At 46.4% G+C, this 115,343-nt stretch carries 103 protein-coding genes, 1 tRNA gene, 1 other RNA gene and 1 pseudogene (2 of these 106 cut by a window edge); 27 read left to right on the forward strand and 79 right to left on the reverse strand.

Features of this window, described 5'->3' with window-relative positions; all coding sequences use genetic code 11:
- Positions 1 to 175, reverse strand: partial view of a hypothetical protein gene (locus tag ACESLK_RS06780; protein WP_372663791.1) — the 5' end (the start) only. 1,454 nt of this gene lie to the left of the window's left edge; 175 of the gene's 1,629 nt are visible here — the first part of the coding sequence; its start codon is at positions 173 to 175; its stop codon lies off the left edge, out of view.
- A 271-nt stretch (positions 176 to 446) separates the two neighbouring features.
- On the opposite strand from ACESLK_RS06780, the gene ACESLK_RS06785 reads away from it, so the two are divergent.
- On the forward strand, positions 447 to 800 hold the full coding sequence (locus ACESLK_RS06785) for a helix-turn-helix domain-containing protein (RefSeq protein WP_372663793.1): 354 nt from the start codon (positions 447 to 449) through the stop codon (positions 798 to 800).
- 134 nt (positions 801 to 934) lie between these two features.
- Here the strand turns inward: ACESLK_RS06785 and ACESLK_RS06790 are convergent, their stop codons facing one another.
- The 7 genes from ACESLK_RS06790 to ACESLK_RS06820 form a co-directional block, all read right to left on the reverse strand.
- Positions 935 to 1,237 (reverse strand): DUF960 family protein, encoded by a 303-nt coding sequence (locus ACESLK_RS06790; protein ID WP_372663795.1) that lies wholly within the window; start codon positions 1,235 to 1,237, stop codon positions 935 to 937.
- A gap of 81 nt (positions 1,238 to 1,318) precedes the next feature.
- On the reverse strand, positions 1,319 to 2,059 hold the full coding sequence (locus ACESLK_RS06795) for a Rad52/Rad22 family DNA repair protein (RefSeq protein ID WP_372663797.1): 741 nt from the start codon (positions 2,057 to 2,059) through the stop codon (positions 1,319 to 1,321).
- Complete coding sequence (locus ACESLK_RS06800; protein ID WP_372663799.1) at positions 2,049 to 3,029, reverse strand: YqaJ viral recombinase family nuclease; 981 nt, start codon at positions 3,027 to 3,029, stop codon at positions 2,049 to 2,051. The genes ACESLK_RS06795 and ACESLK_RS06800 overlap by 11 nt, the downstream gene beginning before the upstream one ends.
- 32 nt (positions 3,030 to 3,061) lie before the next feature.
- Positions 3,062 to 3,679, reverse strand: coding sequence for a RadC family protein (radC, locus tag ACESLK_RS06805; protein ID WP_372663801.1), 618 nt, complete (start codon positions 3,677 to 3,679; stop codon positions 3,062 to 3,064).
- 63 nt (positions 3,680 to 3,742) lie between these two features.
- The gene (locus ACESLK_RS06810; RefSeq protein ID WP_372663803.1) at positions 3,743 to 4,678 is read right to left on the reverse strand and encodes a DUF932 domain-containing protein; all 936 of its coding nucleotides are present in this window, start codon (positions 4,676 to 4,678) and stop codon (positions 3,743 to 3,745) included.
- Positions 4,679 to 4,810: 132 nt separating this feature from the next.
- Positions 4,811 to 5,845, reverse strand: coding sequence for a hypothetical protein (locus tag ACESLK_RS06815; RefSeq protein WP_372663805.1), 1,035 nt, complete (start codon positions 5,843 to 5,845; stop codon positions 4,811 to 4,813).
- Positions 5,846 to 6,078: 233 nt separating this feature from the next.
- Positions 6,079 to 7,881, reverse strand: a complete 1,803-nt coding sequence (locus ACESLK_RS06820; RefSeq protein WP_372663807.1) for a hypothetical protein — start codon at positions 7,879 to 7,881, stop codon at positions 6,079 to 6,081.
- Positions 7,882 to 8,330: 449 nt separating this feature from the next.
- Here ACESLK_RS06820 and ACESLK_RS06825 point away from each other — a divergent pair, with 449 nt between their 5' ends.
- The 3 genes from ACESLK_RS06825 to ACESLK_RS06835 all read left to right on the forward strand — a co-directional run bounded on the left by ACESLK_RS06825 (position 8,331) and on the right by ACESLK_RS06835 (position 10,090).
- Positions 8,331 to 8,519, forward strand: a complete 189-nt coding sequence (locus ACESLK_RS06825) for a helix-turn-helix domain-containing protein (protein ID WP_372663809.1) — start codon at positions 8,331 to 8,333, stop codon at positions 8,517 to 8,519.
- A gap of 108 nt (positions 8,520 to 8,627) precedes the next feature.
- Positions 8,628 to 9,800 carry a tyrosine-type recombinase/integrase gene (locus ACESLK_RS06830; RefSeq protein WP_372663811.1) on the forward strand — a complete coding sequence of 391 codons (1,173 nt, stop codon included), beginning with the start codon at positions 8,628 to 8,630 and terminating at the stop codon, positions 9,798 to 9,800.
- Positions 9,797 to 10,090, forward strand: coding sequence for a hypothetical protein (locus tag ACESLK_RS06835; RefSeq protein ID WP_372663813.1), 294 nt, complete (start codon positions 9,797 to 9,799; stop codon positions 10,088 to 10,090). Before ACESLK_RS06830 ends, ACESLK_RS06835 begins: the two co-directional genes overlap by 4 nt.
- A gap of 104 nt (positions 10,091 to 10,194) precedes the next feature.
- Here ACESLK_RS06835 and ACESLK_RS06840 read toward each other — a convergent pair.
- From ACESLK_RS06840 to ACESLK_RS06860, 5 genes and pseudogenes are all read right to left on the reverse strand, one after another.
- Positions 10,195 to 10,281, reverse strand: a tRNA-Leu gene (locus tag ACESLK_RS06840).
- A 240-nt stretch (positions 10,282 to 10,521) separates the two neighbouring features.
- Positions 10,522 to 10,848: pseudogene (locus ACESLK_RS06845) on the reverse strand (carboxymuconolactone decarboxylase family protein); the annotation flags it as partial.
- A gap of 66 nt (positions 10,849 to 10,914) precedes the next feature.
- A complete protein-coding gene (locus ACESLK_RS06850) occupies positions 10,915 to 11,127 on the reverse strand; it encodes a hypothetical protein (RefSeq protein ID WP_372663815.1) in 213 nt (70 codons plus the stop codon).
- 123 nt (positions 11,128 to 11,250) lie between these two features.
- Complete coding sequence (locus ACESLK_RS06855; protein ID WP_372663817.1) at positions 11,251 to 11,577, reverse strand: hypothetical protein; 327 nt, start codon at positions 11,575 to 11,577, stop codon at positions 11,251 to 11,253.
- 82 nt (positions 11,578 to 11,659) lie between these two features.
- Positions 11,660 to 12,232 carry a xanthine phosphoribosyltransferase gene (locus ACESLK_RS06860; protein WP_372663818.1) on the reverse strand — a complete coding sequence of 191 codons (573 nt, stop codon included), beginning with the start codon at positions 12,230 to 12,232 and terminating at the stop codon, positions 11,660 to 11,662.
- Positions 12,233 to 12,470: 238 nt separating this feature from the next.
- Here ACESLK_RS06860 and ACESLK_RS06865 point away from each other — a divergent pair, with 238 nt between their 5' ends.
- Positions 12,471 to 13,184, forward strand: coding sequence for a hypothetical protein (locus tag ACESLK_RS06865; RefSeq protein ID WP_372663820.1), 714 nt, complete (start codon positions 12,471 to 12,473; stop codon positions 13,182 to 13,184).
- A 66-nt stretch (positions 13,185 to 13,250) separates the two neighbouring features.
- Here ACESLK_RS06865 and ACESLK_RS06870 read toward each other — a convergent pair whose 3' ends face one another.
- On the reverse strand, positions 13,251 to 15,233 hold the full coding sequence (locus ACESLK_RS06870; protein ID WP_372663822.1) for a glycoside hydrolase family 15 protein: 1,983 nt from the start codon (positions 15,231 to 15,233) through the stop codon (positions 13,251 to 13,253).
- Positions 15,234 to 15,259: 26 nt separating this feature from the next.
- Here ACESLK_RS06870 and ACESLK_RS06875 point away from each other — a divergent pair, with 26 nt between their 5' ends.
- Both ACESLK_RS06875 and ACESLK_RS06880 read left to right on the forward strand, forming a co-directional pair.
- Entirely contained in the window at positions 15,260 to 15,406 is a 147-nt protein-coding gene (locus ACESLK_RS06875; protein WP_372663824.1) for a hypothetical protein, read from the forward strand.
- Between the two features lie 141 nt (positions 15,407 to 15,547).
- The gene (locus ACESLK_RS06880; RefSeq protein ID WP_372663826.1) at positions 15,548 to 16,675 is read left to right on the forward strand and encodes a YkvI family membrane protein; all 1,128 of its coding nucleotides are present in this window, start codon (positions 15,548 to 15,550) and stop codon (positions 16,673 to 16,675) included.
- Here the strand turns inward: ACESLK_RS06880 and ACESLK_RS06885 are convergent.
- Genes ACESLK_RS06885 through ACESLK_RS06895 form a run of 3 tightly spaced genes read right to left on the reverse strand, consistent with a single transcriptional unit; the run spans position 16,590 to position 22,277 of the window.
- Positions 16,590 to 19,802 carry an AAA family ATPase gene (locus ACESLK_RS06885; protein WP_372663828.1) on the reverse strand — a complete coding sequence of 1,071 codons (3,213 nt, stop codon included), beginning with the start codon at positions 19,800 to 19,802 and terminating at the stop codon, positions 16,590 to 16,592. The genes ACESLK_RS06880 and ACESLK_RS06885 overlap by 86 nt on opposite strands.
- A 24-nt stretch (positions 19,803 to 19,826) precedes the next feature.
- Positions 19,827 to 21,110: a metallophosphoesterase family protein gene (locus ACESLK_RS06890; RefSeq protein WP_372663830.1), complete on the reverse strand. Its 1,284-nt coding sequence runs from the start codon at positions 21,108 to 21,110 to the stop codon at positions 19,827 to 19,829.
- A gap of 6 nt (positions 21,111 to 21,116) precedes the next feature.
- Complete coding sequence (locus ACESLK_RS06895) at positions 21,117 to 22,277, reverse strand: glycosyltransferase family 4 protein (RefSeq protein WP_372663832.1); 1,161 nt, start codon at positions 22,275 to 22,277, stop codon at positions 21,117 to 21,119.
- A gap of 138 nt (positions 22,278 to 22,415) precedes the next feature.
- On the opposite strand from ACESLK_RS06895, the gene ACESLK_RS06900 reads away from it, so the two are divergent.
- The 3 genes from ACESLK_RS06900 to ACESLK_RS06910 all read left to right on the forward strand — a co-directional run bounded on the left by ACESLK_RS06900 (position 22,416) and on the right by ACESLK_RS06910 (position 24,863).
- A complete protein-coding gene (locus tag ACESLK_RS06900; RefSeq protein WP_372663834.1) occupies positions 22,416 to 23,564 on the forward strand; it encodes a GGDEF domain-containing protein in 1,149 nt (382 codons plus the stop codon).
- A gap of 11 nt (positions 23,565 to 23,575) precedes the next feature.
- On the forward strand, positions 23,576 to 24,526 hold the full coding sequence (locus tag ACESLK_RS06905; RefSeq protein ID WP_372663836.1) for a phosphoglycerate dehydrogenase: 951 nt from the start codon (positions 23,576 to 23,578) through the stop codon (positions 24,524 to 24,526).
- Between the two features lie 244 nt (positions 24,527 to 24,770).
- Positions 24,771 to 24,863, forward strand: a complete 93-nt coding sequence (locus ACESLK_RS06910; protein WP_116059015.1) for a sporulation protein YjcZ — start codon at positions 24,771 to 24,773, stop codon at positions 24,861 to 24,863.
- Between the two features lie 117 nt (positions 24,864 to 24,980).
- Here the strand turns inward: ACESLK_RS06910 and ACESLK_RS06915 are convergent, their stop codons facing one another.
- Entirely contained in the window at positions 24,981 to 25,772 is a 792-nt protein-coding gene (locus ACESLK_RS06915) for a Cof-type HAD-IIB family hydrolase (protein ID WP_372663838.1), read from the reverse strand.
- Positions 25,769 to 26,617 carry a pseudouridine synthase gene (locus tag ACESLK_RS06920; RefSeq protein WP_372663840.1) on the reverse strand — a complete coding sequence of 283 codons (849 nt, stop codon included), beginning with the start codon at positions 26,615 to 26,617 and terminating at the stop codon, positions 25,769 to 25,771. Before ACESLK_RS06920 ends, ACESLK_RS06915 begins: the two co-directional genes overlap by 4 nt.
- A 151-nt stretch (positions 26,618 to 26,768) precedes the next feature.
- On the opposite strand from ACESLK_RS06920, the gene ACESLK_RS06925 reads away from it, so the two are divergent.
- Both ACESLK_RS06925 and ACESLK_RS06930 read left to right on the forward strand, forming a co-directional pair.
- Positions 26,769 to 27,272 carry a thioredoxin family protein gene (locus ACESLK_RS06925; protein WP_372663842.1) on the forward strand — a complete coding sequence of 168 codons (504 nt, stop codon included), beginning with the start codon at positions 26,769 to 26,771 and terminating at the stop codon, positions 27,270 to 27,272.
- Positions 27,272 to 27,727, forward strand: coding sequence for a PCYCGC motif-containing (lipo)protein (locus tag ACESLK_RS06930; RefSeq protein WP_372663844.1), 456 nt, complete (start codon positions 27,272 to 27,274; stop codon positions 27,725 to 27,727). The genes ACESLK_RS06925 and ACESLK_RS06930 overlap by 1 nt, the downstream gene beginning before the upstream one ends.
- A gap of 93 nt (positions 27,728 to 27,820) precedes the next feature.
- On the opposite strand, the gene ACESLK_RS06935 is transcribed toward ACESLK_RS06930, so the two are convergent.
- The 3 genes from ACESLK_RS06935 to ACESLK_RS06945 are packed head-to-tail and all read right to left on the reverse strand — an operon-like array spanning position 27,821 to position 30,175.
- A complete protein-coding gene (locus ACESLK_RS06935) occupies positions 27,821 to 28,264 on the reverse strand; it encodes a DUF309 domain-containing protein (RefSeq protein WP_372663846.1) in 444 nt (147 codons plus the stop codon).
- Position 28,265: 1 nt separating this feature from the next.
- Complete coding sequence (gene yjbM / locus ACESLK_RS06940) at positions 28,266 to 29,069, reverse strand: GTP diphosphokinase (RefSeq protein WP_372663848.1); 804 nt, start codon at positions 29,067 to 29,069, stop codon at positions 28,266 to 28,268.
- Positions 29,070 to 29,080: 11 nt separating this feature from the next.
- Positions 29,081 to 30,175 carry a quinone-dependent dihydroorotate dehydrogenase gene (locus ACESLK_RS06945; protein WP_373228546.1) on the reverse strand — a complete coding sequence of 365 codons (1,095 nt, stop codon included), beginning with the start codon at positions 30,173 to 30,175 and terminating at the stop codon, positions 29,081 to 29,083.
- Positions 30,176 to 30,411: 236 nt separating this feature from the next.
- Between ACESLK_RS06945 and ACESLK_RS06950 the strand changes: the two genes are divergently transcribed.
- Entirely contained in the window at positions 30,412 to 30,555 is a 144-nt protein-coding gene (locus ACESLK_RS06950) for a hypothetical protein (RefSeq protein ID WP_372663850.1), read from the forward strand.
- Positions 30,556 to 30,562: 7 nt separating this feature from the next.
- On the opposite strand, the gene ACESLK_RS06955 is transcribed toward ACESLK_RS06950, so the two are convergent.
- The 7 genes from ACESLK_RS06955 to ACESLK_RS06985 all read right to left on the reverse strand — a co-directional run bounded on the left by ACESLK_RS06955 (position 30,563) and on the right by ACESLK_RS06985 (position 48,025).
- Complete coding sequence (locus ACESLK_RS06955; protein ID WP_372663852.1) at positions 30,563 to 32,035, reverse strand: L,D-transpeptidase; 1,473 nt, start codon at positions 32,033 to 32,035, stop codon at positions 30,563 to 30,565.
- 246 nt (positions 32,036 to 32,281) lie between these two features.
- Positions 32,282 to 39,289 carry a cadherin-like beta sandwich domain-containing protein gene (locus ACESLK_RS06960; RefSeq protein ID WP_372663854.1) on the reverse strand — a complete coding sequence of 2,336 codons (7,008 nt, stop codon included), beginning with the start codon at positions 39,287 to 39,289 and terminating at the stop codon, positions 32,282 to 32,284.
- A gap of 41 nt (positions 39,290 to 39,330) precedes the next feature.
- Complete coding sequence (locus ACESLK_RS06965; RefSeq protein ID WP_372663855.1) at positions 39,331 to 40,914, reverse strand: stalk domain-containing protein; 1,584 nt, start codon at positions 40,912 to 40,914, stop codon at positions 39,331 to 39,333.
- 40 nt (positions 40,915 to 40,954) lie between these two features.
- Positions 40,955 to 44,320 (reverse strand): FecR family protein, encoded by a 3,366-nt coding sequence (locus ACESLK_RS06970; protein WP_372663857.1) that lies wholly within the window; start codon positions 44,318 to 44,320, stop codon positions 40,955 to 40,957.
- A gap of 47 nt (positions 44,321 to 44,367) precedes the next feature.
- Positions 44,368 to 46,194 carry a CHASE2 domain-containing protein gene (locus ACESLK_RS06975; RefSeq protein WP_372663859.1) on the reverse strand — a complete coding sequence of 609 codons (1,827 nt, stop codon included), beginning with the start codon at positions 46,192 to 46,194 and terminating at the stop codon, positions 44,368 to 44,370.
- Positions 46,195 to 46,378: 184 nt separating this feature from the next.
- Positions 46,379 to 46,615: a ferredoxin gene (locus ACESLK_RS06980; protein WP_372663861.1), complete on the reverse strand. Its 237-nt coding sequence runs from the start codon at positions 46,613 to 46,615 to the stop codon at positions 46,379 to 46,381.
- 120 nt (positions 46,616 to 46,735) lie between these two features.
- On the reverse strand, positions 46,736 to 48,025 hold the full coding sequence (locus ACESLK_RS06985) for a DNA polymerase IV (RefSeq protein ID WP_372663863.1): 1,290 nt from the start codon (positions 48,023 to 48,025) through the stop codon (positions 46,736 to 46,738).
- Between the two features lie 130 nt (positions 48,026 to 48,155).
- Here ACESLK_RS06985 and cimA point away from each other — a divergent pair, with 130 nt between their 5' ends.
- On the forward strand, positions 48,156 to 49,769 hold the full coding sequence (gene cimA, locus ACESLK_RS06990; RefSeq protein WP_372663865.1) for a citramalate synthase: 1,614 nt from the start codon (positions 48,156 to 48,158) through the stop codon (positions 49,767 to 49,769).
- 76 nt (positions 49,770 to 49,845) lie between these two features.
- Here the strand turns inward: cimA and ACESLK_RS06995 are convergent, their stop codons facing one another.
- A complete protein-coding gene (locus ACESLK_RS06995; RefSeq protein WP_372663867.1) occupies positions 49,846 to 50,427 on the reverse strand; it encodes a TlpA family protein disulfide reductase in 582 nt (193 codons plus the stop codon).
- Positions 50,428 to 50,589: 162 nt separating this feature from the next.
- On the opposite strand from ACESLK_RS06995, the gene ACESLK_RS07000 reads away from it, so the two are divergent.
- Positions 50,590 to 51,894 (forward strand): MFS transporter, encoded by a 1,305-nt coding sequence (locus ACESLK_RS07000; protein WP_372663869.1) that lies wholly within the window; start codon positions 50,590 to 50,592, stop codon positions 51,892 to 51,894.
- Positions 51,895 to 51,951: 57 nt separating this feature from the next.
- Positions 51,952 to 52,392 (forward strand): M67 family metallopeptidase, encoded by a 441-nt coding sequence (locus ACESLK_RS07005; protein ID WP_372663871.1) that lies wholly within the window; start codon positions 51,952 to 51,954, stop codon positions 52,390 to 52,392.
- Positions 52,393 to 52,395: 3 nt separating this feature from the next.
- Here ACESLK_RS07005 and ACESLK_RS07010 read toward each other — a convergent pair whose 3' ends face one another.
- From ACESLK_RS07010 to ACESLK_RS07020, 3 genes are read right to left on the reverse strand one after another with little or no spacing between them, the layout of a single operon-like run.
- Positions 52,396 to 53,136 (reverse strand): exonuclease domain-containing protein, encoded by a 741-nt coding sequence (locus ACESLK_RS07010; RefSeq protein ID WP_372663873.1) that lies wholly within the window; start codon positions 53,134 to 53,136, stop codon positions 52,396 to 52,398.
- 5 nt (positions 53,137 to 53,141) lie between these two features.
- A complete protein-coding gene (locus tag ACESLK_RS07015; RefSeq protein ID WP_372663874.1) occupies positions 53,142 to 54,221 on the reverse strand; it encodes a DUF294 nucleotidyltransferase-like domain-containing protein in 1,080 nt (359 codons plus the stop codon).
- 48 nt (positions 54,222 to 54,269) lie between these two features.
- Positions 54,270 to 55,634: an ammonium transporter gene (locus ACESLK_RS07020; RefSeq protein WP_372663876.1), complete on the reverse strand. Its 1,365-nt coding sequence runs from the start codon at positions 55,632 to 55,634 to the stop codon at positions 54,270 to 54,272.
- 382 nt (positions 55,635 to 56,016) lie between these two features.
- Between ACESLK_RS07020 and ACESLK_RS07025 the strand changes: the two genes are divergently transcribed.
- Positions 56,017 to 56,472: a MerR family transcriptional regulator gene (locus ACESLK_RS07025; protein ID WP_372663878.1), complete on the forward strand. Its 456-nt coding sequence runs from the start codon at positions 56,017 to 56,019 to the stop codon at positions 56,470 to 56,472.
- A 144-nt stretch (positions 56,473 to 56,616) separates the two neighbouring features.
- Here the strand turns inward: ACESLK_RS07025 and gltC are convergent, their stop codons facing one another.
- Complete coding sequence (gltC, locus tag ACESLK_RS07030) at positions 56,617 to 57,516, reverse strand: glutamate biosynthesis transcriptional regulator GltC (protein WP_372663880.1); 900 nt, start codon at positions 57,514 to 57,516, stop codon at positions 56,617 to 56,619.
- Between the two features lie 88 nt (positions 57,517 to 57,604).
- Positions 57,605 to 57,997, reverse strand: a complete 393-nt coding sequence (locus tag ACESLK_RS07035) for a rhodanese-like domain-containing protein (protein ID WP_372663882.1) — start codon at positions 57,995 to 57,997, stop codon at positions 57,605 to 57,607.
- A gap of 176 nt (positions 57,998 to 58,173) precedes the next feature.
- Here ACESLK_RS07035 and tpx point away from each other — a divergent pair, with 176 nt between their 5' ends.
- Positions 58,174 to 58,692: a thiol peroxidase gene (gene tpx, locus ACESLK_RS07040; RefSeq protein WP_372663884.1), complete on the forward strand. Its 519-nt coding sequence runs from the start codon at positions 58,174 to 58,176 to the stop codon at positions 58,690 to 58,692.
- A gap of 87 nt (positions 58,693 to 58,779) precedes the next feature.
- Here the strand turns inward: tpx and ACESLK_RS07045 are convergent, their stop codons facing one another.
- The 4 genes from ACESLK_RS07045 to cshA form a co-directional block, all read right to left on the reverse strand.
- Positions 58,780 to 59,163, reverse strand: coding sequence for a DUF1499 domain-containing protein (locus ACESLK_RS07045; protein ID WP_372663886.1), 384 nt, complete (start codon positions 59,161 to 59,163; stop codon positions 58,780 to 58,782).
- Positions 59,164 to 59,242: 79 nt separating this feature from the next.
- A non-coding RNA gene (gene ssrS / locus ACESLK_RS07050) (6S RNA) lies at positions 59,243 to 59,425 on the reverse strand.
- A 44-nt stretch (positions 59,426 to 59,469) separates the two neighbouring features.
- Positions 59,470 to 60,222, reverse strand: a complete 753-nt coding sequence (locus tag ACESLK_RS07055; RefSeq protein ID WP_372663888.1) for a YesL family protein — start codon at positions 60,220 to 60,222, stop codon at positions 59,470 to 59,472.
- Between the two features lie 38 nt (positions 60,223 to 60,260).
- Positions 60,261 to 61,883 (reverse strand): degradosome RNA helicase CshA, encoded by a 1,623-nt coding sequence (gene cshA, locus ACESLK_RS07060; RefSeq protein ID WP_372663890.1) that lies wholly within the window; start codon positions 61,881 to 61,883, stop codon positions 60,261 to 60,263.
- A 190-nt stretch (positions 61,884 to 62,073) separates the two neighbouring features.
- Here cshA and ACESLK_RS07065 point away from each other — a divergent pair, with 190 nt between their 5' ends.
- Complete coding sequence (locus ACESLK_RS07065; RefSeq protein ID WP_372663892.1) at positions 62,074 to 62,901, forward strand: YitT family protein; 828 nt, start codon at positions 62,074 to 62,076, stop codon at positions 62,899 to 62,901.
- A gap of 155 nt (positions 62,902 to 63,056) precedes the next feature.
- The gene (locus ACESLK_RS07070) at positions 63,057 to 64,217 is read left to right on the forward strand and encodes a putative glycoside hydrolase (RefSeq protein ID WP_372663894.1); all 1,161 of its coding nucleotides are present in this window, start codon (positions 63,057 to 63,059) and stop codon (positions 64,215 to 64,217) included.
- 68 nt (positions 64,218 to 64,285) lie between these two features.
- On the opposite strand, the gene ACESLK_RS07075 is transcribed toward ACESLK_RS07070, so the two are convergent.
- The 13 genes from ACESLK_RS07075 to ACESLK_RS07135 form a co-directional block, all read right to left on the reverse strand.
- Complete coding sequence (locus ACESLK_RS07075; RefSeq protein ID WP_372663895.1) at positions 64,286 to 65,236, reverse strand: ABC transporter permease; 951 nt, start codon at positions 65,234 to 65,236, stop codon at positions 64,286 to 64,288.
- Positions 65,237 to 65,240: 4 nt separating this feature from the next.
- Complete coding sequence (locus ACESLK_RS07080) at positions 65,241 to 66,317, reverse strand: ABC transporter permease (protein WP_372663897.1); 1,077 nt, start codon at positions 66,315 to 66,317, stop codon at positions 65,241 to 65,243.
- Positions 66,314 to 67,843, reverse strand: a complete 1,530-nt coding sequence (locus ACESLK_RS07085) for an ABC transporter ATP-binding protein (protein ID WP_372663899.1) — start codon at positions 67,841 to 67,843, stop codon at positions 66,314 to 66,316. The genes ACESLK_RS07080 and ACESLK_RS07085 overlap by 4 nt, the downstream gene beginning before the upstream one ends.
- A gap of 179 nt (positions 67,844 to 68,022) precedes the next feature.
- Positions 68,023 to 69,135 (reverse strand): BMP family lipoprotein, encoded by a 1,113-nt coding sequence (locus ACESLK_RS07090; RefSeq protein ID WP_372663901.1) that lies wholly within the window; start codon positions 69,133 to 69,135, stop codon positions 68,023 to 68,025.
- A gap of 55 nt (positions 69,136 to 69,190) precedes the next feature.
- Positions 69,191 to 70,012: a purine-nucleoside phosphorylase gene (locus tag ACESLK_RS07095; RefSeq protein WP_372663903.1), complete on the reverse strand. Its 822-nt coding sequence runs from the start codon at positions 70,010 to 70,012 to the stop codon at positions 69,191 to 69,193.
- A 65-nt stretch (positions 70,013 to 70,077) separates the two neighbouring features.
- Positions 70,078 to 71,379 (reverse strand): pyrimidine-nucleoside phosphorylase, encoded by a 1,302-nt coding sequence (locus tag ACESLK_RS07100; protein ID WP_372663905.1) that lies wholly within the window; start codon positions 71,377 to 71,379, stop codon positions 70,078 to 70,080.
- 35 nt (positions 71,380 to 71,414) lie between these two features.
- Positions 71,415 to 72,086 (reverse strand): deoxyribose-phosphate aldolase, encoded by a 672-nt coding sequence (gene deoC / locus ACESLK_RS07105; RefSeq protein WP_372663907.1) that lies wholly within the window; start codon positions 72,084 to 72,086, stop codon positions 71,415 to 71,417.
- Between the two features lie 13 nt (positions 72,087 to 72,099).
- Positions 72,100 to 73,047 carry a DNA-binding transcriptional repressor DeoR gene (locus tag ACESLK_RS07110; RefSeq protein WP_373228548.1) on the reverse strand — a complete coding sequence of 316 codons (948 nt, stop codon included), beginning with the start codon at positions 73,045 to 73,047 and terminating at the stop codon, positions 72,100 to 72,102.
- A gap of 164 nt (positions 73,048 to 73,211) precedes the next feature.
- Positions 73,212 to 73,745 (reverse strand): NADPH-dependent FMN reductase, encoded by a 534-nt coding sequence (locus ACESLK_RS07115; protein WP_372663909.1) that lies wholly within the window; start codon positions 73,743 to 73,745, stop codon positions 73,212 to 73,214.
- A gap of 68 nt (positions 73,746 to 73,813) precedes the next feature.
- Positions 73,814 to 74,014, reverse strand: coding sequence for a DUF3906 family protein (locus tag ACESLK_RS07120; RefSeq protein WP_372663911.1), 201 nt, complete (start codon positions 74,012 to 74,014; stop codon positions 73,814 to 73,816).
- A gap of 102 nt (positions 74,015 to 74,116) precedes the next feature.
- A complete protein-coding gene (gene pfkA, locus ACESLK_RS07125; RefSeq protein WP_372663913.1) occupies positions 74,117 to 75,085 on the reverse strand; it encodes a 6-phosphofructokinase in 969 nt (322 codons plus the stop codon).
- Positions 75,086 to 75,116: 31 nt separating this feature from the next.
- Positions 75,117 to 76,196, reverse strand: coding sequence for a tetraprenyl-beta-curcumene synthase family protein (locus tag ACESLK_RS07130; protein WP_372663915.1), 1,080 nt, complete (start codon positions 76,194 to 76,196; stop codon positions 75,117 to 75,119).
- Positions 76,197 to 76,219: 23 nt separating this feature from the next.
- Positions 76,220 to 76,564, reverse strand: coding sequence for a hypothetical protein (locus ACESLK_RS07135; protein ID WP_372663917.1), 345 nt, complete (start codon positions 76,562 to 76,564; stop codon positions 76,220 to 76,222).
- 185 nt (positions 76,565 to 76,749) lie between these two features.
- Between ACESLK_RS07135 and ACESLK_RS07140 the strand changes: the two genes are divergently transcribed.
- Together ACESLK_RS07140 and ACESLK_RS07145 are read left to right on the forward strand one after the other, a co-directional pair.
- Complete coding sequence (locus ACESLK_RS07140) at positions 76,750 to 78,048, forward strand: multi antimicrobial extrusion protein MatE (RefSeq protein WP_372663919.1); 1,299 nt, start codon at positions 76,750 to 76,752, stop codon at positions 78,046 to 78,048.
- A gap of 37 nt (positions 78,049 to 78,085) precedes the next feature.
- Positions 78,086 to 79,246: an MFS transporter gene (locus tag ACESLK_RS07145; protein ID WP_372663921.1), complete on the forward strand. Its 1,161-nt coding sequence runs from the start codon at positions 78,086 to 78,088 to the stop codon at positions 79,244 to 79,246.
- 76 nt (positions 79,247 to 79,322) lie between these two features.
- Here ACESLK_RS07145 and ACESLK_RS07150 read toward each other — a convergent pair whose 3' ends face one another.
- The 4 genes from ACESLK_RS07150 to ACESLK_RS07165 all read right to left on the reverse strand — a co-directional run bounded on the left by ACESLK_RS07150 (position 79,323) and on the right by ACESLK_RS07165 (position 83,997).
- On the reverse strand, positions 79,323 to 80,663 hold the full coding sequence (locus tag ACESLK_RS07150; protein ID WP_372663923.1) for a hemolysin family protein: 1,341 nt from the start codon (positions 80,661 to 80,663) through the stop codon (positions 79,323 to 79,325).
- Between the two features lie 271 nt (positions 80,664 to 80,934).
- Complete coding sequence (locus ACESLK_RS07155; protein WP_372663924.1) at positions 80,935 to 82,266, reverse strand: replication-associated recombination protein A; 1,332 nt, start codon at positions 82,264 to 82,266, stop codon at positions 80,935 to 80,937.
- A gap of 80 nt (positions 82,267 to 82,346) precedes the next feature.
- The gene (locus ACESLK_RS07160) at positions 82,347 to 83,402 is read right to left on the reverse strand and encodes a CotH kinase family protein (RefSeq protein ID WP_372663926.1); all 1,056 of its coding nucleotides are present in this window, start codon (positions 83,400 to 83,402) and stop codon (positions 82,347 to 82,349) included.
- Positions 83,403 to 83,658: 256 nt separating this feature from the next.
- Positions 83,659 to 83,997: a hypothetical protein gene (locus ACESLK_RS07165; RefSeq protein WP_372663928.1), complete on the reverse strand. Its 339-nt coding sequence runs from the start codon at positions 83,995 to 83,997 to the stop codon at positions 83,659 to 83,661.
- Between the two features lie 342 nt (positions 83,998 to 84,339).
- Here ACESLK_RS07165 and ACESLK_RS07170 point away from each other — a divergent pair, with 342 nt between their 5' ends.
- A complete protein-coding gene (locus ACESLK_RS07170; protein WP_372663930.1) occupies positions 84,340 to 85,035 on the forward strand; it encodes a hypothetical protein in 696 nt (231 codons plus the stop codon).
- Between the two features lie 55 nt (positions 85,036 to 85,090).
- The gene (locus ACESLK_RS07175; RefSeq protein WP_372663932.1) at positions 85,091 to 85,747 is read left to right on the forward strand and encodes a DUF2642 domain-containing protein; all 657 of its coding nucleotides are present in this window, start codon (positions 85,091 to 85,093) and stop codon (positions 85,745 to 85,747) included.
- Between the two features lie 105 nt (positions 85,748 to 85,852).
- On the opposite strand, the gene ACESLK_RS07180 is transcribed toward ACESLK_RS07175, so the two are convergent.
- The 5 genes from ACESLK_RS07180 to ACESLK_RS07200 are packed head-to-tail and all read right to left on the reverse strand — an operon-like array spanning position 85,853 to position 91,293.
- Complete coding sequence (locus tag ACESLK_RS07180; RefSeq protein WP_372663934.1) at positions 85,853 to 86,860, reverse strand: CotS family spore coat protein; 1,008 nt, start codon at positions 86,858 to 86,860, stop codon at positions 85,853 to 85,855.
- The gene (locus ACESLK_RS07185) at positions 86,857 to 87,894 is read right to left on the reverse strand and encodes a CotS family spore coat protein (RefSeq protein ID WP_372663936.1); all 1,038 of its coding nucleotides are present in this window, start codon (positions 87,892 to 87,894) and stop codon (positions 86,857 to 86,859) included. Before ACESLK_RS07185 ends, ACESLK_RS07180 begins: the two co-directional genes overlap by 4 nt.
- A complete protein-coding gene (locus ACESLK_RS07190) occupies positions 87,891 to 89,060 on the reverse strand; it encodes a glycosyltransferase family 4 protein (RefSeq protein WP_372663938.1) in 1,170 nt (389 codons plus the stop codon). The genes ACESLK_RS07185 and ACESLK_RS07190 overlap by 4 nt, the downstream gene beginning before the upstream one ends.
- Complete coding sequence (locus ACESLK_RS07195) at positions 89,057 to 90,013, reverse strand: NAD-dependent epimerase/dehydratase family protein (RefSeq protein WP_372663940.1); 957 nt, start codon at positions 90,011 to 90,013, stop codon at positions 89,057 to 89,059. The genes ACESLK_RS07190 and ACESLK_RS07195 overlap by 4 nt, the downstream gene beginning before the upstream one ends.
- The gene (locus ACESLK_RS07200) at positions 90,010 to 91,293 is read right to left on the reverse strand and encodes a UDP-glucose dehydrogenase family protein (protein WP_372663942.1); all 1,284 of its coding nucleotides are present in this window, start codon (positions 91,291 to 91,293) and stop codon (positions 90,010 to 90,012) included. Before ACESLK_RS07200 ends, ACESLK_RS07195 begins: the two co-directional genes overlap by 4 nt.
- Before the next feature lie 200 nt (positions 91,294 to 91,493).
- On the opposite strand from ACESLK_RS07200, the gene ACESLK_RS07205 reads away from it, so the two are divergent.
- Complete coding sequence (locus ACESLK_RS07205) at positions 91,494 to 92,312, forward strand: UTP--glucose-1-phosphate uridylyltransferase (protein ID WP_372663944.1); 819 nt, start codon at positions 91,494 to 91,496, stop codon at positions 92,310 to 92,312.
- A 114-nt stretch (positions 92,313 to 92,426) separates the two neighbouring features.
- Here the strand turns inward: ACESLK_RS07205 and ACESLK_RS07210 are convergent, their stop codons facing one another.
- The 12 genes from ACESLK_RS07210 to ACESLK_RS07265 form a co-directional block, all read right to left on the reverse strand.
- Positions 92,427 to 93,182 carry a tRNA threonylcarbamoyladenosine dehydratase gene (locus ACESLK_RS07210; protein WP_372663945.1) on the reverse strand — a complete coding sequence of 252 codons (756 nt, stop codon included), beginning with the start codon at positions 93,180 to 93,182 and terminating at the stop codon, positions 92,427 to 92,429.
- A 21-nt stretch (positions 93,183 to 93,203) separates the two neighbouring features.
- Positions 93,204 to 95,054: an aspartate--tRNA ligase gene (gene aspS / locus ACESLK_RS07215; protein WP_372663947.1), complete on the reverse strand. Its 1,851-nt coding sequence runs from the start codon at positions 95,052 to 95,054 to the stop codon at positions 93,204 to 93,206.
- Positions 95,051 to 96,334, reverse strand: coding sequence for a histidine--tRNA ligase (gene hisS / locus ACESLK_RS07220; protein ID WP_372663949.1), 1,284 nt, complete (start codon positions 96,332 to 96,334; stop codon positions 95,051 to 95,053). The genes aspS and hisS overlap by 4 nt, the downstream gene beginning before the upstream one ends.
- A 592-nt stretch (positions 96,335 to 96,926) precedes the next feature.
- On the reverse strand, positions 96,927 to 97,109 hold the full coding sequence (locus ACESLK_RS07225; RefSeq protein ID WP_373228496.1) for a hypothetical protein: 183 nt from the start codon (positions 97,107 to 97,109) through the stop codon (positions 96,927 to 96,929).
- A gap of 63 nt (positions 97,110 to 97,172) precedes the next feature.
- Positions 97,173 to 97,619 (reverse strand): D-aminoacyl-tRNA deacylase, encoded by a 447-nt coding sequence (gene dtd, locus ACESLK_RS07230; RefSeq protein ID WP_373228497.1) that lies wholly within the window; start codon positions 97,617 to 97,619, stop codon positions 97,173 to 97,175.
- Between the two features lie 27 nt (positions 97,620 to 97,646).
- On the reverse strand, positions 97,647 to 99,842 hold the full coding sequence (locus ACESLK_RS07235; protein ID WP_373228549.1) for a RelA/SpoT family protein: 2,196 nt from the start codon (positions 99,840 to 99,842) through the stop codon (positions 97,647 to 97,649).
- Between the two features lie 243 nt (positions 99,843 to 100,085).
- Complete coding sequence (locus ACESLK_RS07240) at positions 100,086 to 100,598, reverse strand: adenine phosphoribosyltransferase (protein WP_373228498.1); 513 nt, start codon at positions 100,596 to 100,598, stop codon at positions 100,086 to 100,088.
- A 98-nt stretch (positions 100,599 to 100,696) separates the two neighbouring features.
- Positions 100,697 to 103,120: a single-stranded-DNA-specific exonuclease RecJ gene (gene recJ, locus ACESLK_RS07245; RefSeq protein WP_373228499.1), complete on the reverse strand. Its 2,424-nt coding sequence runs from the start codon at positions 103,118 to 103,120 to the stop codon at positions 100,697 to 100,699.
- A gap of 82 nt (positions 103,121 to 103,202) precedes the next feature.
- The gene (locus ACESLK_RS07250) at positions 103,203 to 104,138 is read right to left on the reverse strand and encodes a cation diffusion facilitator family transporter (RefSeq protein WP_373228500.1); all 936 of its coding nucleotides are present in this window, start codon (positions 104,136 to 104,138) and stop codon (positions 103,203 to 103,205) included.
- 28 nt (positions 104,139 to 104,166) lie between these two features.
- Positions 104,167 to 105,075, reverse strand: coding sequence for a protein translocase subunit SecF (gene secF, locus ACESLK_RS07255; RefSeq protein ID WP_373228502.1), 909 nt, complete (start codon positions 105,073 to 105,075; stop codon positions 104,167 to 104,169).
- A complete protein-coding gene (secD, locus tag ACESLK_RS07260) occupies positions 105,065 to 106,339 on the reverse strand; it encodes a protein translocase subunit SecD (protein ID WP_373228503.1) in 1,275 nt (424 codons plus the stop codon). Before secD ends, secF begins: the two co-directional genes overlap by 11 nt.
- Positions 106,340 to 106,449: 110 nt before the next feature.
- Positions 106,450 to 106,719: a post-transcriptional regulator gene (locus ACESLK_RS07265; protein WP_373228505.1), complete on the reverse strand. Its 270-nt coding sequence runs from the start codon at positions 106,717 to 106,719 to the stop codon at positions 106,450 to 106,452.
- Positions 106,720 to 106,896: 177 nt separating this feature from the next.
- Here ACESLK_RS07265 and spoVB point away from each other — a divergent pair, with 177 nt between their 5' ends.
- A complete protein-coding gene (gene spoVB / locus ACESLK_RS07270) occupies positions 106,897 to 108,486 on the forward strand; it encodes a stage V sporulation protein B (RefSeq protein ID WP_373228550.1) in 1,590 nt (529 codons plus the stop codon).
- 3 nt (positions 108,487 to 108,489) lie between these two features.
- Here spoVB and ACESLK_RS07275 read toward each other — a convergent pair whose 3' ends face one another.
- Positions 108,490 to 109,203 (reverse strand): DUF421 domain-containing protein, encoded by a 714-nt coding sequence (locus tag ACESLK_RS07275; RefSeq protein WP_373228507.1) that lies wholly within the window; start codon positions 109,201 to 109,203, stop codon positions 108,490 to 108,492.
- Between the two features lie 215 nt (positions 109,204 to 109,418).
- Between ACESLK_RS07275 and ACESLK_RS07280 the strand changes: the two genes are divergently transcribed.
- Positions 109,419 to 109,817, forward strand: coding sequence for a TIGR04086 family membrane protein (locus ACESLK_RS07280; RefSeq protein ID WP_373228508.1), 399 nt, complete (start codon positions 109,419 to 109,421; stop codon positions 109,815 to 109,817).
- 153 nt (positions 109,818 to 109,970) lie between these two features.
- On the opposite strand, the gene yajC is transcribed toward ACESLK_RS07280, so the two are convergent.
- From yajC to ruvB, 5 genes are all read right to left on the reverse strand, one after another.
- A complete protein-coding gene (gene yajC / locus ACESLK_RS07285; RefSeq protein ID WP_373228510.1) occupies positions 109,971 to 110,255 on the reverse strand; it encodes a preprotein translocase subunit YajC in 285 nt (94 codons plus the stop codon).
- Between the two features lie 19 nt (positions 110,256 to 110,274).
- A complete protein-coding gene (gene tgt / locus ACESLK_RS07290) occupies positions 110,275 to 111,408 on the reverse strand; it encodes a tRNA guanosine(34) transglycosylase Tgt (protein ID WP_373228511.1) in 1,134 nt (377 codons plus the stop codon).
- A gap of 324 nt (positions 111,409 to 111,732) precedes the next feature.
- Entirely contained in the window at positions 111,733 to 112,809 is a 1,077-nt protein-coding gene (queA, locus tag ACESLK_RS07295; RefSeq protein WP_373228512.1) for a tRNA preQ1(34) S-adenosylmethionine ribosyltransferase-isomerase QueA, read from the reverse strand.
- The gene (locus tag ACESLK_RS07300; protein ID WP_373228514.1) at positions 112,809 to 114,938 is read right to left on the reverse strand and encodes a SpoIID/LytB domain-containing protein; all 2,130 of its coding nucleotides are present in this window, start codon (positions 114,936 to 114,938) and stop codon (positions 112,809 to 112,811) included. Before ACESLK_RS07300 ends, queA begins: the two co-directional genes overlap by 1 nt.
- 75 nt (positions 114,939 to 115,013) lie before the next feature.
- Positions 115,014 to 115,343: the end of a Holliday junction branch migration DNA helicase RuvB gene (ruvB, locus tag ACESLK_RS07305; RefSeq protein ID WP_373228515.1), read on the reverse strand. It continues 678 nt past the right edge of the window; only the last 330 of its 1,008 coding nucleotides appear in the window; the start codon falls outside the window, past its right edge — the gene reads right to left on this strand; the stop codon is at positions 115,014 to 115,016.

Consider the following 115,343-nt stretch of genomic DNA (forward strand, 5'->3'; position numbering starts at 1 on the left):
ACCGAAGTGACCCCGAATCATTTGATTCTGAACCACCAATAGGCACAAATGTAATTATTAAGCTTATGGCAACGATCGTTAGAAATCCTAGTCCCATTAAAATCGGACGTTGTTTCTTTGGCTTAGAGGATAAGTCTGTTTTTTGAGTAAACTCTGTTAAGTTCAAGTTTTCCATACTCCTTTTCGAAATTGATAATCGATATGTATTTCTTTGAATCGAGTTGCCATTCTATTGGGTTAAGTGGTGGTGGTGTTGAAGATGGTATACCAATTAATTGCGGCGATAATTCGATAGCATTTTCCATGATTTACTACGATTATATGGTTTTCGACATTTAATATCAATGACTATAGTAACTAAAAAATATAACGTCTATAGAACGTTGTCACTATTTCTAGTACCGTCTATCGTTTTCATATAAGCGTATGGAAGATAGGTGGAAATCTTGAGCAGTATCGTTATTCTCGTCGGAGAAAAGATTAGAGCCTTAAGGCAGCATAGAGACTTAAGCCAAGAGAAGCTGGCATTTAAAGCAGGATTGAATACTTCATACATTGGCCAGGTTGAGCGTGGTGAGAAATCAGCTACAATTGTAAGCTTGGAGAAATTAGCAATTGCCTTAGATGTTGATCTTGAAGAAATGTTCCGGTTCGATAAGGAAATTGCTGAAGAGGTAGATTTATCGTTTGTTGAGAAGATCGCCTATGAGCTTAAGGGAAGATCGGAAGAGGAACAGGGGGATATCTATAATTTAGTGAAGCAACTGTTATGGTTTCGAGATAAAAAATATAAAAAATAGAAGGGGGGAAGATGAAGAAAATGTTCGTATGTTCCTGTCTCTACGTTCCTCCCCCTTTTTTGGTGACCAACATCTAGCATGGTGTCTAATACATAATATATATTTTGATTGCTATAGCTTGCGCTGAATTCAATCTAATATTCTTCCGCAAGCAGCATAGTGCAGTGGGTCTTATCGTCGATCACGTAGATTTTCTCTGATTTAATCTGTTTGACACTCAGGGCGTATTCCTTGCGATATTCCGGCTGTTCTTGGGTATGGATGATCCTCTGCTTGAGTTTGCCATCCACCATGATGCCCTCCAACTGGAACACTTGTAAATAATCCTTGCCATCCTCAACCTGCATCGTTTCGATCATATACCACAGCATATTCTGCATGGATGGGGGTAAACTGTCCCTGATTCCATTCGTGACATACTTTGTACTGGCAAACACCTTCATCTCTCCCTCGAAATAGACATGAATAAACGGCCAGACCAATGCTGACCGTTTCTATCAAACTTCCAAAAATTTCACTCACGCACTAGCGCCGCTTTGTTTTTCTTGTAGCTTCTTCTGAAGTAAGTTCACGATTTGTTGATCGGTAACACGCTCTTGGCGCTTTTTGGCGCACCACTCATCCAATCCATCGAGACTACCTGCGAGTTCCTGCCATGCGACTTTAATTTGATTTTGCATATTAGAGGCTTTGTTCTTAAGCTTATCTGTTAGTTCTGACTTCTTGGAAGAACGATTGTTTGTGGATGGAAGTGGGGGAGTATTGTCAGTCTTTTGTGCTACCCATCCTTTATCACGATAATATTGCTGATACTGATCTGGAACGATAATAGCTTGCTGCTGTTTATCCCAAGTGATCATTCCTTTGTAAAGGTCACTCGCCACACCAATTCGACTCGCGCACTTCTTCATACCATCGGTGATCGCAGATTTCGTCGCATCACCTTCGTTCATACCAGGCTTTACTTGTTCGCTTCCAGCATCGATAAATGTAATCCATTGCTGTAACTCCACATTGTAAAAGGTGAATTGCACATAGATCTTCACACGAGGGTTTTTACCGTTGGGTTCTTGAATGATTTTCTCGGTGCCATAGAGTCCTTCGTATCTCCAATAGCCTACTCCGAACACCTCATTCAATCGTTCCGTAATAGCTTGACCCGAAATATAACAACGATCTCCAAAGCTGTCATATTGATATTCGGTATAATGGAAAGGGGCATTCAATCGTTGGAATAAACTTGTTACTTCATTCGCCATTCTTTATCGCCTCCTTCTTGATACTAAACTGGCGGAAATGGGTTTTCTTTAGACATTCTTCATGAATATCAGGATGAAGCTCCTTGAGCTGTTTGCTGTCTACTCCGGTTCGGCTACGGTTTTCCCACTTTATTTTGTAAGCTCCAGCGATGCCGATTTCATGAATACCCATGAGGGATTTAAATTGATTTTCGATTTCAGCTATCGTATCTTCCAATATCTTGAGCTGGTGCTTATTGTCGAAATACGTTTCGATACGAACGATCTCTTCTAGTGGAATGATGGTACTGCTCCGAGCTTCAGGATAGAGTCGATTCAGTAGTGTTGTACAAGCCTCTGAGCCATCAACAGAAGGGCAGTTACCAGCAAGTACATAAAGATGCCAGAAATCACTGGCAAGCCGTAGAAGCTGAGCAATGAGCTCATCGTCACGCATGACCTCGTACTCCCGATATTTATTTCCGCCAATGAGTGTGGCGAAATATCCCCAATCTAGACCAGTCACATACATGTACCACTGTAATTGAACGAAATAGTAGTCCGGAATATTGCCGTCGTTCCATTCCTTGAGTAGGTATTCGCTTGCAGTTTTAATCTCAAGGATACCGCGGCCACGCTTGGGACAGATGATCATACGATCGATATTGCCAAGTGCCCAGCGATGCTCAGGATGGCAATAAATAACCTTCTTCTCGGTGATCGCCCATTCGGGATGCTCACTAGCAAACTTATCTGCAATGAGGGGTTCAAGTCTAGTTCCCCATTCTGCAGCTTCGCCCATTTGTTCTTCTGGGGCTTCTCCTAATTTCTCAAGGTAGAGATGCATGGGTGATCGCCATTTTGAGATGCCGCAAATCGCCGCTAGGTCAGAACCGCCAATACCATTCCGACGATGGACGAGCCACTCTTCATAGGATAGATTGTCAGTTTCGACAAGAATATCTGCATGAAACTTCAATGCAGTTACCATTGTTGTTATACACCTCCAAAGATAAACGAGGGTTAATGTACGATCGACATTAACCCTCGTTCTTTTAAGCTGACATATTTATGATGACCGATGACGATGTGATCAAGTACGTCGATCCCGATGATCGTTCCGGCCTCAGTTAAACGCTTCGTGATGGCTTCATCCTCTGGACTTGGATCTGGATTACCGCTGGGATGATTATGGACACATATAATTGATGCACTACTGCGCTTGATGGCAGGACGGAACACTTCTCTCGGATGCACAATACAAGCATTGAGGCAGCCGATCGATATGAGTTCCTTAGAAATAACCATGTTCTTAGAATTTAGTAGCAATATAAGAAAATGTTCTACTTTTAAATACCGCATTTCTGGTCCGACTAGATTAAAAACATCCTCAGGGGTGCGGATCTTATAAGTAGATGGATTAGATATGGACAATGTTTGAGCAAGTTTTAGTGCGGAGAGGATCTGGAGTGCCTTCATTTGTCCAATACCTCTGATTGAAGTCAGCTCCTGCTCGGTGACTCCGACCAGTTCCTCAGTAGTAGGAAATCGAGTAAATAACTCTTCGATAATATAGCTGCCTAACTTCTCTCGAATGGAGTTGGCAAGTAAAAATTTCAGTTCAAGCTGAGTACTTCTCATTAAACAATTGACCTCCGTAATGTAAGGATATATTGATCAACCATCGGAATTGCAAATGGATTATCACGCTGAAGCCAGAACCAACTCGTACGCTCTATCAATAAGCGGATTACCCTCCATCGTTTTTAGAAACAAATTTTCCTTGTAAGATGCTGTTTCCCTGAGTGGTTTGGCATGAGTGGCAAAGTCCGATACAGCATTGATAAAGCGATAACCATTTTTACCGACTTGCTTTAAATCAGGTGCTTCAAAGTATCTTGCATGTAAATCCTCACGTAACTGCTGAACATTCTTCTCTTGAAGCTTCGTTGCATTATCCGGTGTAGGGAGTAGAAGCTCGATATACTCCGACACCTTGTGATCCGGGGTTTTAATTTTGTGGAGTCTATCAACTTCCGCTCCAAACTTATCCATGTACAGTTCAGCATAGAGCAATGTCTTCTTGGCTTCTTCCAGTTTAGATTGAATATTGCCGGTATGAATCGTTGTCCATATACGCTTGGCACTGTTAAGAGCGAGATTCAATGTGTTTTGACAGACAATACGAATAGGGGTCATAGCAACCTTGATGCTCCTACTTGCGTCGTGACTATTGGAGAACACCATATAAGGAGAGATGCGATCCCCAGCAATGATATAGTTCTCTTGCAGCTTAGCGAGTAGCCATACCTTTTTGCCATTCTGTAAGCTCCCTGCTGTTTCAAAACGAACTCCTTCTCCTAGCAATTCATCAGCAAAGGCAAAGGCCTCATGGTTCTGTACAATCTTGTACCTGTCCGTAACGACACCGAGCATCCGTTGATCGGATGCTCGAATGTTTGCTTTGTAACCTGGAATTTCGGCAAAGTCTTCAGTTTGAATTGACTTCTGAATGACGGTCCAATCCAGACCAGCTGCTTGTAACGCCTCATCCGAACTGAGTGCGTGTTCTACCCGATTACCTAGACCGTGCCACGGTGCTTCTCTTACATAAAACATACTTTCGACATTCGCTGCCATAAAAATCACTTCCCTTTAATTTAATATGATAATAGTCTGATTCATGATAATAATATAGATTTGATTTTTCGCGATATACGGTGATTGATCCCAAAAAGAAAAATACGCGGATCAATACTGATATACATCAAGTTATAATAGGTGGTTCGGTCCTTCCTTTTTCATATAATCAATTATTCTCCCATATGGATTTTCTAGTCTATCAATCTCCCACTCAGGCGGTAATACAACAGGATTGATATTTAGTTCCCGTAGCTGGTTTAATCTTTTGCTGAATTTATCTGCGCTTCCTTCTTTGTAATTTTTTTTAGCTCTCCATACTCCTCCTGACTGTTCGATTAGCTTTATCAATCTTTCAAGCACCATTCTCTTTGTTTGATTAGTGACCTTCTGACGAATAAGCTGTATAGCTCCCTCTAGAGTGTAATAATCACCTTTTCCTACAATCAACTTGTAGAAGTATTCAATTTCCTTCTCATAACGCTCTTGCGACAATATCCCAGCAACACTTTTATCTTCATTTCTCACTTGTGTTTCAAATCTGAGAATCCCTTTAGTACAAGAGAAGTCCTTCACTTCTTTGTTGGGCTTTTTCTCCTGCTTGCTAAGAAGGGTTTCATATCGGTTATACCAATTGATCGTTTTATTTGCGCTCATCAAATATAAATTCGTTGCTGAATCCCAAAACTCTATTGTTTTTTTGCGAGAAAGAACATAATCCTGTACATTGCCCCTCCTGAATAAATATAGAAGACGCGGAATTGACAGTTCTCCGACGAATAAGTCTACAGCAAACTCCACTCTGACAGCTCTCCATTCAAAAAAGCTAGGTACACACAAGCCTAACAAGTCTTTTAGGATATGATCGAACTGTATAGCCACTTGAGAGAATTCATGCAACTCCGTCAAAGAATAATATCCTTCTCTATCAATCAGAAGTTTGGGCCTTAGACGTATCTCAATTTGTTGATATCCCCATTTGTTCTTCCTTAATCTGATTTCTTGGAAGCCAATCTCTGCTAGTCCGTAGGTGAGTTGGACACTCTTATCGTTCTTGTCTCTGTGAAGCGAATGTTTCGTTCCCTTAAAAAGATTTCGAATTTTTTCAACGATTATACGATGTTCTATTTCCGTCGTTCTGTAGCCAACGTACATTGTGTCTACCATTTATACACCTCATTAGATTAACCCAACACCGTGCAGCCCTGTACATACAGTTGTCGCTTGCGGAGGGGTATACTTATTTAAGTCTAATGATGTGTTGGTCTCTATATAAAAAAATACACAGACGCAAAACTCAGTCTGTGTATCTGAAACTTAATCTTATGAAGCTTTTTTTGCAGCCTTAATGATAATAAGTTGCCCCTTGGCTCAAGGATAACTGAATGTCCAAACTCAAATCATTTATCACTTAAAAAAGCTAACTCATATCCATCTTCAATTAAAAAATCTTTCATGCGCTGAATGCTGTAAGAAACTGCTTTTGAACTTCCAGTAATTTGAATTCCCCATCCATCTTTCCCTTTTTCATATATGATTGCATTCTCGTAGAGGAATTGATATATATCCGCTTTTTTCGATATCAGTTTTACCTGATTAACACTTAAATAGCGGCTAACTTCAGTAAAAATTTTTTCATTCTTTAAGTAAATCTTGTCTTCGCTAATCCACCCAAGCTCAGGTTGATCTGTTGCTGTTCTATCTTCGAATTTGCATAATACATGGTCCGTTAGTAGATTGTCGATAGCGTGTAAAAATACGAGTGAATCCTTTTGGAGTTGGGAAATAACCATTTCAACGTTCCTGTGCTCCTGTCCTAAATCAATTGCACTTAATTTATGGAAAATAGCAATGGCTTCGTTGGTTGAAGTTGCAAACTCGTCTACACTAATCGCCCTCGTCTTAAGTCCGAAATTCATAAAGAAACAAAATCCGACTAATAACCAAGCATAATGCCTTAATTTATTTGGATCGAATTCAGCGGGTTTGTCGGTAATCATTTTTATACAGTCCTTATGGAACTTATCAAGGTTGCTCTTAACACCTATTCCCCATTTTTCATCTTGAAGTGTGTTTTGAGTGTGGCGAATAAAATAATCAAACCAAGTTGAAAAAACAGCTGGATTGGATTTATGGAAATGAAAGATGCTCTCGTCAATTGATGCGTTACTGATATCAATTTCAATAACCAAATCGTGCAGAAGAGCATCGTTACTGATTAGCAGCAAGCCATTAAACAAATTCTTTTGGTTCAAAATTTTCGTATAAATTTTTAAATCGTTTCGCTTTTCTATTCTGCTTATGAATATCGCATCTTTGACTTTACTTGCCTTTTCAGGAATCTCAGACTTAATGCTATGACTGGCATGAAGATTGGAATCAAGCTCATAAATGTGTGATGAGCGATTATAGATGTTGCAAAACAGGTTAGACACCGCTTCTTTATATCTTCCATTGTCACCATGAATACTTAGCAAGAACTGGGGGGAATCTTTATTCCTCAGCTTTATAAAAGTAAGCAAAGAAGATAAAATTGTAAAGGACAGCAAAGGAATCGTGATTTCTTTGCTTGTGATATTCAGCAGTTCCGATATTTTCAGGAACGCCTCGGTTCTATCCAAGTCCTTAAGGGTCTCAATCTTATATTCTTGAAGCGTATTCGGATGACAACTGATTTCGTCCTCGTTATATTCAGAAATCGGAACATAATGAAAGCTACTGCTACCCTGTATCCATCCGATAGAAGAGGTAAATACTTTACGACGCACTTCTAATTGAAGCGTTGCTTCCATAAGCTTTTCCACATCAACTCTGCTGCTGTCAAGCTTAAAACCCTTTAATCCATCTTCGTTCAGCCATTCACCCTTTTTAAGGGTTTCATTCCAGAGGTTGAGGCTGACTTCTTTGAGTTGGTTGTTCTTTATTCGTTTGACAAAGCAAATTCTAAACCCGACATGCTTCTCTATTTTTCCGTCGTAGTCATAAATCTTGTGTGTTGGGTAAAAAAAGAAGTTTCCTACCTCAGCTTGATCTTCATCGATAAGCTCCATTTTAAAGGAATAGATATCAACGCAAAGGCGTACCGCATGTTTCTTAAAGAGCTTGTTTAGCCTTTCAATTAGCGCCTGTAAAGCTTTTTTATATTCCGGATCAAGCGGAAGTGTAATGATCTCTTTTTCTTTGGATTTTTTAAAGTCCTTCATCCTTATGTACCCCTTAAACGTGATAATTACAGAATTACGGCATTACAGGATTACACTAGCAAGTGAAATCAATTTATATGAATACTTAAGCCATGACATCGTCATGGCTTAAGTCAATTCATACTCTCATTTGAACATTGTTAGAGAGCAAATAATAAATTACTCGCTTCATTCTGCCCCACATTATCCTTTCAATTATTTTATCACAGATCCTTCCTGCTAATGTGATGAATACTCTATATTAGGAGATATTCGTCCGTTTTATCACATTTTCCGAAAACCTCATTCAACGACATCGTGTCTAAACCAACGACATTCAATTAAATCTAATTTGCATTGAACAGTATAGTAATCGAAATCTCAGGAGCTAAAGATATATATTATTCCTATAGATGGCGATAGATAAAATATGAAAGGATGAAGCTATGTTCTCCCAATACGATGATATTATGTCAACGGAAGACGCAATGGAAGCTCTAAATATAGGGCGTTCAAAACTCTACGAACTTCTAAGAAGTGGACAAATCAAGTCCCTTAAATTGAAAGGTTATCGAATACCTAAGACTGCTGTAAAAGACTTCGTACTTACTCAAGCAAGGATAAACATGGAGCGATATAAAGAGTTGTCCGATAATTGAAACGAATATCTACAGTAAGCTGCGACCTATTCTGAGTCGCAGCTTTTTTCATTCTATAGCGACTAACTTATCTGCGTTCCTCAAAAAATAGAAACGGTGGTATGACTTATGAAAGGAAGCTTAAGCAAAAAGGGTACCTATTGGTACATGATCATAGAAACGAAAGATGATCTAGGTAATCGTAAACAAAAGTGGATCAACACCAAATGCGAGAAAAAGACAGATGCTAACAAAGTATTGCGAGATACGTTAGTCCAAATCGATAATAACAGATTTGTTGTTCCCAAGAAGCTGGCCTTATCTACGTTCCTTCTCGATTGGCTTAACAACGTAGTGAAAAACAAAGTCGAATCAACAACATGGGAAAGCTATGAACTTGTCATTAACAAGCATGTCGTTCCTTACATGATGACCCAGCTAAAAAATATCCAACTAATTGACTTGCAGCCTATACACCTGCAACGTTATTACGAATCGAAGACTGCGGCAGGATTGTCCGGCAACACATTACGGAAACACCACGCAAATATAAAGAGTGCCTTAGATTTTGGAGTAAGAATGAATCTGATTAGTTCCAATCCAGCAGACAGAATCCTCCTTCCGAAGAAGGAAAAATTTAAAGCTTCATTTTACAGCGTCGAACAGCTTGAACGCTTGTTTGAAGTGTGTGCTAACACTCCCATCGAGTCTGCTGTATATATTGCAGCACACTACGGACTCCGCAGAGGTGAGGTGCTGGGCTTGAAGTGGGATGCATTAGACCTCAAGCAAGGAAGCATATCCATTCGAGAAACTAGAGTCAAATTTGGCAAAGAAGTAGTCGTAAAGAAACCCAAGTCGGAGAGTAGCTACCGAACGATGCCATTGATTGAGAAGCTTAGAGGTTACTTCGAGATGCTTAAGGCAAGACGGAAAAGCAATAAAGCTTCATTCGGCAAGGAATATCATGACGAAGGTCACGTCTGTTGCTGGCCTGACGGATCGCCACTCAAATCGGAATACTTGAATCATCGTTTCAAGAAGATCCTCAGCGACAATAATCTCCCACCAATTCGTTTCCACGATTTGAGGCATTCCGCGGGTAGTTATCTCCTGAAGCACGGAATGAGCCTGCGGGAGATCCAAGTGTGGCTCGGTCATGCCGACCTGGGCACTACGACAATTTATACTCATATTGATACTGAGATGAAAAACAGCACCGCTCAGAAAATAAACGACATCTTCTCCAAAAATAAAGAACACGATTCATACAAAAATGAAAGTGAGGGCAACAACGATTGAACAAGAAACTATGGACAATGCTGGAGGACAACGAGACAGATAGAGCACTCGTAGAAATCGTCCAAAGGCATGTACGGCTTGTAGCCGAATACAGCCATAAGACGACTTGTCTTGAGCGCAGGCAGGCAATACAAGCGGAAATAGCGCTTCTGAGGGAAAAGTTTAAGCAGATCATTGAGCGAGGGGAACACCATCTGCGAGATACACATATTCACCCCGCTGAGGACATCGGGAATCCCGATTTCAATGTTTCAAATCACAAAAATAACTCAATGTTAGAAGAATGTTAGAAAACCAAGCTTGAATCCACTTTGACTAGGCCTCCAACGAACAATCTAAAACAAACAAAAAAAAAAGAAGCCTTGCTAGGCAAGGCTTCTCGGGTTTTAAATGTTGGTGCGGCCAAGAGGACTCGAACCTCCACGGCTGTTACACCACTAGAACCTGAATCTAGCGCGTCTGCCAATTCCGCCATGGCCGCATACATAAGTGATTTCGGATTATTCTGCATCACGTTACCGTGCTGTAAGCGTAATCCCATCGCAATCACGAACCTTATAATAGCACGGGTTCTCAAGCGAAGTCAAGCTAGCATCGGAAGTTCAAATATTCAGTTAATAGTCGCTATTTAATACGAAGGAGACACAGCATGACTACCCGGAATATCCATGCCCGGTGCATCGAGCTCTTCTGAGAACTCCGTATCCTGCCCCTTGTTTTGCAATGCTCCCTGCACCCTTATGATGCCTTGAGAAAGCGCATGTCCGCTTGCTGCGCCTGAAGCAACCGCTACGGCCTCCATAATCTGTTGATCGCTTGCCCCGAGGTCTCGTGCTTCTTGAACATGATAATAGGTACAAATTTCATTGTTCGCGAATAAGGCGACACCTAGCGCGATTAACTGCTTCGTGCGTGCATCCAGCTCGCCTGCTGCGAAGCATTCTCCTGTGAATTGCTGATAAGTATTAGCTACACTAGGAAGTATGTGCGACAAACCCGCTGCGTCGTTCTTATATTGTTGAACCTTTTGCTCCATTAAAGTCTTCATGTTTACTCTGCAGCCTCCTAGAATTTAGATGGTAACCTCATCTAATATCCCTTATGGATGCCATTTTCATTCGTAGGACCATTGTCTAGGTTCGCTTGCTAATTGTATCTCATAAGCTCTTTTAACCTTTACAACTTTCCGGTTTGGGCGCCGGATCAGCAGGTGCTCGTCGTCCCAGGCAACAACAATGCCGACTACATCATTCTGTTCCAGGGCATCTCTTACGACCCTAACTTTCGTACCTTCTACTCGATAGTGATCTAACTGATCATCATTCATGGCTTAGATCTCCCCCTAATCCGAATTTCGAGTTTCGACTATTTAAAAGGAGCCGCCTCATCTTAGGAATGAGACGGCTCCTTCTCTAGGTTCATTGCAGGTTACACGGAGAACTAGAACCCATTAACCGACATGCTCTCTCGTATCATTCGTTTCATACCAGCAATCCAAAACTTTGCTAGACATGACTCGTTTGCTGATATATTCTGCTTGGTGCTCCTCGAAAAGTTCCTGCCAAGAGATTTCTATCTCTTCGCACAACTTAACAACGGTGAGTAATTCGGACCAAGCCACATACCTTTTATACCAGAAAAATTGCGGGTGTTCGATCATGTATGGGTACAGGTCGTCGAACTCCGTGTGTTTGCAATCAAGCGCACGTTCGAAATGAATTTTGGACTTTTCCAGCTTATTCAGGAAAAAGTCGACCGACAAATTTACGTTTTCCATTTGCTGTTCGCCTCCCCTTCTGCAGGTTATCCTTATTATACGAAATGAATTCGAATTGTGAAAGGATATTCATAGCCCTAAATTATTCCTCAAACGTAATTGTGTTGTTATCGAGCGATTGAATCTTAACCAAGGTTTCTACTCGAAAGCCTTGCTCACGTAAGGTTCGACCGCCGGCCTGAAAGGATTTCTCGAGGACGATTCCAATTCCTGCTATATCCGCTCCGGATTGTTCAACAATTTTAATTAACCCGCGTGCTGCATCTCCGTTAGCGATAATATCATCGATGAATAGAACGGAATCCTCTGCACTCAGCAGATGGCGGGAAACGATAAGATCGGTAACGATACCTTTCGTAAAAGAAGGAACTCTCTCGCAATAGGCATCAGGTTCGCCTAACAATGTCTTCCTCCTGCGAGCGAATACCAGTGGAACTCCAAGCTCCAATGCTGTCGCAAACGCTACAGGTATCCCCGACGATTCTACGGTAATCACTTTTGTTATATTCTTCCCAGCAAACCTTGAGGCAAACTCCTTGCCCATTTCCATCGTGAGCTGAGGATCGACACCATGGTTCAGCAGAGAATCTAACTTCAAAACTCCAGAATTTATTACACTAGCTTCTTTGAGAATCCTCTCTTTGAGAATATCCATCGTCTTCTCCACCATCCGTTGTCATTTCCGTCTAACGTACCATATCCCAATCCCTCGCGCAACATTTAGGAAAGGATAGATACGCTTTCAGCCATTAATATGCACATGACTTTAGTCCCGATAATCTAGGCCCGTATGCGACAAAAGGATCATCTTTACTGAAAAATGGTCATTGACGAAACTTTTCCATGATTTGTAATGTCTTATATAGTGTAAGCAAACTTAAGGAGGGATCTAAATGCCGGGAAAAATCCATTCTTTATGCGTTATCGGGAGTGTGCTGCTGTTAGCCGCGACTTTGATTTCCTGCGGTTCATCTGCCGGCCAACCCATTTCCCCAGCACTTGATACTCCTCCACCGATTACTGCACCTATACAAGGCTTGCCTGCTGAAGAACCCAGAGATGACTTCGAGCTTCATCCGGATCAACCTTCCGACGCACCTGAACCGAAACCAGCTCCAGCAGCTCCCAAGAAACAACCTGCTTCTACAGCGCCTGCTGTCGAAGCATCTACTATAGAACCCAATCCGAAGAAACAAGAGCTCCCCCCAGAGACTGCTTTTCAACCAGAGTCCCCGTCCCTTGGAGGCATCGGTCTAGGAGCGACTGACAAGGACGTATTCAAACAATTCGGACTCCCATTAGATACTTATCCACTTCCCGGAGGCGCTCAGACAGTTGACATCTGGGAATATAGCGGATTCTCGATAGGGTTAAATTCGCAAGACAAGGTTGTATATGTGGAAATTTCCTCTGCGGAAGTGCGTACTGGAATTCGCGGCCTCGCCAACGGGATGGATGGTGCCAAAGCTGCTCTATTGTTAGGCTTACCTAATGATGATCAGACCCACGTATTAACCTTGGAAGTAACAGGCGGTTGGATTAAGCTGGATCTGGATCCCGAAACCCAGAACGTTCTTTCACTAAAGCTACTAAGCAATGATATTTAGAAACGCCTTCCTTCACGGGATTATCCCCGATGAAGGAAGGCGTTTTTTAGTTTCGGCAGCAGACTTCTACAGCTCGCCTCGTTCAGCTAGCAGATGAACCGCTAGCACGAACATGGCGTGAGACCAAGTCAGCGGTACAACCCAAGCCGTCTCACCAGTTTCCCGATCCACCTGTTCTGGAAGTAGACCAGAAGAGGTTGCATGCTTCACAGCATACTCAAGCAGCTGTCTTGCTTCCTCATACTGCCCCTGCAGCGTACGGAAGTGGCTCAACCACAGGGTTGTTAAAATCCAAGGGTTCCCGCCGATATAGTGGTCGTCCTCGTATCTCTTGATCCCGCCAACTGTTGGCGAAGTAAGCAGCTGCTGAATCGTATCTGCAGTCTGGATCATTCTTGGATGATCAATGGACACCGCCCCGAACGGTACGCTTATACCAAGTAAGCTGATATCGACGACAGAATCGACATCTAGAACAAATCTCTCGTAGCCCTTATCCCTCTGTCCGACGTATCCGCTCTCACCTCGAGCGATCGCAGCTTCATAGGTTTCCTTAGAAACCGTCAGCTTTAGTCCCCGGTAATAGGAGCCCTTGGATTCATTCCAGCAACGAGCCTCTATTCCTGCCGTGATTCCTTGAGCGGCTTTGTCCCACTCCGTTGCTAACTCCTCTTTCCCTTTTCGCCGGGCGAATGATGCAGCAGCCTTCAGTCCTCCGTGAACAGCAGCGGCAGAATACGTATGTTCCGCTTCACGTTCTTCCCATAGATCCCTGCTTGGCATAGGGAGGCCGGTATCCGGATCCAAATAGCGAACCAGGAAAGTCGCCCCCTTCTCTACAGCAGGCCACATTCGTTCGAGAAAAGCTTCCTGCTCTCCGGCATGCACATAATACTCCCACATCCCCCAAATCAGGGAGGAACCCTCATCGATTTGTAAACCCCAGCTAGGCGCCAATCTGCCGTCATGGTAATGCCGTTGCTGCCAAGAGCCGTCAGACTCCTGCGCAGTGATAGACCAGTCGTAGAACTTCTCCGTCAAGTCTCCCAAGCCTGATTTGTTAAACGCAGTCGTCACGAACGCCGCATCACGTCCCCAGCTATAGGCATATCCTCCGCAACGGCTGAAATACTCATCAAACTCCGGTGCTGCTACGATTGTTCCCGTAGCTTCGTCCGCCATAAGCTTCATGGCGAGCAAGGAGCGTTCATAAAGTGCTTGGATCTCTTGGCTCCCGCCAGGGCAAGGTGCTGCATTAGCCAAGTAATTGGCCCAGTACGCTTCCATCTCGGCGAACCATTCCGTGTATGTTTTATTTTTGGCCATTGACAGAGCATGAAGTGCCTCGTCCCTAGAATGACCAGCCGCGATATACACCGGGAATTCTAACGATTGACCTGGCTTTATGCCGGCAAACGACCATTTCAAAGCTCCGTCAGGCTGCATATCGATCACATTGCCATTGAGATATCCGTTGGCCGCACCATACCAAGCACCGTTGCCCGCTTGGTACCCGCTGCACACCTCGGAGCTTCCTACGGCAAAAGCATACTCATGTCGGAAATGAAGCAGCGCATCCTGTTCCCCCCGAAACTCCGTTGTTGCATACAACTCGCTGTCCATAATCCGGAATGAACCATAATGGAAAAATTCCAAATCACTAGCTTCGTGTCCATGATAAGTCAAACGGTACCCCCGTACCATCAATGCCTGTCCCGGAACGGCAAAGTCCGTTTGCTCCACCGTCACCGGGATATCCGGATGGGAGGAATTTACTCGATAAGCATTCGTGTGAGGCACATAGTTTGCAGTGTGCTGCCAACCCGCATGGGCATCATCAAACCAGGTTACGCCCCCCGGCGTATTCCCGAGCTTTAGCCCTGTGCGGATTTCATCCACATGCTGCGGATAATCAATGTGCGGCCACCACAGGCGGTACAATCTCCCGGTTTGTCCAAGTGACATCAGCATTGCTGAATTGCCCGCGATCGCATCTACGAGATATGGCTTCTTGCGCAGATGTTCATGCAATCTTCCTTCGTTAACCATAAAGCAGCTCCTTTGAAGCCCGGAACATGCGGACGATTCTCCCGGGCCGGGTAGTCGTCATTTCACATCACCATTCCGCCTTGCAGCAGAAGGAGCCCGAAGCGATATCTGCCCGGATGGAGCACCATACCGGTCATTTTTCGCTTCCCCCTCGGGACCGTGAATCGCCCTGACTCTATTTTACATTATCTTTTCCTGCGATCAAGCCCGCTTATTAATCTATAGTCGAGCGGTTCCGGAAAAGTCATGCTCGTCCGTTTTGCAACATAGCTTATTAAGAACAGACGGACAAGGCGGGCAGGAGGTTCCAGGTAATGAAGCAGTGGGCCAAAAGCATTCAAGTTGCGTTAACGTTTATCGGGACCGTTGTCGGTGCCGGGTTTGCTTCCGGTAGAGAGGTAATGCAATTTTTCACACGTTTCGGATATTGGGGGCCATACCTTATTATCTTATCTACTCTTTTCTTCGTATGGATTGGCGCTAGAGTCATGCTTCTTGCCGCCGATTTGAAGGCCAAATCCTATGAAGATCTGAATAAATACTTATTCGGGGAAAAAACCGGACGTTGGGTAAGCAACCTGATGCTGTTCGTCCTTCTCGGGGTAAATGCTGTTATGCTAGCCGGTGCAGGATCTGTATTCTCCGAGCATCTAAATTTGAGCTACCAAACTGGACTGCTTGTCACGATGTTTGCTTGTTTCATGCTGCTGCGCAAAGGTATGAGCGCCATTCTGACCATCAATACATTTGTTGTCCCTCTGATGATCGGCTTTACCGCATTTCTTGTTTTTGAAACCCTGCGTTATCCGAGCTCCCCGCACTGGTTATCTACCCCTAATGAGCTATCTCCATGGGCAGCCTGGCTATCTCCTTTCCTATATGCAGCTTTTAACTTATCAATGTCCCAAGCTGTCCTTGTCCCGCTCGGAGCCATGATCGGGGATACCCGTATTCTACGAAGAGGCGCTTGGATGGGGGGAATCGGCATCGGCCTGCTGCTGCTGGCGGGACATTTCGCGCTCTCCGCCCGTATGCCGGGCATCGCACAGTTCGAAATCCCCATGGGGGGAATTGCAAGAGAACTGGGTTCTTGGCTTCATTGGATTTTTGTACTGCTTATCTTCATGGAAATCTTCACGACATTAGTCGCAGATATATACGGTTTAACGCTTCAGGTGCACGAGAGAACCAAAGCTTCACAAGGAATGCTAACCATTATGTTATTACTCCTGTGCTTCCTTGCCGGACAATTCGGATTCGGAGCGTTGCTGTCCACTCTATATCCGATTTTCGGGTTGCTCAGCTTGGGCTGGCTATTCTTAATCAGCCGAGATCGTTCCCGGCCGCCAAGGGGGCCTACGCCCCCCGGCCCGGCAGATGCAGCAGCTGCGCGGATGGAATCCCGGCCGCTATTGTCTGAGCCGCATGTGAGTGACACGTAAATAATAGAACCTGCCTTGTTCTCGCCAAGTCCTCTAATACAGGTAACGTGTGATTCAATCGTCCTTCATCGAAATGCACGAATAAATCATCCAATAGTAAAGGAAGCGGATGCTCGGGAGCTGCTGCATCACATAAGGCAAAGCGCATAGCCAGATAAAGCTGCTCCTGGGTACCCCGGCTTAAAAAAGCGCTGTCCAATAACCGCCGATCCTGCGTCTCTGCAAGTAACAAAGGATTGTCCCCGGGAGCTACAATACGAATGTATGCTCCATTAGTCATTTGCTGCAAATACCGAGATGAGCGTTGCAGCACCTCCGGCTGCTTCTCCTCCTCGAAGACCGATTTTGTATGATCAATGAGATAATTGCTGAGGGCGAGAATAACGTACCTTTCGCTTAATTGCTCCAGCTTACTTTGCAATTGTCCAAGTCTCATCCCTTTATCTTCCAGCTCGGCATCTGTTCGAAGTCTTTCGAGCTCTTGTGTAAAACGTCCCCGCTGATCTAGCAGCTCAGATCGATGAGTTTCCTCCTCAGTCAATCTCATTTTCTGCTCGCTTAAGAGACTGACAAGGGTAGCTTCATCATGTGTATGAAGCAGCTCATATAATTCGTTCTGGGCTGCTTGATCTCGTCCAGACTCTAATCGAATGCTTATCTCTCTCGCTTCCCTACGCAGCGTTAAACAGCACGTATCGATATGTATTCGCTGCTCAAGTTCAGCCTCAGATGCCACTTGCAGATCATGGAACAGAGAACTTATTGAGCGATCCGCAAGCGTTAGCAATACTTGCGCCTCTTGGGCCAAAGCCTCCGCTTTCTGCAGCTCGCGTTCGAGCCTGGCAGCTTCTTCCTTCACCGACTGCTGCTTCATCGCCTCACGATATAACCACTGAACAGATTGAATAACATCCGTACGAACACTCTCGGGTGGAGGGCAGCGTTCGAACAATTGATTAGCCGACTGCTCATACTCCTTGATCGTCCTTAATATCATATCCGAGCGATCCTTTACTCGTTGACGTTGACGCAGTACAGCTTGCCCTTGCTCAGCCAAACCGAGCAGCTCCGGCAAGGTCTCAGGCAGCAGATGAGCGGGCAGCTTACGGGCTTGCAGCCATATTTGCCACTGAGAATGCAGCTCGTCTATCCGTTCATCCTGCTTCATGGCATCTCGTTCTGCAAGCTCTTTTTCTAGCTGCAGCTCTTGTAACCGACTATCAAGCTCCTGCTGCTTAGATCTCCCGCGATCGACCTCCTCTAGCCGACCCAGCTGTTCATGTACAGCCTCGCGAAGCTGTGACCAGAGGATATCTTCATTATCCGGTGCGGCTGTGTCTGCCGACATGCTTGTATCCGGATATTCCGGAATAAGCTTTGCTGCCGAGGTCTCGGGATCATTTATCAATTGGCGCAGCCGATCAGCAACCTGTTTACGCTGGGACCGGATCGAAACGGCATATTCGTCATCTTTTCCCGAATGGCGGCGAAAGGCCGCAGCTCCAAGTCCAACCGATAGAAGCAGCGGAAGAATGGCTAAAATATAGAACCAAGACTGTAAGTTGCTCTCACGGCCAATTATTATAACCACGATTGCAGCAACTCCGGTAAACCCAAGTACTCCGGATGCTGCATACAGATTTCTTGCCGACTTCGTTTTTGTCGTGCGCGGACTGCTGGTGCGTGTATATACCGTCTTAGGTTGCCGATTGCTCGACCTCACTCGTTCATAGCTTCTTCTTGCATCCTCTGCATTGTGCCAAGCTTGCAGAAGCGCAACACGTGTACGAGGAACGAACATCCCGAATGGAAAAGCCGAAGAAGCCTCATCCTGAAGCCGTGAATGACGGTTAACAGAACCCGCTTCCACCTGCAGCACCTCCTGCTGCCGGACGATTCTCCGAATATCAGCCTGCAGGCTATTCGAGGCTCGTTCAGCCTCCTCCCATGTCTGCTGCAAACGGCGAACCATCTCACGTTCGGCTGCCATTCCTCCGAAAAGCAGCAGCTCTTCTTCCCCCCATTCCCCCGATATTCTTGAGAGAATACCGTTGACAGTCTCATCTAACATCCGGCGCTCGGACTCCAGCTCTGCAGCTTCATCCCGCCTGGCTGCCATTCCTTCCCGATGAGCCTCCATGCGTTCCCATTCCGGCAGTAAGGTTGCCAACTCGTCATCCCACGACAATTTCTCGCGCATAGCCTTAAGGTCCGCTGCGGCATCCTGAGTCTTCCGAAGCTGATCTGTTGCTTCTATTCTATTCTTTCTTAGTTCTGCCCAAGCAGTGCAAGCTTGCTCCGCCAACAAGGGTGCCGCCGGATTGGGCAGCTGCTCTCGCATATCTGATTCTTCCATCCGCAAAGCTTCTCGCTTTAGCCACCATTCCCTTAATTCATAAGCACTCTGCAGCTTAACGGCTTGTATGCGAAGCACTGGGAGATTGCGCTCAGACAGCTCCAGCCGGTGCTGAGCTTGTAACAAAGCATCCCTGGTCTCGTTATAAGCTTGAATGCTGTCTCGGCTTTGACGAATCGACGTCTCGATTTCCTTCATAGCGGCAAGCAGACGGTTCAACTCCTGCGTCGTTCCTCTGGGACGGTATAGTTGATCCATCTCCAAAGCAATCTTACGTCTTGCGGCTGTAAGAGCGGAGCCTCCGGCCAATCCCGCATGGTACAAGTAGTTTCCTACCTCTTCTCCTTGAAGAGACCGCAGCTCATGCAGCTCATTCAATGACACGGCAAACAGCTGACGGAATAACCTTTCAGAGATTCCACCCAGCATTAGGCGCTCCCATTCCGCCTGACCCATCACTCTTTCTATTCCACTCTCGTTACGCAGAATAAGTCCGTTACCCCTTTCGGCATAACGTTCGAGTACAAATTCATGCCCTGATGTATCAGAAAGGCGTAACCGGCCCCCATGACGCCCTCCGAATACGGGCTCCCCCCGCTCAACGGGCTCCTTACGTGTCGGGAAGCCATATAACATGCTCCGGATAAACCGTAGAACCGTGCTTTTACCGGCTTCGTTAGAACCATAAATGACGGTAACGGGGGCTTCTAACTGAAGCTTCAAGCCATGTAGCGCACCGTAACCGTCCAACTGAAGCTCTCGGATAAACATCCCGTTTCCCCCACTCTATGCCGTTTAACCCGCATCCTCATCCCTTAACAGAGAGACGGATATCTCCATCGCCCGTTCAATCCATTGCCCGCGTTCCTCATGGCTTCTGGCTTCCAACCACTCGCGAATTCTCGGTTGCTTGCGAAGAGAATCCATCGCATCCTCTACCCATGCTCTCAATTCCTCTGGTCGCTGCGCAACCGCCCTCCCCTTACGAACGAGTTCACCAACGAATCCGTCCTCCTCCGCAAGGGTATCCAGCTCCAAGAGGCCTCTTGTTCGTACAGCAAGGGATTCCGGCCATAACCAAGCTTCCGTCTCTTCTGGCACGCCTAGCCAGTCTCTTAGCTCTTCAAGCCATTCCTCCGCAATACTCGGGTCCAATAGCTGATCGTGCAGCACTCCCCGGCCCTCCAATCGAATTCGTACAATAGAAGGACGACCTTGCGTTTCTTGCCGGAGCTCTTCTAACGCCGTAAGCAGGCGATTCTTAAGCTCCTGCTCTCGCTTCATACCTTCAATAGAGACAACGATTTCCTGCCATAACACATCTGCAAGATCTCGAAATTGCATCTCAATGGACCCCGAGTCAGAGACCGAGACAACATAGACACCTTTACCTCCCGTTTCGCGTATGCTGCGTCCTTGAAGGTTGCCTGGGTAGACAACATGGGGATATTCGTGTAAAGTTCTGCGATCATGAACATGACCTAGCGCCCAGTAATGAAAGCCGGCTGAAACGAGCTCATCCAACTTGCAAGGCGCGTAATTGTCATAGGAGGGATCCCCATCTACGTTTGCATGCAGCAGCGCCAAATGAAAAGGCGCCCCCTCCCGAATCCTGAAGCGGAGCGCCAAATTGTCGGTGACTGCAGAAGTCGCATAAGAGATACCATAAACATTAGCCGCAAGCTTACCGCTGCGGGTATAAGCAGGTTGGCAATCAACCTCACTAGAACCAAACACATGAACGCTTTGCGGTAAATCTAGCTTCGCTTGCCTTCCGCTCTCGGGATCATGATTACCATGGACGACGAACACTTGAATGCCCAGCGCTGCGATCTCTGCGAGAACCCGCTGAAGCCTGAGCTGCGCACGCAGGGATCGATCAGCAGCATCGAATAAATCTCCCGCAAGCACAACGAAATCAACCTTTTCTTGCTTCGCAATGTCCAATAGCCGCCATAGCGCTGTAAAAGTCGATTCCCGCAATCGCTCTCGGACAGCATCCGGCACCTTGGTCAGCCCTTTGAAGGGACTATCCAAATGAAGGTCCGCCGCATGGATAAATGTAAAGGGAGCTCCCATATGAGATCACGTCTCCTGTTTGTGTGTCCCTTGCGAAATGCCATTGTCGAAGGAAGTGTATATCCGCTTCAGCTCGCTGATAACCCGGTTAAGCGAATAAGTTTTCTTCGCTTTGTTCCAGCCTGCGCGGGCCATTTCATAGCGGAAATGGGGATCGTTAATAACCGTTTCCAGCGCATCGGCTAAAGCCTCTGGGTCCTCCGACGGCACGAGGAGACCGTTCTGTCCATTCTCAATCTGCTCCGCAATCCCGCCGACGTCTGTACCTACGAGAGCAAGCAAACATAACGCTGCTTCAGCGAACACGGAGCCGAACGCTTCCGCTCTCGACGGCAATACGAATACATCGAAGAAAGGCATGAGCTCTTCAGGGTGAAGCATATAGCCATAGAAAATAGTATTGTCATAGATGCCTAACTGCTGAGACAAGCCCTCGAGCTCTTCCCTGATCGGACCATCTCCGATAATGTGCAGGACGAAAGGGCAATTTCTTCTCGAAAGCTCCGCACAGGCGCGAAGCAAGATATCAAGACCTTTGGCAGGTACAAGACGGCATATTGTAACGAGCTGGGTTACCTCGTTCTCATGGGGGACAGGCTTAAATCTTTTCTCGTCATATCCGTTCGGAATAACTTTAATAAGCTCCGGTTGCTTCAGATAAGCACCCACATATTGGGCGAATGATTGCGATACCGTCATAATCCGATCCGTCTGCTGCTCAAGCTCTCGATAGATGGAAGTCAAGAATCGATGCTCGGGTCCATCTTGGGCAATACGCCCGTTAAGAATAAGCTCTCGCTCATAGCTGGAGTGTATCGTCATTAGCACGGGAGTATCTGGATAAATATGCTTCATGGCAAGTGCCGCTATCGGATGATGCGCATGAATGAGATCGAATCTTTGCCCCGTTAGTCGTAATTTCACCCACCAGATGTAATCCCTATAGGTTTGAATGTATTTGTCTATCGTTGTATTCCCTGCATATTGCAGCCAATCGAACGTTGCAAATTCAATCTCTTCATGTCCTTTGTTGCGGATTCGTTTCGGCAGCGAGAACATTTCCATTTGCCAGCCGATTTTACGGAACCGCTCCCTGATATAGGGCACCATGGACGAAACGCCTCCCGGTTGCTCCGGGGGAAAAAACAGTGCCTGCAAGATGTTCATAAGCGATTCCTCCTTACTTCCGACTCTCTAGGCGATTTAGTATAAATAGGTTATGCTCTTAGTCTATCAAAAATATGATATATTAGAAACATATGTTCTGCAACCTATGCAAATTAATCAAAGGAGCACTTCGCGCGCATGCCCAATCTTTCTTCGGACAATTTAGGTCTCCTTTTCTCCTCCGCTATGGCTGTTGTAATCGTAGCGCTGATGCTGTTTATGTCCTACCGCCTTTATGGTAATAATCGCAAGACGGCTTATCAGACTCTGTTGATTTCTCTTATTTTCATTCTCATTCAACAGCTGCTTCAGTTGGCCATCTCGCTGGGCCTTGCTTCCTCCGCGACCTCTTTGGCCTTAGTTTTGACCTTTACGGGGAAGCTCCTACAAGTATATGCATTTATTGTCATCAATTTCGCTGTTTTTGAGTTATATCATCGCCGCAGGCCTCGGACACGCCTCTGGTTTTATGTCTTACTCGTAACCGGGCTTCTCATCGCAGTCGGAGATATCCTTCCGGGGCCTTCTGGGGCCGAGCAAGCATGGACGAACACCATTCAATCTACACCAGGGCTGGATGGCTTCTTGCTGGCGCTCAGTCCGTTATTTGTGCTGATGTTTGCACCGCACATCGGTCAACCGCGCAAATACATGATGAGCCTCATCGTTTCCTTTATTATGCATTTGTCTGTCATTGCAGCAACCTATTGGGTTCCAGGCTCCCGCTTCTATGGAACGATGGCAGATCTGCTGCCGGTTGTTTATTACATCCTTTTGTTCTTATTGTTATTCGAGAGAGTCGTCGAGGTTTTACAATCCGTTTATCGCTCCTCCATTACCGATGGTCTGACGAATCTGTTCAATCGAAGATACTTCATGGGGAAATTGGATCAGGCTCTGCGTGCCGGTCGTCCTCTGGGCGTTATTTTCTGCGATATTGATAATTTTAAGAGACTGAATGATACACACGGACATCATAAAGCAGACGGAGTACTCAAGCAGGTTTCTGCTATCCTCATGGAAGAGACTGAAGGAGTCGGGCTAGCCGGACGATATGGCGGAGAAGAGCTCGTAGCGCTAATCGTTGGCCCAGGATTAACATCACTGAAAATCGCCGAAGCCATTCGTTCGCGGACCGAAAAGGAAAGCCTCGTGACGGTCAGCGTCGGGGTTTGCATTGCCAATCCCGGCGATACAGCGGAAACTCTCATGAAACAAGCAGACCAAGCCATGTATAATAGTAAAACAACAGGTAAGAACCGAGTCACCGATTATGCAGTTCTCTAGGAGGTAATTTCATGCCGACCATGATGCTTTTATTTCAATTCAAGCCCGAGCAAGTCCAGCAAATACGCGAAATCGCCCCAGATTGGACGATTGTCTCGGGTAAGGCTAATGAAATGAGCAAAGAGCAATATCTTGAAGCAGAAGTGATATGCGGATGGAATTCTTCCGTTGCGGAAGCGTTAGAGGGCCGCTGTAAGCTAAAGTGGGTTCAGACGATCTCGGCCGGCATAGATAAGCTGCCCTTGAATAAGCTCGAGCAACACGGAGTTTACTTGACCAGCGCCAGCGGAATTCATCCCGTGTCGATGGCAGAGACGTTTTTCGCTATGCTGCTGGCCTTTAGCCGTAACTTACACCATGCCATACGTAATCAATCCGATCGTAATTGGATGCCATCAGAGCATTATAGTCAGCTATCAGGCAAAACAATAGCGATAATCGGCGTTGGCACCATCGGTGCGGAGATTGCTCGTCTGTCCGGCGCATTCGGTATGAGAACACTTGGCGTTAGACGCAGCGGTCTTCCTGTGCCTGGCGTTCATGAAATGTATGGAATGGAAGCTCTGCATGAAGTACTCTTGCAAAGTGATGTTGTCGTGAACGTGCTGCCACATACTGAAGAAACGCATCATCTGTTTAATGCCCAACGATTCGAACAAATGAAACCGGAGACGCTATTCTTTAATCTCGGCCGCGGCGCTTCCGTCAACACAGCTGACTTAGTGCAAGCCTTGCAGAATAGTACCCTTGCAGGCGCAGGGTTGGACGTCTTCGAGACGGAGCCGCTGCCTAACGATCATCCGCTCTGGACGATGGATAATGTCATCATTACTCCCCATATCGGGGGTTGGACAGATCATTACAAGCAGAAAATGGCTGATATCTTCCTTCCTAATCTGCAGGCTTATCTAGCTGAAGGAAAACCCAGAAGCAACCTGGTCGACTACAAGCATAGCTACTAGAAATAAAGGAGAACCGAATTGTTCCTGTCGGTTCTCCTTTATTTTCCAGCCGACCGTTTAGACTCCTGATTCCCCTTCATCGGCCTTTATCCGCATTTACCCAAAAACGTTTGCCACGGGTTAAATGTCCAATCGGCAGACTCCCTGAATCATACAATAGAGTATACCGAAGAACGGAACAGCCTTATCGCTGTAAACCGCTTCGGGATACCTACAATAATCTATTCATGAAGGAGGAATTTGCATGTCCGGTGTAGTCGGCGGATATTATGCATCGGCAGCCTTCGTGCTGGTCCTGTTCATTCTGCTTGTCATCATCTTGCGCGCTGGTTACTAATATCGGGATTAAGCGTAAATCCCTCTAACCGTGCGCAAAAAAAGCAAGCTCGGCAATCACCGGCTTGCTTTTTTTTAACGTTAGATCGGACAACCTAGAGCCTGACGCTCCCCGAGTTTAACTCAGTACTCGCTGCTCCAATACGATTGCCACGCCGTTCTCATTGTTAGATACGGTCACTTCATCCGCTTCAGCCTTAACTTCAAGAGGAGAATTGTCCATCGCGACTCCCCATCCTGCATAGGCGATCATGCCGATATCATTATAATAATTGCCTAACGCCAATATTTGTTCCCGTGGAATTTCTCTTAGCAACGCTAACTTCTCAAGCGCTTTTCCTTTAGTAGCGTGCAAGTGCTGTACATCGATAAAAAAATCACCGCTTCGCACCGCCTGAAGCTCATGCTGCCAATCCACCCACTCATTCTCGACATCGTCGAGTATTTGCTTTGGGGCATAGATGGACATCTTAACCATACGATCCGGGAAACCTTGCTCCTTCTCACGTATGATTGGACGAGCCAGAAGCTTGCGATACATCTCCGCGGTCTCTTCGGACATCCCTTCTACATATAAGTCAAAGGCTGTATTCATGTCAAAATGAATACCCCGCTCCCTTAAGAAAGTCGCATATCGATGGGCGAGCTCATGGGATATTTGTGTGTCATACAGCACTTCATATGTTTGACTATTCACAACGGAAGCTCCGTTGTGCGTGATTATCGTGCCTTTCAATCCCAGCTCCGCTAGGACAGGCAAGGCGCTTGTCGTGCCGCGGCCAGTGGCAAGCACGATCTCAATCCCTTGCTCCGAAGCAGCGCGAACAGCATGCCGCACCCTTGGCGTTAACTCATGATCGTCATTTAACAGCGTTCCATCTATATCCAATGCGATTAACCGATAATTCATCCATTTCCATCCTTCCGGTAGTTGCGCAGGCTTTCCACTTCTTCCTCCGTTAATTCCCTCCACTCCCCGGGGGCAAGCGATTCATCCAACTTTAGCGGCCCCATGCCAATGCGGCGAAGATACAGAACCTTCTTGCCAACGGCTTCGAACATACGCTTCACTTGATGGAATTTCCCTTCGTGGATCGTAAGCTCAATCCAACATAGTGTAAATTCAGATATAGATTCCTCTGGTTTAGGGGCAAAATGGATTGCATCCGTCATTTCCTTAATGTGTCCGCCCTCTTCAGCAGTTGCTACTCCCTGCGCATTAGGATCCATTGTCGCCAATACTCGCAGCTGCGCAGGCATCGTCACATAGCCATCATCTAACGTTACGCCCTTGGAGAATGCAACTCCATCCTCTGGTCCAACAGTGCCAGCAACAAGCGCACGATAGGTCTTAGGCACATGCTTGCGAGGAGATAACAGCTCATGCGAGAGTTTACCATCATTGGTAATCAGAAGCAGGCCTTCAGTGTCCTTATCCAGTCGTCCAACCGGGAAAGGAGCAAGTACTGTTAGATCTGGGTCGAGCAAATCGATTACGGTACGATCCCTGTTATCCTCCGTAGCGGAGACGACGCCTGCGGGCTTGTGCAAGAGTATATAAACCGTATCGCGGTATTGGATCGTTTCCCCATCGAGAACAACCTCATCTTGATTAGGGTTAATTTGAAGTCCGTGATCCTTTACTTGTTTTCCGTTAACCGTAACCGCACCTTGCCGGATGAGTATTTTAACAGCACTTCTTGTACCATAGCCCAAATTCCCCAGCATTTTATCTAATCGCATCGTTGCTTTCATTTTGTGACCTTCTTCCTTCTTTAGGGCAGTTTCATGTCAATACGATTAACCCCATTTTGCCTAACAACCTTATCAGGTATAATGTAAAAGAGATGCTTGGACTTGTCCAGCTTTCACCCCAAAAAAACTCGGTTAGATGGGAGTATTGCCAATGAACGCCAAAAAATTGTCTATTTTTTTCGGTATACTTGCTGTATTGATTATCGCACTTGTAGTTCTGAATAATCTTAAACCAGATACTGTCTACGGAAAACCCTCAGATGATCTTTACCCGGCAACTCGGGAAATCCTCAACGATCCTAACTATAACAATATCATTATTCCCGACACTTTGGAGGAAAAGCTTGCGAACAAGGAAAGCTTCTTCGTCTATTACTTCGCCTCCGATTGCCCGCATTGCCGCGTGACCACACCGCTATTGAAGCCGCTTGCGGATGAGCTTGGCATCAATCTGCACCAGTTTAACCTGCGTGAGTTTGAAGCGTATTTCGGGAAAATGAATATCGAGGCAACCCCGACATTGATTTATTATAAAGACGGTGTCGAGAGTGAGCGCATGAAAGGCGGAATAGCTGAGACCGGGACAACCGACGGCTACGCGATTGACGACTTCAAAGCTTTCTTTAACAAGCATAAACCGGAGGGTAACGACTAATGAAGGCTAAGTGGATTCTAGCGCTTCCTGCGGCTGTATTAACATGCGGGATAATCCTTGCAGCATGCGGCGGCGGCTCCAAAGAAAGTGAGCCCCATCGGCATGGCAATGAGAATTGGGAACACGAAGCTTCTTATGCGGACATGCCTTCCTTCTTGGAAAATTACTCGGGACGCACCAAGCATCTTTACTCTGTCGTCGGTGAATACGAGGAGATCATGAAGATGATCAACTGCTACTGCGGATGTATGGAGTATGAGGATGACCCGCACGTTTCCTTGCTTCGCTGCTATGTTGCAAGCAAGGACGAGACAGGCATCACATGGACGGATCATAGCGGCCAATGCGGTATTTGCACCGAGGAATTAGTGATGATCGAAAAGCTGAGCAAGGAAGGCAAGTCGCCTGAGGAAATCCGCCAACAGATCGAGAAAAACTTCAACCCGAACGTCTAAGGTCGAGAGTCCAGCCAACGAGAATAAAACTCAAAAGCGTCCGATGAAAAGTTCTGAACTCTTCATCGGACGCTTTTTGCCATAGGTAACTAATCAATCACTCGCGCCATTCAGTTTCTCCCATGCTTTCACCGCATTCGCCAAAGATCCATCGGATATATTCAGCATAAAGGCATGAAGAGGGGCATCATCCGGCCTCTTTGACAATATATCCAAAGCTATCTTCAAATCACTGCGAACCTTCAACAAATCCAGTCCAAGAGCATAATCTCCATATCGAGAAAGCTTGGCGAGAGATGCAGACATCAATTTAACGGCACCCGAGTAGTTTCCGTTATCCCAGTGATGCAAGCCGACCGCGGCCTGCAGCAGCCCTTGAAGAAGAGGACTCCGGCCTTGCTCCAGCCACAACTCTTCCATTACCTCATGACACTCGTAATAATCACGGTCCCCGTTGAAGTGAGCAATAAAAGCCAAAAAGCGGGAGTCGCTTCTCACTGCAGACAAACCATCAACCTCTCTCTCAGCGCTGGTCATGCTAAGAAGAGCCGCCTTTGCCTGCCCGGTCTAAGGCTGCTTGGATCTCTTGAGACAGCTCCTTTAATCCCCACAAATCATCCTGCTCCCATAGCTCGTTGACCTTCAGCTGAAATTGTGCCGCCTCCCTCACCCGCCGGAAGAAATAAAGCTCTTGAATTTGATTCAACACCCTTCGAACAATAACGGAGCTTTCCTCGAATTCCTGCTGAGCGTCTACGATTTCCTGACGGATGCTCGACATTTCCGTATCAAGCTGGAATGCGGCTTCTGCAGCTTTCCGTAATCTTTCCCGCACATGGGTTGGCAGCTTATCACGATATTTATAGTTAAGCGAATGCTCGATTGTCGCCCAGAAATTCATCGCCAACGTACGAATCTGTATTTCAGCCAACACCGGCTTAGACCCCAGCGATGTTTGCACGGGATATTCAACGATCAGATGGTAGCTCCGATAGCCGCTTTCCTTATAGTTTGTAATATAGTCCTTCTCGTAAACAAGATTTAGATCCTTCCGTTGTCGGATTAGGTCCGCTACCCGGTATATATCATCTACGAATTGACACATGATACGGATACCTGCGATATCCTCTATGCCTACTTCAATCCGATCTAGTGGCACAGAAAGACGGCGCGCTTTCTCCAAGATGCTCGAAACCCGCTTCACCCGTCCGGTGACAAACTCGATTGGAGCATATTCATCGCGTGCCTTTAGTTCTGCGCGCAGTGACTTTAGCTTTACCTTAAGCTCTTCAGCCGCTTGTTCATAGGGAAGCAAGAACTTCCCCCAATCCCTTCCGTCCATCGGTATTCCTCCTAACGATGATCCGCACCGATCGCTTGTGTAATACGAGTATAACCATCTTTCTTTAGTCTTTGTCTGAGCCCGCTATGAATTTCCTTCAGTAAGCCCGGTCCGCGATAGATGAGCGCGGTATACACCTCGACAAGCGATGCTCCTGCTCGAATTTTCTCATACGCATCGTCTGCAGTGAATATGCCGCCCGATCCGATAATCGGAAGTTTTCCTTGCGTGATTGCATATAGGCTGCGAATGACTTCCGTAGAACGGTGCGTTAGCGGCCGGCCGCTCAGACCTCCTGCTTCCGCTGCGTTTCCATGCGATAATCCATCCCGGCTTATCGTTGTATTCGTTGCGATAATTCCGGACATCCCGCTAAGCTGAATAGCTTGCGCCATATACGTAAGCTGCTCCTCGGAGTTATCGGGAGCGATCTTTACTAGGATGGGCTTCGGCAAAGCACCATGGCGTTCTGCTTGCTTCTCCATTTCATCTTTTACCGCATCCAGAAGATAACGCAAATCATCTCCATGCTGCAGAGCTCGCAAGTCTGGCGTATTTGGAGAACTAATATTCACTACGAAGAAATCTCCATAAGGAAAAAGCTTCTGCACACAAGCACGATAATCATCGGCTGCATTCTCGTTGGGAGTCAGCTTGTTTTTGCCAATGTTCACCGCAAGAGGAATTCTCCGGCGCGGCAGCTTAGATAGCCGCTGAGCCATGACATCCGCACCGTCATTATTAAAGCCCATTCGGTTAATGAGGGCTTCATCCGGCGGCAGTCTGAAGAGCCGAGGCTGTTCATTACCGGCCTGGCCTACGGGGGTTACGGTTCCTACCTCTAAGAAAGATAAACCAATTCTGGATAAGCCTGCAACTGCCTTAGCGTTCTTGTCCAACCCTGCTGCAAGACCGATAGGGTGCTTGAAATGAAGGCCGAACAAATCTACAGTTAGCTCTTCGGAAGCTTTCGTTCCCCAGACAGCGGATAAAATCGAGGAAACCCCGGGAATTTTGGCAGCAGTGCCCATCCCATCCACGATCAAATGGTGGGCAGCCTCAGGGTCCATCTTAAACAAGAAGGGTTTGGCCATTTTGTACAACAATGAGTTCAGCATCCTTTCAAGAGAACAAAGCGATATTCAGTATAGGAATAATTAGAGAAAACCTTTCGGGTAACAGTTTAGCCTTTTCCAATGGAAAAGAAAAGAGCATTGTGCCCGGTGTAATAGGACTGGCCCTAATTCCGGGGTAAAATTGCCGCTGCAAGTCTAGTCTTTTGCCTAGAAAACGATTACAATGGAGGAAGTTTCCGAATGATATGATAGAGAGGTTGATTAACATGAGCACAGCCAAAAAAAGACCACCCGTTACTCCACGCCCTAAACAGAAAGATCAAATAAACAAGAAGGCGCTTATATGGGTTGGGGTGGCTATTGGAGTTATTATCGTGGTCATGGCTACGTTGCTTATTTTAGACGTTTAACTTTGTTCTAATTTAACCAGTTATAGATTTTTTGGGGGTTTGTCTCGTTTTGCGTGCTCTTTAATCGGAATCTTTCCGGTGGTGCACGCAGCTCGATAGGCAAACCTCCTTTTGCAATAGTAACAGGTGTTCCGATACTCACAAGATCATAGAGCTCTTCCAGATCTTCCTTAGTCATTCTGACACAGCCCAATGATTCGTCCTTCCCCATACTATTGGGCTCATCTGTTCCATGAATGGCGTACTGGCTATCTGAGAGCGTCATTCCGCGACTGCCGAATACCCCATTGCTTTTGCCATTCGGATTTTTAACCTTTTCTGTAATGACGAAGCTGCCCTCAGGTGTCTTATCGCCACCGAGCCCTACCTCATAATTCCTCAGAAGAACATTTCCGCTAATGACAGCTAATCGATGTTTTTCTTTATCAACGATGATCGATAACGGTTGCTCCGTTAGGGAGGAGAACGCTCCAGATGGTGTTCCATGACCGAATTCTGGACCTGTATTCTCGGGCCACTGAATCATTTGCGGAATTTTACCATCCTTCTTATTCTCAAGCACTGCCTTAAGCTCATTGAACCACGGTGTCATATTGTCCGACCAGCCTGACATCGTGTTATTCGGATAATCCGCAGCCACCGCTTCCGGACTGGATGGCCAGCTTCCAGTCTGCTCTCGATATCGAATCATCGCCGAACGCATCACGAGCTTCTCTTCCTGTATAGGCTTCCAGCTCTGAACGAGCTTCTGATTTGCAGACCCATCTTCAGGTTTGCAATTACACCACTTGGGATCGTACCAATTAACGCCAGCAGTGCCTGACTCCTTCTCAGAGGTTACAGATGCAATGAGCTTACCGCTCTTCACCCAATCGTTCCATTTCCCGAGTGCAGGAGCTTTAACCAGCAAACGAGGTTGCGAGACTGGGTCTATCGTGAGAAGCGCTCCAAGTATGCTGTGTCCCTCTTCAACTGAATCCGAGGCTCCTGCTATCCTATCCGGTGGAATAATATTAGCAGGCAATATAGAAGGCTTACCGCTTGCTGTTTGGCTTGTTTCAAAGGGCGAAGACGTCTCTCCGAATTCAGATTGCGATGATGCTTGCATACTCTCTTCTGGCATGAATGCTTGGATAGCGGCGACGCATAGACCAACTAGGGCTAACGGTATAATAATGCCTAACGCCCACTTCCACAGAGCGCGTTTTTTCTTCGACTTGGATGAACTATCAGGCAATATAGGAGCAGGTTTGGATTCGAATGCTTCATAGATTTCTCCAGCTTGGGCATAACAATATATCGCTTTGGACTGGTCTCCCTGACCCTCGTATTCCTTGCCGAGTAAATACCACGCCATACGGCTATCCTCATGCTTGAGAAGGTAATCCTTGAGCGGCAAGGAATCCCCCACATTAGGAACATTGTCATAAAAGTGTTGTATCTGCTCCTCTATGCGCGATTCTTTGCTGTCTTTGCCCATAGGGGTCACCTCGTTTCCTCTCTTCTTATATCGGCAGGATACACTAAAATTAATAAGAGCTGACGAATGTACGGTAGGTACAAACGCCAGCTCTCTTTGAATATAGAAGACGACAGGATAGCAGGAAACAATTAATTGGTACGCCATAATAAAACGTTGTGTATAAACGGTTTAGGGATGTATATGTCCCATCAATCGGTGACCATATGCTCGGAGGACATAATTTTGGTATACATTCCGTCACTCCTACTGGGTTAAAAGACTCATCCTAGTTACAATGACCTCGGTCGTTCCCGTCGTTGAGCTATCGGCTGACATCACATTAAAGAAAATGTGCGTTTCCGCCGAGTTCAATGCCACGTAGTAACCGGATCCGGACCATTCGAGTGGCTGGGAAACGTCAAATTCGTCGATTCTCCAAGAATTCGCAATCGATTGTCCCGTTCCGAGAATCGGATTTAAGACAATGCTACTGATCTCTCCCGGTAGACTTAGATGATACATTCCATCAGAGAAGTACACATTTCCCGTATACTCGTACGGTTCCACGAGAGATAAGCTGCTTAGCGTCGTATCTGCGTTTGTCGTATCCGTGTTTGTGGTATCCGTGTTCTGATATTCAGTAATATAGAGAGTGTAATAATAGATCACTCCCGATTGGGCAACGACTGATATGCTTACTGTGTTTGTTTCTCCAGCAATCAAGTCTAGGTCGTAGTTACCGTTCGTCCCCGTTACACCTATTCCGTTGAGACTTACTTCTCCCAATGTAGAAGGATCTATTGACTGTAAAGACAATGTGACAGTCAATGTATTATACGGCAACGTCATTTCATACACATGCGTTGCCTGAGAAAAACCATCGATAAGTAAACCGTCTAAGTTGATGTATTCTAGGCTTGCTGTTACGCTAGGCTGGCTTTGAACCTTAAGCGTATAAAATTGCGTAGTTAGACCGTCGTCCGCTACAACCTCTAAGTGAAATACATTCTCGGTCCCTTTGATCAATGCCACCTGCACCGGGTAGTTTATATCATATAGTACACCATCTACATATACGGTTGATAACGGTGCAGCATAAATGATCAATCTTACTTCATCCACGCTATTTGGAACATTTTGTACGATATAATCACCTGAATAGTCGTCGACGTATGCGTAGTAATCCATATTATCCAATCCTTGCGCCCACAAGTTTGTTATGGAAGCATCATACGTGAAAGCTCGATTGACATGAATCGTGTATTCCTTGACGGTAACCCCATCTGCTGCCCTAACCTGAATTACGATTACATTATCGTCACCTGGTTGAACACCTACTGTGTAAGAATAACCTCTGTCGACTATGGATTCACCGATTTGTACATTCGCATATTCATTCGAGGCATAAGGATAAATGCTCACGCTCTCCAATGAGCCGGCGTCATAATAGAAATTTGTTGTCCCGCCTGTTAGGTCGAGATCAACTCCATTCACATTAAGGTAGTTCAACGACGCATCCGACTGCGTATCTCGGTTAAACAACAGATCATACGGAATCAAGTGCCCATCCGCAGCTCGAACCATGACTCGCGCATAAGTAGTCATATAATAGGGTTCCAAGGGAATGGAGTAATAATTTTCAACTTTCTGGATCTTCAAATTCCCGACATAAACATCTTCAATAGTGCTGCCGGATACCAAACTTGGAGAAATCACAACCTCAGTTGCGCTCGTTGATACCAAAGCATTGTAATGCAAGTCGCTGCCTAGAGAACTTGGGAACACGGGATTTCCCAAGTTGTCGATCGCGTTCCATTCAGTAATCGCGAAATCCGCAGGTAAATCCCCGACAAAAATACTTATCTTATAGTAGGCCGGATATTTGCCGCTCAAATCATAATTCGTAACATCAATATCATTCCAACCGATATTAAGTCCGTTGATAGAGTAAGAACCATACTGGTCTAGGATCGAAATACCATTAAATTTCACCTCAGAACGAGCGATTGCAGACCCTCTATAGAAATACAAATCAAAAGAATTTATATTGGTAGTTTCGGGCAGGATTTTGAGAAAAGAGTGTTCGTCAACTGCTAAGAAATTCAATCCCTCGCTATGCTCTTTATCCCAGCCGTATGGCTCCTGCAAACTGACCTGATAGGAGGCGGGCTCTCCTCGCAGAATCTCCAGAGAGTAGTATTGAGGTGCTTGATCTCCGCCAGGGTAAATCGTAAACGATTGATGATTGTAACCTTCCACTAGGTTAGTAATGGTAATCGTATTTCCTGCAGAGCTTGATAGGCTAATATCTTGGTAATCCGACGTATACATAGTCGCCGTTGCATCTGATTCCAAAACAATCGTCATTTGGATTGAAGATTGATCGCTTGGAATCACGGTGAACAAATTATTCGAGTTCATATAATCATCCGCAGTGAGGACTGGATACCATACCAGGTTGGTCGAATCAGATGTCAGTTTAGAAGTCCATTCGGTCGTATAAACCAACCCCGCTTTTTCAAACTCGGCTTGGTAGGACACGAATTGACGATCCGCATTTTCCACACGTACGACAACATGAGCGTCCAACTGTCCCTCTCCATAAGAGACGGTATAGGAATGGTCCGTATTCGGGAGCAGCTCTACGCCATTTTGATAAACGAAGACATCATTGGTACCCGAATAATTAGGGAAAAACTTCACCGTATTCTGATTCGACGCAACCGAGAACTTTTCGACATAAGGCGTGATAGATGCACTATCGACCGGCGTCCCATCCGACAGTGTCGCTGACATGCCGCCAATCGTGAATTCTTCAGGCATTGAAGTGCCGCTGAAAATTGAACCTTGTATCGTACTGGCGAACAAGCCGCTGAAATCTTTCATCTTAATGAGCAACTCATTCATACCGGGGTTGAGGTGCAAGTAGTACGAACCATCTGCAGACAACGTCTCTCCATTCAGAATAACCGCAGTATTGTCGATATAATAATATTCTGAACCGAAATATGGGGACAGAAGAATCATGTCCTTATCGGTCTGGACAAACAATGATAGTTGTCCGTTGGCCACTCCCGCTTCGGAGTATGCGACGTAGTTGTAATCAACGTCTGAAAAATGAATTCCCTCAGTCGAAATCTGCGGATCGGAGCCAACATATAAAACCAATGTGTAGTTGTCAATGTTGTATCCATTTTGATCGTACATGGAAATGTTATAAATGTTGTAGCCTTCATGTACATCTGGGATTGTTCTTGACACATCCGTAGCTTCCCACTCAATTGGAACAGATGTCTCATTATAAACATTTGTAAGCTGGATCTTACTTATTTTCGTTGTATCAAAATTCAATAACATATCGAACGAGGTGATCTGCTCGAGCAATTGCGCCGAGAATCGATGTAATCCTTGGTACTGCCAGTCGATCGTACCGCCGGTAAAAGTCGTGTTCCAACCCGTAACGGTGCGGGGTAACGTTAGCGGCGGCTCATTATGGATATTTACATAATAGTTCTGCGTTGTATTACCGTCCTGAGAAAGAACCGAGATCACGATCGTACTTTCGCCCTCATACACAGCGGCCGAGTAGTAACCATCATCACCCTTCGCAAGGGTCGCTTCACCGTAATAAACATTCGTTATGTTGGCATAATCGTTGTAAGTATCTAACATTAAGCGAATTTCAGGCTGTCCGCTATCCGCATAAATGTAGTATTCCGTCACATTCTTATCAAAATAGATTAAAGATGGGCTCCACTGATCATATTCGCTGTCCCCAAGCTCCACATTCAAATTAAACAGCCTTGCATCGGAGACTGTGTCTGTCCCTCTAGTAAAGACATAATGATAATAGCGGTGGGCCGTCCCATCCCCGGACTTCACGGAAACAACTAAATCTTCTATGTTTTGATTTAAAGGCAACTTGTAAATCCCACCGGAAGGCGTTATTTCCTGATGATTAAAGATCACCTGTACTAATGCGGCATTACTTTCTGTCGATACGGACAATTTCATTTGGGTCAGATTTTCCTGGAGGGTAATTACTCCCGGTTCGGAAATATCTTGCGAGAACGTAAACCCGTTGATTGGGTTATTCGATGCATCATTAAGCAAGATATTGCTCACATTCGCATTATTCGTCATATCGGCGCGCGTAACATGGAGTGTATAAGTTTGGGTCGTCGTGCCATCTTGCGCCTTTACTTCTACGGTAATCGTTTGGGTGACACCCGCTGTCAAAGAGATAGGACTGCTTTCCGATCCGCTCGCGACAATGTTACCATCTATTCTCACAGTTGCGGTCGGATCTGTCGGGGTCGTTGTTATCGTCGCGCTCGTCACGTTATTCGCAACACCCAGCGTGTAGGAAGACGTTCCTGCACCTGCTGTGAATTCGGGAACTGCTGCGCCGTTCACTTTCAAATCGCTAAGCGTTGCTGCATCCGAAGCTGCACGTTTTACTGTAATCGTGTACGTGCTCTTTGTTGTTCCATCTTGAGCGGTTACTTCAACTGTAATCGTGGTGTCACCAACAACCAACGCTCCCCCGCCCGTAACCGTTACCGTTGCGGTTGGATCTGTCGGCGTCGGTGTCACCGTTACGCTCGTCACGTTATTCGCAACATCCAGCGTGTAGGAAGAAGTTCCCGCACCTGCTGTGAATCCGTTAACTGCTGCGCCGTTCACCTTCAAATCACTAAGCGTTGCTATACTGGATGTCGCTCGAATTACTGTAATCGTGTACGTGCTCGTTGTTGTTCCATCTTGAGCAGTGACTTTAACAGTCAGCGTATTGTTTCCGACAGCAAGCGAACCTTCACCCGTTACATCAACTGTTGCATTCGGGTCTGTAGTTGTAGCCAAAGTAACCGTCGCGCTCGTCACGTTATTCGCAACATCCAGCGTGTACGAAGACGTTCCCGCACCTGCTGTGAATTCGGGAACTGCTGCGCCGTTCACTTTCAAATCGCTAAGCGTTGCTACATTCGAAGCTGCTCTTGTTAACTTAACTGAGTAAGTGTTCAACTTCGTCGCATTTGCGCTTATTATATCGAATTGAAGGGTAGTCAACTGACCTGGGCTTCCCAGTGCAACGCTAACCTGTTCCCCATACCTATAAGATGCTGTTGTACCATTCAAAACAATTTTGTTGGCAGGATCTCTCGGATAAAACTTCAGATCAACAGCCGCCACATCAGTAGGAATCATTCCACTCCAAATCCCAGATACGCCATTCAAGTTGTATTTAGCCGTCAAATCCGAGTTGTATGCATCCACGCCTAAGAAATCAGTCGTCTCTTCGGACGTTGTACGCCATACCTGGAATGTATAAGTTTGGTTGACTGTCGTCGTTGTAGCTGCTAGGAAACGGTAATCAGTGGACGCAAAACTACTTCCAATGCCCACCATTGTGCCGGAGTTATTGGCAATTCCAACGACGACTTCGTTATTTCCTGTCGCCAAAGGTACATTAAAAGATGAACCCGTATTATATGTTCCAACAGAAGCTCCATTGACCGATACCTGAACTAGCACATTGTCTTCTACAGAACCGAATGTCATGTTGAGGTTATTCGTAGTTCCGGATACAGGCGGTACAATATAGCTTCTTTGCGAAGGATTAAACGTAACTCCCAAGCTTGTTAACTCCACAGGTAAGCTTACAGTACTCACAAGACTGCGTTGAACGGATACATTATATGTTTTAGTGGTCGTCCCATCCTCGGCAGTTACAACAATAGTAATCGGAGTTACAGATCCGGAACTACCAAGAGTTACTATTCTACCAGCACCGCTCGCAACCGAAACGTTGTTTATTTTCACGGCAGAATTAGCTCCGCTTGGCGTCGTTGGAGTAACGGTAATGCTGCTAACCGAATTTAAAACCGTTACCGAATAAGTTAACGTATCCGGCGAGAAAGATATAGCACTATTCGACATGGACAACCCACTCAAATTAGCATTACTTGACAAAACCGGCGGTATATTCGGAACCGGAACCGGAACTGGGGACGGTGAAGGGCTAGGCGATGCAGAAGCAGCCTCATTTGCTTTATTAGCTTCCTGTTCCCGCTTATTCTTCTCGTCATCAAACCGCTTTTTTTCTGCATCAGCTAGCTTTTTTTGATATTCCTCCAGAGCTTTCTGATTCTTCGCTTTTTCCGCTATTTTATTTGCTTCTTCTTGCTTCTTGCGTTCATCCTCCAGCTTTTTCAATAATTCCACATTTTTCTTTCGTTCTTCTTCCTCTTTTTGTTTTTTCTCTGCCGCTTGCTTTTTAGCTTCTTCATCTTTAAGGCGCTGTTGTTCTTTAAGTTTTTGCTCTTCCTCAGTTAATTGAAGAGCTTTTTTGTTTAAATCTACTGTAATTCCTGATTGACTTTGCACTTCATTAATTATCTGATCCAATCTCTCTTGAGTAAGCAAACCGCTTTTCAGGGCTTGATCGGCAATAGCACCGAGAAGGTTCTCCGTGTTAGATTTAAATCGAGCGAGATCTTCTTGGGAACTGCCCAGAGAGCCAGGAATCCCCTCATTCTCATATCTTGCAACAAACTGTTCATTCTCCGCGATAATGGCTGCTGAGTTTTCCAGAATAGCCTGTACGATACTGGCATCATTTTGCTCCATTAGAAGCTGAAGATCAACAGGGGCAATTGTAATTTCCGTGCCCCCCTGCTCATCTTCAGTAAATAATGCATTTTGTGTCGGATATACTTCCATGGACTTTGAACTGCCGGAACCTGTAGAAGCAGCCGAGACAACACCTGCTGCAACCGTTAGATGGGTAGCGCCAGTAGCCGGATCGACTGAAACTAGCAAATGTGTTCCTCGAACGCCCATGATGGCAGTTGGGGTTTCCAATGAAAACTCATCGTTCTTTGAAGTAATCGACTTGACGTCCACCCATGCTGAACCGTTGAACATACTCACTTTGGTGCTGGTTCCTTTGCTGTTGGAAAGCTTGGAAAACGTGAGAGTTGTATTCGCCGCAACCGTCATCTTATCGTCTTCGGAAGTACCGTTGGCAAATTGAAGAACGGCAGAACTACCCGCTCCTGTCTTTAGAACATCGCCTTCATTCAGGCTCATCTTAGCAAATGCCGTAAATTCTTTCGAGCCGCCGGATTTTTTAACCTTGACGGTTCCTTTCATTCCCTTTATGACGGCCACTCGCGAAGAAGCAGCAGACGACTTCTCGGCAAAAACGCCAATAAGCGGTAATGCCACCAATAATAGGGCCATAAATTGAATAAGTCCTCTACGCACCATACGGTTTACTCTCCCTAATATTGTAAATTCTCGACAGAGATCTAATTAAAAGTCTTATCACGAATAATGACAATCTTAGATGCTGAATCCCATTGAATATCTAAGTTACTTTCTTCTGAGAAGAATCGAACCGGAATGAACATACGATTCTTGACAACTATAGTTGCTGCGTTTAAGGAACGCGTCTCGCGGCTGCCATTCGCTGCTGTTATGGTTACTGTCTTTGAGTTGCTTGCAATAGCGTATACCGTGTCGCCTTTAGTTAGAAGCGCATTACCTGTCGCTTCGTCATAGCTGACTTTGTAACCAAGCGCATCTCCAACACTGCGAAGGGGAAGAAGAACGCTGCCTGCTTTCAATTGCGAGGGAACATCGGAAGGTACCAGACCCCCATTGTACAGGACGGATATGCCCTTATCCTTAGGCAGTAATGATGGCTTGGCATACTTCTGAAGCACGCGCACTTTGTTTCCGAACTCATCAACAATGACTAATCGGCCATCCGCCAATAACGTTACATCCGTTGGATGGTTAAATTGAGCTGAACCGGTCACACCATTTGATTGTCCGTATTCCGTTGGTATACCAGTTAACGTAGATACTTTGCCATCTTTTAAGATACGAATCACATGATTCAAGCTATCGGCAATAATTACAGAGCCATCAGATGTCAGCGTTAGACCCTCTGGTGCCTTCAAACGCGATTCGGCAGCTGTTCCATCAACATAATCGCCTTCTACATAAGCTGCTTGAGCATCATAGGTTCCACCACCAGCAATTGTTGATACAGCACCTGCAGCGAAATCAATATAACGAATTCGTTGATTTCCGCGATCGCTTACATACAGATTGCCTTTGGAATCTACCGCCAGACCGCTTGGTTCATTGAATTTCGCGGATGCGATAGGACCGTCCAGGAAATCCCCCGCTGCTTCAACCGCTCCGGGGAAATACTCTACATTCCTAGTAGATATGGCTGTTAATGTACTCACCAATCCGGCGGATGTGATTTTACGAATAACATGGTTAAGTGTATCAGCAACGTAAACATTGCCTTTACTATCAACTGCAACATCGGATGGTACATTGAAAGTCGCGTTAGCCCCTAATCCATCATCTAGTCCGAGAAGTCCGCTTCCAGCAATTGTTGTAACCGTACCGTCTTTTGCAATTTTGCGAATCGCATGGTTATTGGAATCTGCCACATACACATTCCCTTGTGCATCAACTGCTAACCCAGCTGGCTGATCAAACGCTGCTTTCGCTAGTACATCATCGTTATAACCGCCGATTGGAAGATTTGCTTCATCTTGTCCTAAATCCAACCCGGCGAATGCAGCAACATCTTTTACGGATACTTCGCGAATTAAATGATTGGAAGAATCCGATACGAGCAGACGTCCATCCGGCAATACTACCGCAGATTTCGGATGAAAGAAGGTAGCTTCAGCTATCGTACCGTTGCCTCGACCTAACTCGGACTTACCTGCCCAAGTGCGGACTTCATAAAGCTTGGAAGATTGGGTCCAGTCGGTGCTGGAGGCGGCCAAAACAATAGAAGGAACAGATAATGCAACGAATATACTAATCGATCCTGCAAACATTGATTTTTTTATCTTTTTCATTGTGTAACTCCTTCTTCTTATTTAATTTCCCACTTGTCAATTAAACTGTTCCAAGGTTGAAGATAATATCATATACGATTCTATGACCGTTCGAATCTACTGCGATCAGTTGAACTGACTTAGGATAATAGCCGCCTAAACCACTTATTTGATATTTGTTGCCCTCAATTTGTCCAACTAATAGATCATCGAATGATGTAAACGCAATTACATTTCCATTCAATTGCGGATTTATATTTAATGTGCTAGCTGAACCGAACAAAGTAACTGTGTAAGAAAATTGTCCTGGCATCAACTCCGAGACATCTAAAGTACCGGCGTATTCAAAATCCGCCTCCGTCAGCCCAACCAACATCGGCAATTCTCCATAATAAACGGTCAATTGGTATATCCGATACTGTGTATGATCTCTCGGGTCATAAATCTTGATATCTATAACGTATACTCCAGCATTAGGGAAACTAAGCGAATAATACTCATCATCGACTGGATCTGTTACCGTTATCTCAGGCTGAATACCAGAAATTACGACATCTCCAAAATCTGAATCGATCATTAATTTAACTGGAGAAGTATAAGTTGCTGTATAGACTGAAAAGGCACTTTCATAAGGATCCGATAACTCAAAATCATAAGTTGGAATAGTAACTAAATCATGATCGCTCGTTTGTGCTAAGATGATTTCGTTCTCATCAAATGTGCTCTCACCCGGATAACCTCTTATTATAAGGAGTTCCGTCTCTTGGGAACCGTTAACTAGCTTATAACGGTAATACCCATCTCCATCGAAGAATATCGTAACAGCAGAATCTAATTTAGTTACTATCGTTTCAGTGCCGTTGGGGTCAATAAGAGTAACCGACTGAACTTCTTCTTCAAGAACGAAATTCAAATCCATCTGTGTAACATCATAATTTGTCTCAAGATAAAACCGATTATCGACACCCGTGGCAGGTGACCAGTGATAGTTAGAATAATATCCCCCTTCTAAATTGTCCGTGGCATGCCAACCAACGAGACCCGAAGGCATATCATAACGATATACGGTTAAGTAAAAATAGTGCATTTCACCGGAGTCGTCCTTCATTGCCACTACAAAATCGTTGACGCCATTCTCAATTGAAAGATTGATAGAACCCGAAATGGCAAGTATGGGATTATATACCTCTTCCCCTTCTCCGGAAGACTCCCATGCTTCAAATGGAGTTAATAATGAATCCTCAGATGGAGCCACCGTAATACTTGAAACCGCTCCATTCACTTGAGCATCAATTTCTACTAAATAACCATATTTCAAATTGGATTCATAGGAAACCGTCACGTTTGTATTGTCTTTTATAACGAAAGGGTTCTCGGTTTCCCCCAGAGCTAAATCATAGTTTAATACGGAAAGAATAAAAGAATTGCCCACGGGATGATTAGAAGCATCATATAGCTGTACAATAAATGAATCAATACTATGGGAAATATCGAAAAATGCATCCACACCACTCATTACATCAAAAGATGGGTGCGTAACTCTAGCAGCCTCAACATCTACGCTTGTATGTGTGACTACCGCTTTGGCGACTCCTGTTGCGAACGTCCAGTTTATTTTTAGTTGATCGCTATCAGATGGTACTGGATAACCAAATTTGTTGCTTATCCCCGTATAATTCCAGTGAAAATCTTCCCAGCTCGTTACACTTCCGTTTAAACCCTTATAGCTTTGAGTCCATGAGGAGATTCCCTCAGGTGTAGATTTTCTATTGATTATTAAATTTATATCTACTCCCGAGGTTGTTTCAATCCTTATAGAGGTTGTATTTTGATTAAGATGGAAAAAATACCCTCCAAGATTTTGGGAATAATTAAGTTGGTAATAGGATTCAACTCCGTCATAGATTTCTACTCTTTCTACCACTATGTCGTCGGATAGCTTATCCGTAATCAGTCCATATTGACTATATTCATGTACTTCTAACTCATAGGAAGTAGCTGTACTAAGCGGATCGAATGTTAACGCATTCTCCCACTTGTATGTTGTATCATCATAGTAATAATACTTAAGTCCATAATACGGCGACTCTGTTGGTGTCTCCGACGCTGTCTCCGATGGAGTCTCCGATGGAGTCTCCGATGGCGTATTCGAACTTCCATTGCCAGTTGAACCCGAACTTTGACTTGGGCTGGCATTAGCCTGCTGAGTTTCCTCGGAGCGCTTCTTGGCATCATCCTTTAACCGTTGTTTCTCCAACTCCGAAAGCTGCTTCTCGTACTCTTCCATAGCTTTTTTCGTCTTCTCTTCAGCGGCTTTCTTATTTGCTTCCATTTGCTTTTCTAATTGTAGTTTCATCTTCTTCTGAAGCTCTTCATTTTGTTTTTGAAGCTCTTCTTGCTTTTTCTTTTCCTCTTCCTGCTTTTTCTTACGTTCTTCTTCCAATATTTTAATCTGCGCTTGTTTTAGTTTTTCCTCTTCAGAAAGCTCTAAGGGCTTAACATTGTCCAAATCAAGTTTTTTATCTAGTTGTTTGTTTAATTCTTCAATAAATGACTTGATTTGTTGTTCATTCACTTTATTTTGGCTGATTGCGGTGTTTACAACATTACCGACCAGGTTTTGCAAGTTATTATTTATCCTATCGATCTCTTTTTGATCCGCCGATCCTGCGGAACCTGTCGACTCTTGCATTTTTTTTATGTAGGCATCATTTTCTTGATCGATTGCATTCTTAGATGAAATGATCGCCTCTATGATGGAGATACTTGTATTCGTAATAAGATCATCAAGATCAGCAGTATTCTTGAAGCTGTCTAAACCCGCATCATCCTTATCGGATATCGATACCTTTTCCAAGGGATTAAGCGTTGTCTCCTCATTTTTTCCCTCTTTATTTTTCTCTTTCTTCGATATTTTACCGACTCCAGAAGCAATGAAGAAAGTGGAATCCCCTGTCTCTGGATTGACGCCTACAAGTAAATTCGTTCCCCGCACTCCCATGATTGCCGTTGGGGTATCCAATGTAAACTCATCGTTTTTATTTGTTATGGACTTTACGGTTGACCATACTAAACCGCTTAACATGCTAACTTTGGTTGTTGTACCCTTGCTGTTAGATAGTTTAGAGAAGGTAAGAGTTGTATTCGCAGAAGCGGTCATCCTGTCGTCTTCTGCAGTACCGTTGGCGAATTGCAATACTGCAGACCCGCCTGCTCCTACCTTAAGAATGTCGCCCTCATTAAGGCTCATCTTTGCGAAAGCAGTGAATTCTTTAGAACCGCCGTTCTTCTTAACCTTCACGACACCTTTCATTTCCTTAATGACAGCTACGCGTGAAGAAGCGGCGAATGTTTCATTCGCAAACACGCCAAGCAGCGGCAAAGCCACCAGAATCATAGCTAACAATTGGATCGTTATTTTCCTCATTGCATAATCTCCCTTCAGGGCTTGTTAAATATCTATAAACGCTTGTCCTATTCAATAAGTCCTAGAACTTCATAAACCTTTATCGGATGTGATTTCCCTTTGAACATACGATCTTCACCTTCATCAAACCGGAAGAACTCTTTGGTCTTCTCAAACACTTGCTCCGAGACGTGAACTTGTCCCTTCTTCGTCTGGGATTCGATCCTCGCAGCAATATTGACGTTATCCCCGATAGCAGTATAATCAACCCGCAGATAGGAGCCGATATTACCGACGACGACATTACCGGTATGAATTCCTATTCCTACATTGACTTCACATTGGTATTTCTCCAATATTTCGTCGCGGATTTTGTTCATACCCTGCTGAATTTCGTAAGCGGTTTTGACAGCCATTCGCTCGTGCTCGATAACTTCCAACGGTGCGTTGAATAGGATCATCGCTGCATCTCCGATAAACTTGTCGATTGTTCCTTTATTACTAAGTGTTGTCTCGGTTATCATGTTAAACATAGTGTTTAATGTATCAACAAGTTCAGGAGGTGTCAGCTTCTCGGAAAGTGGAGTAAAGCCGCGGATATCTAAGAATAGAATTGTAATAAGCTTCAGATCGCCGCCAAGCTTGATTTCAATATCCTGGGCAACGATTTGTTTAACGAGGTCTGGAGAAATGTAACGGCCAAATTGCCGGGTAACGAAGCTTTTCTGGACACTATCCATGTAGGACTTAAGAGAAACGTTTGCTAGGTAAGCCAATACCATCGCCAGTAACGAGTAAACTACATTCATATGTAAGGAAGAAGATTCATAAAGAGCAAATTGTCCATAAAGAACACCTGCGAATACTGCCAAGAATATGAGGATGGAGTAAATGTTCTTTAATCGCCACGGCAGCCAAATGAATAGCGCGAACAGCAAGACAGCTAACGCTTGCTCAGACCAGTTGGGAGTATAAGCGACTTCTGAGCCCTTTAGTAACTGATTAGTAATGTTCGCATGCGCATAAACGAGCTTGATATTTTTCTCGATAGGAGTAACACCGGCATCCTGTCCGCCATCGCTAGACAATCCGACCGCCGTAAATCCAACAAAAACGATTGCATCCTTAAACAGGTCGGCAGGTAACATTCCGTTAAGCACATCCACAAATGACACCGTTAGAAAATCATCTGTAACGAGCTCGTAGTCTATCGTTATCGTGTTTTTAGCTACATTTTCTTTTGTTTTCCTCGGATCTGTCAGCTTATCATATATACCTAGGTCCGCTCCGGCCATCTCCGCTGCTTTGTAAGCTAGGGACGGAATCACTTCTCCATCCGGGCCTTGAATCTTCAGCCATGTCTGCCTGATGACTCCATCGGGACTAATGACCCTATTAATATGCGCTTGCTGTGTTAACTCTGCGAACAGCTCGTAGGGCTTCGAGATCGCATGCGCCTTAATTAATTCATCGCGTTTAGCAATCGATGTACTGAAAACGTCACCCATAATGCCTACGACAGGCATAATAACATTCGGATAAGCAGCTAATGCCTCGGCAAAAGCCATGTCGCTGTCTGGACTTTCGCTTTGTTCACTGAACAGGATATCAAATGCAATCGCCTTTGGAATATTACCCTCTTGGTTCATATTAGCCAAGAATGGAGCATAGACAGCTCGATCCCAAGGAAATCTTCCTAGCTCCTCCAATGAAGCATCATCGATCGTCACAACGATAATACGCGGATCTGGGATACCATCCGCTGATTGCTTCATATTAAAGTCAAAAATTAAATTATCAATCTTCTGAAGGAAATGTCCTTGATAGATAAAATAGACCACCGCTAAAAGCACCACATTTAACACAATGGAAATTCTCTTAATTTTTTCCTTCAAGCCAAATCCCGCCCGCCCTATGAAAATCATTCCAATTATCACCTATTATAGCTTACGCAATAGGTTTTTTGTTGCATTTTGTCTAAAAAATGACTCAAATGACGAAAGTCACAAAAACCATGACAAAAAACCCCCTTTCTAGGTCGTAATTCCTAGAAAAGGGGGTTTTGAATACCAATAATTGTTACATGTTAAATTTCGAATCTGCAACTTTAATGGAATCCGTAGGACATCCGTCCGCTGCGTCTTGCAGATCATCATAAAGATCTTCTGGAATTTCTGTGTTACCGTGATTGCCGTCGCTGCCATATATGGTTTCTGCGAGGCCTTCATCATCATAGTCATAAATGTCAGGTGCCGTTGCTCCACAAGCACCGCAAGCAATGCAAGTGTCTTTATCTACGTAAGTAAACTTAGCCATGAATTAACCTCCTAGAATCAATCCGATTCATTAACAATAATAGATCACTACTGTCCAATATAATACAAAATGACTCTGAGATCAAACGAAATTGGAGATTAAACTCATCGTGATCCGCTCTTAATAATCATTCTCATCATTTATCGGTTTTTCCCGCAAGAAATCCTTCTGAAGCGAAGTTCCTCTTAATTTCTTATTTCGGATCAATGCAGAAGGATCATCCCCCAACATTCCTGCGGTTAGAATTGCGTTTTCACCGTATTTATCTCTCAGCGAATCCATCGCGGATACTAAACGATCCTTACGAGGCTTCTCCTCGAAGGAGAATAAATCCAACTGCAAGGGAGTATCTTCTTTGGAAGCCAAATTCTGCAAGGTTATCCCTAGGAGCCGCACGGGTTCTCCTTCTTTCCAGTGAGTATCCATCAGGCGACAGGCAACCTGATAGATTTCTTCCATCATATCCGTAGGTGTGTAGACCCCCGACGCCCTTGTAATAGTCCGCATATCCGGATCTCGAATCGTAATCGAAATGGTAGAGCATACCATTCGCTGATGCCTTAGCCGACGAGCTGTTTGGTCCGCTAGATTGAGCAGTACTCTTCGATATTGCTCCCTCCCGGTCAAATCTGCCGGAAGAGTCGTCGTGTGCCCAATAGATTTAGGCGCTTCCTGCAAGGGTTCAACAGGAGAATCATCCAAGCCGTTGGCGGCTTGCTTCATCCAAGCACCATAAATGCCAAAACGTTCTGTCAGCATTCTTTCATCAGCTGCTGCAAGCTCACCGATTGTCCGAATGTTAAGCCGTAGTAGTTTGTCCGCTGTGCGGGAACCAATTCCATACAAAGTTTGGCAAGGTTTGTGCCAGAGCAGCTTTGGAACCTCACGTCTGCGAAGAATGGTAATTGCATTGGGCTTGCGCAAGTCCGAGGCCATCTTAGCAAGCAGCTTATTCGGCGCAATGCCGATGGAGCAAGGTAAGGACAACTCCTCCCGGACTCTCCGCGCAATGATTTCGGCAATTTCAATGGGTGTCCCGAATTGTGAGCTCCCCGTAATATCGAGAAAGCATTCATCGATTGATACGGCTTCAAGCTGCGGCGTATAACTGCCGGCAATCCGCAAAAAACCACGGCTGTATTTGCGATATAGATCAAAGTCCGGGGGAATGATAATCAGCTCTGGACAGATGCTCAGCGCTTGACGGACAGTTGCGCCGGTTCGAATCCCTAGAGCCCTTGCTTCATAAGAGCTTGTAACAATAATTCCTTTGCGCAATTCCATACTACCCGCTACAGCTGTTGGCTTCCCTTTGTATAGGTCCGGTTGTTCGGCGGAATGAACGGAGCAATAAAATGCGTTCATATCAATATGAAGAATAATTCGACGTCTATTCTCGCTCACATTCATTCCCCCTGTCATAGTTTATTATATCGAGGGAATATACGTTCGCGCAATGCAGAGTTGCTCTCTACATTTATTGCAAGCCGTGCTATAATAGTTTCACCTGTTTTTACTTAAGGAGGCTTTACGCTTACGCATGACTACCCCCCTTTATATTTTCGATACTACTTTGCGCGATGGAACGCAAGGTGAAGGTATTAGCTTAACAGCAGAAGACAAGGTTAAAATTGCGCTCAAGCTTGATGCGTTGGGCGTCCATTATATTGAAGGCGGCAATCCCGGCAGCAATAGCAAGGACATCGAGTTTTTTCGTCGTGTCCGGGAATTGAAATTACAAGCGAAGCTGACAGCGTTCGGAAGCACACGGCGCAAAAATAGTACCTGCGAGCAAGACATCAATCTCCGGCACCTAACCGAATCCGGAGCCTCTGCAGCTACTTTGGTTGGCAAGAGCTGGGATTTCCACGTGCATACGGCACTTCAGACAACTTTAGAAGAAAATCTGGCAATGATCTATGAATCGTTAGCATATGTAAAAAACAGCGGAATGGAAGCATTGTTCGACGCTGAGCATTTCTTCGACGGCTACAAAGCAAATCCCGAGTATGCACTTGCCGCGCTTGCCAAAGCCAAAGCTGCAGGAGCCCAATGGATCGTATTATGCGATACGAATGGCGGGACGCTTCCAGGGGAAATCAGTGAAATCGTAACCCGCGTTGTGAAAGAAATCGATGCACCGATCGGCATTCATACCCACAACGATTGCGAGCTGGCCGTTGCGAACACTTTAGCCGCTATAACAGCTGGAGCCCGCCATATCCAAGGAACGATTAACGGTTATGGGGAACGGTGCGGCAACGCCAATCTCTGCTCGATTTTGCCTACCTTGCAGTTAAAGATGGGTTACCAGTGCGTCAGCGACGATCAGCTGAAGATGCTTACAGGTGTCGCTCGTTATGTAAGCGAGATCGCCAATGTACATTTGCCCGTTAACCAGCCTTATGTTGGAAATGCGGCATTTGCTCATAAAGGCGGTATTCACGTCTCTGCGATCATGAAGGATTCCAAGACATATGAACACATCTCGCCCGACCTCGTGGGGAATAAGCAGCGCGTGCTAGTCTCCGAGCTCGCGGGTCAGAGTAACATTCTGTCCAAGGCACAAGAAATGGGTCTGGAAGTGAGCACGGAAGGCTTGAAATCGCGGGATGTCATTGATCGGATTAAGGATCTGGAGCATCAGGGATATCAATTCGAGGGTGCTGACGCTTCTCTCGAGTTACTCTTAAGAGATGCTTACGGAGGCTCCGTTCAAGTGTTTACGGTCGACTCCTTCAAGATAATGGTTGAGAAAACCGCAGGTGAATTGCTTACAGAAGCGATTGTGAAAATTACGGTAGCAGGCGAGCAGGTTTATACGGTAGCAGAAGGCAACGGTCCTGTGAATGCGCTGGATAATGCCTTGCGGAAAGCTCTTATTCAGTTCTATCCGGGAATTCGCGATATTCATCTAAGCGACTATAAAGTACGGGTACTTGACGAGAAGGACGCTACGGCAGCCAAGGTTCGCGTACTCATCGAATCCACTGATTTCAATGATACGTGGAGCACCGTCGGCGTCTCCTCTAATGTCATCGAAGCGAGCTGGGAAGCACTCGTCGATAGCATACGTTATGCGCTCCTTGGGATGACGAAGAATGATTCAGCTCCTGATTTATCGCGTGGAACCCAAGGCTTAGTGAATCATTAAAAATTATTTTTGAAAAAAAGGGCATTCCCAGAAGTTAATGACTTCTAGGAATGCCCTCTTTTTTGCCTAATCGTGCTTATTGCTGCGAATTTAAAACCCCGTCCAAATGCATCTCCCACTCTTCCCGACTAATGACACCTTCAATCCGCTCGCGAATGACGCCATTCCGATCTATGATGAAGCTTATCGGGTAGGAAAATACTTTATACAAATCTCCAACATCACCCTTAGCATCTGTAAGGACAGGAAAAACGAAACCCTGCTCCTTGACGAAATCCTTCGCTTCTCTTAGCTTATCGTATTTGGTTGCATTTACCGCATATAAGTCAAGCTTATCCTTATGCTTTTCATATATATCCTTCAAGTCAGGGGCTTCAACCTCGCACGGCCCGCACCACGCAGCCCAGAAATTGATGATTAGCGCTTTATCCCTCTTGCCTCCAACCTGAAAGGTTGAAGCGCCGTCTAGGGATGCAAGATCAAACGAGGGCGCATAATGATTTTTCTTCGGCTCGGGTTTTATCGGTATATCCGTCAGACTGACATCTACAACGGCATTACCCGCTGATTGTTGAGACTTATCGTCCCGGTCATTCCATATAAATACAGCAGCAACAGCAATCAATACCAAACCTAATACGAGCATATTTCTTTTCATTCGAAACCTCACTCTTCTTAGCATAGGTGTTTCTTCTCATTCTAACGCATTTCCTTCTCGAGTTCCAATCTCCTGATAGGGTCGGGTGCATATCAAGTTAACCGCGTGGGAACCTTATGCACTGTTATCATGATCCGGATTCGCCATAAGGAGGAGCTCTGATTGTCCACTTCAACTAAATCCAAGCCTAAGCTCACCGTGACTTTCACAAGCGATATCTCCGACGCACCTTCTTCGAAGAAGGCTAAATCCGTTCCCGATGAGAAAAATAAACGCAAAAATAAAATTTGGGAATACATTGCCCTCTCTACGGTTCCATTGGTGCTTGTTCTTGGTAATTCGATGCTCGTCCCTATTTTACCCACATTGAGGAGAGAGCTTGGAATCACCCAATTCCAAAGCAGCCTGGTCATTAGCTTGTTCTCTGTTTCTGCTGCCCTTATTATCCCGATTGCTGGTTATTTGTCCGACCGGTTCAGTCGCAAAGCTGTAATTGTTCCTTCGCTAATCCTTTATGGAGGAGCGGGAATACTAGCAGGTTTCGGCGCGGTTTGGGACTCTTACGGGATATTGATTGGCGCCAGAGCGCTTCAGGGAATCGGAGCCGCAGGAACAGCTCCCATTGCTATGGCACTTGTCGGCGACCTCTACAAGGATGCGCAGGAAAGCCAGGCGCTTGGCCTTATTGAGGCATCCAATGGCGCCGGGAAGGTCGTCAGTCCTATTCTCGGCTCCCTCTTCGCGCTTATAGTCTGGTATGCCGCCTTCTTTGCCTTTCCAGCCTTTTGTGTATTATCACTTCTGGCTATCATTTTTCTAATCAAGGAGCCAAAACGCAAGGAAGAACCTAAACCAATCAAGCAATATATTCAGTCTATCCGCCGTATATTCGCCAAGCATGGACGCTGGCTTATCTCATCATTTTTCGCTGGCTCGTTAGCGTTATTCATTTTGTTCGGCGTGCTTTTTTTTCTGTCCGATATTTTGGAGGAGCCCCCTTATTCGATTGAAGGTGTCCGCAAAGGCTTTATCCTGGCGATTCCCCTATTCGGAATGGTAACAACCGCTTTTATTACCGGGTCGGTTATCAAAAAAAACGGAGTATTAATTCGGCGACTTATGAATATCGGTCTTATCTTGATGGTTATCTCCTTAGCCCTCGCGATCTGGCTGAATACGAATCTGTACTTTTTTATCGGCTTATTAACTCTGAGCAGCATCGGGACAGGCCTGTTGCTTCCCTGTTTGAATACCATGATCACCGGGGCAGTCGAGAAAGCCGAACGCGGTATGATCACATCGCTTTACAGCAGCCTGCGTTTTTTTGGCGTTGCCTTCGGTCCTCCGTTATTTGGATGGCTCATGGGAATATCCCATCAAATCGTATTCATAACGGTATCCGCACTATCTTTAATTGCTTTAGGATTGGTGTTCTTCATGGTTAAGCCAGGAAAACAAGTCCAATAAGAGTTGCCAGGGCTCGCCGCCATCGCTCATACTGTACATTGAGGAGCGGTGGTAAATATGGGACAAATAACTTCAGTCGGACTCAGCCAAGCTTTGGAGAATAACCTTCTTTCGACTTGCCAACGCAGGTTGCCTTATGAAACATGCGGAGTTCTTTATGGCACTGAATACAAGTCTGATGGTAGTGGCAAAGTCATTGTTGACGGGTTTATAGTCATAAGAAACAATTCATCATCAGCGACTAATTCATTCTCTTTTCACCCCGAGGATTGGATCGGCGTCTATTTCCAAGCACAAAAAAACCAACGAAATATCGTCGGTTTTTTCCATTCGCATCCACAAGGAACAGCACTGCCGAGCATCAGAGACGAGCAGGATTCAATTCCTTGGAGGACTTATTTGATTGTCAGTCTTACGAAAGGAAACAAAATGATTGCCGCATATCAACGTAGCTCCCCGCACCAATGGGTAAGCTTACCGATCTTGCGAGAGCTGTAACAATCAATGTCTGCTTAAATAAGCGTAAAGCTCGCCAAGAGTCGTCACTTGACGATCCATGATCAGTTTTAGAAATCGGAAATAAAGCTTAGCCGTCATCATCGAATCATGGAGTGCATGATGGCGCTCGGTAATTTCTATTCCATAACGTTCTAACACTTCATCCAATCCATAATGAATGGCCTTAGGCTCAAGCCATTTGGCTATCATCATAGTATCTACAACTCTGTGCGTTAAGTTGATTTTAGATGTACGCCACAGCGCTGCGTTCAGAAATTGCTTATCATGCCCACTGCCATGTGCGATCAAAACCCGCTTGCCTACAAAGTCCATGAAATCATGCAAGGATTGCATTAAATCAGGTGCATCCTCTGCCATTTCATTCGTGATTCCTGTCAGCTCGGTAATATGTCTCGGAACTTTTCTCTTCGGATTAACAAGCCGATAGAACGGCTCTGCCTCCCCGAAATCCCCTCCTCGGATGATGACTCCGCCAATTGAAAGGATTTCATCTCCATTATATGGGTTAAAACCAGTCGTCTCCAGATCAAAGACAACAGCTTCCATATCTGACAACTGCATCTCTAACGAACTTTCTTTACGCTGATCACGTGACATCGAACGGATAAAGGCCATTTGCTGCGCATTGGATGAACCAAGCATAGAAGCAATGGCCGGGGTAATCCCTCCCATTTTATACAGATGCCACATACGCCCCATATTCGAATCCTTGGGCTCCTTCAATCCCTTCACCTCCCGCCGAAGCGGTGCTGCAGCTCTTTTTGAACTCTTCGCTGAATTTTTTTGCCGGATTTTAGAGCTTTTTTAAGTGGTACCGTCATTTCCTTTGTTAATTGTTCCGGAGGAATTTTTCCAGTACCGATCATCTGACCTTCTTCATTCGAAACTGTCGTTAACATTCGCATTTTCAGAAAAAACAAGAAAGCTTCACGAGCCTCTTCGGCTTCTTCATCAGATAACAATCCAACTTGTCTTAGAGACTCAATGCGCTGAAGCGTGCCCGTCTCCCGAATTCCAGCTTGCACCGCCAATAGTCTAAAAGCATTTACCATTGGAATATAAGCTCCATATTTGATATCTAAGCTGCCGGCGTCCACCCCGTACCTTTCGGTCAACAGTTGGCCGAACACCCCCACGAGCACTTTATGACGCAGCGTGTTCTCCATCATTCTTCGAGCAATAACAGGAGAACCGAGCAAGTCGCTGAAAAACCGATCCTGCAGGCTCTCTGCAAGCAATAAGTCACCTGCCACCGGCCTCCCATCTGCTACGATAAGCAGATAACGAACGTTTTCCCAACTTGGCTCCGCAAACCAATTATCGATCTTCTTCGCCCAGTCTCTCATCGACAGACACCATTCTGGATTCGATGCAATAACTTTGCCTTCACAAGGAGGATAACCCAGTACGACTAGATGCTCTACAACAACCTCTGTGAATGCAGCAAAATAAGTTCTACAGCGTTCTTCGGTAGCTTCATTAGCGGGAGTTTCATAAACAAGACCACTGTCTTGATCACTGCACATCGTCTGCTCATAACGTCCGCCGCTGCCATAAAGCATATACGCATAAGGCACGGGTGGGGTACCAAGCCCCAACCGTGCCAAATCGTTTTCTGCAAGCTTCAAGGCTTGAGTGATTAGAGAATCATGAAGTTCATTCAAGGTCTCAACCACCGCGTGGACCGGAGAGGTGGACAATTCCGCCGCAAGTATGTTTTGCTCTGTTTCCCTTACCAATCGTAATTGAGTAAGATCATCGGCGCCGGTGATGTCTAGCAACCGCTTCTCCCATATGGGATTCGACATGCGGTTAGTACCCCTCCTGTGATTACGCCGGTGATAGAACTATCTGAGTTAGACCGACGTGCCAGCTTTTTTCATTTGTTCCGGATAACCGTAGTTACCATGCTCGCTTAAATCCAAACCGATAATTTCTTGCTCTTCTGTTACACGGAAGCCAATGGCCTTTTTCACAACCCACAATACGATGAAGGATGCAAGGAAAGCGAAGAGTCCACATACGACGACCGATTCCAATTGAACCCACAGTTGATCTGCTCCACCGCCGTAGAACAATCCTGGTTTACCGATGCCTACTTTGGCAACCAATTCTTCTGTAGCAAACAAACCATTCGCTAACGTACCCCAGATTCCTGCTGCTCCATGAACGGAAAGTGCAAAGATTGGATCGTCAACTTTAATTTTCTCAAAAAATCTTGCGCTGAAGACGACAAGGACACCGGCCACCAAACCGATTACAACAGCCGCCCAAGGATCGACGAAGGCACAAGATGCCGTGATGGCAACGAGACCCGCAAGCGCACCATTTAGCATTGCGGTAATATCCGCTTTACCGTTAACCAACCAAGACATCAACAAGGCTGCTACAGCACCTGCAGCTGCACCCAATTGCGTATTGAATGCGACGAATCCGAAGAATCCATCACCGATCGCTACAGTACTGCCCGCATTAAAGCCAAACCAGCCAACCCATAGAATTAAAACAGCCAAAGCCGTGAATACTTGGTTATGTCCAAGTATCTCATTGGAAGAGCCGTCTTTATTGAATTTGCCGATACGCGGTTTGAGTAAGATTGTCGCCGCAAGAGCAGCGGCAGCACCTGTTAAGTGAACAACCGTGGATCCCGCGAAATCCTGCGCGCCATCAGTAGCGAGCCATCCGCCGCCCCAGATCCAGTGGGCAATAACCGGATAGATAACGGATACGAAAAATAAGGTGAAAATAAGGTAAGCAGACAATTTTGCCCGTTCTGCGAATCCTCCCCAAGCGATGGACAACGATACTGCCGCAAACGCAAGTTGGAAAATGAAGAATACCGAGGATGGGTAATTATCTCCCTCTCCTGCTGCCAACGATGGCTCGAAGAAGAAATTGCCCAATCCGATTATTTTATTAACTGATTCCGAAGCATCGCCGCCGAATGCAAATCCATAACCGACAGCCCAGTATACTAATGATGCAAGACCAACAGTGAAAATTGTTTTACCGGCAACGTGTCCGGCATTTTTCATTCGTGTAGAACCTGCTTCTAGAAGAATAAAGCCGCCTTGCATGAGCAGTACCAAGATAGCTGCGAGCATAACCCATAATGCGTTAAGCCCCATGTTCAGTTGTGCTGCCGATGGATCCTCCGCGAATGCGATGGTCGGGAATAACACGAGAAGTGCCCCCAACGATATCAGACTCTTTTTAACCATGCTGACCACTCCCTACGTGTAATGTTTCATGACATAATAAGAAAGCCTTAGTGTCATTATAGGGTGCTCCTTCGGATTTGACAATACAGTTTTCACAAAAAAAATCAAAATTATCGCCAAATATCTAACATTAGAGGGGTTTTCACTATACAATGTTAGGATTTAGACCTTTTAAATTCAAAATTTTGGATAATATACGATTTATTAGGCCTGTTGTAATTCTACCACGTATCACACTATTTTTAATGTGAGAGATTATTCCATCTATTGTAGAAACAATTTAGAATAAAGAGATATTAACCTAAGGATGACGTTTGACTGTATCGTTTGTGATTCGGTATGATAGAGGTCTAAGCCACAAGCAAGAAAGAAGGTGAGCTCGATGAGTAAAGGATCGCCGAATGCCCCGCGCCTATATCGGATTGGAGAGCTTTCACTCCTTGCCGGCATAAGTCCTCGAACTATTGATTATTATACAGGACTCGGTCTATTGGCTCCAGCCAAAAGAACAACCGGGAATTACAGATTATATGACGATGAAACCCTGTCACGCATTCGTCGTATTGAACTATTGAAAGCACAGAAATATTCATTAGAGGAGATCCGCGAGCAGTTCACTTCCATGAACCGAGTCATCTCAGATGAAGCCGTATCCCGAAAGCTTTCAGAGTTGCAGACTCATTTAGCCCAGCTAGAGCGCGAGGTCAAGGAGCTTGAACCCGTCCTGGACCAATTGAAGCCGAAGCAAGCCAAACAGCTTTTCCGTACTCTTACCCCCCAGACCGCAGCCTGTGTAGAGGCTCTTCTCCTGCTAATGGGGAAAAGTAACTTTATGTAGCTCTCCCGTGCCCGTATTTTTATGAGAATTCGATTTCCGCCCTCTCTAACGCCTGTCACGAGGTTAGTCATGCATCCAGCAAGAAAAAAAGGGGTTGAACGGGAAGTCCATTTCCTGTTCAATCCCTTTTTCTGCAGTAAATCATTAAGCCTTGTATTGATCTTTGAAAAACTCGATTAAAAAAGCATGAAATATCTGCACAACAAGCGGGAGCTTCTCTCCTGTACGGCGAATGAGCCCAATCGTTCGAGTTACATGCGGCTCAATCACCTTAACGACTGCAGGCATCATCGAGCTAGTTTCATACAAGGCCATCTCCGGCAGCAGGCTTACTCCCATTCCCGCAGCAACTAAACCTCTTATCGTCTCTGTCTCCTCCCCCTCAAAGCCAATCTTAGGAGTGAATCCAGCCGCTTTGCAGGCATCCCATACGATTGGCCTTAGAGAATATCCATTGCTGAATAGAACGAAATTCTCATCCTTCAGTTCACTCAAATGAATAGAGTCTTCGACGGCCAACCGATGATTCTCCGGAAGAATAGCGAACAACTCTTCCGTCAATACAACCTCACCTGTTACATATTCATTCTTGTCTGGATACGGCGAAATAAAAGCAAGATCGACCTCTGCATCAGCCACATCACGAATAAGCGAAGGATACATTCCTTGGCGGAATCTAAATTTCACGTTAGGATGAAGCTTACGGAAGGCAGCAACCGCCTGAGGGACTAGATTGATACCCAAGCTATGCGGAAATCCAAGTCGAATTTCACCGACCTCTGGATCGAGAAATTCATGTATTTCCGCAACCGCACGATCTAAATCTCCTAGCAGTGTTTCAGCACGTCGAAGAAACAGCTGGCCAACGGGCGTCAATTGGACATTACGCCCTCTCTGCATAAACAGGCGAATGCCAAGCTCTTCTTCTAACCGATGGATTTGTCTACTAACCGCGGACTGAGCAACATGAAGCTCCTCCGCCGCCTTGGTTACATGCTGAAGCCGTGCGACCTGTACGAAATATTGCAGCTGACGCAGTTCCACTTCACTCTACGCTCCTTACTGCGCAAAAGAAACGTGGGATCAACCTGACCCCACGTTTTGCCTGAGTGTTCAATTTAATAAGCAGCTATTACAATTCAACTTCAAAACCGGCATTTTTCCAGGCTGTTGTGCCCCCCTCAATATAGGCAACATCCGTGAACCCCATTTGCTTCAGCAAATAAGCTCCCAGAGCCGCTTGGCCGCCTGCGCCGCAAGTTATGAGAACCGAACGGCTGCGATCCGAAAGGCGGGCATCGCGAAAGCTCTCCGGCAATTCCAAATCAGCCCGGATAGGAAGCATCCCTAATGTAATATTAACACTGCTCGGAATAAGGCCGCATGCGCCAGAATCAGCAGCATCTTGAACATCGATTACCAGGGTGTCCGGATTCTCTTTCATTTTTTCCTTCGCAGCAGCAGAAGATACTCCCGGGACGTTTTCTTTTGCCTCAGCTACCATTTGACGAAATGTTTTAGCCATTGATTGAAAATCCTCCTTGACATGATTAGGTAATGTTTTACTATCTCATCAATTTTAACATTTTGTCCGTATCACTGTACAGAAAAAGGCTGGCAGTGCAAGAGAAAATTCGTCTGCCATGTAAGTTAGGTTATAATAAGGTATGTCAAACCAACTCATCTAGGAGGAAAAAGGAAATGACTCAAGAAAGAACAGGTGTAGCTACCAGAAAAGGTAACCCCATTACGCTCATTGGTCCCGAATTGAAAGTCGGCGACCGAGCGCCGGATTTTCAATTGAACAAAACGGTAGATGAAATTGTCACTCTCAAAGACTATGCAGGAAAGGTCAAGCTAATGAGCGTCGTTCCCTCGATCGACACCGGCGTATGTGATGCCCAAACCCGTCGATTCAACGAAGAAGCATCCAAACTGGGCGACAACGTTGTCATTATTACAATAAGCGCGGATCTCCCTTATGCACAAGCCCGTTGGTGCGGAGCAGCTGGAGTTGATCGTGTCGTCATGTTATCCGACTACAAAGACAGCAGCTTCGGTAAATCTTACGGTGTCTTTATAAAAGAATCTCACCTAGATATGAGATCGATCTTCGTCGTTGACGCTAACGATCAAATTACTTATGTAGAAGTGCTTAAGGAAATGACTGAACATCCCGATTATGAAGCAGCGGTTGCAGCAGTGAAGAGTTTGCTCTAATCTCTTCTCTCCTCTAAACAAATACAACAAAAGCGAGGTTAAGGCCAAAAGCCTTCCTCGCTTTTCATTTTGTGTATCATTCGAAATCTAAGTTTTGAAGGAGGACAGCTTGCGATCCAGCACACTATAGATCTCCTGGATAATACGATAATTAGCACCCAGATCACCTAGTGACCCACGGGACGCTGAATAAATGTCCACAGCTGTATTTCCCGGGCTAGTGCCGACAATTTGGATTGTGATATCCATTGTACGGCCAGATACGGTTTTCTTCTCCATAACGATCTCACCAACCGTCTGAACCTCATGAAGTACGCGATAACCCTTCATCTTCTTAAGAATGGAACTAACCTCTTCCCAAGCACGGTCCTTCGAAAGCCTATAATAGTGAGACTTAAGCTTAGGATCCTTAGATTTATCGCTCGTATTCTCGTGGCTGCGGATCAAACCGATCAGCACTCGCTTTAGCAATGCTCTCTCTCCCTCCAGGTACCATGGCGCTACCATATATCTTACCATGCCTGACCCGGGGATTAAAGTCCAAGGATAGAGAAAACCCGCCTGTGCCGTCCGACGTGCATGTTTCTGAACCTGCTTTGGCAGGTGGGTGCCCGCAGCGAAGCTTTTGACTTCCCTTTTCGGGGGCATGTCAGCCGCTCGGCGATTTAGAGCTCCCTTGAAACAAACATTGGTTCAAAACAATTAAGCGTCGTAACGTGCAAGGCAGGAGTATTCTCATTATAAGCAGGTTGATAAGAAAAGTAAAATGTGTAGGTGCTAGGTTTTCTTCAGTTCTTCATCGGAATTGGAATCAGTATTTTCATCCGTATTTTCGGCTGCTTCCTTCAACAGCATCATCTTTTGGATAACTAGGTTGAAGTTGTAGAAGGTATATACTGCAATAATACTTCCAAAAAAGAATGGGATTAGAAACGTAAACCGGGTGCTCATGTAAATGACTGCTGCTGCTCCTAATACCATAATCAAAGACCGAATAGGACGACCGATTGTCAAGATAAGCGCATTCTTCAGCAATTGAAACGTCTTCATGTGAAAATGGGATAAGAGCGAGAAGAAGTGCAGCAGCGACACTAACAACATGAACATCAATGCGATAAATAAATACGCTACCAATTGAAATCCAGTGATTTCTTTCAAATACACCTGGTAATCAATGATTAGGATCGCGAACAATAACGCATAGAAAATGCCACCGATCATTGCTTGCTTAAAGTTATGCTTGTAGCTGCGGAAGAAGGTTTTTATCAACGGGACATCAGTATCTCCTAAAACCCATTTCCGGGCGACCGAAAACAAAGCCGAGGTCGCCGGAAATAAAGTGAAAGGTGCCACTATTGCCAACAGGATAATAACTTGCTTCAATTGATCCACTGTTTCCGCAGAGAGCAAATTCAACATGATAAACCAAAATGGAAAGGACGTGAGAAGCCATAGAACATTTGTAACCGACAATCTCATGATCCACTCGGACAGCCGATAGAAGCCGCCCATCATGCCCCGCATTTCCATGGGGATCCCTCCCTGATGACATTCGTCAGTAAGCTTGATTAGATTTTAACAAAATCCTCGGAACGGTTGTTACGAGGCTCATCACGACGCTCCGTGCGTGCACCCCGATAACCTTCGCCGCTAGGGGAGCCTGAGCTTGTGCGATTGCCTTGGTAAGGCTTCCGTTGTTGTCCGCCATAGCCTGATCCACCACGCGAATCGCTGCGTCCTTGACCTTGACGCCAAGCGCCTTGACCTCCGCCAGCGCCGCCACCGCCGCCGTAACGACGACCACCGCTGCTGCCGTAGCCGCTGCCGCCACTAGAACCGCGATTGCCTTCAAACTTGCGCTTCTTGCCGCGAACCGGATCCTCTGGGGTAAGCTCAACGTTAACATCTTTCTTGTCGCCGGTAAGGAGCTTCATTGCCGCTGCCAACAATTGTACGGAATCATATTGCTCCAAAAGCTGCATGGCAACCCATTTGAAAGGGGTAACATCATCCTCGGCACGAATCGTATCCATAATCCGTTCTGCCATCAGCTTCTGTTTGCCTTCCATTGCTTCAGAAATCGTCGGCAAAATTTTCTTAGTAATGCGGTGACGAGTCACTTTCTCGATAAAATGGAGGTGATCCGTTTCGCGAGCGGTCACAAATGACCATGAAGTTCCTTCTTTACCCGCACGTCCTGTCCGTCCAATCCGGTGAACATAGCTTTCAGGATCCTGCGGCAAGTCGAAATTAATAACGTGGGTTACACCGGAGACATCAAGTCCGCGAGCTGCAACGTCCGTCGCCACTAATACGTCGATACTGCCGTCACGGAATTTACGCATGACGGTATCCCGTTGATTCTGCGATAAATCACCATGCAATCCATCACATGCATAACCACGCTTCATCAAGGCTTCCGACAGCTCGGCTACACGACGTTTCGTACGACCAAAAATAATAGCAAGCTCAGGCGGTTCCATGTCGAGCAGGCGGCATAAGCCGTCGAACTTCATGCGTTCTTGGATTTCAACATAAAATTGTTGAATCATTGGCGCACTGATTGTTTTCGACATAACGGAAATGTGCTCAGGATTACGAAGGAATTGTTGAGCAAGCTTCTGAATGTTCGCAGGCATTGTTGCAGAGAAGAGCAACGTTTGACGGTCATCCGGCACAAGCTTCAGAATGGACTGAATGTCATCCATAAAGCCCATGTCCAGCATCTCATCCGCTTCATCTAGTACAACCGTACGAACATCGTCTAAACGAATCGTCTTACGATTGATGTGGTCGAGTAATCGACCAGGTGTTCCAATAATGATCTGCGGCTTCCGCTTCAATGAGCGGATTTGACGTGAGATGTCTTGACCGCCATATATAGCCAAGGAGCGAATGCCCTTGAAACGTCCAAGCTTCTCGATTTCTTCAGCTACCTGAATGGCCAACTCACGAGTTGGTGCCATAAGCAGTGCAACGATACGATCTTCCGTCTTAGCAATCTTGTTAATCAATGGGACTCCGAACGCTGCTGTCTTACCTGTACCTGTCTGGGCCTGCCCGATCATATCTTTGCCTTGTAGGGCAACGGGAATAGCCATCGCTTGGATTGGAGTCGCCTCTTCAAACCCCATGTCCGATATGGCTTGAAGTACGTCTGACTCCAAACCAAATTCTGCAAATGTGCTCAAACTTTTTCAATCTCCTTCTGTGTTGGGCCTTCATATTACGGCTTCCAAAAAAATTATCAGTTCATTATAGCACAAACCTGCTTGAAAACTCCAGCATCAGGAAAAGAGTGCCAGTTATTGCATGGCGGTCTTCTCCCAGGGGAACATATTGTGATACGATTCCACCATCGGCTCTAGAGGGAGTGCTAACATGAAAAGGTTTGCCATAATAGGCCCCGTATTTTTGATGATCATCAGTGCCGCTGTTGTTGCTTGCGGTTTCCAACTGCTACTCATCCCCGAAAAATTGCTAAGCAGCGGGACTTCAGGTGTTGCGATGGTTATCGGTTACGTCAGTGGGTGGGGTATTAGCTGGTTGTATTTTGCCCTGAATGTCCCGATTTTGCTCTGGGGATATCGAATCTTAGGGAAACGATTTATCATGCTGAGCATGGTCACCGTATTATCCACTGCCCTTTTCCTTCAAATCATTCCAAGAATTGAGCTTACGGACGATCGACTGCTGGCAGCCGTATTCGGTGGAGTGCTCGTCGGAATTGGCGCTTCCGTATCGCTTAGATATGGAGGCTCTTCTGGCGGCTTTGACATCATCGCTTCTATTATATCACGTTACAGGGACTTACCTATCGGAATCCTCACAGTTGTGCTAAATACTCTTGTTGTGGCAGCTCTTGGATTTCTCCAGAACGATTGGAATGCCGCTCTTTATTCTATGCTGTCGATCTATCTAACGGGACGTTTAATTGATTCTGTATATACCCCACATCATAAGATTACCCTATTCATCGTAACAAATAACACGCAAGAGCTTGCCTCTCGATTACTGCAGCTCCCAAGAGGCGTAACGATCATCAAGACTCGCGGAGCTTTTACTAGCGAAGAACGGGACATGCTTATGACGGTTACCACGCGTTATGAATTGGCTGAATTACGCAAAATGATCACCGAGGTAGACTCGAAAGCTTTCGTGAACATTGTACAAACCATTGATGTGATTGGCGAATTCCGCAGACGTTAGTCTGAAAAGCATTGTGTACACATAGAATAATAATATCATTTTCTAAAAACCATTTTTTTACGATAATAATCTACAAAATACTACAATATACCTGTGTTTACTCCCGCAAATCTCGTTTATAATCTTCTTACAGAGTTTATAGGGAGAGAACACACATGAATATTCTTTTGGCTTTATTTGTAATTTTTACTACTGCAATAAGCGGACCACAGCAAGACCAAAGTTCTCTCAGCAAATTATGGAATACGGCCAAAATCGCTATGCAAGCGCAACCAGATACACCTGAACCTGATCTGCCATCCGTAGTTGCTGGTGATCCACAGCCGGATGCAGTCAAAGTCAAAGGTGTTTATGTAACAGCTTACAGCGCCGGGGGCGAACGTATGGCTTCGCTTCTTAGCTTGCTAGATAAGACAGATCTCAACGCTATGGTAATCGATCTAAAGGATGACGCTGGATATATTACTTACAAGACAGAAAACGAGAAGTTAAACTCATTAGCCACTCCGCAGCGGTTCATTAAAGATATCGGAAAACTAGTGACCACTTTGAAGGAACACGAAATCTATCCGATCGCACGTATCGTCGTATTCAAGGATAGTATTCTTGCCAAGAACCATCCTGAACTTTCTTTTATTAATAAGGATGGTACGGTATGGCAAAATTCCAAAAAGGATCGGTTCGTTAACCCCTACCGCAAGGAAGTATGGGAATACAATGTTGAACTTGCCAAGGAAGCCGCGCTGTTGGGGTTCAAAGAAATTCAGTTTGATTATGTGAGATTTCCGGAAGGCTTCGAGAAAAAAGCCGACGGGTTGAAATTCACGCAAACCGATCTCAGCAGAGTGGATATCGTCGCACAATTCGTGGAATATGCCAAGAAAGAGCTAGAACCATTTGGCGTAAGAGTGTCCGTGGACATATTCGGTTACGCAGCGTCTGTTCCTGCGGCAGAAGGTATCGGTCAAGATTTCGTCAAGATTTCGAATGCTGTTCATGTCATCTGTCCAATGGTTTACCCGAGCCATTACAGCACGGGCTGGTATAAGCAGAAATATCCGGACAAGGCTCCTTATGAGATAATCAAGGGCTCTATGGACGACACTCATAAGAAATTGGAGCCGCTTGGAGACAACAAGCCAATTATCCGTCCTTGGATACAGGATTTTACGGCAAGCTGGTTAGGCAAAGGACATTATTTGAAGTACGGTGCAGCGGAGGTAGAAGCTCAGATCAAAGCGCTTAAGGATAGCGGAGTTGATGAGTATTTATTATGGAACGCTGGGAACAAATACACTGCCGATGTTAAATACTGATAAAGAATAGAAGAAAAACCTCCAGCTCCACTCGACTACAGTGGTTCTGGAGGTTTTTTTCGTCTAAACTACCGCTTGCCCGAATCGTATGGCTCTCCTACCGCTCTAGGCGCCCGTGAAGACTTCGAGAAAACAATCAACGCAATGAGAGTCACGACATATGGGAATACCTTCAGAATGATTGGCGGAAACACGGCAAGCGAAGGGATGACCTGCGACACGTTCGCAACTGTGCTGGCAATCCCGAAGAACAGAGTAGCTGCCAGTACGCCTAGTGGTTTCCATTGCCCGAAGATCAGTGAGGCGAGGGCTAAGAAGCCCAATCCTGCAACGCTTCCGGTAAATTCGCCGGCATAGGTCACGATGATAACAGCTCCACCGAGCCCCGAGAAAGCACCCGAGATCACAACCCCGAGATAACGCATTCTCTTTACATTAACACCCGCTGCTTCAGCTGCATGCGGATGTTCTCCGCAAGCCCTTAACCGCAAACCGAAAGGCGTTCTATACAGAACGAAGGAGCTAAGAGCTACGATAAGCAGAATTAACCAAGTCACCCAATGTGTCTTCGTAAATAACAATGGCCCAAGGATAGGTATTTCGGAAAGCCAAGGGATATTGAAGGGCACAAAGCTGCTTATCCGAATATTTCCGCTGCCTGTCATGTTTCTAGCCAGGAATATCGTTATTGCCCCGGCAATCATGTTAATCGCCGTACCGCTGATGACTTGATCGGCACTCAGGTTAATGCTGGCGAAGGCATGCAAGAGTGAAAACAGCGCACCAGCCAATATTGCGGCTAACAATCCAATCCACATTACGTAAGGATTGTTCGGCCAAATCGCATGAAGCTTATATATGGTCAATGCGCCCGCAAACGCACCTATGATCATAAGACCTTCCAACCCGATATTAACGATACCGCTTCTTTCGCTGAACAATCCGCCTAATGCGGTTATAAGCAAAGGAATGGTGAAAATAATAGCGTACGGAGAGATTTGTGCAATCGTTGTCCACATACGATTACTTCACCTCCCCTTCATGCGATGTGCTTGATTTCACATTCGCTTTACGACGGATCAGCCATCTGACCAATCGTTCAATTAGAATGCTGGTAGCTGAGAAATAAATAATAATAGCGATGATAGAATCTGCGATTTCCGGTGGAATATCCGTCATTGCATTCATGAATCCCCTGCCTGAATAAAGGAGACCGAAGAATAACGCGGACAACAGTACTCCTACCGGCGTATTGGCCCCGAGCAAGGCGACAGCAATCCCATCAAAGCCTTGGCTTGGTAAAATGCCAATCTGGATATTCGACGCGTTACCGGCATAGAGCGCTACTCCGCCTATACCCGCGAGCCCGCCCGAAATCGCCATGGACAGAACAATGCTCCGATTGACCGCGATACCCGCATATTCAGCGGCATGCCGATTATGTCCGACCGCCTTCAGCTCATAACCGAACGTCGTTTTATTGATGATGAAGGCTACGATGATGACGATCAGAATGGCAACAAAAAGCCCCAAATTGATGTAAGAACCATCAAACATTTCGGTAAGGAAAGGAACCTTCAGAGAAGCGGCTTCCGGCAGAGGCTTGGATTCCGTTTCAAGAAATTCCCCTTTCAGATACGCAGGGACCGCATAATAGATGGTCCAATAAGCAATCCAGTTCATCATGATGGAGGAGACAACTTCATGGACGTTGAATTTAGCCTTTAACAAGCCGGGAACGAATGCCCAAAGCGCTCCGCCCAGAAACCCTGCGATCAGCATTAGAGTTAATAGCGGTGCCTTTGGAAGATCCAAGCTTAGTCCGACGGCGGATGCACAGAAACCACCGAACAGCAATTGACCCGCGACACCGATATTAAACAAGCCCGTGCGGAAAGCGAAGGCCACAGAAAGTCCGCTAAAAATTAACGGTGTTGCAGTAGCAAGCGTATTACCGATTCTTTCGGGATTTTTGAGCCCGCCCTCGAACAAATACGAATAACCTGTAATCGGGTTATGTCCGGTTACCGCCATCAGGAGAGCACCAGCCAGCAATCCGAATAGTACGGCCATTAAGGAGACGACAACTCTATTATTCATGCGCCTTCCTCCCTTTTTACGCCAGCCATCATCAACCCGAGCTCATTCTCGTTTGTTTCCGATGCTTGAACCAGACCGACCATTTCACCATTGTTCACGACCGCAATGCGATCCGAGATGTTCATAACTTCCTCCAGCTCAAGCGAGACAAGCAATACAGCTTTGCCATTGTCCCGATGCCCAATTAATCGTTTATGGATATATTCGATTGAACCGACATCAAGTCCGCGCGTAGGCTGAACAGCAATGAGCAGAATCGGATCCCGCTCAATTTCCCGGCCTATAATCGCCTTTTGCTGATTGCCTCCAGACAGCGAACGTACAACAGAAGAAGCACCTTCTCCGGATCTGACATCGTAGCTTTCAATAATTTCTTTCGCATATTGCCCAATCATTGTTTTCTGCAATATTCCCCTTCGAGAATAGGGTTCATGATAATATACCTCGAGCACCATGTTCTCCGCCAGCGTGTAATCCAGTACTAAGCCCCGCTTCTGACGATCCTCAGGGATATGCCCGATTCCTCTCTCGATCCGATTCCGGATCGATTTCCCGGTTATATCTTGTCCATTCAGATAGACGCTTCCCGACTCCTCTTTGCGAAGGCCGGTAATCGCTTCAATCAAGTCTGATTGTCCGTTGCCCTCAACCCCTGCTATACCAACAATCTCGCCTGCTCGAACTTCTAGCGAGAAGCCTTTAAGGGTTAAACACTTTTTACTATTCCTGACAGTAAGCGAATCCACTTTTAACACGACTTCGCGAGGTACACTCTCTGTCTTGTCAACCTTAAAGGATACTTGCCGACCGACCATCATTTCCGCCATGTCCGCTTCACTCGTTGGGGCAACTTCAACCGTTCCGATTGTCTTGCCTCGCCGAATAACCGTACATCGATCGGCGAACGCTTTGATCTCCTTCAGCTTGTGCGTAATAATGATGATCGATTTACCTTCGGCAATCAAATTTTTCATGATACGCCCAAGCTCTTCGATTTCCTGCGGAGTCAACACCGCGGTTGGCTCGTCCAATATCAACACATCAGCGTTCCGATAAAGGGTCTTTAAGATTTCAACCCTTTGCTGCATGCCCACCGAAATATCCTCAACTTTAGCATAAGGGTCTACATTTAATCCGTAACGCCGGGATAGCTCTTCGATTTTCTTCCCAGCCTTTTTGATATCAATCCCTAGCCCAAACCACTTTCGCGGCTCGATTCCGAGAATAATGTTCTCCGTTACAGTAAAGTCCTCTACCAGCTTGAAATGCTGATGAACCATCCCAATCCCAAGCTCATTTGCCACATTCGGGTTTGAAATTCGGACTTCCTTCCCATTTATCTTGATAAAACCACGGTCGGCTTGATACATGCCAAACAGAATACTCATCAGAGTAGACTTCCCCGCGCCATTCTCTCCAAGCAAAGCATGGATTTCTCCCCGCTTCAAGCGCAATGTAATATCGTCATTCGCGACGATGCCAGTAAATTCTTTCCTAATGTTCAGCATCTCCACTACGTATTCCATGGAATGCTCCCCCCTTAAACAGGACGATTAGTTGTACATTTATTAGGTTCGATGAACTTTTCGTAATGTCTTGGCGCTTAGTAATCGTTCAACACGCCTGATAAGCATGAGCTTATCAGGTCTGTTGAACAAAAAAAGACGGTGTGCCCGTCTTTTTTGTATTCAATTCACCGAATCAATTACTTAATCAATGTTCCTTGTTCGCCAGCTACTTTAATTTGACCGGATTGCAATTGCTTGAACACTTCATCGACTTTCGTCATCGTCTCTGCACTCAAGTTTGGATTTTCCTTCGGAAGACCCACGCCGTTATTTTTAGCGTCGAACGTCAGCGTTTGGCCGCCTGGGAAAGTGCCTTCTTTTTCTGCTTTGATCATATCATAGGCAACGGTATCGATTTGCTTCATAGCGGAAGTCAGAATGACTGATTTACCGTCCGCTTTCACGCCGTCTTTATATTGGTCTACATCTACGCCTACAACCCAAACATCAGAACGGTTTTTGGCTTCATTAATAGCACCTACGCCTACGCCGCCTGCTGCTGCGAAGATAACCTTCACGCCGCGGTCATACATTTGAGCGGCCAATTGTCCGCCTGCCGCTACGTTATCGAAGCTGCCTTGGTACACAACGTTGTCTGCTTTTATCGTAACCTTCGTGCCTAATGTTTCGTTAGCATAAGCAAGTCCTTGTTGGAAGCCCCAGTTAAACTTCTGAACCGCTGGAATTTCCATCCCCCCGATAAAGCCCGCTTCGCCTTCCTTCAGTTCAAGCGCAGTAGCTACACCAGCCAAAAATCCGGACTCATGTTCAGCGAAGAAGACAGAAACAGTATTGGGCTTGACGACAGGAGCAAAATCTCCAGAATGCGGTGCTCCATCGATAATAACGAACTTCGCGTCCGTATATTTGTCTTGTGATTTGAAAATCGCCGTCTCGAACTTAAAGCCCGGAGCTAGGATGAATTTAAAGCCCGCATCATAAAGATTACCGATTTCTTTCGTATAATCGGCTTCCGTTGTTCCTGTTGGTTTCAAATATTTTTCTTCCAAGCCAAACTCTTTTACTGCTTTAAGTACGCCTTCCCAAGTTCCTTGGTTAAAAGATTTGTCGTCGATTGTTCCCGAGTCGGTAACCATACCAACTTTGAAATTAGCCGCAGGACTTGCTGCCGGAGCGGTGCCCTCAGCTGCAGGCGAGGTTGCCTTATTGCCCTCATTGCTTTTTCCGCAACCAACGAGCACTGTAAATACCATTGTTAGAATAGCTAACGCTACAATTCCTTTTCTCATTCTAAGAAACCTCCCAATATCTAATGGTTTAAACATATTGCCGATTATAGCAAGCTTACATTCGTTTAACAATCTCCCTGACTAGAGAGATAAAACGCGGCTTCGTGCGATTAGCTGCCTCGATGACCTGCTCGTGGCTTAATGGCTCAAGGTGCTCTCCAATAGCCATGTCGGTTACGCACGAGATTCCGATTACCTTCATAGCCATGTGACTGGCAACGATAACTTCCGGAACTGTGGACATCCCAACTGCGTCTCCGCCAAGCTTACGCAACATCGTCAGCTCTGCTGGAGTCATATAAGCCGGACCCGTGATCCCCGCGTAAACACCCTGTTGGATTTCAATCCCCAGAGATGCAGCGGCTTCACGGACAAGAGTAAGCAATTCTGGTGTGTACGCTCTGCTCATATCCGGAAAACGAGGTCCTAACTCAGACTCATTCGATCCGATGAGAGGATTATCTCCCGTCATGTTCAAATGGTCCTGGATAAGCATTAGATCTCCCGCTTGAAAAGCGGGATTCATGCCCCCGCATGCATTCGTGACGATTAACTGCCCAGCTCCTAATGCCTTCATCACGCGCACAGGAAAAGTTACCTCTTGCATGGAATAGCCTTCGTAATAATGAAACCTTCCTTGCATGGCGATAACCGTCTTATTATGCAATCGGCCCGTTACAAGCTGACCTGCATGCCCTTCAACAGTCGAGACCGGAAAGTGCGGAATCGATTCGTAAGGAATCCGGACAGCCTCTTGAATGTCGTCAGCGAGCTCTCCCAAACCGGAACCTAAGATAAGACCGATTTGCGGTTGAACGGTAATTTTCGACTGAATATAAGTCTTTGCCTCTTCCATTCTTTGAAGCAACTGGCCCATTTCATTTCACCTCCTTTGCAGTATACCCCGATAAGGCTTCGAAGCTAACCATAAGTCCACATGATTTACTTGATTTCTCCAACCAACAAGGGAGGTGGAGTGACACGCTGCCCAGAAATTTGAATCGACTCGTAGATCCTGATCAGCACTTCTTCAATCGACTCCCTATTCGCATGAATTGTCACAAGCGACTCTCCAACCTGAACGGGATCTCCGATCTTCTTGTGCAGAAAAATACCGACCGCTAAATCGATTGTTGAATCTTTTGTTGCACGGCCGGCACCTAGCAGCATCGCAGCAAGTCCCATATTCTCCGCGGCTATAGTTGCAACAAAACCCGCTTCCTTCGCAGGTACCTCGAAGCGGTACTTAGCCGTTGGTAATCGTTCTGGAGCATCAACAACCGATGGATCGCCACCTTGAGCAATTAGGAAGATCTTGAATTTCTCCAAAGCTTGACCCGTGGAGATTGCTTCCTCTAATAGCTTGCGAGCCGCTACTTTATCGGCTGCTACACCTGCCAGCACAGCCATGTGGCTGCCCAGCGTTAAGCATAGATCAGTCAAATCTTCTGGTCCGACACCTTTAAGGGTATCAATGGCTTCCTTCACTTCGAGGGCATTGCCAATCGCATTGCCGAGCGGTTGACTCATATCGGAGAGTACGGCTACCGTCCTCCGTCCTACTCGGTTACCAATGTCCACCATACATGCCGCGAGCTCTTCCGCCTCGGACATTTCTTTCATGAAGGCGCCATCGCCTGTTTTTACGTCCAAGACAATGGCATCCGCACCGGATGCGATCTTCTTGCTCATAATGGAGCTTGCAATAAGGGGAATGGAATTCACTGTACCCGTAACATCCCTAAGGCCGTAGAGCTTCTTGTCTGCTGGCGTCAGATTATCGCTCTGACCGATGACAGCAAGCCCGTTTCGGTTGACAAGCTCTATGAAGGTTTCATTGTCCATCTCGACATGGAAGCCAGGCACAGATTCCAGCTTATCGATCGTTCCCCCTGTATGTCCTAAGCCTCTTCCAGACATCTTGGCCACGGGGACACCAATAGAAGCAACTAGTGGAGCTAGGACAAGTGTAGTCGTATCACCTACGCCGCCAGTGCTATGCTTATCCACTTTGATTCCGGAAATTGCGGAAAGATCAATCGTTTCGCCTGAGTGTACCATCGCCATTGTCAAATTCGCTCTTTCCGTTGGCGTCATTCCACGAAAGAAAATCGCCATCGCCATCGCAGACATTTGATAATCGGGGATCGTCCCTTCGGTATACCCCCTGATAAGGCTGTTAATTTCTGTTTCCGTTAATTCGCCGCCATCGCGTTTCTTAGTAATCAAATCCACAGTTCTCATAGAGGCATTCCTCCCTACTTGCTTTCCTGCTGGGTTTAGTAATCTTGACCTGTCCCGCCTGTTACGATGGCAACCGAAGAGCTAGCTCCAAGCCTTGTTGCCCCAGCTTGAATAAATTTGCGAGCCCCTTCTAAATCCCGAACGCCGCCAGATGCTTTAATACCCATGTCTGGACCGACGACATGTCGAATGAGGGCAATATCCTCGACAGTCGCTCCGCCGGTACCGAAACCTGTCGATGTTTTGACAAAATCGGCACCCGCTTCTTTACATAGCAATGAAGCTTGCCTTTTCTCTTCATCCGTCAAATAGCAAGTCTCGATAATGACTTTAACGGCAGCTTTTCCTTTGCACGCTTTAACGACCTCTTCAATATCATGCTTAACTGCCTCGCTGTGACCTGATTTTAACGCTCCCACGTTTAGTACCATATCAATCTCGGTCGCTCCGACCGAAATCGCGTCCGCGGCTTCAGCAGCTTTGATCTCCGTACGACTGGCTCCAAGCGGGAATCCAATAACCGTAGTAAGTCCGACCTGACTTCCCGCCAATTCCCGTGCGGCAACCGGCACCCAATACGGATTTACGCAAACCGTTGCAAAACCATGTCGCTTCGCTTCCTTGCAAATCCGGATGATCTCAGCTTCTGGACTTACCGCGCTTAGTATGGTGTGATCAATCATTCCCGCAATTTGTTCAGGTGTCATCGTTGTCATTCTCCTATATGTCTAATTTGTCCAACAAAGCTTTTGCAGTAATCTGATCCGTCACCAGCGTGTTCGCATATTTACCCTTCAATGCGCCGAAGATCGCATTCACCTTAGAAGGTCCGCCAGCGACAAGAATGGAGTGTTCCTTAAGACGTAAGTCAACAAGGTCGATTCCAACCGTCCTCTCATCCAGGTTTGGCAGACAAATTTCTCCATTACGATCATAATACCGCGAGCATATGTCGCCAGCCGCATTATTTCTAATCACTTCAAGCTCATCTTCGCGAAAATAGTTAGAGTTAATCAGTACGGAATCCGGTGTCGGAGCTCCTGCCGTAAAAACCGCAATATTTGCATTCTTCCCCATATCTATAACTCTGCGAATATGGCGGTCGGTGAACATCGATTGCTTAACCACGATATGGTCTACTATGGCCGGCAAATACATGAAGTAAGGCGTGACATTAAAGGCCTTACCAAACAAATGGACAATCTCTGAAGGAGAGATCTGAATGTCTGCGTCGCTTACCCCGCCGTTTAATTGCACAACGAAGGAGTTAATGAGCGATTTCGACTTCAACTGCAACGCAACCTGATACATCGTCGAACCCCAGGATGCCCCAATGGTGTCGCCATCTTTGGCAAGTTCATAGACATAGGTTGCTGCAGCTTGTCCAATATATCTTTTTACAATACTGTCTTCATAAGTAGGCGTAAAAGCGACAACGACATGTTGAAGTTGAAATTTTTTCTTCAGGTGTTTCTTAAGAACCTCGACATCTTCAGTCGGATCCTGAATTTCAATGGTGACGATCCCTTCCATTTTGGCCTGCTGAAGAAGACGCGAGACGGTAGGCCTGGAGACGCCAAGCGTTTCCGCGATTTGGTTTTGGCTGTAATCAAGTTGATAATACAGCTTAGCAGCTTCAATCACTTTCTTGATTTTGTCGTTATCCAACAAAAGTCTCACGCTTTCATGTTACATATTTTGAAATTCTGTTCATCAATGGTGAAATTATGTTCTCAAACATTATTATAATAGATATTAAGGTTCCGCGCTAGGTGAATTTACATACAAAAAAGCTGACGCTCATCTCTGAACATCAGCTTTACTCCCATCAACTATGCCCGAAGCTTCTCAGCCAGCTTTATGAATGTATTCAGCACACGATCAACACGAGAACGCAGAGGAGGATGCACCGGCATTCCCTCATCATCAAAGCGACGTTGTTCGCTTCCTAGGGATATCCATTCCGGACAATTGACTCCATGTACATTTCGAACAATGACCTGTAAATGCTGAAGCGAACTCACGCCGACAGCGCCTCCGGCTGAGCTAATCGACAACACCATTTTTCCATCGAACTGGTCACCGCCTAAGTAATCCAAAGCATTCTTCAATACCCCGGAAACACTTCCATGATACTCCGGCGTGGAGAGCACGACGGCATCAGCCGCTGCAACGCTATTAGCCAATTGCCTGACAGATTCGGGGTCAGTGTCCGCATCAGGGTCATAAAAAGGCAGAGGCTGCGAGTACAAATCCCAGAAATCGATTGTATGACCGCCTATCGCTAACCTTTCTCCCACATATCTTGCCATCTGAGTACTCGTGGATTTCCGGTGATTGCTTCCGGCGATAATAGCAATTCTCATAAATTACCCCACCTTCATGAACTTTATATACATATTATTATAATATGTATGAAAGTGTCAAAGCATAATTATTTTTCAATGACATAGGCAGACCCTTTATTAGCACGTCGCTTCTCGACCAAGACAATCTCCTTGATTTCCGGTGCCTCCACATAGTGCTTGGAGATGTGCATTTCAACCTCATTCATGACCTCCAAATCGGAGTCTCCCATCACTATGACAACGACCTCTCGATTCGACAACTGTACTTCAAGTTTATAAAGATACACAATACCCACCCCCCCGCAGCTTGGCGTACCCACAAAATAAGAGGGACTGTTCAGGCAAGACCGAGTCGGTCTTCCTGGGCAGTCCCCGCGATTCATCATTGCTTATTGAGACAAACGCATAGCCAAGTTATATAAGTCAAGATTAAAGGATTTCTTAGTGGAAACGACCTTATCGATGTCAGTAGCTACGAATTCACCCTTTACGATACCAATTCCTTTGCCGGAATCGCCTTCCATCAGCCGCTGCACTGCATAATCGGCAAGCTGGCTCGCAAGGATTCGGTCATTGTGTGTCGGTGAGCCTCCACGCTGGATATGACCCAATACCGTGACTCGCGGCTCAATATAACTATATTCTGTAATCCCTCTTGATATTTCGTCACCTGAGCAAACACCCTCAGAAACGATAACAATGCCATGACGTTTACCCTTCTGGAAGTTATCCTTCATTCGCAAGGAAATGTCTTTCACATCGAAGGGAACCTCAGGAACAATTATCGCTTCCGCACCGCTTGCTAATCCAGCGTATAGTGCAATATCACCGCAATGGCGTCCCATGACCTCAACAACCGAAGACCGTTCGTGTGAAGTCATTGTATCGCGAAGCTTGTTTATCGCGTCCACAACAATGCTTACCGCAGTATCAAACCCGATCGTGAAGTCTGTGAAGGGAATATCATTGTCGATCGTTCCCGGCAAGCCCATTGCCTTAATGCCAAGCTTACTTAGCTTGTTTGCCCCTTGGTAAGAGCCATCTCCCCCAATAACAATCAATCCGTCGATACCTTGCTCCCGAAGAACATCAGCTCCGCGCTGTTGACCTTCCGGAGTCATAAACTCCTTGCAACGAGCGGTCTGAAGAATGGTTCCACCGCGTTGAATAATATCACCTACGCTTCGCAAATCCATAGGTCTAAGATCTGCGTTCAATAACCCTTGATATCCGCGTTGTATGCCATACACTTCTAAGCCGCGGAACAACCCGCTCCGGACAACGGCGCGAACAGCCGCATTCATCCCTTGAGAATCTCCACCGCTTGTTAGAACGGCTATCTTTTTTACTGCGCTCATATATGAATTCCTCCCTAGTATATCCATGCTGTCACATGGCCTTCCTAATCCAATAGCTGTTTAACCAGAAGAACAATCTTGTCCATGGGCTCCCTTTCATTAGAAGCTTAGCGGTCTTACGGACTTCGCGTTGATCTCTAACCTTCGGATCGGATAAGTAGAGCGCTACAAGTCCCTCGACGATCATTCTATGAAAATGTCCGAAGGGCAGCTCGTCTGCAGATTTACGTGCGGCTAGAACCATCTGTCCCATTCGTTCATTCAACATCTGTTGATTTTCGTAATAGCTGCAAAAGTTAAGATCACCGCCAATTTCATCCTCTGCTTGATCAATCAAATAATCAAGAAGAATATGCAAGCCGCAAATAGAGGGAAAATAACTTTCCTTAATGGTTTCTGCCTGATGGGCATCCAGCGAGGAATCGCTGGCTGCAAGGAAGAGCATAAACATTCCTAATGTAGATCCTGTTGCGGCAGCGAATTCATTCCATTTCAACTGCGGGTAACGCGCCGAGTGTATTCCCCACCAGTTCAACAGCTCTTGCTCCCGCTTTGAATGGGTAATATGCTTGTAAACCTGCAAATCCGCATATAGCTGAACCAATTCTCTGACATGCTTCTGAACATATTCATAGGATGGCAGTGCGGCTATCGAATTCCTGCATTTCATGACTAAAGCCAATAAATAGCCCCCGTCATCCTGTTCAACCCGAAACGAATAATAATTCGCCGTTGGCGCTTCCGGTGTCACTGCATCCAGCATGCTTTGGTGCAGCAGCCGAAAATCGTCCGGATCCAAGGACGTGCTTCTATCACATAGATTATCTAAATAATCGCTAATGGTTTGCAGAGCTACGATCAATGGGATCAATATATGTCGCTGTTCTAGGTTGGCCGCCGCATAAACCCCTCCACCCTCGCAATGAAATTGCTTAGCGTTCATGCTATCCAGTGCTTGCTTACGAAGCTCCGGATCGGGAATTGCATTAGCTATTGCTCGCCATCGATTCAGTTCTGCCCGAACCTCTGGCAAAATATATTTATATACTCTCTTCATAAGTGAGATCGGCCCGCGTGGGGAGTGCCCTGCCAATAGACTTTTCGTGTGCATTTTAAGTGGTCCACCGCTTTCCTCTAACCGCTATGCTGTTTCGTATCCCTGTCTAAATCTTGCTGGGTACGGAACCAAATATGGAGATCGTTGATTCGACTAGCCAAATCAGCAATATCATCATTTATCCGACATGATTCCAAGAAATCATCTTCGTTGAACAGCAGCTGAGTTTTAATTCTGATTGCCGCCTCGAAACGCATGACATGCTCAGGAATGTTACCTCGAATCATTTCCCACTTGGCCAATACAGCGGTTTGATGATCTAAGTTCAGCTCATCCCAATCATTTGTCAAACTAGGGATCAATATTCCGTGCCTTTCGCTATATTCGAATTGGCGTTCAAGCCACCCCATATCAACGCGCATGATTCTCCATCCAATCTTCTTGCTAGAGCATCACCATAAGCAATATTCTTTAATTTATCATTTCACACTTATGAAATCCAGCTTAAATGTAATATATTCATCCGTAAAGTTCGTCGAAAATCTGATATAATACAACCTATCTTAGATCGAGCGGGCTGGTTATTCCGTATTAAAGGAGCTTTCTCATGACGACATCTAATGAGCCGGTCACACTGAGACGGCTTTTCATGTTTTTTATCCCAATGGGCATTTCCGTCCTATTAATTAATTTGTCACATGTCATTATTAATGGAACCTTAGCACGGTCCAGCAACCCCGAAATCATTCTCGCAGGTTACGCGCTTGCTATGAGTTTGCTCATTGTAACAGAGAAGCCTGCGATTCTCCTTCGACTAACCTGCTCTGCTTTGGTAAGAGACCGCACTTCCTTCCGTGCCGTTCGCCGTGTGGCTGTCTATGTCTTCGGTGCATCTCTTGCATTCGGAGGGCTTATTGCCTACACACCGGTTGGACATTGGATATTCGGCGGTGCTTACGGTGCCGATCCGACCGTAGAAAGGGAAGCTATACAGGTTTATTATGCGTTGATGTTTTTGTCTGTTTTTTCTGGCATTCGTTGTCTTTACCAAGGTGTTATCATCTACCAAATGAAAACGCGATGGCTGACCATAGCGATGGTTTTCCGTTTATCTGCGATGTTCGTGCTCTCGCAATACTTCTTACATGTCGGAGTTACGAGTGCCCTGCAAGGATCAATTATTTTCGTCTTCGGGATGGTAATAGAAGCAACGGTAAGTTGGATAGAATCCTCAAAGCTGCTAAAGAAAATGCCGGAGAAGGCTAATGAATGTGAAATCACAAAACCGAAGCAAGTAATGGCTTTTTATAATCCGTTACTCTATTCCTCTCTAATTGTAGTATGGATACTCCCTATCATGAACGCCCTATTGGGGACAACAGAAAGAGGGACACTCGCCGTAGCGTCGTTCGCGGTAGCCGGCAGCCTTATGAATTTAATCCTTGGATTCTTTACCTATTTCCATCAAATTGCTTTGCTATTCGTGAAGTCACACCCGGCACTTGTTCGTAAGTTTACATTGATGCTTGGATTCATCCCTCCTTTTCTCATGATATTATTAGCTTTCACACCAATTGGGGCTTGGATGTTCTCACATGTGCTAGGGGTGAAGGGAGAATTACTTGAGGCTTGTATTCATGCGCTGAGAGGTTTTTTCCCATTTGTGCTTATATTTCCTTGGCTAGACACCTTAAATGGTATCATCATGGCTCACGGAGAGACAAAACTGATGTTCCGCTCTCAGATTTGCAACGCTGTCGTTACAGGCATCATTATCGTCCTGCTCACTCTACTGTTACCGAGCTGGAGCGGTGTGTTAGGCTCCTTAGCACAATCCGGAGGATTATTCGTAGAATTATTTTTCTTAATATGGCTGTTCAGGCGAGGTCACCGAACGGACCATTAACAGACTAGCATTGCTTAACGAACAGGAGATTATCCAAATGAAAGATACCCACTCATTAAAAGGACAGCTATTTGTATTACGAACAATGCAGTTCGTTAATTATGCAACAATGGTGCTGCTGATTTCCTACTTTCCTTTATATTTCGAAAGCCTCGGCTTTACGAAGCTGCAAATCGGAGCGATCTACTCCGTAGGCCCATTCTTGTCAATCGTTTCTAATCTAGCGGTAGGAGTCTTAAGCGATAGGACCAAGAGCTTGCGCCGGATACTCAGCTTGCTCTTTATCGTTCAGATTTTGGCGCTCGCTTTACTGTTACCCCAGAAGGAATTCGGCATCATGGCTGGCATTATGGCCTTATTTTATTTATTCCAAACTCCAATCAACTCTATGTTAGACAGCGTATCACTGCTTGCGGCCGATCAAATGAAGCGCAGCTTTCCGGCTATCCGTATGTTTGGCTCGCTCGGATATGCGCTTTGCGCCGTTATTTTCGGATATTTACTGAAGGTTTACGGGTCAGACCTGACCATAGCGCTTACTCTGGGAGCAATCGGAATTTCGTTAATCTTCTCCTTCTTCGTCAGTGATTTTCAAGCAACTTTGAAAAAATTTGAATTTAGCGGATTATGGATTCTTCTTCGCAAACAGGAAACCGTCGCTTTCTTCTTGTTAATTATGACTGTTTCAGTAGCTCATCGGATGAATGAAGGCTTCCTGTCTATAGCTATGAGGGAAATCGGCGCTGACGATTCAGTTATCGGTTACGCTTCACTTGCTTCTGCCACAAGTGAAATTCCGATGTTCTTCCTCCTTGCCAAGTACGGTCACCGGTTTCGCGAGCTGCCCTTGCTCGCTGTCGCCAGCTTTACATATGTCATTCGGTTGGGACTTCTTAGCATGGCAACCGAGCCCTGGATGATGGTTGCCTTGCAAACGATGCACAGTATTACTTTCGCCATCTTCTATATTACCGCATTACGCACTCTGCAATCCTTAATCCCCGATGAGTACCGTTCATCCGGACTAGCGGTCTTCGCTGTTGTGTGGTCTGGTATAGCGGGCTTGATAGCTGGAACTCTCGGTGGCTGGCTGTATGACGCTCTTGGCCTTGCTGTTGTTTTCCGTACCGGTGCGGCGTTTGCTTTAGTTGGTGCCCTCGGCTTCTTATTTGTCCATTTCCGCAGGACTAGTCCTTAATGAATAAACCTTCTGACACTTTCGTATTAGGGAACAAAAATGGCTGCAAAGGAATCCCTTTGCAGCCATTTATATTTTAGCCCGTTTCCGCTTGAGGCTCCCAAATCGTTTCGTCGTCTGTCCGGGTAACCATTACCCGTGAGATTCGTCTTTGATCGGTTTCTTCAATCGTGAAGCGGTAGCCTTGCTCCGATTGTACAAACTGGTCCTTCATTGGCGGGTTCTCAATCTGAGAATGAATCCAGCCGCCTATCGTATCATAATCATCCGTTGAGATCTCAAGACCGAAGAAGCTATTCACCGCTTCAATGAGCATCATGCCATTAATCGAATAGGTATTCTCATCATGTTTCTCTACATCCGGACGTTCTTCATCAAACTCGTCTTGAATCTCCCCAACAATTTCTTCCATAATATCTTCCAGCGTGACCAAACCTGAAGTTCCGCCATATTCGTCTATTAGGATCGCAATTTGCGACTTTCTCTTCTGCATAAGCTTCAATAACGTACTTATCGGCATACTCTCCGGTACTGTCGTCATTGGGCGCATCACTTCTCGAATGTCAAGAATAGAGCTGTCGGAAACCTTCAAAAGGTCCTTAATGTGAACAAATCCGATAATGTTGTCTTTGTCTTTCTCGCATACGGGATACCTAGTGTGCATTTCGCGTAATGCGATGCTTTTGTTTTCCTCGAACGACAGATTGCCGTATAAGCAGCTCATCTCCGTTCGGGGAATCATAATTTCCCTTGCATTCGTCTCGGCGAATTCGAAGATGTTGTCCATAAGCGTTAATTCTGTATTATCGATAAGTCCGCTCTTATGACTCTCCTTCACCAACACACGAATTTCTTCCTCCGTATGGGCAGATGAGGATACTTCAGAAGTGTCAATTCCAAAGGGCTTAAGCAATAAGTTTGCGATGCCATTCAGGAACCAAATAATCGGGCTCATCATTTTACGGAAGAAAATGAGCGGCTTCGCGGTCCACATCGCAACAATCTCAGCTTTGCGGATTGCGATTGATTTAGGAGCCAATTCTCCTATAACGATATGGAGAATGGCAATTACTGAAAATCCAATGACGAATGATAATGGATGAATCAGATTGTCGCTCCAGTTCATCGAAACGAACATCGGTTCAAGCATTCTAGCAATCGCCGGCTCGCCAATCCAGCCAAGACCAAGGGATGCTAATGTGATACCAAGCTGACATGCTGACAAATAGGCGTCCAGATGCTCCATCAGATGGGATGCGACTTTTGCGCGCTTGTGCCCTTCTTGTACCAAGCTGTCAATTCTTGAACCTCGTACTCTTACCATAGCAAACTGTGCGGAGACAAAAAAGCCATTCAGAAAAATCAAAGCAAAGATTAAGACCAAGTCCACAGTTAGCGGAAAGGGGTCACTGTCCAAATAATCCCTATCCTCACCAATTAGAGAGGACAGGTACACCTCCTTTATATTATAAAAAATAACAAATGAATAAATGTATAAATTCTAAAGTTACTATAGATTGCTTTACTATAGCTTAGTCTGTTTGGTTCAGTCCGTCAAACTACGATTCACCCTGTAATTCGTCGTAGTACCCATCTCTATTCGCATAAGCCTGCCTCCTATGCCGATTTTTCGAACAAAAAGGCGCGATATCACCGATTTCAGTCATTTAAGGCTCGTTTAGGTACTTTTAATTCGGAGATTGCCCTTTTTCCCTATTTCCCCGCCGCTTCAATTGATTTTGGCGTATTTTATCCTCCATCCCTTGCTCCGTTGCCTCATAGAATACTTTAGAGGCCAGCTTGTCCGGCAAATAATTCTGCTGCACGTAATGTCCTGGATAATCGTGCGGATATTGGTAGCCGACATGTCCAAGCTTCTTAGCACCGCTGTAATGGCCATCTCTTAGGTGAAGTGGGACCTCCGCGGATTTGATCTCCTCCAGCGAATCCATAATTTTACCGATCGTAACGGCAATAGCATTGGATTTAGGACTTTCAACGGCAAAAAGAATCGCTTGCGATACGATATACTTGGATTCCGGCCATCCGATCCGATGATAGGCCTCCATTGCACTTACCGCCTGGACCATCGCTTGCGGGTTAGCCAGTCCTATATCTTCACTGCAGGCAATTGTTAAGCGCCTTAAGAACACCATAGGATCCATTCCAAGCTTCTCTACGGCATAGAGAAACCAGTATAGCGCAGCATCGCTGGAGCCTCTCAGACTCTTGTGGAAAGCAGATAAAACATCGTACTGCGTGGATTCGTCCGCCAGCACCGTTGGCTGGCGAATGGACTCCTCCGCAATCTCAACCGTTATATGTACCGTGCCATCAAGCTCCGAAGGTGTCGTAACCGCAGCCAACTCCAAGGCTGTTAGAGCACGGCGAATATCCCCGTTTGCCATTGAGGCGATATGCTCCAACGCTTCCTCATCAACATTTAGTTTCATGAATCCAAGACCTCGACTCGAGTCGCTTAGTGCTCTTCGCATGGCTATTAAAGAATGCTCTTTAGCCAAAGGCTGCAATCGGAACAAGGTGGATCTGGACAGCAATGCCCCGTTCACAGAGTGAAACGGATTCTCAGTCGTAGCACCGATGAAAATAATAATTCCCCGCTCTACCGCAGGAAGAAGCGCATCTTGCCTGGCGCTGTTAAAGCGATGTACCTCATCTAGAAATAAAATCGTTTTTCGTCCGTACATGCTTTTGTTACGCTCTGCCTGCCCGATCACCTCGCGGACGTCTTTGACCGATGCGTCTACCGCATTTAATCGAACAAAGTCACCCTCTGTTTGCTTCGAGATAATATGGGCCAAAGTCGTTTTCCCGCAGCCCGGGGGGCCGAATAACAGAATAGATGAAACCACATCGCCTTCAATCGCCCGCCGAAGCAACTTCCCCTGACCGATGAGATGCTCCTGACCGATATAGTCCTCCAGCGATTCAGGCCGCATTCGATCAGCAAGCAGCCTTGCCTGCGGCTCTGAATCCGTACGATAGCTGAATAAATCCATCTCATTCCCCGCCTTTCATCTCTTCCCATCATAGCAGAAAGGGAGCTGCACAGGAAGCGAATGAGAACCTACGTTCTCTCTCACAAACGCTGAATCTCGGCATTTAATATAGCTCTTCTTTCCTGAATATAGCGGCGAATGACGCTAGCTTCGCCGAGAAACTCGCCATAAGACCACCTCCGGGTTCCATCCTCACGAATATAGGGAGCTACCTGATTCAGCATCCGTTCCACAATCGGCATTAACCTTCCTTCTGTAAAAGGGCCGTTTAACGCTTTTTGTAAAATGGTTTTGTACTGCTTCCGGAAGATTTGCATATCCAGCAGCTTTCGTGTCAGATGATTGTACCCTGTTATGGAAACCAAGTCGCTGTCCACCAAGCGGCCATAGCAGTTGCGTCCCCAGGTCCCTTCGTAATCCCATGGGATGATGCGGAACCTGCCGGTTTTGCGGCTCCTGTAAATGGCATAATTTTGCTCAAAGCCGTCATAGTTTCCGGTCAGAACCGCACCAGCCAGCCAACGCAAATAATTGTCTACATCAAGCCGCGACTGGAGAAAAGTCCGCGCTTGCGTTTCTTTCCGTTGGTGAAACCCTCGTATAAATGAGGTTAATCTTGTTTTTTCTCCGACAGCCCCGAAACGATACTCATAACCTGACAATAGCGATGGCTTGAGTCGACTAGATTCCGGTACATAGATATTAAAATCAGCCCGATTGTTAACTGCATAAAAAAGCGATGATGCCCCGATGTTCCTCCTGCGGAAAAATAACCTTTCCACGCCCTCAATTTCAAGATAAAGCCCCAGCGGTTCATTGTTACGATAGAGCAGTACATGTTTTGTTCTAGGAGCAGGTACGCCTATCATAGGAAATAAGGCGAATGACAGAGCGTTGCGGATCATGGAGGGGTCATCAAATTCCGCATTATAATGAAACGCTTGACCTTTTCTCACGACCTCATACGAACGTTTGGGATATCCTCGTGTATGCCCGCCTCGATATCGGATTGAAACGGCATCTGTATGTTCATTGGTATTCATCCATCCGGGAACATAGCGATCGTTCCATAAGTTTTTTTCCATTTCCCGGCTTGCCGACTCACTCATTCGCAACGTTCTAACCGGTAATGACATGCCGTCTCCGCCTTTCTGATGAAAGCACAAGAAAATACGGCAAAGCACACAAATCGCCGCCTCCGCAATTCTCTCGATGTGTATCAGCGTATGTCTCCCCGGCATTCGCGGAAACGGCAAACGTCTAGGAAATAATAAACAGCAGCGACGATTTTCTGATGCTCCTGTTATAACGCAAAAACAAGGCACCTGCGGCGCCTTGTTCAACTCTATTTCCAGTATCATCTGAACTTAGCTAAATGATCCAGAAGCAGCATCAGGAGCGACCTTTCGAATGACCCCCCGAGCGACCTTTCGAGCGACCTCCCGCGTGACCTTTCGAGCGGCCTCCTGAGCGACCTCCCGTGCGACCTCCCGATCCGCCTTCAGCAGCGCCTGCAGTGCGACTTCCCGATCCGCCTTCAGCAGCAGCGCCTGCCGTACGGCCTCCGGTACGGTTGTTAAAGACACCCCAAGTTTGATTGTCGTTATTTGCCTCTGGGTTCTGAGCACCTAACTCTTCAATCCCTGATTTTTCAGTTGCTCCTTTCGCCGATCCTGCACTGCTCTTCTTTTTTGAGTTGCGACGCCGTTTACCATGCAGTTCTATATTCAACTCAACAACACCTCCTTAGGAAAGATCATTCAGTCTATGAGGAGTTGCCTGACGCCGATAGAGACAAGCGCAGAATAAGTGTAAAAAGGGCTTATTACTCCTCTCTTTCGCGGATTTATTGACAGACTCGGACAACCAACCGTATCTCTTCTCTGCCAGTACACATAGATATAAACTACAAACTCACTTCCCCCACAAGTGCAAAGGAGGGACAAATCCAAAGCAGAACAAATGCGTATCTGAGCCACCTGACACTTGTCCTCAGTTCAAGTTTGGATAAATTTTTCATTTGCGAATCTATCAACAAAATCCGTTTTTCCCATTATGAAAGGAGAATGAACCATGTCTTTCAATTACCAAAACCCGATTCAAAAACAAAACAACAATGCTCAGCAAGCAAATCATCTGATCGGACGTCAGGTTCGCGTCAATCGAGGCGGTCCTGACAGCGTGGAAGGTATACTCCTAGCCATTCCCAGCGATTATCTCGTCGTTTTGACGAATGACGGTATCGTCTATGTCAATGGTACTCATGTTAAAAGCATTACAGAAGGCACTACCACTGGACGCAGCAGCGGTTCCGGAGGAGGTCGTTCCGCAGGGGATCGTACTCGCGGCAGAAGCCGTTCACCAATCTTCATTACCGCATCCAGCTTCCAGTCCCTACTCACTAAATTGCGTCATAAACACATTCAAATCAACCGCGGAGGTCCGGAAAAACTGGACGGATTCCTTGCAGAAATTTCCTCAGACAACGTGCTTTTGATCGTAGACCGTGAGCTTGTGCGAATCCCGATTTTTCATATCAAAAACGTAAGTGTTTCAGGCAAAAAAACAAATAACAAGAAGGACAATAACAAAAATGACAAAAATGACAAAAATGACAAGAATGACAAAAATGACAAAAATGACAAAAATGACAAGAAAAGCAGCTCCGGCGGCAACAAATCTGGACGTAACGGTAAGGGCACTGGAGCCGGACAAACAGGCGGTAAACAAACAGGCGGCGGAAAGGGCGGAAAAGGACGTCGCCAATAATCCTTAACTCCACCGTTCAAGCCGTAATAGCAAAGGAGGTGCTTCCGCTGATCCCATGGACATCTATTTGAACCAACCTGTTTCCCTGACCTTATCCGGCATTCGGTTTTCTGCGAAAGGAACGCTCATTGACCTTGGCACCGATATACTTGTGCTTCATAACGGTATTCAGTTCTTGTATGTACCACTGGTCCATATTCAGCAGCTTACCCGTTGTCCCGCAAAAGAATCTAATTTCGGCTCTCCACCCGAGCCGCCGCTAGACCCTTCGGCAGACATTTCTTACCGTAAAGTATTGTTAAATGCCAAAGGAATGTTCTCAGAGCTGTACATTGCAGGTAGTCTAACGGTTCATGGTTATGTGACGAGCATAATGAATGACTTTTTCGTTTTCTACTCCCCCATGTTCCGATCGCTGTATGTATCCATGCGCCATCTAAAGATACTCGCGCCCTACGATGCTCATACGACTCCGTATGCACTTGAGCAAGAGAAGTTCCCTATACACCCAACCACCGCTTCGCTCGCCCGCACATTCGATCAACAATTGAGAAAGTTCGAAGGAGATTTTGTTATTCTGGATCTGGGAGAACATCCCGAAAAAATCGGTCTGCTCAAGTCGGTGCGCAACAACCTTCTTGAGCTGGTCACTGCGGATGGCGTCAGCACATTCATTCATTTGGATCATATCAAAACGATACATCTCCCTTAAACAATGTGTGTATTGCCTTCGCCGCATAAGGAAAGGGGCTGACCCAAAAGTGGATATCGAGTCTACTCAGGGATCAGCCCCTTTCTTTTTCTCGTTCTAGGGTGATTAGCGTCCTTTTGTCTTTCTCCTCGCTCTTACCGCTATTTGAAGCGCCTCCTCCTTCTCTTTCTCGATCCTTATTGCTGCCAGAAGCTTGGCTGCAGAAACAGAGCTATTTTTCCGAAAGGGATTTTTCGCTGTCTCGTGGAACAGATGGGGGAAAGACAAATCGATATATACGAGCCGCAACTGATCGCTGCTTAGCGGATTGACCGCTTTGTACCAAGAAAGGATATTATTGAAGAGAGTGGGGTCCCATTTCCCTCTCTCACTCATCCTTTTCAGAATGACTTTGCGCAGGTCTCTAGCCGGAAAATCATAGGTTATGCTGTCCATATCGAGAACGACCCCGCCTTTGCCATTCAGCAACGCATTTCCCTCACTGTAATCCTGATGACAAAGTGTTTTTGGTCCATTGCGCACCATGTTTTCATATTCGGAGCGGCTTAAAGCAGCTTGGGCATTCTCGGCCAACCGGATCAAGTCTTTCCAATGCGATTTAAGGGAGGCGGATAGTCCGGGAAAAGCTGTTGAGGTTTGCCATTCATGGAAATGCGTCTTCATTGATTCATATTGTAGCGGCCATTTGCCAAGCTTTGTTGATTCCAAACACGGAATGGGCGGACTGAACCCCGTGGAGGCTTTGTGGAAACGGGCGAGCAGCTGCACTGATTTCTGCAAATCCGTAGGGTTTGAGAAAGAAGGAGCTCTTCCTTCCGCCCATGCGTACAAAATGAATATTTGGCCGTCCCGCTCTGCGTAGAGCTGTCCTTGTTTCGTCCGAATAAGGTGCGGCACTGGTCCGCCTTGATCCTGCAAATGCTTCTGGGCCTGAATGGCAAATAGCATCTTTTCTTTGCCATACTTCAATCGTTTCAAGCCGTAAACGCGAGTTCCGTCGGACACCTTCCAAATCGCTTTCATTTCGGTTGCCTGAACTAATCGGACCGATCGCGGACCGATCGCGTATTCCGCAAGCACCTGTTCGGCCAATCGGATCAGTACCGCACTCATGACATTCCGCTCCTTTGTGCCATTACTCTTTGAACTGCCAGGTCCCATTGGTTCAGAACATTCACTTTGGACGATTCCGAACGAATCATCGCTCCGAGCTTCTCCACCGTCTTGCCCATATCCCACTCCGCTTCGGTGCGCCGCTTGTAATACTTGCTGCTTATCCCGTAAAACAAATGGGGAAACAGCAAATCGGCTTTTACCACGCTGTATTCGTCTGCGGACAACGGATGAACCGAATGGTACGCTTTCAGCATGGCAACGGACCTCTCGAGACTCCAGCCCTTCTTTTTCATCACTTTGTTGAATATTTTCCGAAGATCTCGAGCGGGCAAATCGTAAGTCAACGAATCCATGTCGATCACGTACATTCCCTTTGACGTCCGAATCAGGTTTCCAGCGGCGAAATCCTGGTGGCACAAATTTTTTTGCCTTTCCACTTTACGAACCCACTCACTGTAAGCACCGCTCTGTATCGACCTCAGCGCTTCCTGTCCGTGCCGAATGAAAGCGTCGGCATGCTTTAAATAAAGCTTGGAGAAGGATGACGAGCCGCGCTTGGCCCGCTCCTTGAACGTCTCCAAATCATTCAGATGCTGTACATATCCGTCTTCCCAGTGACCGAGATGCATCCGTTCATCAACTTGCCCTGTACCTGCAAATCCCCGAGACGCCAGATGGAAACGGCCAAGGGTTTTCATGATTTGCTGAAGCTGCGCCGGAGTATCGTATTCCGGTGCTGAGCCCTGCACCGCATCGGACAGGACATAACATTCTCCCTTGAATTCGGCGATATCCGTACCGCTCCGCGTTTGAACAAGATTAGGAATGGGTGCACCGTTGCTCTGAAGGTGACGGACTGCTTGATTCAAAAACATTTGTCTTGTTTTGGATGCAGGGGATTTTTTTAATACTTTCATTCCCCGGTCGGTTTGAACTGCCCATGCTCCTTTTTTTCCTTTCCAGGAAAGCAGGCGAATACTTCGCACCGCTAGCGGATACTGCTTTAAGATTTCGGCGGCATTCGGCGTCATCTTCTTCCCCTCCTGCGATTAGTCGTAGCGATGCCGTAAGCTTCTTTGTAGACGCGCAGCAAGCGGTTCGCCACATGATCGAAGGTAAAGTCGCTCTCCACAAACTGGCGTCCGTTACGAGCCATGCGCTCGGCATCATCCGGATTGGAGAACATGTAATTAATCATGCTTGCGAAGGTAGACGGATTTTGATAGTTTTCTGCGACCAACCCATTTACCCCATGCTTGATGACTTCAGGATTGCCCCCCCGTTTTGTGGTGATAATCGGCACACCCGCCGCCATCGCTTCATAATGCACCCGGGCCAGCGGTTCCTGCCATTGGGAGCTGCACACAAAAACGTCCGCCATCAAAAAGTAATCGGGAATTTGGTTTGCCGGAACAAATTTCGTGAAAACCACTTTATTCCCGTAGGGCTTGGCAAGCGCGTGCAAAGTTCGAACATAGGTGTTAATGGTATCATCGCTGAACCATTTACCGCCGACAATGACGAGCACAGCATCCTTGTGTTTCGCCAGCACTTCCTTCATCGCGCCGATGAGCAGGTCAGGTCCTTTTTTATCGGATAACCGGCCAACGAACAAAATGACCTTTTTACCGGAAATACCGTATTTTTTACGCAATCTCGAACGGATCGGAGCTGCGGAGGATGACCAAGCAGGTAAATACCGGGATGCATCGAAGCCCGAATAAACGGTCTGCAGCTTGCTTTTGGCCGATGGAAAGCGGTCGGTTACGGTCGTCCCAATGTAGTCGCTGACAGTCATGATCTTCTCTACTGAACGAATCGTATTCATTGCTTCCACATCGTTCAATTTTAATTTATTGAACATATCATTGTGCAAACTGACGACGAATTTGCTTTGAGGTGAGGCTGCTTTATACCGTGGAACGTTTTTGGGACGGTTAAATACATGGACGACATCATAGGAATGCTTGGGGAGAGATCTGGCCACGCTGCCAATAAAGGTGTTGGTCGGAAAACGGATATATTTCACGCCATTGCGTTTCTCCTGCTGCGGGAGCTCGGGATCGGTGATCGAATAGACGGTCACGTCATTGTCCTTGGCGAGCAAGGGTGACACACCGTCGATCATGATTTGGATAGCCCCACCCTTTATCGCCGGGCTTGGAAGTTTTTCCGTACAGATTAGTGCGATCTTCATCTCAAACCTCCTTTGTATAAATCACACAAATCATTCCATTCCAATTGCAGTCCTTCCGACAGCCCTACTTTAGGACAGTAACCGAGGAGCCTCTCGGCTTTGGATATATCTGCCCATGTATTTGGCGGTTCGCCAAGGGTCTTGCCCCCAAGCCGAATGTCTGCCCTGCTGCCAGACAATTGTTCAAGCATAGCAATGGCTTCCAGAACGGAGGCTCTCTCTTTCCCGCCGATATTGATGATTTCACCGATCACTCCAGAGGCATGGAGCGCGGCAGCTGTCCCATCAATACAGTCCTCCACATAGGTAAAGTCGCGGGTTTGGTTCCCGTCACCATTGACGAATAAAGGCTCATGACGGAGCATTTGGCGAATAAAACGATGAAATGCCATATCCTCGCGCTGCCGAGGACCATATACGGTGAAAAAGCGTAAAATGACGACAGGCACGCCGAAGTTCTCACTGTACACCCTGCACAGATGCTCTCCCGTCAATTTGGTGACACCGTAAGGAGAAAGCGGCTCAGGCGAATCGTTTTCCGACACTCTGCCGGTTTTATGACCATACACGGAGGAAGTCGATGCAAAAATGATTCGTTCGGGCGGCTTCCGGATACACGCTTCAAGAAGACGCTGTGTAGCTATAATATTATGGTTGGCGTAGAGCTTAAAATCTGTTCCCCAGCTGGAACGGACACCTGGCATACCGGCTAGGTGATAGATTGCTTCCACCCCCGGCAGTATGCTCTTCCACGAAATTCGAAGTATATTGCCCTCGATAAAAGTAAACCGAGGATTGTTTAATAGATTCCCTAAGTTTCTTTCTTTCATCGTCCTTAACCGGGGTTGAATGATTCCGTCAATACCTATGATTCGATGCTCCGGATTTTGCAGCAGTTTCTCACAAAGATGGGAACCAATGAACCCTGCTGCTCCGGTAACGAGAATATTCATGGGCGACCTACGCCCAAATAACGTAATCCTGCTTCTTCCGCTTTCTTGCGATCGATGAAGTTCCGCCCATCAAATAACAGATTGCCTTTCATTCGCTTTGTAACCTCTGACCAATCCACGTCTTGGAACAAGCTCCATTCCGTTGCAATAATGAGGGCATCACAATGAACGAGTGCATCGTACATATCGTTAAACCACCAAACGTGAGGAACTTCCGGCTTTACCAACGGGTCGTATGCGTGAACTTGATACCCGGATTCCGTTAGCTTCTTCATAAGAAGAACAGCTCTAGATTCCCGGATATCGTCCGTATCTGGTTTGAAAGTGGCCCCCCAGACGGCGACTTGGCGATGCTCCTCGAAGTCACCGAACGACTCCGAAAGCTTGTCGATACACCAATCGACCTGAGTGTCGTTAATTTCTTTCACGGCTCTCAGAATGGGCATGGCTACTCCCCGGGAAACTGCCGCGTGATATAATGCTCCAACGTCTTTTGGAAAACACGATCCACCGTAACCGAGTCCCGCCTGCAGGAAATGCGGGCCGATGCGCACATCCTGGCTCATCCCTGCAGATACTTCGGCAACATCTACTCCCAGTGCGTCGCACACTCTCGACAATTCGTTCACAAACGAGATTTTTGCGGCCAGAAAGGCGTTTGACGCATATTTAATCATCTCTGAGGCTGATAGACTCGTTACCGTATAAATCGTGTCAATCCCGGTATAAACTTCTCTAAGCAGCGAAGCCGCACGTTCGGTCCGGACACCTATAACAATACGGTCCGGATGCAACATGTCATGAAGAGCCGTACCCTCGCGAAGAAACTCCGGATTAGAAGCAACATCGTATTGAGTGGGATCAACCCCTATATCCAGTAAAGTTTTTGCAACCCATTCGCATGTTCCTGGTGGTACGGTGCTTTTAATAACAATGAGCGTAAAAGAACGGATTCGATTAGCCAGCTCTATTATAACGGCCGAAAGTGCCGACAAATCGGGACTTCCGTTGTCCAACGGCGGAGTTCCAACTGTAATGAATATGACCTGGCATCCCCCAAAGCCATCCTCCATCCTATCGGAGAACAAAAGCCGGCCATCCTGGCAGTGCCTTGTGATACATTCCTCCAATCCAGGTTCATAGATCGGTACAATTCCTTGTCTGAGCCGCCCGATCTTACCTGAATCGTTATCCACACAGATGACATGGTGATTTAATTCCGCGAGAACGGCAGCTGTAGTTAATCCTACATAACCTAATCCGATGATTCCGATATTCAAACTCTCTTCACCGCCTTTAACTAACAAATTATGAAAGGGGCAACGATCACTCCACGTACAGAAACCTATTGTCGCCTTATAAAAGGGTTATTCCGCCTGTCCTTCTTCTCTCGGACAGCCTCTTTTTTGCGGACAAGTTGCATCCGGGGTTTCAAAAAATATGATGTTAATACGACGTAAATAGAAAAGAGGGGAAATCGATGATTCGCAAGGCAGTCATTCCAGCCGCCGGATACGGTACGCGTAATTTGCCGGTGACGAAATCAGTTCCTAAAGAAATGTTTCCAATCAGCGGCAAACCAGCGCTGCATTATATCGTCGAAGAAGCTGCAGGAGCAGGAATTCGTGAGATTCTGATCATTGTCTCCCGGGGGAAAAACGCCATTATCGATTATTTCGACAAATCAGTAGAACTCGAACATCATCTTCGCAAGCAAGGAAAACCCCATTTGATGAATCATTTTCCATTTCCCGATATGCATATACAGTATGTTAGGCAACCTGAAGCTCTGGGACTCGGCGGGGCCGTCCGGCTTGCCGAACCCTTTGTAGGAAATGAACCCTTCGCGCTGCTATTGCCCGATGATCTGTTGGTCGATGGAGTAGAAACGTTGAACCGGATGATCCGCGTTTATGAAGTGTACAAGCGTCCCGTAATCGGCTTGCGGAGGTTGGAGGATAAATCGCAGCTGCGCAATTATGGAGTCGTTCAAGGAGAGTGGATCGCCCCTAGTCTGGTTCAGATTGCCGAATTAATCGAAAAACCGGTAGACAAGCCCCCATCCGACTTAGCCGTTCTTGGCAGATACATTCTTCCTCCTGAAATATTCAGCTATATCAAAAGCACTAAGCCCGGAAACGGAGGAGAAGTTCAATTGACGGACGCTCTGCGCGCTTGGCTGCAGACAGCGGCTATATACGGCATGGAAATCAAGGAGCAGTGCTACGATATTAGCAAAACGAACGAGTATATTGAGTTGCAGTGGCTGATGTATCAAAAGCAGTTGGATACGAAATAGTGAATAGCGTATATGCAATTACAGTCCATTCCAGAAAAAATAAAAAGACCGTTCCTCCGTGAATTTCGGGGAAACGGTCATGTATACGTTTAATCCTATATTAACGATTCATCCTTAAGTTTTGTCCACCTTCTCCAACAGTTCCCTGAAAACCACGCTTACCATGATCAACCCAGCTACTGGAGGAACGAAAGCATTACTTGCCGGCGGCTGCTGCGCTTTCCGAATATCTTTAGGTGCGGTATCCGGAACAATTTGCTCCGTAACATCTTCTCTCGGCTTAATAGGCAATTCTGTCGAGAAGACGACCTTTACACCTCTCTTGATCCCTTCCTGGCGCAGCTTCTTCCGGATGACTCGAGCGATTGGATCGACGGACGTCTTGGAAATATCCGCAACCTGGAAGCGAGTTGGATCCGTCTTGTTTGCCGCACCCATGCTGGAGATAATGGGGATCTGACGCTCAAGGCATTGCTTAATAAGATGGATCTTATAAATAATCGTATCCGAGGCATCGACGACATAATCAAGCGGATATTGAAACAGCTCTTCGTAAGTTTCTTCGGTATAGAACATCCTTAATGCAATTACATCGCAATCAGGATTGATTAGCTTAATGCGATCCTTCATCAAATCCGCTTTGGGCTGTCCGACCGTTGTCGTCAATGCGTGTATCTGGCGATTAATGTTCGTGATGTCAACGACATCCTTATCAATCAATATAATTCTCCCGATACCCGAGCGGGCCAATGCCTCAGCCGCTATACCGCCTACACCGCCGATTCCGAGCACGGCAACGGTGCTGCGCTTGAGCAGCTCCGTCCCTTCCGGCCCGATCGCCAATTCTGTCCTGGAGAACTGATGTAACATCGGTTCACTTCGCTCCTTTGTTTAACCCTTGGTATGAGCTGCAGTCTCGGCTTCTTCAGCGGAACCTTCAGCAGCAGCTGCTGCTGTGTTCTTTGTTTGCGCCGCAATGGCTTTAGCCGACAGACGAATATGCAAATCGTCAAGCTGACGGTCTGCGACAAGTGAAGGAGCATCGCAGAGCAGGTCTGTGGCGCTTGCGGTTTTCGGGAATGCAATCGTCTCGCGTAGATTCGTACGACCCGCTAACAGCATGATTAGGCGATCTAGTCCAAATGCAATTCCGCCATGCGGAGGCGTACCGTATTCGAACGCATCTAGGAAGAAGCCGAATTTTTCTTGGGCCTCCTCAGGAGTGAATCCAAGTGCTTGGAACATCTTCTCTTGGACATCACGGCGATAGATACGCATGGAGCCGCCTCCGACTTCATAACCGTTCAATACGATATCGTAAGCTTGCGCGCGAATCGCGCCGGGATCCGTATCGAACAATGAAAGATCTTCTTCGCTTGGACGGGTGAATGGATGATGCTCCGCAACGAAACGCTTACCTTCCTCATCCCATCCAAGCAGAGGGAAGTCAACGACCCATAAAAATTTGAACGCTTTGTTGTCGATTAGCCCAAGCTCTTTGCCTACCTTCAAGCGCAAGTTCCCCATAACATCAGCAGCGGTCTTTAGCTTGTCAGCAGAGAAGGTCAGCAGATCTCCTTCCTCCACATTCAATCGCTCCGTCAAAGCCGCGATTTCCTCCGGCTTGAAAAATTTCACGATTGGACCTTTCCATTCGCCGTCCTTCACCGTAATCCATGCAATACCTTTACCGCCATAACGTGCTGCGAATGGCTGCAGGTCATCAAGCTCCTTACGGCTCCAGCTCGCACAACCCTTAGCGTTAAGCGCTTTTACAACGCCGCCGGAAGCTGCTACGGATGCAAAAACCTTAACCTCGCTGCTGCTTACGATATCCGTAACATCCTCAATCTCTAGTCCAAAACGAAGATCCGGCTTATCGGAGCCATATTTATGAATCGCATCATGATAAGTTAGACGTTGGAATGGAGTAGGAATTTCGGCGCCGACTGTTTCACGGAACAGTCTTGCCATGAGCTCCTCCATCATGGCAAGCAACTGGTCTTGGGAAAGGAAGGAAGTCTCAATGTCGATTTGCGTAAATTCAGGCTGACGATCTGCACGCAGATCCTCATCCCGGAAGCATCGGGCAACTTGATAGTAACGTTCAATACCGCCAACCATAAGCAATTGCTTAAACAATTGCGGAGACTGAGGCAAGGCGAAGAACTCTCCTGGATGAACCCGGCTAGGCACCAGGTAATCACGCGCGCCTTCCGGAGTGCTCTTCGTTAGAATCGGCGTTTCTACATCAATGAATCCACGATCATCCAGGAAGTCGCGGAACACCTTAGTCGCTTTCGAGCGAAGCAGAAGCGTCTTCTGCATTTCTGGTCGGCGCAAATCGAGGTAACGATATTTCAGACGAAGAGATTCATCTACTTCTACACCATCTTCAATTGGAAAGGGAGGTGTTTTGGCCGAATTGATGATTTCCACTTCTTCTACCTGTACTTCAATCTGACCAGTTGCTAAGTTTGGATTAAAAGTTGCAGGATCGCGCTCTACGATTTTACCTTTTACGGCTAAGACGAATTCATTACGCGCACGGCTGCCTATTTCTAAGGCATGCCCGGAGAATTCAGGATTGAATACCACTTGTACAATTCCGCTGCGGTCGCGCAAATCAATGAACAGAATGCCCCCGAAGTCACGCCAGCCTTGTACCCAACCATTTAGGACCACTGTCTGTCCGACATTTTCCTTGGACAGTTTACCACAATCGATATTTTTGAGCATCATGATTTGTTGTTCCCCTTTTCCTCAGTAGAAATGAATGTGTGAATCGCTTCAGATAATTTGTTAATCGCTACCGTCTTCTGTTCACCTGTCGCTAACAGCTTTAAGGAAATCTCCCCTCGATCGAGCTCGTCATCTCCGAGAATTGCCGCGAAGCGCGCTCCCATACGATCGGCGGCTTTGAACTGGAGTCCTGTCTTACGACCCAGATAGTCGCGCTCCGCAGCCACTCCGTTAAGGCGCAGCTGCTGCAGCAGAGCAGCAGAGGCGTTCTGCGCACGATCTCCGATTGTAACGAGATAAACGTCGGTCCTCTTGCCCAAGTCAAGCTCAACCTCTTGGTGCTTAAGAAGAAGCAAGGTTCTCTCTAAACCAAGACCAAAGCCAACACCCGGCTGATCGTTACCGCCAATTTCGGCGACGAGACCGTTATAACGTCCACCGCCCCCGATTGTATCGATTGCACCGATGCCTTGGGCTTTATATTCGAAAGCAGTGTGTGTATAGTAATCCAGTCCCCGCACAAGCCGGTGATTAATCGTATACGGTATTCCCATTGCTTCTAAGCACTCTCGGACTGTAGTGAAGTGGGCATTACACTCTTCGTCCAGGCTATCCAGAATGGACGGGGCGTCCGTAAATTTGTCCTGATCTGTCTTACAGTCGAGTACGCGTAATGGATTGCGTTCCATTCTCGCTTGACAGTCATTGCATAGTTGATCCTTGATCGGCACCAGGAATCCAAGCAGCTTCTCTCGGAATGCCGCTCTTACTGCAGGCGTCCCCACAGAGTTAAGCTCCACAGTTACTCCATTCAAACCAAGCTCTTGGTAGAAAGCAAAACCGAGCGCAATGACCTCCGCGTCCAAGGCGGGATCAGCGGAGCCTATTGCCTCTACGCCAAATTGATGGAATTGGCGGTATCTTCCTGCTTGCGCCCTCTCGTAACGGAACATAGGACCGATGTAGTATAGCTTCGAAATGTCAGGCTCCCCATAAAGCTTGTTCTCCACATAGGCGCGTACAACTCCCGCCGTTCCTTCTGGACGCAATGTCATACTCCGGTTACCGCGGTCCAAGAAAGTATACATTTCTTTCTCCACGATATCCGTCGTTTCTCCGACACCGCGCTTGAATAGCTCTGTAGCCTCAAAGATTGGCGTCCGTATTTCACGGAAACGGAATCTACGGCACAGATCGCGTGCTGTTTCCTCTACGAATTGCCAATTTTCTGTGTTACCCGGCAAAAAATCCTGCGTGCTCTTCGGTTTCTGAAAACCCATTTCTCTTCACTCCTTTTTCAGGCCATAAAAAAAAGCTCCCGTCCCACAACGATCCTAAGATCGTCAGGGACGAGAGCGTTGTCTGTATGCTCCCGCGGTGCCACCCGTCATTCAAACTGCATCCCGCCGTTCCACTGGAACAACTGATAGACAGCTTGCGCTTAATCCGGTTAACGCCCGGCTACGCCTTAACGCTATTAAGCTCCCCGCTTCCGGGCGCCGTTCACATCAGGTTCTCGAGGATGTCATTCGTCCAATCATCACCGGAAAGCTTGCAGCCGAATGGCTTTCCTCTCTGGGGGCGTGGGGTTGGAGTACTATTCCCTGTCATAGAATCAAAGGCAAATCTCAATTGCTACTTATTCTAATATGTTGCCCGAATCCTGTCAAGAAAATAACCTGCCGACTATTCGACAGGTTCATTGAAAAAATATATTGAAAAAAGGGGGTCTACTACATCGTAGACCATTTTCTTTAAGGGACTGTATAAAAAAGATTACAGTTTGGTTACAATTATGAAAGCGCTATCCGACATCCACCTCCTTCTGATATGGGCTGCAAGCCTATATCAGAAGGAGGTGTTTGTTGCCGGTTAACCCCGTCCACCGGGAGGATAACGTCTCCCATGTGCGGCACCGGCAGGTGCGCTTGTTCCTAAATCGTTCCCGAACTCATTACGAATATCGCCGGATAGGACCAGCGCTTCCCTGCGTTCCGGAATTAAGCCTTCCCGCATCATCCATTCCAGGTTCGCTTCCTTACGTGATTGCCTCATGTCGATCTTCCTTTCTTGGCCAAAGAAGGGTTCGACATTTAGTGTTGCCGCTTAGTTGCTTTTTCAATCGTTATTACTATCTAAAATAATCGTCACAGGACCGTCATTAACTAGCGAGACATCCATCATCGAGCCGAACCGTCCGGTTTCCACTTGCAACCCGCGAGCTCGCAACCGCTCGTTAAACTGTTCATACAGCGATTCTGCTATTTCCGGCTTTGCCGCGGCCATGAAGTTTGGCCGTCTGCCTTTGCGGCAATCCCCATATAAGGTAAATTGGGACACCGATAGGATAGATCCTTTAATATCTTCCACTGACAGGTTCATTTTGCCGGTCTCATCTTCGAAGATCCTGAGGCCCGCCAGCTTGTCCGCCATCCAGAATAAATCTTGCTCTCTATCCTCTTGACCTACGCCGACAAGCACCATCAACCCGGTCTTAATCTCGCCTATAACGTCACCAGCTACGGTTACCTTAGCTCCAGATACCCTTTGTACGACAACCTTCATAAGTGTTGCCTCCGTCCTTGCCCGCATCTATTGCATCATCCGCTGCACGGAAAAAATATCCTTCACCCGCTTAATTTTATCGACTACCGACTGAAGGTGCTCCTTATTGCGGATGAGAATGGTCATATGCATGATCGCCATCTTGTTCTTATCGGAACGTCCTGATACAGCCGAAATATTGGTTTTACTCTCGGAGACGGCTTGAAGAACCTCATTCAGCAGACCGCGGCGATCGTGGCCTAATATTTCGATCTCAACGCTATAATTAGCCTCGACTGCGCTTTCCCAATCTACTTCAATGACGCGGGCCGCTTCCTCTCCCTCTTCCCCAGTCGGGATATTAGGACAGTCTGATCTATGAACAGAGACGCCGCGCCCTCTCGTGATATATCCGATAATATCATCGCCAGGTACCGGATTGCAGCAACGGGCAAAACGAACGAGCAGATTGTCTACTCCCTTGACGCTAACGCCGTGTGTCGGGCGACGACGTCCTGCAGCACCCATGGAGGGAGCTTTCATTTCTTTAATCTCGGTAGTCAGTTGGATTTGCTGTGCTTCTTCGGCTTCCTTGCGTAATTTCTCCGTAAGCTTCGTACAAATCTGGGCTGCCGTAATGCCTCCAAACCCGATGGCCGACATCATATCTTCCACATCATTAAATGTAAACTTCTTAGCCGCTTCCTGGAGCTTGTCATCAGTCATCCATTCATGCGGTTCAAGCCCAAGCCGCTTCAGCTCGCGCTCAAGCAAATCTCGGCCTTTGTCTACGCTTTCTTCGCGCTGCTCCTTCTTGAACCATTGTCGGATCTTGCTTCTCGCATGAGAGGACTGCGCAATCTTCAGCCAGTCTTGACTCGGTCCATATGAATGCTTGGAGGTCAGAATCTCAACGATATCGCCGGTTTTAAGTTTATGGTCCAACGGAACGATACGTCCATTAACCTTAGCGCCTATCGTCCGATTGCCTACCTCGGTATGGACACGGAAGGCAAAATCAAGTGGAACCGATCCGGCCGGAAGCTCGAAAACCTCACCTTTAGGTGTGAAAACAAAAACAAGATCAGTGAAAAAGTCCATCTTGAGCGATTCCATGAATTCCGCTGCATCTCGCGTTTCTTGCTGCAGCTCGATGATCTCGCGGAACCAATTCATTTTCTCCCCAAAGCTGCCCTGTGCAACACCGTTACTGTTTCCTTCCTTATATGACCAATGAGCAGCAATACCAATCTCGCTTGTTCGATGCATATCCCAAGTACGAATCTGCACCTCTGTAGGTTCGCCAGTCGAGCCTACAATCGTGGTATGCAGGGATTGGTACATATTGGCTTTCGGCATTGCGATATAATCCTTAAAGCGCCCCGGCATCGGCTTCCATAACGTATGAATGATACCGAGCGTTGCATAACAATCCTTCACATTGTCGACCAGAATACGAATGGCTAGAAGATCATAGATTTCATTAAACTGTTTGTTGCGAGTAGACATCTTCTTATAAACGCTATAAATATGCTTCGGCCGTCCGGATATATCACCCTGTATGCCCATTTCCTCGAGCTTTTCCCGAATCCGGTCAATAAGCTCGGTAATGTGCTGTTCCCGCTCCGTACGTTTCATCTTCATTAAATGAGCAATGCGATAATACTGCTGGGGATTAAGGAAACGAAGCGCAATATCCTCCATTTCCCATTTGATCGCACTGATCCCGAGTCGGTGGGCGATTGGACAGTATATTTCAAGCGTTTCATGTGCGATTCTGCGCTGGCTTTCTTCTGACTGGAACTTAAGCGTACGCATATTATGCAGCCGATCTGCCAGCTTAATTAGAATAACACGAATATCGTTAGCCATTGCCACGAACATTTTGCGGTAGTTCTCATTTTGTTGCTCTTCCTTTGAACGGAATTGGATTCTTTCCAGCTTTGTCAGACCGTCGACAAGACCCGCCAAGGTTTCCCCGAAACGATCTTTCAAATCGTCCACTGTAACGTTCGTGTCTTCGACGACATCGTGCAGAAGTGCCGCCATTACTGTAACGACATCCATCTGCATGCCCATACAAATTTCGGCAACAGCCAAGGGATGTAAAATATAGGGCTCACCTGATTTGCGCATTTGGCCGCGATGAGCTTCCTCGGCAAATTCATAGGCGTCCCGGATTTTCTGTAAATCTTGCTCTTTCATATACGTAGTTGCTTTCTCGAGAAGCAGCTCCATGCCCATGCCGAATTCCTTTCCGCCGGTGCCGAACACCGGGAGTTTCCCCTGAAGTTATTGCTACCATTATGCCTCTTTGCGGCGGGAAACGTCAACCTTAAGCAGCAGCAGGCAATTCAATCCGAATACGACAAAAGTATTCGTGTAACGACAAACAAATGAAAACAGGACCTCTCCCAGTCATTAGACCAAGGAGAAAGTCCCGTAGAAGCTGTTGCAGCCCATTGGTATCACAATAAAAAAGCAGTACTAGTAAGTAACAAGCGAAGAAACTTCAAGGCCAGACAGCTTATCGCGTCCGCTCAAATAACTTAGCTCAATCAGGAAGGCAGCGCCGATGACGTCACCGCCAAGCTGACGGATTAAATCAATGGAGGTTGCAATTGTACCGCCTGTTGCAAGCAGGTCATCAGCGATCAATACTTTCTGACCGGGTTTAATGGAATCCTTATGAATGGCTAAACGGTCTTTACCATACTCCAGATCATAGGCTGCTTCTACTGTATCTCCCGGCAGCTTACCGCTCTTGCGAATTGGAACGAAGCCAACACCCAGTGCAATCGCAAGCGGTGCGCCGATTACGAAGCCACGAGCCTCAGGGCCTGCTATGAGATCTATCTGCAGAGAAGATACTTGTTCTTTCATCGCTTCGATGGCCGTCCGATAGGCAGGTCCATCCTTAAGCAGCGTCGTAATATCTTTAAACCGAATACCCGGCTGAGGGAAATCGGGTATAACTCGAATATAATCTTTGAAATTCAAAATTATCATGCTCCTTTGATGATCTCACGATCTGCATTATACACTTTTTCCCCGTCTTTTGGCTAGAGCGGAGCGTCACTGTGAGGAATTAAAGACAATTAACGATGGTGAGCGGCGAACCACTCTCGTAATTGCTCTGTTGTCATCTCATGTAAGCAAGCTCCGTCGAATTGTTCTTTAGCTTTTCCATATCTTATGGATTGCTCCAATTCTCTTCGCGGCGGTTCCGAAACAATCTTCCGCTTGGCACCTTCAGCTGCAATAAACCCAAGCTCAATGAACACCTCCTGCATCATTCGAATAGTGGATAACGGCCAACCCGTTGCTAAACCGGCTTTCTGAATGAAACCATCTGGAGCATCCAACCATTCACCTTGCTTACGACACATTGCATATATTTGTGCAAAATGCTTCCGATCGGGAAATCCAGCAGAGTTCTCACCCTGCTTCTTATTAAAGAAGCCGGGTTCGGAATAAATATGTACACTTTCTCCTCCTCTTTCTGGAGCTAACCATTGCTTTAAGGTTATTAATTCCTGCTCATCGCTAGGTAAGCCAAGCAATATCAACTGTCGCCAGCTCTTCATCACACTTGACTGTAAATCCTTCGCCGCAGCAGATTCGACTTCCGTTCGGTGACTAATGAAGCTGTCATTATACAAACATATCGAAATCGGGGTATGCCCGAACCTGGCAACTGCTTCTGTGTATAGAGTTGCCGTGGCACATCCGATGACAATCTCAGACGTTGGATTTAGAACGAGATTTTCTACGGACGACCACATATTCTGCTCCTTGCGTCTATCCAAAAGCCGCAGCTCATCTGATCGATAATCCTGCAGCATGATCTGTACGCGGCGAGTTCCATTCCACTCATTCACGGATAGTTCACCGAGCAGATCAATACGGGTATCTGGAGCTAATCTATCTCTCTGCTCACCCATTCCGAAGGCTACCGCTTCGATTGTTTGTCCGGCCTGCTCTACCGTTATCCGCAGATGCTTTTTATCCTTGCCCATTGTCCTGCTTTCACGAACAAGAACGTTGGGAATAACAACTCGCGGTGTTGGATTCCCATTGCCAAATGGCTCCAATTGGGCTAATTGCTCAACGGCTTCAAGCGTAACATCGCGAAGGTTAATCTTGAGGTCAACCCGCCGCTTCGGCTGCCAATCTTCTTCATTAAGCCATTGCTCTGCTAACACATGCAATTGATCAGCAAGCTCTCCAACCTTTTCCCGGGAAATCGTCATGCCCGCTGCCGCTTTGTGACCTCCGTAATGCTCCATCAATTCTGCGCATTCTGTTAACGCTGCGTAAAGATCGAAGCCATCTATCGAGCGAGCGGAGCCCTTTGCAAATCCTGTTTCCGGATCTATTGCTAGAATAATGACCGGTCGATAATAACGTTCCACCAGCTTAGAGGCAACGAGTCCGGCAATCCCCGCATTCCAACCCTCATTGGCCAAAAGGATGACATTTCTTGGATTCGTGGCTGCACTGCTTAAATGCTGCCATATTTCATCTGCTTCAATAACCGTGCGTTCAACCAAAGTTTGTCTTTCGCCGTTTAATACATCCAGCTCCATGGCTAGTAGGTCAGCTTCCTCATCAGTGGCAGCTTCAAGCAGCTTAACCGCCCGATCCGCATGCTCTAAGCGCCCGCCCGCATTTAATCTCGGTGCTAACGAGAAACCTATACGACCGCTTGTTAAGTCCTCAGGCTTGAACCCGGACACCTTCGAGAGTGCACGAATGCCCGCGACGGGTTGCCGTCTCATTTGCTCCAGTCCCAAACGTGCAATCACCCTATTCTCACCTACGAGGGGCATAAGATCTGCAATCGTACCAATAGCCGCTAGATCGGCGTATTCCAATACGGGTCGCCCAAGCAAAGCATGCGCAAGCTTGAAGACGACACCTGCACCGCATAATCCCTTAAAAGGATACGAACAATCCTTCTGCTTGGGATTAACCAGCGCGACTGCTTCAGGGAGCACTTCTGGAGGTTCATGATGATCCGTTACAACTACCTTAATGCCTCTTTCCGCAGCATAAGCGATTTGCTCCACCGCGCTAATTCCATTATCCACCGTAATCAGCAGACGAATTCCTGCTTCAATGGCCAGATCAATCGCTCCAAGATTCAAGCCATACCCTTCTTTACTGCGATGCGGAATATAAGTATCGAAGGTTGCCCCAAGCTCTGTCAGCAGACGAATCATAAGAGATGTAGATGTCACGCCATCTGCATCGTAATCTCCATACACGCGGATTTTATCTCCTGCCGCTATGGCTTGAGTGATACAATCAACCGCTGCTCGCATCCCTTTCATCTCGTAGGGATCCAGCAGCTGCTCTACATCCGATTGGAGAAAAGCTGCAGTAAGCTCATCTGATTTCCATCCTCTCGCAGTCAGAACACCTGCAACGAGGGGGCTTATGTTTAAGCTGTCTGCTAGCTCTGTAACGAATTTCTCCTCTATTACGGGCATATCCCATCTGTACTTGGATGTTATCATATGAACTCCTTTCGTATGTAGCTTATTACACCAAACAATCCGCCGACAGATTGGCGGCGGATTGAAGTGCTTCAGGAAAACATTATTGCAGGAATGAAGGCAGTTCTTCTTCATGATGGTTAGATTTATAAGGAAAGCCGGGATCATAGGGCTGTACTCTTACATTGGCATCCATGATATGCAAGAAGCGTTTGGTTAATTGTCTCTTTACCCGAAGCGCAATATCTTGCCCTTCGATCACGCTAATCCTCGGGTTTACTCTGATATCGACCTCAAGGATTAGATAATGCCCTTGCTCCTTTGCTTTCACTTCGCCCACTGCAATGACACCTTCCACTCTCTGCACCGCTTCGAGCAAGGTCTGAGCGTCGGCATCATCTAGTGTTGTGCGGTCGGCAGCCTTTATAACTCCAGACGTCAATCGATAACCCATCCTTACGACAAAGACCGAGATTACAAGACCAGCGGCTGGATCTAGTACAAAGAGGAACGGCATCCCGTATATTTCTCCAACGAGTGCACCCGATGTTCCAACTAAGGCGGTTAACGATGCGAAAATGTCTGGCCGGTGGTCAACATAACGATCTCCACGAATACCGCACAGGTTATTGCGACTTCTCTTGTAACGGACAAGCCCTTCTCGAATTCCGATACTTGCCGCTATCAAGATAACCGCACCCCAACCCGGCGCTTCTTCGACGCCGCGAGCCATTGAACGGATGGAGGAAATTCCGATTTCGAGCCCTGCAACGAGAAGTAAGACCGATAAGACAATTGTTGCTGTGGACTCCGAATGCTGACCGCTTAAAGCCTTCGCGTTGGGATCCAAACGTGCTTTCCGAATCCCAAGATAGGTAGTACCCGCTCCTACGCAATCTGCAGCAGACTGGCATGCATCGGCTAATAAAGCCTTACTTCCTGTAAGCAAGCCAACAGTACCCTTTGCTAAGAACAATCCGAGCAGCCCCCATAGGGAGACCAGAGCACCGCGATCCGTCGATACGGAGCGTTGTTCCATCGTCAGCCACTCCTTTATATTAAAAGCTTTACGGTGTGCTTGGTGCTTTGACAGTCAATTTCTTAATCGGCTGCCTCTTCTTGAAGTACAGCCACAGCTGGCTGGCAATAAAGATAGAGGAATAAGCACCGCTTGCTAAACCAAAGATCATTGCGAGCGAGAATAGCTTTATCGATTCACTGCCAAATACAAACAAACATCCAGCGGCAAGGAGAACTGTTATCACCGTGTTTATTGAACGAGCCATAGTCTGCCAAATGCTATCATTAACCAGCTTCTCTAAATCAGCGTGTGTTTTGATTTTGGCGAAACGTAAATTTTCACGAATCCTATCGAAGATTACGACCGTATCATTGATGGAATAACCGATAATGGTCAAGACCGCCAATATGAACGGCAGGTTCACTTCCAAGCGGAAAATAGAGAATAGGCAGATTACGAACAAGGCATCGTATAGAAGTGACGCAACCGCTGCAAGGGCAAACCTCCATTCAAAGCGGATGCTAATGTAGAGAACAATGCCAAGGCTAGCCACAGCAAGACCGATTATCGCATTGGTCTGCTGCTCGCGAGCAATATCAACGTCTACAATATTGATCTCGAACGAGGCATCCGCATCGATCTGCGAGAGGAAAGCCGCCTTAAAGTCTCTTTCCTGCTGTTCATTAAGCGCCTGCTTGAATCGGACTGAATCACGATTCTCTGCGGTGGTTAGCGTGTAATCGCCAAGCTTCTGTTCATCAAGGAACGTCTTGATTTTATCATCATCAACGGATTTCGATGTCGAAATATCTACCGAGGTTCCGGAGCTGAAATCAATGCCGTAATTTAATCCGAAGAAACCAAGGGCAAGCAACCCAATCAACAAAATAGCGGCAGAGACGGTCAGGAACCGACGGCTGGATTTCACAAAATCAAAGTTTCGTTTAGAGCGCATCGATTTCACTCTCCTTCACGTTATATTGCCTTGGATTGTTGAAATATCCGCTCTTAACGAGCAGGTTGAGCAGATAACGCGGAAGAAAAACGTTTGTAGCGATGTTAACGACGATGCTTGCAATCAGGACGATTGCAAAGCTTTTAACAACGCCATGACCCATGAAATACAGCACCATACCCGCGATTAAGGTAGTAATATGAGCATCGATAATCGTCCGAAAGCTGTTCTTTGCTCCTGCTCTCAAGGAGGAAGAGATTGTCTTGCCCGAACGAAGCTCATCTTTAATCCGTTCCGCAGTAATAATATTCGAATCGACGGCAATACCGATTCCGAGCACGAAGGCTGCAATGCCGGGAAGGGTCAAAGTCGCATCCATTAAGTAGAAGACACCGAGCAATATCCAGACAAACACAATAAGGCAAATACTAGCGACAACACCTGGAATACGATAGAACAAGAGCATGAAAATAAGTATAAGCACGGACGCAAGAATCCCCGCGAACAACGTGTCTTGCAAGGACTGCTTACCTAATGTAGCTCCGACGCTCTGGGTATATTTCTCAGTCAGCTTAAGCGGCAATGCGCCTAAATTAATGATATCCGCAAGCTCCTGTGCTTTAGCCCGTGTCTCTTGCCCGCTAATGACAGCAGTTCCGTCCGTTAACGGCTGCTGTACGACAGGATCAGACTCCAGAATATCATCCAAATAAATGGCCAAATTTTGACCGACTAAACGCGTGGAAACCTCCGCCAGCTTAGCTTTTTCTTTAACTTCAATTCTAACGAGCGGGCGATTCAACTCATCATACTCCACCGCAGCAGCGCCTGATTTGAAATCTACGCCTGTAAACTCTACCTTACAATAGCTTCCATCAGCACATCCCGTAGCGCTTCGGAATTGAAGCTCAGCGGGTTTTTTCATTAAATCGCGTATTTTCTGGATCGCTTCATCCCGCTCTTTAGGGGTTTCTCCTACATCGACAGCAATCTTCAAGCGAATCCGATTGTTACCTTCTGTCGTTACCTCCGGCTCCGCTACACCAGAGCGGTTAGCCCGATCTTCCAAGCTTAACGCTGTTTGAATCAGTGTTTCTTTCGTTAACTCTTCGCCTTCTGTGAACGGATTCGCTTCATACAGAATTTCGATACCGCCCTTGAGGTCCAGCCCAAGCTTCGTCTCCTTCAGTAGTCCTGGCGTTAGGAATCCCATCACCCCACAGCCAACGAGTACAATGAGTACGAAAGCTACTAATCGTTTCATCTCTATTGCGGTCCCCTTTCGATTCTCAATGTTCCTATTATAACTACCACTTCAAAAGGAAGTCAAAAAGAAAGCCTTCCCCTTTCGGAGAAGACTTCCTAACTATTCGATTATCTTTTGCGCATCTCGCCTCTATACATGCTCAAAGTAATGAAGTTCATGAACTGCGTTACCTTAAGGGACAAAATGTCGTTAACTACTTCATATAACGCCGGAGTGCCTTTTGTATGATACTTATCGCTTACGCATTCCCAAACATCGGCTCCAGACACATGCTCATATCCAATCAAATGAAACTCTTCCGCTTTACTTAAACATAACTGCTCAATCGTCTCGTTCATTTCGATGTCAGTCATATTTATATCGTTCAGCTCATCCATCCGTTCATATCCTCCTAGCTCGATGACTGGAATCTAACCCGCATTACATCTAGCTCACTATAGAGTAATTCTCCACTTAAGCCATAATTCCTGCCAGTGGCATGAAGATGGACAACCATCGCATACATATATGAAGTATGGACTAACCCACATGAGGGATGAGGGATTGCTTTGTCTTTGCGCAAACAGACTTTTATCCAAGGCGCCATGATTTTGCTGGCGGCTGGCCTTTTGAACCGAATTCTTGGGTTTATTCCCCGTATAGCATTGCCTCGAATGATCGGAGCCGAAGGCGTGGGTCTCATACAATTAGTTTATCCATTCATGATTGTAATGCTGACGCTTATCGCAGGTGGAATTCCATTGGCTGTTGCAAAGCTCGTAGCAGAAGCGGATTCCAAAGGCGACATTCGCGCTGTGAGCAAAATATTAAGAATAGCGGTTACATTAGCCTTATCTATAAGCCTAATCGCAGCTCTCTTCTGCTTGGGACTATCAGAGTTTATTTCTGCCGTAATCATGACCGACTCGCGCGTACATAGCGCGTTCTTAATGATGCTGCCCGTTCTCCCCTTAGTTGCGGTATCGTCCGTGTGGCGCGGTTATTTCCAAGGTAAGCAGAATATGATCCCGACCGCATTTTCCCAAACAACGGAAACCATCTTCCGGATTGTGCTGACCCTCTTGTTCGCATGGATGTTTATGCCTTATGGACTTGAGCTTGCCGCAGCCGGGGCAGTTCTTGGAATGGTTGCCGGGGAATGTGCCGGATTGCTTGTCCTGTGGGTCCAATTCGTTCGAGAGCGTCAAATCTTAATGAAGGACCAATATAAATCCGAGGACAGTGAAGCTGGGATAAAAATAGCTAGCCGAGAAACAGGTTATTTGAGGAAAATATTGCATACGGCTATTCCAGTCACTGGAAGCAAAATGATCGGATCTCTTTCTTATCTGCTTGAATCCATATTAACCGTTAGAAGCTTAGCCGCAGCAGGCTTAGCTGCAGCAGTTGCAACAGCGCAATATGGGGCCTTGCAAGGTATGGTTATCCCCCTTCTGCTGCTCCCTGGAGCCTTAACCTATTCCCTTGCCGTATCTCTTGTTCCGTCCTTATCAGAGGCGGCTTCACGAGGAGATTGGGCAACCATTCATATTCGGCTGCACCAATCCATGCGGCTTGCCGTCGTGACAGGAGCTCCATTCGTCGTTTTAATGGGGTTGTTCGCAGGACCCATCTGCATATTGCTCTATGGAGATGATTCCATGGCGGACATGCTGCGTTGGTTGGCACCTATTGCTATTTTATTATATATGCAGGCACCGCTTCAGGCTTCTCTGCAAGCTCTAAACCGTCCGGGCACCGCATTGTTCAATACTTTTGCAGGAGCAGCCATCAAGCTTATCCTTATCGTCCAATTGGCTACTCAGCCCCAATTCGGTATTCTTGGTGCCGTTATAGCTATTGGAGTCAATATGGTATTAGTTACCTTATTGCATTGGATCAGCGTGGCTCGCTTAACAGGCTTCCGCATGCAGCCGCTCGACTTCCTGAAAGTTACCGCTGCTATGATTGTCATGAGCGCAACAGCCCTCTGGATATGGAATTCAAGCTTACTGCCGCACAACACTCTAAATCTTGTTATTTCCGGCTTTATAGCCATACTTCTTTATTTGCTGCTGCTTGTTGGCCTAAAACTTATTGATCGAAATGACGCCGCTCGGATACCGTTAATTGGGCGTTTTTTCCAACCTAAAATGACTCCCTGACCTTCACTTTTTATCTACATAAAGCCTGCCCCTATGATCGATGCTGCAGAAAAAAACATTCTTAAAGTTGTCTACCTCATAATTTTGCAATTCATTCTTCAACCAAAAACGAGTCTTACCTAGCTTCTCTAAGCTATCGTCCTGAACTTGTCCATCAAGAATCAACGGTAAAGGCAGCAGCGCGTATCGAATTTTGGGATTATTGACCCATTTTTCGGATTCCTGTTCCTCGGGGTTGTCTCTACCGCTTCCTTGGCTGTCTCCTCGATTTTCTTTCTTAATGACTGACAGCTTACCCGTCGATTCCAATACGGCAAGCACAACGTTCTCGATATCGGTTACTTGATTTTCACGGAGCTGAGACAATAAATCATCCAAATTGTATCTTTGTTTGCGCATTTCCACTCGATTCAAACGTCCATCACGAATGAATACACTTGGCTCGCCATCGAACCATAAACGTAATTTTCTGTTTTTTAAGGAAATAAACGCAATTCCTAACTGTATCAGAACAAGGAGTATTATTGGCGTGATCGCAAGCAGCATGGATTTTTCCGTCGATTCGATTACAATAACCGCAATCTCCGCAATCATAATGGAAATGACCAGGTCAAAGACCGAAAGCTTACCAATCTCGCGCTTACCCATTAACCGCATAATCAAGAATATGAAGAAATACATGAATGTCGTTCGTAACAGGATCGCTGTCAGCTCCATGTTTTCCCCTCCAAATCGGTTTACTAACGCTTTGGCTGCCTTTTCGGGCGTTTTCCATTATAGTGTCACCGTGTACCTAAAGGCTCATTCCAATCAACCGTACGGAAATTATGGCAAATAGAGGCTCTTTAACCCATTCCAACTAGCCTGTACTAGGTTCTCCAACTACGCCATAAGCTGATACAAACGATGATAATAAGAAGGAGTGGTGTTCCTTGAATTCTTTATCCCGCTTATTTGGTTTACGTATGGCTTCACCTGTCGCTTCCGGTTTGTACTGGTCTGGAATATGGCTGGCAATTGGCGCAATCATTTTATCCATTATGCTAATGGGCTCCTCCCTCAGTGAATCCACCATGCAGCCATGGGTATTCTGCGTACATGGTTGGGCATCGTTAGCTGGTGGATTTATGTCAGCCAAACGCTCTGGGAGACGGGGTTGGTACTTCGGAATGGCTAACGGTATGTTATATACGCTTCTCTTATTGATCATCAGCTTTCTCGCAACCGATGCGAGCTGGTCAATGGCCGTACCCATTTTATTGGGAGTAACATGTTTGGCAGGAGTTTTCGGCGGTATGCTAGGAGTTAATGCCGGTACAGGCAACCGCTGAGTCTGACACGGCCCGATATATGCTACCAATTCGAGCGTTACGCCTCATGCCCCATCGATCCATGATTAGATACAAATTAAAAAGCCTTTCTGACCGGACGTTATTGTCTGGTCGGAAAGGCTTTTTTATGTACTTGAAGCAGGAACAGTTAGATTAAACGCTCTCTACTTCGTCTTTCAACTCTGAGCGTGCCGTTACGTTGTTAACCGAAGCACGATCGAACGTTAATTTCGTAACATCGTTTACCTTGATGACAACGGTATCGTCAGCGATTTCCGAAATCGTACCGTGCAGACCGCCAACCGTTGTTACTTTATCACCTTTTTTTAAGGCGTTAAGCATTGTGCTGCGTTGTTTCTGTTTCTTTTGCTGCGGACGAATCAGCAGGAAATAAAAAATAGCGAACATCAATACAAAAGGCGCTAGTGTTTGCCACATTTTCTTTTTCCCTCCTTTCTCAAAAACCGCTGTTATTCGTTTCCATCCCGTATTTCTCGAAAAATTGATCACGGAAAGTTCCAAGCCGGTCTTCCCTAATCGCTTGTCGCACCTCACCCATAAGGTTAACCAGGAAATGAAGGTTATGTATGGTTGTCAGACGAAGTCCGAAAGTCTCGTCCGCTTTGATCAGGTGACGAATATAAGCACGGGAATAATTCTGGCAAGTATAACAAGAGCATTCCGGATCCAATGGACCGAAATCATTGGTGTACTTGGCGTTGCGAACGACCAATCGGCCTTGGCTGGTCATTAGCGTTCCATTGCGGGCAATGCGCGTAGGCAACACGCAATCAAACATGTCGACCCCACGGATGCTTCCGTCAATGAGAGCATCTGGTGACCCAACCCCCATCAGATAACGAGGCTTGTTACTAGGCAATAAATGTATCGTCTCTTCCAACATTTCGTACATGAGCGGTTTAGGCTCGCCTACACTCAGTCCACCCATAGCATACCCCGGAAAATCGAGTGAAGTCAACTCCAGCGCACTCTGTTTACGCAAATCCTTATGCATTCCGCCCTGTACGATCCCGAACAAGGCCTGATCCTCAGGGCGTTGGTGCGCTTTTAGACATCTCTCGGCCCAACGGCTTGTCCGCTGTGTCGATTGCTTCACATATTCATACTCTGCAGGATAAGGCGGACACTCATCGAAAGCCATGATGATATCGGCGCCAAGCGCATTTTGCACATGCGTTGCGCTCTCCGGAGTTAGTGACATCTTGTCGCCGTTAAGATGCGAACGGAATTCAACGCCTTGTTCGGTGATTTTGCGCATTTCGCTTAGGGAGAACACCTGAAAGCCGCCGCTGTCCGTTAAAATCGGTCTATCCCAGTTCATGAATTTATGCAGCCCGCCGGCTTCTTTAACCAATTCGTGCCCGGGACGAAGGAATAAATGGTAAGTATTGCTCAGAATGATTTCAGCGCCCAGCATCTTCAGCTCTTCCGGACTCATGGATTTAACGGTAGCTTGGGTGCCTACCGGCATGAAGGTTGGTGTATCAATGACGCCGTGCGGTGTATGCACTCTGCCGAGTCTTGCTCCGGTTTGGGCGCAGGTTTTGAGCAATTCGTATTTTACTGCCATTAAGGTATTCCTCTCTGTCTGCTAAGTTTAGTACTGCTGGAAACCGCAATTTCGTCGTACAGAAAAGGGTTGCTACTCCGCCACTGCAACACCCCACAAAGTGAACTCTATGCTGACGAAGCATAATCCGATTACTTTGCGGGGACCCCGAAAGAGCGATCCAAGTTGTTTGAATGGGTAATGGATACAACTCGAATTTCAAAGGCGGACGTAAACTCTCCGTATCAACCCTTTTCTTCCCTCCTCTGCGCTTCCCTCGAGTAAACCTTAGAACAAAGTGAGGAAAACCTTATGGCATGGAGGGAGGAGAGGAGAGGGAGGGGGTTAGGTGATGAACATGGCGTCGCCGAAGCTGAAGAAGCGGTATTGTTCGTTGATGGCTTCACGGTAGGCTTGAAGGACATTGTCGCGTCCAGCTAGTGCACTGACAAGCATAACTAGCGTTGAACGCGGTAGATGAAAGTTCGTAAGCAAGGCATTGACCATCGTGAAAGTGTATCCTGGATAAATGAAAATGTCGGTCCAGCCATTGCAAGCTTGTACGGGTTCATTCTTGAACCGTTGACCGATTGTCTCGAGCGTGCGTGATGAGGTTGTTCCTACAGCGATGATTCTGCCGCCGCTAGCCTTGGCAGCATTCAGCAGCTTCGCGCTCTCTTCGCTTATAGAATACCATTCCGCATGCATGTCATGCTCTTCTATCGTTTCTGCGGATACAGGACGGAAAGTCCCCAAGCCTACGTGCAAAGTGAGTGGACATAGCTTTACTCCGTTTGCTTGGAGCTGCTCCAGGAAGGAATCAGTGAAGTGTAATCCTGCCGTTGGAGCAGCGGCTGAGCCTTCATTTTTGGAATACACGGTTTGGTAGCGCTCACGGTCGGATAGTCTTTCCTTAATGTAGGGAGGAAGAGGCATTTGGCCGAGTTGGTCCAACAGCTCATTGAATATGCCTTTGTACTCGAAGCGAATAATTCTCGCTCCCATCTCCCCTTCTTCCTCCACGATAGCCGTAAGCAGAGGAGCAGCGTTTGATGGCTCCCCTGCGTCTTTTTCGGTCTTTTCCGGTATTCCGAAGTTAAGCTTAGCACCCTTGTGAATCCTTTTCCCTGGACGAACTAAGGTTTCCCATCGATCGCCTTCTAATCGCTTGAGGAGCAATAGTTCCACCTTCGCACCCGAATCGGCTTTGATCCCGAATAATCGTGCCGGGAGTACTCTCGTGTCGTTAAGCACTAACGTGTCACCCGGCTGTAAATATTCAGCTAAATCAGTGAAGCTGCGGTGCTTGATTTCACCCGTGTTTTTATCAAGAACGAGAAGACGAGATGAGCTCCGCTCTAACAAAGGTGTTTGTGCTATAAGGGATTCCGGTAATTCAAAATCATAATCGCTAACATTCATTATTGAGCATCCTCTTCGATCGTCACATTCTGATAATAGTATCTCAGGATAGATTGGTAGTCATACCCTTGCTCTGCTAAACCTCTGGCACCCCATTGCGACATGCCAAGGCCATGTCCGTAACCTTTGCCAGAAAAGACAAACGCAGGCGAAGCCGTGCCGGCGCGCAAATTGCCTTTGCCATCTAATACATATATATTTTCGTCCGTCAGCGAACGTGTAACGCCATCGCCTCCGATAACTTGCAGCCCACCGCTCTGCTCTGGAACATCGCGTTTCTCGCCATCGCCATTCAGCGCTGTATAACGTCCAGTTTCCTCAATGGAGAACAACGTGCTCCGCAGGCCGTTCAAAGCTCCCCGCAAATTATCGGAAGCTCCCACATTAACGATAACTCCGTTCGCCTTAACCTCTATGACACGGCCAGACGGACCGCGTTTTGTTACTTCCAAAGTTTTCAAAGGTCCTGAAATCGGTGTCTTTGCTCTTTTATTGATGGATGCCAGTAACTGTTCAGGTGTCATTGGCGCTTCAACCCAGCTATACTCAGTATATTGCTCTACTTTGTCGAGTTGTACGACAAGGGTCCCATTGCTAAGCTTGGCGATTGGTTCTACGGTTGAGACTATCTGCGGCCTAGAACGTACCGATGTCCCCTCAGAGGTCACTCGCAGCAGTTTAGCTCCGGTCGAATGGTGTTGACCGCTATCTGCTAATAAATCGGATCGGATATAACCGGCTTGGCCCGATGGGATTGATACGTAAACCCATTTTAATTTCCCTTCTAACGGACCTGTATCCGGACTTGAAACGCTTGAAGGGAGAAAGGAATTGTCTCCTCCCCAAATCTCGAGTTTGTTATCTGCAGTTATACCGCCTGCGTTAGAAGAGAACACCGCACTTATGACTTTACCCCCAGAGGTTAACACTTGTCCAACTGTCTGGTTTACGCCGCTTGTAGAGTTAGCATTCTCATAACCCATACCATAATAGGCTTGGCTATTCGTCGTATCCACGACATGAGCAATCTGGTATCCGAGTCCTGAAGCCAAGGCATAAGAACGCGCAGCTACCGCTTGTGCTTTCTGTGCCTCAATCGGCCAGCTTGAGCCAACCTCTGCGCCGACTACGGAGTATAAGTACTGTTCGAAGTCAACATCATTAATGACAGCCAATGACTGATTCAATGTGCTTATTTCCATGCTTCCCCGATAAGTTCTCTTGCCTCTTTCAATGACTTGAATGCCACTAGCGTCCTGTGGATCGGCCCGAAGAACAGTACCCGAGCCCGCCGGAATCGCATACATTGAAATGGGCTTATTGCCACTTCCGTAAAATGTCATGTCATCACGTACGATCGCATAGGGCTCACCGGCTGCGGGAATACGTGCATTCAAACCGCCAGCTGCCGAAACGGCTTGCTGTATTCCACCCAGAGAGGAGGAATCGATCTCTTGTCCAACACGAACGACGTAGCTTAATCCACCGTCTTGCGGCTTAAATGCAACATAAGCTTCCAACCCAGTACTCCCAAGCATCTCCGCAGCACCTGTCGCTTCCGCATTGCTCACATATGGACCTGCCTCAACTGCCCAAGGCCCTACAGCACGTGCGCTAATTGAGGACTGTATACCGGAGGCTACTCCTGCATTCGTCCATTTCGCTACTGCGGAAGCTGCTCCTCCTGCGCTGGAATAGATTCCTTCCGTGACCTGATATACTGTTCTGCCGGATTTCGATAGTCTTGTTACGAAAGCGGAATTAGTTGATGCTTGTAATTTCTTAAGAACGACAATTGCCGCATTCAAATCCGTCGTCTCCAGAACAAGAGCACGATAGCCATCCACCGCAAATCGTACAGCTTGTCCTGCAGGAATGGAGCCCGCGGTAAGACTAAATGAAGGATCACGCCAGATGAGATTCATTCCTCCAGAAGAGGTTAACGTCGCTGTTGGGGTCAAAGATTGGTATTTACCAGATCCAAGATTAATGAATAAGGCGACACGGATAGTATTCGGTACATCTACAGCTGCATGAACCGTCATGCGAGTCGAGCCTGACACGACTGCAGTCACCAATAGTACAAGCAGTAACAAGCGAGAAAAAGAGCGCTTAACCTCTGGGGTCATCCATTTCGCCTCCGTCTAGATGTAGGTCTGAACAACCTATACTACTTTATAATTAGATTCCGATTTCATGAGCACTCATCCATTAAAGTTCGGTACAGGTAATCCCAAATGGCGGTAAGCGGCTGCTGTAACAATTCGACCACGCGGTGTACGCTGCAGAAATCCGATTTGCATGAGATAGGGCTCATAAACATCTTCAATCGTTTGGCTTTCTTCACCGATGGAAGCTGCGATCGTATCTAAACCTACCGGTCGGCCGCTGTAATTCTGGATCATCGAACGAAGCATCTTGTGATCGACGTTGTCCAAGCCCATTGGATCCACCTGAATTCTCTCCAGAGCATCCATAGCGACCTCATCCGTAATAATTCCGTCACCTCTGACTTGGGCGTGATCACGCACTCG

It is taken from the genome of Cohnella sp. (genome assembly GCF_041640265.1).
In the GTDB taxonomy this organism is placed as follows: domain Bacteria; phylum Bacillota; class Bacilli; order Paenibacillales; family Paenibacillaceae; genus Cohnella.

What these genes read in the sequence shown, in the direction of transcription:
- ACESLK_RS06930 (WP_372663844.1), top strand. Translation starts at nt 27,272, where the DNA reads ATGAAGGCTAAGTGGATTCTAGCGCTTCCTGCGGCTGTATTAACATGC.
- ACESLK_RS07035 (WP_372663882.1), bottom strand. Translation starts at nt 57,997, where the DNA reads ATGGCTAAAACATTTCGTCAAATGGTAGCTGAGGCAAAAGAAAACGTC.
- ACESLK_RS07155 (WP_372663924.1), bottom strand. Translation starts at nt 82,266, where the DNA reads ATGGATTTATTCAGCTATCGTACGGATTCAGAGCCGCAGGCAAGGCTG.
- yjbM (WP_372663848.1), bottom strand. Translation starts at nt 29,069, where the DNA reads ATGGACGGAAGGGATTGGGGGAAGTTCTTGCTTCCCTATGAACAAGCG.
- aspS (WP_372663947.1), bottom strand. Translation starts at nt 95,054, where the DNA reads ATGATGCTCAAAAATATCGATTGTGGTAAACTGTCCAAGGAAAATGTC.
- ACESLK_RS07160 (WP_372663926.1), bottom strand. Translation starts at nt 83,402, where the DNA reads ATGTCATTACCGGTTAGAACGTTGCGAATGAGTGAGTCGGCAAGCCGG.
- radC (WP_372663801.1), bottom strand. Translation starts at nt 3,679, where the DNA reads ATGAGAAGTACTCAGCTTGAACTGAAATTTTTACTTGCCAACTCCATT.
- ACESLK_RS06955 (WP_372663852.1), bottom strand. Translation starts at nt 32,035, where the DNA reads ATGGGCAAAGACAGCAAAGAATCGCGCATAGAGGAGCAGATACAACAC.
- tgt (WP_373228511.1), bottom strand. Translation starts at nt 111,408, where the DNA reads ATGGCAGTAAAATACGAATTGCTCAAAACCTGCGCCCAAACCGGAGCA.
- ACESLK_RS07185 (WP_372663936.1), bottom strand. Translation starts at nt 87,894, where the DNA reads ATGACGCCGAATGCCGCCGAAATCTTAAAGCAGTATCCGCTAGCGGTG.
- ACESLK_RS07145 (WP_372663921.1), top strand. Translation starts at nt 78,086, where the DNA reads ATGAAAGATACCCACTCATTAAAAGGACAGCTATTTGTATTACGAACA.
- ACESLK_RS07205 (WP_372663944.1), top strand. Translation starts at nt 91,494, where the DNA reads ATGATTCGCAAGGCAGTCATTCCAGCCGCCGGATACGGTACGCGTAAT.
- ACESLK_RS06880 (WP_372663826.1), top strand. Translation starts at nt 15,548, where the DNA reads ATGAAGCAGTGGGCCAAAAGCATTCAAGTTGCGTTAACGTTTATCGGG.
- ACESLK_RS07135 (WP_372663917.1), bottom strand. Translation starts at nt 76,564, where the DNA reads ATGCGCGTTGATATGGGGTGGCTTGAACGCCAATTCGAATATAGCGAA.
- ACESLK_RS07250 (WP_373228500.1), bottom strand. Translation starts at nt 104,138, where the DNA reads ATGGAACAACGCTCCGTATCGACGGATCGCGGTGCTCTGGTCTCCCTA.
- ACESLK_RS07070 (WP_372663894.1), top strand. Translation starts at nt 63,057, where the DNA reads ATGAATATTCTTTTGGCTTTATTTGTAATTTTTACTACTGCAATAAGC.
- ACESLK_RS07075 (WP_372663895.1), bottom strand. Translation starts at nt 65,236, where the DNA reads ATGTGGACAACGATTGCACAAATCTCTCCGTACGCTATTATTTTCACC.
- ACESLK_RS06970 (WP_372663857.1), bottom strand. Translation starts at nt 44,320, where the DNA reads ATGAGGAAAATAACGATCCAATTGTTAGCTATGATTCTGGTGGCTTTG.
- ACESLK_RS06985 (WP_372663863.1), bottom strand. Translation starts at nt 48,025, where the DNA reads ATGAATGTGAGCGAGAATAGACGTCGAATTATTCTTCATATTGATATG.
- ACESLK_RS07005 (WP_372663871.1), top strand. Translation starts at nt 51,952, where the DNA reads ATGGGACAAATAACTTCAGTCGGACTCAGCCAAGCTTTGGAGAATAAC.
- ACESLK_RS07180 (WP_372663934.1), bottom strand. Translation starts at nt 86,860, where the DNA reads ATGAGTGCGGTACTGATCCGATTGGCCGAACAGGTGCTTGCGGAATAC.
- ACESLK_RS06895 (WP_372663832.1), bottom strand. Translation starts at nt 22,277, where the DNA reads ATGAACATCTTGCAGGCACTGTTTTTTCCCCCGGAGCAACCGGGAGGC.
- ACESLK_RS06850 (WP_372663815.1), bottom strand. Translation starts at nt 11,127, where the DNA reads ATGAATGATGATCAGTTAGATCACTATCGAGTAGAAGGTACGAAAGTT.
- ACESLK_RS06925 (WP_372663842.1), top strand. Translation starts at nt 26,769, where the DNA reads ATGAACGCCAAAAAATTGTCTATTTTTTTCGGTATACTTGCTGTATTG.
- ACESLK_RS06935 (WP_372663846.1), bottom strand. Translation starts at nt 28,264, where the DNA reads ATGACCAGCGCTGAGAGAGAGGTTGATGGTTTGTCTGCAGTGAGAAGC.
- ACESLK_RS06885 (WP_372663828.1), bottom strand. Translation starts at nt 19,802, where the DNA reads ATGTTTATCCGAGAGCTTCAGTTGGACGGTTACGGTGCGCTACATGGC.
- queA (WP_373228512.1), bottom strand. Translation starts at nt 112,809, where the DNA reads ATGAATGTTAGCGATTATGATTTTGAATTACCGGAATCCCTTATAGCA.
- ACESLK_RS07225 (WP_373228496.1), bottom strand. Translation starts at nt 97,109, where the DNA reads ATGAGGCAATCACGTAAGGAAGCGAACCTGGAATGGATGATGCGGGAA.
- ACESLK_RS07265 (WP_373228505.1), bottom strand. Translation starts at nt 106,719, where the DNA reads ATGGATGAGCTGAACGATATAAATATGACTGACATCGAAATGAACGAG.
- ACESLK_RS07275 (WP_373228507.1), bottom strand. Translation starts at nt 109,203, where the DNA reads ATGGAGCTGACAGCGATCCTGTTACGAACGACATTCATGTATTTCTTC.
- ACESLK_RS07140 (WP_372663919.1), top strand. Translation starts at nt 76,750, where the DNA reads ATGACGACATCTAATGAGCCGGTCACACTGAGACGGCTTTTCATGTTT.
- ACESLK_RS06920 (WP_372663840.1), bottom strand. Translation starts at nt 26,617, where the DNA reads ATGAAAGCAACGATGCGATTAGATAAAATGCTGGGGAATTTGGGCTAT.
- secF (WP_373228502.1), bottom strand. Translation starts at nt 105,075, where the DNA reads ATGCGCTCTAAACGAAACTTTGATTTTGTGAAATCCAGCCGTCGGTTC.
- ACESLK_RS06860 (WP_372663818.1), bottom strand. Translation starts at nt 12,232, where the DNA reads ATGGATATTCTCAAAGAGAGGATTCTCAAAGAAGCTAGTGTAATAAAT.
- ACESLK_RS07085 (WP_372663899.1), bottom strand. Translation starts at nt 67,843, where the DNA reads ATGGAATACGTAGTGGAGATGCTGAACATTAGGAAAGAATTTACTGGC.
- ACESLK_RS06815 (WP_372663805.1), bottom strand. Translation starts at nt 5,845, where the DNA reads ATGGTAGACACAATGTACGTTGGCTACAGAACGACGGAAATAGAACAT.
- pfkA (WP_372663913.1), bottom strand. Translation starts at nt 75,085, where the DNA reads ATGAGCGCAGTAAAAAAGATAGCCGTTCTAACAAGCGGTGGAGATTCT.
- ACESLK_RS06820 (WP_372663807.1), bottom strand. Translation starts at nt 7,881, where the DNA reads ATGAAGGACTTTAAAAAATCCAAAGAAAAAGAGATCATTACACTTCCG.
- ACESLK_RS07065 (WP_372663892.1), top strand. Translation starts at nt 62,074, where the DNA reads ATGAAAAGGTTTGCCATAATAGGCCCCGTATTTTTGATGATCATCAGT.
- tpx (WP_372663884.1), top strand. Translation starts at nt 58,174, where the DNA reads ATGACTCAAGAAAGAACAGGTGTAGCTACCAGAAAAGGTAACCCCATT.
- ACESLK_RS07090 (WP_372663901.1), bottom strand. Translation starts at nt 69,135, where the DNA reads ATGAGAAAAGGAATTGTAGCGTTAGCTATTCTAACAATGGTATTTACA.
- ACESLK_RS06905 (WP_372663836.1), top strand. Translation starts at nt 23,576, where the DNA reads ATGCCGACCATGATGCTTTTATTTCAATTCAAGCCCGAGCAAGTCCAG.
- ACESLK_RS06795 (WP_372663797.1), bottom strand. Translation starts at nt 2,059, where the DNA reads ATGGCGAATGAAGTAACAAGTTTATTCCAACGATTGAATGCCCCTTTC.
- ACESLK_RS06875 (WP_372663824.1), top strand. Translation starts at nt 15,260, where the DNA reads ATGCGGACGATTCTCCCGGGCCGGGTAGTCGTCATTTCACATCACCAT.
- ACESLK_RS06995 (WP_372663867.1), bottom strand. Translation starts at nt 50,427, where the DNA reads ATGAAAAGAAATATGCTCGTATTAGGTTTGGTATTGATTGCTGTTGCT.
- ACESLK_RS07195 (WP_372663940.1), bottom strand. Translation starts at nt 90,013, where the DNA reads ATGAATATTCTCGTTACCGGAGCAGCAGGGTTCATTGGTTCCCATCTT.
- ACESLK_RS07025 (WP_372663878.1), top strand. Translation starts at nt 56,017, where the DNA reads ATGAGTAAAGGATCGCCGAATGCCCCGCGCCTATATCGGATTGGAGAG.
- secD (WP_373228503.1), bottom strand. Translation starts at nt 106,339, where the DNA reads ATGAAACGATTAGTAGCTTTCGTACTCATTGTACTCGTTGGCTGTGGG.
- ACESLK_RS07080 (WP_372663897.1), bottom strand. Translation starts at nt 66,317, where the DNA reads ATGAATAATAGAGTTGTCGTCTCCTTAATGGCCGTACTATTCGGATTG.
- ACESLK_RS07170 (WP_372663930.1), top strand. Translation starts at nt 84,340, where the DNA reads ATGTCTTTCAATTACCAAAACCCGATTCAAAAACAAAACAACAATGCT.
- ACESLK_RS07300 (WP_373228514.1), bottom strand. Translation starts at nt 114,938, where the DNA reads ATGACCCCAGAGGTTAAGCGCTCTTTTTCTCGCTTGTTACTGCTTGTA.
- ACESLK_RS07235 (WP_373228549.1), bottom strand. Translation starts at nt 99,842, where the DNA reads ATGGGCATGGAGCTGCTTCTCGAGAAAGCAACTACGTATATGAAAGAG.
- ACESLK_RS07055 (WP_372663888.1), bottom strand. Translation starts at nt 60,222, where the DNA reads ATGGAAATGCGGGGCATGATGGGCGGCTTCTATCGGCTGTCCGAGTGG.
- ACESLK_RS07210 (WP_372663945.1), bottom strand. Translation starts at nt 93,182, where the DNA reads ATGTTACATCAGTTCTCCAGGACAGAATTGGCGATCGGGCCGGAAGGG.
- ACESLK_RS07100 (WP_372663905.1), bottom strand. Translation starts at nt 71,379, where the DNA reads ATGAGAACTGTGGATTTGATTACTAAGAAACGCGATGGCGGCGAATTA.
- ACESLK_RS07015 (WP_372663874.1), bottom strand. Translation starts at nt 54,221, where the DNA reads ATGTCGAATCCCATATGGGAGAAGCGGTTGCTAGACATCACCGGCGCC.
- deoC (WP_372663907.1), bottom strand. Translation starts at nt 72,086, where the DNA reads ATGACACCTGAACAAATTGCGGGAATGATTGATCACACCATACTAAGC.
- ACESLK_RS06960 (WP_372663854.1), bottom strand. Translation starts at nt 39,289, where the DNA reads ATGGTGCGTAGAGGACTTATTCAATTTATGGCCCTATTATTGGTGGCA.
- ACESLK_RS07190 (WP_372663938.1), bottom strand. Translation starts at nt 89,060, where the DNA reads ATGAAGATCGCACTAATCTGTACGGAAAAACTTCCAAGCCCGGCGATA.
- ACESLK_RS06890 (WP_372663830.1), bottom strand. Translation starts at nt 21,110, where the DNA reads ATGGGAGCTCCCTTTACATTTATCCATGCGGCGGACCTTCATTTGGAT.
- yajC (WP_373228510.1), bottom strand. Translation starts at nt 110,255, where the DNA reads ATGTGGCAAACACTAGCGCCTTTTGTATTGATGTTCGCTATTTTTTAT.
- ACESLK_RS07175 (WP_372663932.1), top strand. Translation starts at nt 85,091, where the DNA reads ATGGACATCTATTTGAACCAACCTGTTTCCCTGACCTTATCCGGCATT.
- ACESLK_RS07130 (WP_372663915.1), bottom strand. Translation starts at nt 76,196, where the DNA reads ATGCACACGAAAAGTCTATTGGCAGGGCACTCCCCACGCGGGCCGATC.
- hisS (WP_372663949.1), bottom strand. Translation starts at nt 96,334, where the DNA reads ATGGGTTTTCAGAAACCGAAGAGCACGCAGGATTTTTTGCCGGGTAAC.
- ACESLK_RS06900 (WP_372663834.1), top strand. Translation starts at nt 22,416, where the DNA reads ATGCCCAATCTTTCTTCGGACAATTTAGGTCTCCTTTTCTCCTCCGCT.
- cimA (WP_372663865.1), top strand. Translation starts at nt 48,156, where the DNA reads ATGACTACCCCCCTTTATATTTTCGATACTACTTTGCGCGATGGAACG.
- ACESLK_RS06915 (WP_372663838.1), bottom strand. Translation starts at nt 25,772, where the DNA reads ATGAATTATCGGTTAATCGCATTGGATATAGATGGAACGCTGTTAAAT.
- ACESLK_RS06830 (WP_372663811.1), top strand. Translation starts at nt 8,628, where the DNA reads ATGAAAGGAAGCTTAAGCAAAAAGGGTACCTATTGGTACATGATCATA.
- ACESLK_RS06800 (WP_372663799.1), bottom strand. Translation starts at nt 3,029, where the DNA reads ATGGTAACTGCATTGAAGTTTCATGCAGATATTCTTGTCGAAACTGAC.
- ACESLK_RS07115 (WP_372663909.1), bottom strand. Translation starts at nt 73,745, where the DNA reads ATGAGAATTGCTATTATCGCCGGAAGCAATCACCGGAAATCCACGAGT.
- ACESLK_RS06870 (WP_372663822.1), bottom strand. Translation starts at nt 15,233, where the DNA reads ATGGTTAACGAAGGAAGATTGCATGAACATCTGCGCAAGAAGCCATAT.
- ACESLK_RS06910 (WP_116059015.1), top strand. Translation starts at nt 24,771, where the DNA reads ATGTCCGGTGTAGTCGGCGGATATTATGCATCGGCAGCCTTCGTGCTG.
- recJ (WP_373228499.1), bottom strand. Translation starts at nt 103,120, where the DNA reads ATGATAACATCCAAGTACAGATGGGATATGCCCGTAATAGAGGAGAAA.
- ACESLK_RS07020 (WP_372663876.1), bottom strand. Translation starts at nt 55,634, where the DNA reads ATGGTTAAAAAGAGTCTGATATCGTTGGGGGCACTTCTCGTGTTATTC.
- ACESLK_RS06980 (WP_372663861.1), bottom strand. Translation starts at nt 46,615, where the DNA reads ATGGCTAAGTTTACTTACGTAGATAAAGACACTTGCATTGCTTGCGGT.
- ACESLK_RS06950 (WP_372663850.1), top strand. Translation starts at nt 30,412, where the DNA reads ATGAGCACAGCCAAAAAAAGACCACCCGTTACTCCACGCCCTAAACAG.
- ACESLK_RS06825 (WP_372663809.1), top strand. Translation starts at nt 8,331, where the DNA reads ATGTCAACGGAAGACGCAATGGAAGCTCTAAATATAGGGCGTTCAAAA.
- ACESLK_RS06810 (WP_372663803.1), bottom strand. Translation starts at nt 4,678, where the DNA reads ATGGCAGCGAATGTCGAAAGTATGTTTTATGTAAGAGAAGCACCGTGG.
- ACESLK_RS06965 (WP_372663855.1), bottom strand. Translation starts at nt 40,914, where the DNA reads ATGAAAAAGATAAAAAAATCAATGTTTGCAGGATCGATTAGTATATTC.
- ACESLK_RS07095 (WP_372663903.1), bottom strand. Translation starts at nt 70,012, where the DNA reads ATGGGCCAGTTGCTTCAAAGAATGGAAGAGGCAAAGACTTATATTCAG.
- dtd (WP_373228497.1), bottom strand. Translation starts at nt 97,619, where the DNA reads ATGAAGGTTGTCGTACAAAGGGTATCTGGAGCTAAGGTAACCGTAGCT.
- ACESLK_RS06865 (WP_372663820.1), top strand. Translation starts at nt 12,471, where the DNA reads ATGCCGGGAAAAATCCATTCTTTATGCGTTATCGGGAGTGTGCTGCTG.
- ACESLK_RS06855 (WP_372663817.1), bottom strand. Translation starts at nt 11,577, where the DNA reads ATGGAAAACGTAAATTTGTCGGTCGACTTTTTCCTGAATAAGCTGGAA.